We start from the raw sequence: 96,247 nt of genomic DNA, 5'->3' as shown, positions 1-96,247 counted from the left end.
CATCTTGCCTGTGTGTGGCACAGTATGTGGAACAGGCATCTTGCCTGTGTGTGGAACAGGCATCTTGCCTGTATGTGGAACAGTATGTGGAACAGGCATCTTGCCTGTATGTGGAACAGGCATCTTGCCTGTTAACCTAAAATGCCGCACTGGGGTTAATTAATACCGACCTAATTAATTGACAAAAATATAGGAAAATTTAGATAAGAGTTAAGTTAATTGGGAGAGTAAATCGTGATTATTTGGGTAAACGAGCAAATCGATCCGTCGGGCATTCTTTATTCTTGTATTGCTTGTTGCGATGAGACTCAAGCGAAGGATTGCCACGAATCTTTTGAGAAGAATTTGACGGCCGAGCAAAAACAGCAGGGCTGGGTTGCTACCTTGCGGACTGTTAGTTCTTGGGATGAGGTGCCTGTTAATGCTTTGAAATTGAATTAATGAGTGCAAGTCATCAGCAGCTTTAGTCTCGCCCTGTTTCCGTTCGCTTGAAACGGCAGGAAAACGTGGGCAATCTGTTCGTCCAAGGCAAGATAGCTCGATCGCACATTGGTCAAAATAACAGAAGTTTTGTGAATCTGAAGGCAAAAACCTGCCATCATTTGGCGCGGAGAATCTGAGGATTGTGCCCTGGAAGCTGCGGGAATTTGGGCGGAAATTTTCGGGCTGGCACTGCTGCGAACACGCTAGGACGAAAAAGCGTGCCAGTGCGATCCTTTTCGAGGGCTCCGCTAACGACAATTTGCATTTTTTAAACTGATTTTAGCATTACTATTAATAGATAGAGGCATTTCCAATTGTCTAGTTAAATTTTTATGATTGAAACCTTATTTCACGCTTATACGCCTCTAGTTATCTGGACGGGCTTGGGACTGCTGCTGTTTCGGTACATCCCAGTTAATTTTCCCAAGCTGCTGAGCTACTTTCTTTTCTGGATTGGGATACCGCTGCAAATTCTAGTTTTAGCCCGTCACAGCGAATTTTCGGGTGCTGTGGGATTCACGCCGGCGATCGCCATATTCGTGTTATTTCTGAGTACGAGTTTTGCTTGGCTGACTTGGGTATTATTGCGTAGGCTGAGTGCGGCCCACATCCAAAAGCCCTATTTTCAGGGCAAAAATTCTCTAGTAAATTTATTTTTAGTAAATTTTAATTCCCTGAAGCGATCGAGCGAAGGAAGTTTTATCCTAGCTGCGATGTTAGGGAATACGGGCTTTGTTGGATTAGCAATCACCCCGTCTATCATCAGCACCGATAACAACAACTGGGCTGTCTTGTACAGCGTCACTAACAACGTTATTGGCACTTATTGTTTCGGTGTATTTATTGCTAGCTATTTTGGGAACTCCGAGCAAAAAAATCACTGGTGGACTCAGATCCGGGACGTGCTGACAGTTCCCGCCCTGTGGGCATTTTTAATTGGTTTTTATACTAGAAACATCCCCCTGCCCGAAATAGTGGAATCGGGATTGCAGACTGCTGTTTGGGTGGTAATTGCCAGTGCTTTGCTGCTGGTTGGCATCCGGCTGAGGTCTATTAAGAAATGGGAAAGTTTTGAACTGGCCTTAATCCCGTCGCTGTTAAAAGTGGTAATTGTGCCGGTGCTAATCGGATTGGGTGCTAGTTATTTCGGATTGAGCGGCGATCCGAGGTTCGTGTTGGTGTTGATGTCGGGAACGCCCACAGCTCTTTCCGTGCTGATTTTAGCAGAAGTCTACGAGCTCGATCGCGATTTGTTAGCTAGCAGCATCGCCATCACTTCTGTCGGGTTGCTGTTGATGCTTCCGCTGTGGTTAGCTGGGTTTAGTTAATATTAGCTGGAGTCTACAATCGGCTGGAGCTAAAATTTCGTAGTACAATCAAACATAACTGCACGGAAAAGGCTATGAATGAGACAATAACTGCTACAGGTCTGCCTCCTGCATTCCCCGACCACACGCAATTGCCAGACGAAGACGGTACATTTGTGAAAAATTTTCACGAGCATCCCCAGAGCATCATTCTGGCAGATTGGATGTTTTGGGATTTGCTAGCCGTAATGGAAAGCAAGAGCGCGATTGTACTCCGTTGGCTGTAGTTAGCGACTGTGAGCAATGGGAATCGATCCCGATGCTGAGGATTGATATCAAATTCCCAAAACTCTCTCTGTAGCGCGAGCATCCCGCACCTTACCTTTTACAATCACAAAAAACCAAGCTGATGGAAACTAAACCACCTCTACCGCCCTTTACGTTGGAAACGGCTAAAGCCAAAGTTCAAGCTGCTGAAGATGCCTGGAATACCCGCGATCCCGAACGAGTAGCCTTAGCTTATACGGAAGATTCTCAGTGGCGAAACCGTGCCGAATTCTTCAGCGGACGGGAAGAAATCAAGGCTTTTTTAAGACGAAAATGGGCAAAGGAACTAGATTACCGTTTAAAGAAAGAACTGTGGAGTTTTACAGACAATCGGATTTCTGTTCGCTTCGAGTATGAGTGGCACGATGATTCTGGGTACTGGTATCGGGCCTATGGTAATGAACAGTGGGAATTTGCCGAAAATGGGTTAATGCGAAGACGTGAAGCTAGCATTAATGATGTTCCGATTCAAGAATCTGAACGGAAGTTTCGATAGGAGTTATCTGTGAGTTGTTAGACGCATAAACCTGGTTTTTTAGGAAAATATGCAGGTTGGTAAGCTGTCGCGCATTTAAATTATATATTCAGGGCGGGCGGGACACCCCACAAGACTGTAATTTTTTTTGACAGACAATTTATATCATGTCCAATCGATTGACCGCGATTAAAAGCCGGGGCGGGTTTACAGATTTTCCCGTTTCTATTTAATATATTGGCGAACCCGCCCCTACAGGAATCATGGTTAATTGACCGGACATGATATTAAATGTCGCAACAGCTTAGTAAGGACTTTAGTCATGATTGACTAAACGCCAGAAAGACAAATAAAGTCCTCACTACGAACGAAAGGTTTGCAGTAAGGACTTTAGTCATGATTGAATAAACGCCAGAGAGAGGAGTAAAGCCCTCACTACGAACGAAAGACGCGCAATTGCTCAACTCTCCTCAATCGGTAAGCAAACTCGGAGAAGTCAGCACAAAGACATCCCTGGTTCCCACTCCTTCAGATTCCGGTTTAATCGGTGTAGTAAAGTGGAAAAACTCGTGGTCGTTAACTAACAGCAATTCTCCCGGATGCAGAATTTTATTAAAAACAGGCTTCTCTTTTTTAGCCAAGTACAAATGCGTTTCCCCGCCTACAATATTAGTTCTGTCAACCGAGAAAATCCCGATAAAGTCAGTACCGTCTTGGTGAATGCCTTCCGGTGCGGGGTTGCCGAAATTGTTTGGCGAACAAGTTGTCCTGATTTGATGGATGCCGATTTCAGCTTCGGGGTGAATTTTGCAGGAATCGAAAAAAGCAAAAATCATCTGTTTGAAATTATCGAGGGCGATTAGTCGATCGTCCAATTCGGCAAATTCCCGCCTGATATCACCCACTAGCGGATTGTATGTTTTGCTTTGATACAAATAGCCGTGAGGTAACTTAACTAACTCATTTCCGTTGACCGCAAACCGCGATAATCTTCTCGAACGATACTTACCTTTCACATACGGATCGACAGGCATATCGTCAAAAAAATCCTTGAAACCTTCTAGCTTAATCGAGTTTACTTTTTTGAAAGTAAACATGAAGGCATAATCCAAATGAATGGATTCTAATACGGTTTTCATAGATTTTACTCCCTGAAGCCTTGCTCCCCTCCCTAATTTTGCCTGTAGGAGGTGTATGCTTCTACTCTAGCGCAGGTTTTTTGTATGTGTCGTAAAAGGCACTACAAAAATTGCAAAGATATCGTAAAGCTTGCAAGATGAATCCGGGGGCTGGTTCTTCTTTTAATCCAAAATCCCCAATCTAAAATCCAAAATCCAAAATCTAAAATCGATTGACTGCTTTCACCAGCGACTGACAGGCGCGCAGGAAAACGGCAACATCGACCCCAAGTGCAACGTACTGAACGCCAGCATCAATCCACTGCTGGGCGATTTCGGGGTTTTCGGCAAAAGTACCGGCGGCTTTGCCTGCTTTGCGGATGGTTTGCACTGCCTCCTGCATCATGTCGATGACTCGGGGATCGCGGACTTGGCCGGGAATGCCGATCGACTGTGACAAATCGTAAGGCCCTAGAAAAATCACGTCAACCTCTGGCACAGTAACAATTTCTGCCAGGTTGTCGATGCCACCTTTGCCTTCGACATGAATCACAACTAAGGATTCTTCGTTGAGTTTGTCGGTGATATTTGTACCTGCGGCGGTGTACAGTCCGGCCCGCGTAGCAAAGGAAAGGCCTCGCGTGCCCAGAGGACTGTATTTAGCACTTTTGACAGCGGTTTCGGCATCGATTTTGCCTTCAATTTGAGGTACTTGAACCCCTGCACTGCCGATGTCGAGAGCTCGTTGAATTTGCGGCCCGTCGTTTTTGCTGACGCGAACGATCGGTGCAATTCCACTACAGTCGGCGGCGCGACACAAATCTTCAGCAGCAAGCGGGTGCAGGGGGCCGTGTTCCATGTCGATAACGGCAAAGTCGAATCCAGCGTGACCGCAGATTTCTATGAATGCGGGATAAGGGCAGTTCATAAATAAACCGAGGACTGTTTCGCCTTGTTTAATTTTTTGTTTCAGTTGGTTTTGACGCATGGGTAATCCCGGAAAGTTAATTTTTTTTAGCCGCAGATGAAGCCAGATTGTTTTTAACAATACAGCTAAAATATTGTCGCGGTCGATTACTTTATGTTAACAAAATAGACAAAAATTTTATAGCTGCTTTTGCTTCTATCTTAAAGGGAATCAAGCACAAAAGCCAGCCAAAAAGAAACATTCCTAAAATTGGTAAAAATATGGCTCCCACGGATGGTTCGACTAACCAAGCAAATAAAGAAAACATTCCAATACTGCCCGTTGTCCACAGCCAAAGAATCAGAAATCCTAGAACTATTTTATGTAAATTCATCCTAATTTTTATATAACAACCAAACTTTTGAGTATGTATATCTCCTTCTATAATTGGGATCAATGACTTGCGACCGATGATGATGCGATTGATTTTGAATTTTTTGCCAGAGATTGTTCCTTCATAGGGTTTTGCAGGTGGCGGGCCAAAGGGTAGTGTTACTCTAAAAAGTTTGGGAGGAGTGACAACTTCCTCCAACCGGGACACAACTTCCGAAAAAGTTAAACTGGTAGTAATTGTTAAACTCTCAAACGGAATAAATAACCTAAAAAATTTGACTATTTTGAGCATAATGTTCATCCGGCTGTTCAATAGTTGTTGCTGGTATTAATGCCTCTTATCTAAAAAAGTTTTCCCTGACAACAGCGCGAAATACCAGTATACTGCAAAATAAACATTTAGATGGGATGAGTGTTTTTCGCGCTATGTCAAAATTAATTCCACAATCTCCGATGAAACTTCGACAGTATCTATTTGTGCTCAAAGGTCGATCGATCCTTAGCCTCACCCTCGGCATAATTTCCGCGATAGGGAGCATTTCGCCAGTATTTGCCGAACCTGGGCGTAATCCAGACAATGCAGAAACTTGCGACATTCTAGTAGCAGGCGGCGGGCTCGCAGGCGCTGCTACCGCTTACGAAGGTTTGCTGGCGGGGCGCACAGTTTGCCTCACTGAAATTACTGACTGGGTAGGCGGTCAAATTTCCTCCCAGGGAACTTCCGCACTCGATGAAAGAGATACTCAGCGATCGCTCTTATTTTACCCCCGTGGCTACCTAGAATTGCGGCGGCGGATCGAGCAACATTACGGCCGGCTAAATCCCGGAGGCTGTTGGGTTAGCTATTCGTGTTTCATGCCCTACGACGGTCACAAAATTCTATTTAACATCTTGCAGGATGCCGCTAGAAAAGGCAAAGGCACGCTGAAATGGTTTCCCAATACAGTTATTAAAGAACTAGCAATTACTCCTGCTGTGGCGGGGAATACGGTTGGGGGTCAACAAATTAAAAGTGCGATCGCCATTCAACACAAACCAGCCCCCAACACCCCACCAATCAACACCGAAACTCTTTCTCAGACTATCGAAGATGCCTATCGCTACGAAAATTCTCCGCGATTTAACAAAACTATTATTCAGTTTATTCCTAAAGCATCTGGAACCCCCTCTAACCCCAGAAGCGGAGGGAATTCCACAAGTTCCTCCCCTTCTGGCAGTAGGGGGGGTGCTGATTGGTACGTTGTAGATGCCACCGAAACAGGTGAATTGATCGGACTTGCCGATGTTCCCTACCGCCTCGGAATTGACCCGCGTTCCCCTCTCGAACCTTCCTCAGCCAGCCCCACCGGCGACGCTTACTGCACTCAAGGTTTTACCTACACCTTTGCAATGGAGGCAACGAAGGAACCGCAGCAGCATCAAGTCCCGTCTTTTTATCAACAATACGCTCCTTACTACAGTTACGAATTGCAGAGACTGGCGAGCTTTCCCTTAGTTTTTAGCTACCGCCAAATTAGGAGCATGAGACCGGATCAAAAGCGACCTTCAGACCCGAAGCAATACCCGATTTATCCGGGGGATATTTCGATGCAAAACTGGACTTGGGGCAATGACTATCGTCCCGGCAATTCTCAAGATAATTTAATTTACACTCGCGAGCAGTTGCAAGAGTCCGGTCAACTGCAACCGGGGGGATGGATGGGCGGTTTGCGAACGGAAACTTTGCGAAGAGGAGAGGAAAATGCCAAAGGATTTTTCTACTGGCTGGTAACAGGAACTACTGACTCGCAGCTAGGAGATGGAGTCAAAAAGCCTAATCCAAACAATCGTTTTTTGAGCGGTTTGGATTCGCCGATGGGGACGGTGCACGGACTTTCTAAATATCCTTATATGCGGGAGGGCCGGCGCATTATTGGGCGGCCGAGTTTCAATCAGGCTCAAGGTTTTACGGTGTGGGAAGTTGATATGTCTCGCACTGACTTTACGGCTGATTTTTACCGCCAGAATTTGTCGGAGGAAGAGTATCGGAAGTTGTGGTTAGCTGTGGGTGGTTTGAATGCGCCGGCTTTGGCTGTGGGAAGTCAATCTGTTGAGGATACAAAATCGCGATCGCGCGCTACGATTTATCCTGATTCTGTGGGTATCGGTCATTATGCGATCGACTTTCACCCCTGCATGACTAACAGTCCGCCGGAAGCACCGGGAAATACCGAACGGGAAGGCACTCGCAAAGGTCAAGGGCAAGCTTATCCCTTCCAAATTCCGCTGCGGGCAATGATTCCCCAGAAAATTGACAATATGTTAGTGGCAGGTAAAAGTATTGCTGTTAGCCACACAGCGGCCGCTGCTTATCGAGTGCATTCTTTTGAATGGTCTGCAGGTGTGGCGGCGGGAGTTACGGCTGCTTTTTCCCTAGAAAAGGGGATTCTCCCTTATGAATTAGTGGACGAATTGCCGTCCCGCGAGCCAAACTTGGAAGTGTTGCAGTTGCGGTTGCAACAAAATGCTAATCCGATCGCCTTTCCGGGTACTTCTATTTTCAATAGTTCGTGGCAAAATTGGAAATAATCGCAGTTGGTAATCTGTAGGGCGGACATCCTGCCCCCCCTACAATAAAATTCACTCTTTGTGGAACAGGGTGGAACAGGCTTTCGGGCCTGTTCCTGACACCCCACAATTAATTGCTTACCAAGAAGAGCCTGCTAACCAGTAGAAAATAACCAGTCACAAAATAGCTGATAAACCGCAATTTGTCATCTATCTTTCAATAGAAGCAATCAGACACTGCTTTAGTTGGATAATATCAATAATCTCAAAAATCTTCCCCCCTTCCCCTTCAAACTCGTCAAAGGTAACGGTCATGTCAACTGCACAGATAACAAGCCCCAATTCCAATAATGGTTATGCCAAACAGTTACTTAGAACCTTAGTGGCAGTCAAAAAAGGGGACTTTTCAGTTCGGATGCCCATAGACCAGACCGGTCTAGCGGGGAAAATTGCTGACGAACTTAACGAAATTATCGAACTCAATGAGAGAATGGCGGCCGAACTCGATCGCATCGGCACAGTTGTCGGTAAAGAAGGCAAAATCGCCCAGCGGGCCACCATCGGCAGCGCCGAGGGGTCATGGGCAGCTAGCGTCAACTCTGTCAATACCCTAATTACAGATTTAGTGCAACCAACCTCTGAAACCGCCAGAGTAATTCGCGCCGTAGCAAAAGGAGATTTATCGCAAACCATCGCCCTAGAAATAGAAGACAGACCCCTCAAAGGAGAATTCCTCCAAACAGCGCAAATTGTTAACACAATGGTTGACCAGTTGAGCTCCTTTGCGTCCGAAGTAACGCGGGTAGCTAGGGAAGTGGGAACCGAAGGGAAATTAGGCGTGCAAGCTGAAGTTAAAGGAGTTGCCGGAACCTGGAAAGATTTAACGGATTCAGTTAACTCGATGGCCGGGAATTTAACAGCCCAAGTCCGCAACATTGCTGACGTGACAACCGCTGTGGCAAATGGCGATTTATCCAAAAAAATTACAGTAGATGTTAAAGGGGAAATTCTCGAACTGAAAAACACGATTAACATCATGGTGGATCAGTTGAGTTCCTTCGCATCGGAAGTAACCAGAGTTGCTAGGGAAGTAGGAACAGAAGGGAAATTAGGGGTGCAAGCTGAAGTGCGGGGAGTTGCAGGAACCTGGAAAGATTTAACGGATTCAGTTAACTCAATGGCCGGCAATCTTACCGCACAAGTACGGAACATTGCGGAAGTGACGACGGCTGTGGCAAATGGTGACTTATCTAAAAAAATTACAGTAGATGTTAAAGGTGAAATTCTGGAGTTAAAAAACACGATTAACATCATGGTGGATCAGTTAAATTCCTTCGCATCTGAAGTAACGCGGGTGGCGAGAGAAGTAGGTTCCGAAGGCAAACTCGGCGGTCAAGCAGAAGTTAAAGGAGTTGCCGGAACTTGGAAGGATTTAACGGATAGCGTTAACTTCATGGCAGGCAGTTTGACAGCACAAGTGCGGAACATCGCTGAAGTAACAACCGCTGTGGCAAAGGGCGATTTATCAAAGAAAATTACCGTAGATGTTAAAGGGGAAATTCTCGAACTCAAAAACACCGTCAACACGATGGTTGACCAGTTAAATTCCTTCGCATCTGAAGTAACCAGGGTGGCTAGGGAAGTGGGAACCGAAGGGAAATTAGGCGTACAAGCAGAAGTGCAGGAAGTTGCAGGAACTTGGAAAGATTTAACGGATTCAGTTAACTCAATGGCCGGCAATTTAACAGCACAAGTCCGCAACATTGCTGAGGTGACGACGGCTGTTGCTAACGGTGACTTATCTAAAAAAATTACGGTACAGGTTAAAGGCGAAATTTTAGAACTGAAAAACACCATTAACGTGATGGTGGATCAGCTTAATTCCTTCGCATCTGAAGTAACCAGGGTTGCGAGAGAAGTGGGTTCGGAAGGTAAACTGGGCGGTCAAGCAGATGTCCGAGGCGTAGCAGGAACTTGGAAGGATTTAACGGATTCAGTTAATTTTATGGCGGGTAGTTTGACCGAACAAGTAAGGAATATTGCTGCTGTTACAACGGCTGTGGCAAATGGCGACTTGTCGAAGAAAATTACTGTTGATGTTAAAGGTGAAATTCTGGAGTTAAAAAACACCGTCAACACGATGGTGGATCAATTAAATTCCTTCGCTTCGGAAGTAACCAGGGTTGCTAGGGAAGTGGGAACCGAAGGGAAATTAGGCGTGCAAGCTGAAGTTAAAGGAGTTGCAGGAACCTGGAAAGATTTAACGGATTCAGTTAACTCGATGGCGGGTAATCTTACCGCCCAAGTCCGTAACATTGCGGAAGTGACAACGGCTGTGGCAAATGGCGACTTGTCTAAGAAAATTACAGTAGATGTTAAAGGGGAAATTCTCGAACTGAAAAACACGATTAATATCATGGTGGATCAGTTGAGTTCCTTCGCATCTGAAGTAACGCGGGTGGCGAGAGAAGTAGGAACGGAAGGTAAATTAGGTGTGCAAGCTTATGTGCGGGGTGTAGGGGGAACTTGGAAAGATTTAACTGATAATGTTAACTTGATGGCGGGGAATTTGACGGCACAGGTGCGGAATATTGCGGAAGTGACGAAAGCGGTGGCAAATGGGGATTTGTCTAAGAAAATTACCGTAGATGTAAAAGGGGAAATTCTCGAACTGAAAGACACTATTAACGTGATGGTGGATCAGCTTAATTCCTTCGCTTCTGAGGTGACGCGGGTGGCGCGGGAGGTGGGAACTGAGGGTAAATTGGGCGGTCAAGCTGACGTGAAAGGAGTTGCGGGAACTTGGAAAGATTTAACCGACAATGTAAACTCGATGGCGGGGAATTTAACAGCGCAAGTGCGGGGTATTGCTAAGGTTGTGACGGCGGTGGCGAATGGCGATTTGAAGCGCAAATTAATGCTGGAAGCTAAGGGAGAAATTGCGACTCTGGCAGATACGATTAACGAGATGATTGATACGCTGGCGACGTTTGCCGATCAAGTTACTACAGTGGCGCGGGAAGTGGGAATTGAAGGGAAATTGGGCGGCCAGGCCAAGGTTCCGGGTGCGGCGGGGACGTGGCGAGATTTGACGGATAATGTGAATGAATTGGCGGCGAATTTGACTACTCAACTGCGGGCGATCGCCGAAGTGGCAATTGCTGTTACCAGAGGCGATTTAACGAGGTCAATTTCCGTCGCCACTGAAGGAGAAGTTGCCATTGTTAAGGACAACATTAACCAGATGATCGCCAATCTCCGCGAGACGACGCAGAAGAATACTGAGCAAGATTGGCTGAAAACAAACCTTGCTAAGTTCACTCGAATGCTACAAGGTCAGCGGGATTTAGAAACTGTTTCTAAACTAATTCTCTCAGAATTGACGCCGCTGGTTTCTGCTCAGCATGGCGTATTCTTTATGATGGAAGCTGTGGAACACGATCCGTTTCTCAAACTGTTAAGTACCTACGCATACCGCGAACGCAAACAGTTAGGAAACCGATTCCATTTAGGCGAAGGTTTGGTAGGACAGTGCGCCCTGGAAAAGGAACGAATCCTGTTGACTGAGGTGCCGGAAAATTACGTTAAAATTGGATCGGGACTGGGAGAATCTACGCCGTTGAATGTCGTGGTTTTACCCGTACTATTTGAGGGACAAGTGACGGCAGTAATCGAGTTAGCTTCGTTCCGCCGATTCAGCGAAATACACTTGACATTTCTCGACCAACTTACAGAAAGTATTGCCATTGTCTTAAATACAATTGCGGCGAGTATGCGGACGGAAGAGTTGCTGAAACAGTCGCAGTCTTTGGCAGAAGAGTTGCAAACTCAGCAAAAGGAGCTAACGGAAACTAACAAGCGTCTCGAACAACAAGCGCAGTCGCTCCGCGCATCTGAGGAACTGTTGAAGAGTCAGCAGGAAGAGTTGCAACAAACGAATGAAGAATTAGAAGAACAAGCTGAATTGCTAGCGCTGCAAAATAAGGAAGTTGAGCGGAAAAACCGAGATATCGAACAGGCGAGGGGGTTGTTGGAAGAAAGAGCGGAACAGTTGGCTCTAACTTCTAAGTATAAGTCGGAGTTTCTGGCAAATATGTCTCACGAGTTGCGAACTCCGCTGAATTCGCTGTTGATTCTCGCTCGATTGCTTTCTGACAATACTGAAGGCAATTTGACTCTGAAGCAAGTTGAATACACGCGCACAATTTACTCGGCGGGCACAGATTTGTTAGGGCTGATTAATGACATCTTGGATCTCGCTAAGATTGAATCAGGCACGATGTCAGTGGAAATTGAGCAAGTGTTGTTTACGGACTTGCGAGATCATTTGGATCGAACTTTCCGCCAAATCGCCCAGGATAAGAAGTTGAGTTTTCAATTAGAGCTTGAGGCTGGGTTGCCAAAAGGTCTCTATACTGATGCTAAACGGCTGCAACAAGTTTTGAAGAATCTTCTCTCTAATGCGTTTAAGTTTACAGAACGGGGCGAGGTGAAATTGCGTGTCGAAGTAGCGCGGGCAGGGTGGAATTTAGAAATAGAAAGTTTAACGAGTTCCCCTACTGTTTTGGCTTTCTCGGTTAGCGATACGGGGATTGGGATTTCGGCTGAAAAACACAGGGTTATTTTTGAGGCTTTCCAACAAGCGGATGGTAGCACTAGCCGCAAATACGGGGGCACGGGTTTGGGTTTGTCAATTAGTAGAGAAATCGCTAATCTGTTAGGCGGAGAAATTAAATTGACAAGTCGCCCTGGTGAGGGTAGTAAGTTCACGCTTTATCTGCCGCAAACTTACCAAGAATCGCGAATAATGAAGGATACGGGATCGGGAATGGGCAAGCAAACGGCTCAATTGCCGCCTGCTATTTCTTCCGCAGTTCCTGCGCCGAATTTCCACTTGCCGATCGCCGCTTATCCATCACCTATTATCGCTGATGACCGAGAAAATATTGAGAGTGGCGATCGCGTGCTGTTGATTGTCGAGGATGATGTAAACTTCGCTCGAATTCTGTTGGATATGGCGCAGGAACAGGGTTTTAAAGGTTTGGTGGCTTTGCGGAGCGATATCGGTTTGGCGATGGCGCGAGAGTTCAAGCCAACTGCGATTATGCTGGATCTAAATTTGCCTGTGATGGATGGCTGGACAGTGCTCGATCGCTTGAAGCACGACCCAAGTACGCGCCACATTCCGGTTCACATTGTATCAGTTGAAGAAGGGCGGCAGCGCAGTTTGCAGTTAGGGGCGATCGCCTATTTGCAAAAACCTGTTAGCAGCGAAGCTTTGAGCAAAGCTTTGGCTGATATTAAGGGTTTTGTCGATCGGCGAGTCAAGAATCTGCTAGTCGTGGAAGACGACGAAACGCAGCGTCTGAGCATTGTGGATTTAATCGGCAATCACGATGTTTGTACCACGGCTGTGGGGAGTGGTGCAGAGGCGCTAGCAACTTTAAGATCGGGGCATTTTGACTGCGTTGTACTCGATTTGGGACTGCCAGATATGACTGGTTTTGAACTGATCGAGCAAATCAAGCAAGATGCAATTTTAAAAAGTCTGCCGATTATTATTTATACGGGCAAAGAGTTGACGAAAGCCGAAGAAACTCAACTCAAGCGCATGGCGGAAACAATCATTGTTAAAGATGTGCGATCGCCAGAACGTTTGTTAGATGAAACAGCTTTGTTTTTGCACCGAGTCCAAGCAAATTTGCCGGAACCAAAGCGCCAAATGCTAGAGCAATTGTATCAAACAGATTCGACGCTGGCGGGCAAAACAGTCTTGATTGTTGACGATGATATGCGGAATATTTTCGCCCTCACAAGTATGCTGGAGCGCCATAAAATGGAAGTTGTGTATGCTGAGAATGGCAGAGAGGGCATTGCTAAATTGCAAAATACGCCTGAGATAAATATTGTGTTGATGGACGTGATGATGCCAGAGATGGACGGTTACGAAACCATGCAAGCAATTCGTAATATGCCTCAATTTGCTTCCTTGCCAATGATTGCTCTTACTGCGAAAGCTATGAAGGGCGATCGGGAAAAATGTATCGAAGCTGGTGCGTCTGACTACATTACCAAACCTGTGGATACGGAACAGTTGCTCTCGCTGCTGCGTGTCTGGCTTTATCGATAGTCATTAGTCATTAGTCATTAGTCATTAGTAAGCAGTGAACAGTTGTAGGGTGCGTCGCTACCAACCATCCCAAACAAAAATCGACCATCGATGAGCGACGCACCTTACAGTTGACCTGTGACATTAACCAATTCCCAAGTCCCAATGCCCAATTCCCAATAACTAATTAAAAATGCCCGAAAGCCATGAACTTGAAACAATCGAAATTCAACTCCTACTAGAGGGAATGTTTCGCTATTACGGATTTGATTTTCGCAATTATGCTCTTGCCTCTCTCAAGCGCCGTATTAGGAACACTATTCGCTCGGAACGGCTCACCACTGTCTCTGCACTTCAGGAAAAGGTACTTCACAATCCTGCTTACCTAGATCGTTTACTGCTGGATATTTCTGTCAATGTAACGGCGATGTTTCGCGATCCCAGCTTTTACATTAGTTTCAGAAATAAAGTGGTGCCGCTGCTGCGTACTTATCCTTTTATTCGCATTTGGCACGCTGGATGTTCAACGGGCGAAGAAGTCTATTCTATGGCAATATTGCTGCAAGAAGAAGGACTTTATGACCGTTGTCGGATTTACGCTACGGACATGAATGAATTAGTTTTGAAAAAAGCCAAAACAGGGATATTCCCGCTGAAACAAATGCAAGAATATACGCAACTATACCACCAAGCGGGGGGCAAGAAAGCGTTTTCTGAGTATTACACTGCTGCCTATGAAAATGCGATTTTTCGCTCTTCACTTAAAGATAATATTGTCTTTGCTCACCACAACCTAGCAACGGATAATTCTTTTAATGAATTTAACGTTATTTTGTGCCGTAATGTGCTGATTTATTTCAATTCACACCTCCAAGAGCGGGTACACAAGCTTTTTTATGAGAGCCTGGGAATGTTTGGAGTTTTAGGACTAGGACATCAGGAGTCTCTGACTTTTACACCTTATGAAAAATACTATGAACCAATTGAAAGTAGTGAGAAACTCTACCGAAGAATTAAATAAGAAAAATTTTGAAATAGTGGTTGTGGGCACGTCTTTGGGAGGGCTAGAGGCTCTGACTGTGCTGCTGGCAGATTTGCCAAAAAGCTTTCCTTTGCCTGTAGTTATTGTCCAACACCGCCATAAGAGTTCTCAGAATAGGCTGACAGATTTTTTACAACAGCACAGCTCTCTCCCAATCACAGAGGCCCAAGACAAAGAGCCGATCGCACCTGGACGAGTTTACTTGGCTCCTGCTGACTATCACTTGCTAATAGAATCGCCCTGTGAGGAGGAGTTTAGCCTGTATGAAAACAACTTGACAGAATGGGGGAGCGTGGCAGTGGAGTCAATCCATAATTCAAAATCCCCAATTCCCAATCGCGTTTCTCCTACATTTGCACTATCAACTGAGGCTCCTGTCTGCTATGCGCGGCCCTCAATCGATGTGCTGTTTGAGTCTGCTGCGGATGCCTTTGGGGAGAAAGTTATCGGCATAATTTTAACGGGAGCTAATTCGGATGGTAGTAAAGGGCTGGCAAAAATTAAAGCTGAGGGAGGATTGACATTCGTGGAGGAACCGGCTTCAGCTCTATGCCCAACCATGCCAGCATCGGCGATCGCAAATGTTGAAGTAGACTGGATTTTACCCCTCTCTAAAATTGCTCCCTGTTTAGTCAATTTGCTAAGAATTAAAGATTAAAAAAATTATGAATCAGCAGTCGCCCCATCGAGTAAATGTCCTTTTAGTTGACGATCGCCCAGAAAATTTGATAGCTCTAGAAGCTATCCTCAACAGCCCCTCTTATCATCTAGTACAAGCTAATTCGGGCGCGGAGGCTCTGAGATGTCTGCTTAATGAAGATTTTGCGGTAATTTTGCTTGATGTGCAGATGCCGGGAATGGATGGATTTGAGACAGCAACATTGATTCGCTCTAGAGATCGATCGCGATCGACTCCGATTATTTTTATCACAGCATTCAGCAGTAATGACACCCACGTGTTTAAAGGTTATTCTCTGGGTGCGGTGGATTACCTGTTCAAACCCTTGGAACCGGAAATATTGACCTCGAAGGTGGGGGTATTTGTGGAATTGTTCCAGAAAACAGTGGAGGTGAAACAGCAAGCAACACAGTTAGCTGCTGTTAATAGTGAACTAAGTAAAAGTGAAGAGCGGTTTCGCACTTTGTGTGCTTGTTCGCCGCTGGGAATTTACTTAGCTGACGTTGAAGGGCGCTGTACATACATTAATCCCCGTTGTCAAGCAATTTGCGGGTTAACACTGGAGGAAAGTTTAGCAGATATTTGGCAGCGGGAAGTTCATGAAGAAGATCGCGATCGCGTAGTAGCACATTGGTTAGCTTGGATTAAAGAAGGCAAGGAATATTCTAACGAGTTTCGATTAGCTGGTAGCGAAACTGTGCGTTGGATTAATGTGCAGTCGTCGCCAATGTTTTCGGATTTGGGAAAACTGATCGGTCATGTGGGTACGGTTAGAGATGTCACAGACCGCAAGCAAGCAGAGGAAGAACGCGGCCGACTAATCCGCGAACAAGTGGCGCGGCAAGAAGCGGAGAGAGCTAACCAGATGAAGGATGAATTTTTAGCTATTCTCTCTCACGAACTCCGTACTCCTTTAAATGCAATTCTCGGCTGGTCTAGGCTGCTTCGTACCAAAACATTTGACCAAGACACTATAGAGAAAGCCCTAGAAACAATAGAGCGCAATGCTAAATCTCAATCTCAACTCATCGAAGATATTTTAGATGTTTCGCGGATTCTGCGGGGGAAACTAAATTTAAATAAGCATCCGATTCGGTTGGAATCTGCGATCAAGCTGGCAATAGATTCTTTGCAGCCGCTGACTGAGGAAAAATCAATAGTCATAGAATTAACGTGCAGTCCCAATGTAGGTGAAGTTATCGGCGATTTCGATCGCTTGCAGCAAATTGTGTGGAATTTGCTGTCAAATGCGATTAAGTTTAGTCCGCAAGAGGGTAAAGTACAGGTGCGCTTAGAGTCGGTTGGAGATGAGGCTCAAATTCAGATAATTGATAGCGGCATTGGTATCGCTCCTGATTTTTTGCCTTATGTTTTCGATCGCTTCCGCCAAGCTGATAGCAGCACAACTAGGTCTTACGGGGGTTTGGGACTGGGATTGGCGATCGTCCGTCACTTGGTGGAACAGCACGGCGGTAAGGTGCAAGCAGAGAATAATCCGGGCGAGGGTGCGAAATTTACGGTGGCTTTACCTGTGGCACAGAGGAACGCCGTCGCTGCTGACGATGATTGGTCGGAGCTCAATGACAGGACAGAGACCCTTCCTACTCTAACTAATTTGCAATTGCTGGTGGTGGATGATGACGATGATACGCGGGAGTTTTTGATTGCTTTACTCGAGGACGAAGGAGCTATGGTGCGATCGGCGGCATCGGTGGCAGGGGCTCTAGCTGCACTGGAGAGTTATTGGCCGGATCTACTGCTGAGCGACATTGGAATGCCGGAAGCAGACGGCTATGAGTTGATCGCGCGCGTGAGAGAAATGGAAGTGATCAGGGGTGGAAAGATGCCTGCGATCGCCCTGACGGCCTACGCGAGAGAGGAAGAGCGCCAGCAAGCGCTGGAAGCGGGTTTCCAGATGCACTTATCTAAACCAGTTGACATAAATAAGTTAATTGCCGCAATTGCTAACCTCACAGGGATGCTCGGAAATCCCGATCCAACTCACATCTTGCACCATGCTCAATAACAGGCTTTTCGGCCTGTTCCACAAAGAGTAAATTTTCTTGTGGGGAGTAGGGGTTGGGCAGGAGAGCCCGTCCCTGAAGGCTGATTGACAATAGTGTTCTTCGGTGATTTCCAACGGACTCGGCGGTTAAAACCGCTTTGTTGACCCAAAGCATCTAGGATACCCGCCACGTGATTCATCCGTCCAGAAATAAAAAACCTGTATCCGATGAAACTTGCCGAACGTATTTATTCGTGGGCTCTATGCTTCAATCTAAAATCTAAAATCTAAAATCGATTGACCCCCAATCCCGTGCCGATTAGTGAGAAAAATATTAAGCTAGCTTAAAGGACACGCGATCGACAGTTCGGAACAAGACACCCGTTTTTCCACAAAAAACTGGATATTTGCCGTTTTTTTGCTTCAACCTGCCGTCAAAGTACAAAATTACTCGCCAATCAATTCATGAATATTTTTAGCAGTCTGCTTTCTAGCCCAACTCAAGCACCCCAAGTCAAAAAACAGCGTCGAGGCATTGAAATTAAGTCGGAACGCGAAATCGAAATTATGCGGCAGGCCGCGAAAATCGTTGCAACGGTACTCAAAGAAATTTCCCAAATGGTGAAACCGGGAATGACTACTGCTGATTTGGATGCTTATGCCGAAAAACGCATCCGTGCTATGGGGGCAACTCCGAGTTTTAAAGGCTATCACGGTTTTCCCGGATCGATTTGCTCTAGCATTAATAACGAAGTTGTTCACGGCATCCCCAGTCCCAAAAAGGTAATTCGGGCCGGAGATGTTCTTAAGGTAGATACGGGGGCATATTATCAAGGTTTTCACGGCGATTCTTGCATTACGATCGCAGTTGTGGAAGTGACTCCCGAATCGGCAAAATTAATCCGAGTCGCAGAAGAAGCTCTCTACAAAGGCATCGAACAAGTGAAGGCGGGAGCCTATTTGCTCGATCTGGCTGGTGCGATCGAAGATCATGTCAAAAGCAACGGTTTTAACATCGTTGAGGAGTTTACGGGCCACGGTGTCGGGCGAAATTTGCACGAGGAACCGTCGGTTTTCAATTTCCGCACGCGGGAAATGCCGAATGTGAAATTGCGAGCGGGCATGACATTGGCGATCGAACCGATTCTGAATGCCGGTTCTAAGTACACTCGGACGCTTTCTGACAAGTGGACGGCTGTAACCGTTGACAATGCTATGTCGGCTCAGTTTGAGCATACTGTGTTGGTAACAGAAACTGGCTATGAAATTTTGACCGATCGTTCCAAAGTTTAAGTGGAAGGGTTCAACAATAATTTTGAGTTTTGAGTTTCGAGTTTTGAATTAAAGATTTAAGAACTTTTTAATCGTTAGATCAAAACCTAACTCAAAACTCTTGAGTTGGACAACAAGTTTTTAACTTCCTTCGAGGGATGGAGTGACAATAAGAGTTAAATGCGGCTAAATTAAAAAATAGTGGTAAAGCGTAAGGGTAACAACTATGTCAGCACGATTATTATTGGTAGATGATGAACCGGGCTTGCGGGAAGCAGTACAAGCTTATTTGGAAGATAGCGATTTTGCGGTTGAGGTTGCCAGTAATGCTCGCGATGGGTGGGAACTCTTGCAGCAGACTAATCCAGATTTGGTGATTTCAGACATTATGATGCCCCAGGTGGACGGTTATCAATTTCTCAAGCAAGTGCGGGAAGATCCTCGCTATAAGGCTTTGCCGGTGGTGTTTTTGACGGCTAAGGGGATGACGAGCGATCGTATTCAAGGCTATCAAGCAGGCTGCGATGCTTATCTTTCTAAGCCCTTCGATCCCGACGAATTAGTAGCAATAGTAACCAATTTGCTAGCCCGCCGCGCGGCTGCTAAGGAGACAAGCGAAAATCCTGAAAGTCCAGATATTGCTGCTTTGACAAGCCAAATGGCGAGAATTGAGTCTTTGCTGAGTGGGCGGAGTTCGATCGCCCAAAGTCCTTCGCCGATTAAAATTGATTTGACTCCGCGAGAACAAAGTGTTTTGGATTTGGTTGCTCAAGGTTTGATGAATAAGGAAATTGCCCGCCGCTTGGAAACTAGCGTGCGTAATGTGGAAAAGTACGTCAGCCGTTTGTTTAGCAAGACGGGTACTAACAGCCGTACTGAGTTGGTTCGCTTCGCCCTCGAACACGGCTTGACGAAATAGGAGTCCTCTCGACTTGGCTGGAGGCTGTGGCTTGCCGAGCTGCGTTACCAGGCTCTTCCTGGTAACGAGAATTATGCAAAAAATTAGAAATGTTAAGATTTGACACTCCCCAGCCTAAAGGCGTGGGGATTCTTAATTCATCGACTGACCTTTAAGCACCATGTCCTTGCGGCAGTCCTTAAACCTTTCAACCGTACAATAGTACAAATTGACGAGTCTAATTCACTGTTACCCCAGAGGGTCTATCTCCAAAAGCGTACTAGGATACAAGCAAGCGAGTTTGGGTATGCCCTACCCTACTTAACAAATCAAGAAATTGTTTGTTGTTACTGGTTTAAGGATGCGTTGATCCTTTAGCTGTTTTAAGAGTTTTCGCCGCTCTGCGTCCCCCGGTTTATACCTAAAAGTGTGTCTTAACTGTTTCACGATGGTAAAGGAGTTTAACCTTGACTATTTTAGTATACTACAAATACCAGCAATTCCTGATTTTTAGGAAGGGATTTAAGAAATTAAAGCCGCCCTAGAAGGACGGGTTTTAAACCCAATTTCCTGATAAGTATTGACAGGTATCCGGCGGCTGTGGTATGTCACATCAGCTTGCTGGTGGCAGCGCGGGTGTGCGAAAACGGGTGTGCCAAAACTGGTGTGCCAAAACTGGTGTGCGATTCCCTACGGGATAGCTACGCACGCGCGTACTTCTCACCCACTTTGCTTTGAGTCTGAGATAAACACTCGCAAACACCGGGGAATTACTTAGCGGGAAAACCTGACTGTTTAAGAGTTTTCACGTAGTAAATAGAAAAGCAAACACTTGACCGGATATGCTCCGTTAAGCAAACTTGCCACGAAAAGTCACAGATAAGGTTATATCCTGTGGAAAAACAAGCCACTATTAATTACAGTTCTGGACGCACTCCTACAAAGAAACCGGGTTTTTTACCTAATTTACGGTGTGTAACAAAGTATTTCGTAAAAAAAAACCGTTTCTGGGCCCCCAGGCTAAAATTTTACACCCTAGTTCAAGCTCTCAGATTCATCTGTGGAGTAAATCTAAAATCTAAAATCTAAAATCGACTGACAGCGAAGGAAAGTAGCCGCAGATGTTGAATGTATAGTAGTACCAAAGTTTAGTTTATATCAGGAGGATACCATGAGGAAAATCACGGCGCGACAAACAATAAGTGCCATAGTAGCACTGCCGATCGTACTAATAGCCAATACAACTCAAGCTTTAGCGACTGATACCGCTCAAAAAATAGAGCCCATTAAGAAAGTTTCGGATTTTGGCGATGAGCTAGATTTTGATATTGGGCCACCAACAACCATCAGCATTGAAGAAAGCGAGGATTGGGATGAACCTGATTTTACAGCTACTTTAGATATGGAGATTAGTAAATTTATGACAAAAAATCTTCAAGCTGTATTTGATGAGCCGCCGCCGATAGTTTATCTCAGTGCTGCAAGGGGTCAGTCAAGCAAGGAATGCCGGATTTCAGCGATATGCGAATAACTGAATCGGATTTGTGCGATTTTGGCGATGGCTGGGACTCCCGCAAACAAAGACTCATTTGCTGGGTAGAATTTGAGCAATTATCAAGATTTCAGTAAACTCCGGTTGATTTTGCTGGGAATATGCGAATAACAGAGTATGTATTTTTTTGGGTATGCTTTAATTGCGATCGGCTAAAATAATAAGTATGCAGGCTGAAAAAAACTTAACTAATTGATAGTTAGTCCGTAGGGTGCGGATCTGCTTCATATTTGATAAAGATTGCAGATTGACGGGTGTATCCGCACCTTACTCGCGTCTCTCTTCTTGTGTGTACCACATATACATGGAATATGCTGTAAGTATGCAGGCTGAAATAAACTTAACTAATTGATAGTTCCCAGTGATAGGAAATCGCCAAAAAGGGCAGAAATAAAATTAATCATGTGATTGTTCGCTGTGATTGGCAAACGTAAAAACGGGTAAAAGTAAACTTAGTTAGAGCAACCGCCCAAAAGGTGAGGACGTTCTTAATTGCAGTTCCCCCCTGCGGTCTATTCTTTCCATCCGTTACATCCGTTACATCCGTTACATCCGTTACATCCGTTAAATAATCCGTTGCCGAACTTATTTTTTTCGGCAGTTTACAGCATCTATCCTGAGATTTTTTTTCAAATATTAATTATGATTAATTCGCACTACCAGCAAGAAACCGCAGCACAGCAAAACCAAAGTTCGCTGCAAACTCTCTCCCGGACTTTGAGAATGTCTCACGGGCAATTTTCGCTCATTTTGGTACGGTGCAATTACAGCGCTATGAGAGAGGAAATTGTAAGGCAATTGCGGGCAGAGTCTGGGATCGAGATTCGAGAAATTGTCCTCCCGCCATCTGTTAAAACTCTTTACACGACGATAGAAACCAAAATTTCCTGCAGCCATCCGGCAGCTTTAATGGTGTTTGGATTGGAATCGGTAAGTGCGATCGATCGCCTGCTGACTTCTACCAACTACGTGAGGGAAGAATTTCGGAATAATTTTCCTTTCCCGGTGGTGCTGTGGGTGACAGACAAAATATTAAAAAAACTGATTCGGTTAGTAACAGATATCGAAACTTGGACGACAAGTGTTGAATTTGTGATGGGCCCGGACGACTTGGTAGATTTTTTGGGCAAAAGTGCCGATCGCATTTTTTCCAACATTTTAGAAAGTGGCAATTGGCGTTTAACTAATTCTGCCATTCTCGGAGCCAATTCTTTGAGTGAACTAGAGTCGGCTAGCCAAGACTTGCAAACTTGCAATATCAGATTAGAACCAGCTATTGAAGCAAGTTTGCAATTTATTCGCGGTAGGCACGAATATGCTTGTCACCGCATCTCTGCGGCTATTGAATTATATCAAAAAAGTCTCAGTTTTTGGAAGTATCAAGTAGCATTTATTGGACAAAAAACAGAATTTAGCGATTTGTTATTTACCGTTCACCCTGCACCGGTGTTAGAGGGAATTCTGCTATTCCACATCGGTCTTTGCTACCGCTTCCAAGCAGAAAAACACCGCAGCGGCAACCGTCCTTACTGGACGGAAGCTAAGAATTATTTTCAGGAATGTATAGATGTTTTAGAACGCGTGGGGCGGCCGGATGCCGTGAGTATATTCATCAATCAACTTGAGGAAGTATTGCAGCATTTAGAAGATTGGGATGCACTCTGGAATTTAGCCATAAAAGCTCGGAGGTTACATGAAAATATGGAAAATTCAGCAGTTAATTTGGCTCAAGATTACGGCTTTTTGGCTAGAGTAGCCTTAGAGCAAAAGAACTGGCAAGGGGCGAAAGAATGGGCTTTAGTGGCTCTAGACGTTCTCAACTCAAATTTAGAAGCGACGGGACAGGGAACCCCTGTAAAGTCGCAGCATTTAGGCTTGTATCTGTTAATTTTAGCAGAGGCCCAGAGTCATTTGGGTGAGGTGCAAGAGGCGATCGCGCATTTAGAACTTGCTCGCTCGGAAACCGAACCTTGCTACAACCCGCAACTGTATTTGCGGGTTTTAGAAATGCTGCGATCGCTCTATTTTCAGCGGGGAGAATATCTCGAAGCATTTCAAATTAAGCAAGATTATCGAGCGGTGGAACACACGTATCGGTTCCGAGCTTTTATTGGGGCCGGAAAGTTGCAGCCGCACAGAGAAGCGGTTAATTCCGTCGCCGAAACTCTTGCCGGCGCTGCTACTATTGCTGACGAGATTACAGCTTCCGGCAGAGAGGAAGACCTCAACCGCTTGATATATAGAATGAACAATACCCCCGACAAACTGACAGTAATTTACGGTCAGTCTGGAGTTGGCAAAAGTTCAATAGTCACGGGAGGATTAGTACCAGCTCTCAAACAAAAAAAAATAGAAATGCGGACTGTTTTGCCGGTAGTGTTGCAAGTTTACAACAACTGGCCGCGGGAATTGACCAGACAGTTATCTGCTGGAAAAGCTGAAATATTCGATTCGGAAAATTCCGAAGCAGTACCAGAAACTGCTCCGGTAGATTTGACCGTAGAAGCAGGTGCAGTCAAGGGAAATCTTATTTCGGGATTGCACGGTGGCTCGGCTGCGAAAAATGAGGAGCAAAGGGAGCAGTCACAGCCAGTAGAATTTATCATACAACAACAGGCGATCGAATACGAAAACATTATCAATGAGCTGCAAAGAAATTCAGAACATTTAGTTACTGTTCTGATATTTGACCAATTTGAAGAATTCTTTTTTGTATGGAAAGAGCCAGCGGAAAGACAAATATTTTTTGATTTTTTGCGGGAATGCTTGAAAATCAAATATTTAAAAGTCGTCCTGTGTTTGCGGGAAGATTACCTGCACTATGTGCTGGAATTTACTCGACCAAAAAACCAGACAGGATTCGTTAACAATGATATTTTAGATGACATTCTCAGCAAAAATATTCTGTTTTATTTGGGAAATTTTTCGCCGATCGATGCGCGAGCGGTAATTCGCACTTTAACTGAGCGAGCGCAGTTTTACTTAGAACCGGAGCTGATCGAAGAATTAGTCAATGATTTAGCTGGAGAATTAGGAGAAGTTCGCCCGATCGAACTACAACTTGTCGGCGCTCAACTACAACAAGAGAACATTAGAACTTTAACTCAATATCAGGAACTTGGCAACAATCCGCAACAAAAATTAGTCGAAAGGTTTCTCGAAGAAGTTATCAAAGATTGCGGCCCAGAGAATGAAGTAGCGGCGCGCCGAGTTTTGTATTTGCTCACAGATGAAGAACAGATTCGTCCCCTAAAAACCCGCGCAGAATTAGCTTCAAGTTTAGCGACATTTGCTGAAGCTGACAAATTAGATTTAGTCTTAGAATTGTTAGTAAAGTCTGGTTTAGTCTTTCGATGGATGGAACTGCCTGCTGAGCTTTATCAGCTCGTTCACGATTATTTAGTTAGCTTCATTCGCCAGCAGCAAGAATTAGATAAAAAGGCAGAATTTGAGGAACTGCGAAAGCAAAACCAAATTAACCGAGATGAAATTGAACAAATTCGCAAAGACAGAGAGCAAGATGCTTTGCTGTCGGAAGCTAGAGACAAACAGTACCAAGCAGAAGCTCAACTTTACCACACTCGGAGATGGCAATTGCAGGCGGCGGTTCTAGGAGTGCTTGTACTCGGAGGAGTTTCGGGGATGGCTTTCGAGCAAGCAAAATTAGCAGAAAGCGCACGGCAAGAAGCAGAAACCAGTCGGACTGATGCCCTAAATTCGGCGTCGGAAGCTTTGGTGCTTTCTAATGAAAAAAATCAATTAGGAGTGTTGGGAAATAGTATCAAAATTGGTCGTGATTCTCTGAAAAGTACGGCGCTGCCTGTGGACACTAAAAATCAAATTGCTGAAAGACTAAGACAAGCAGTTTCCGGGGTGCAAGAACGCAACCGTTTCGAGCAGCACAGCAAGTTTGTTTTGGATGTAAGTGTTAGTCCCGACGGCAATTCAGTTGCTTCAGCAAGTGCAGATCAAACTGTTAAATTGTGGAGCAAAGAAGGTAAGTTATTAAAAACTTTCAATCACCCAGATAGCGTGACGAGTGTTAGTTTTAGTCCTGATGGGAAAACGATCGCTACTGGTTGTGCCGATCGCACAATTAGAATTTGGCAAGTAGATAACGACAAAAGTGCGATTGGCATTTTATCCGGCCACCGCGATATCGTCACCAGCGTCAGTTTCAGTCCAGACGGCAAAACCCTAGCTTCCGCCAGTCACGACAACACCGTCAAAATCTGGAACCTTGCGAACAAAAAATTGCTGCAAACCTTAACCGGACACAAAGACTGGGTGCTCGGCGTCAGTTTCAGTCCCGACGGCCAAACAATTGCCTCAGCAAGTGTTGACAAAACTGTCAAACTTTGGAACCGAGAAAGTAAAACGCAGAAATTTAGAATTAATCCCAAAACATTAACCAAACATTCTGACATTGTTTACAGCATTAAGTTCAGTCCAAACAGTCGAGAACTCGTCTCAGCAAGTGCCGACACCACAGCCAAAATTTGGAACCGAAACGGTGAGGAAATCAGAACTCTCAAAGGACACAACGATGAAGTTGTCAGCGCGACTTTCAGTCGCGACGGCGAAAAAATTGTCACCGGCAGTGCAGACGATACGGTGAAAGTTTGGAGTCGCAGCGGCACTTTGCTCAACACTTTTCGAGGACATCAAGACGACGTGAGGGCTGTAAGTTTCAGCGGCGACGGCACTATTGCTTCCGCAAGTAAGGACAAAATAGTGAAAATTTGGAAACCAGACAGCACTCCGCTGAATAAGATTTTATCAGGACACGAAGACTGGGTTTACAAAGTCAGTTTTAGCGCTGACGGCAAAACAATTGCTTCTGCTAGCGGGGACAAAACAGTGAGACTTTGGCGTGCTGACGGCAGTTTATTCAAAACCTTAGAAAGTCACAAGGATTCTGTTACCTGGGTTAGCATTTCGCCTGATGATAAAACTGTTGCTTCCGCGAGCGATGACAAAACCGTGAAAGTCTGGAGTTTAAACGGCAAACTGTTAAATACTCTCAGCCACAGCGGCATTGTTAGAAGCGTGAGTTTTAGTCCAGATGGAAAGATAATTGCTGCCGCAAGTGCCGATCGCAAATTGTACCTCTGGCGCTGGAACGGTGCTAAAGCAACTTTGTTGGCAAAACTCGATCACAGCAATCCAGTAATTAGCGTTAGCTTCAGTCCCGACGGCAAAACTATTGCTACTGCTACCGCTGCTGAGGACAAGCCAAGCGGGAAGAAAAAGGCTTTTGAAATTACCGGAGAAAAGAGAGTTTACCTATGGGAATTTAACGGTTCGTCGGCGAAAATCCTGAAAACTCTCGACCACCAAGACAGCGTTAAAAATGTTAGTTTTAGTCCAGACGGCAAGACTATTGCTGCTGCTTGCGCTGACAAAAAAGTTTACTTGTGGGGGTTTGATGGAAAGGTGGCGAATTTAACTGAAAAACTCGACCACAGCGATACTGTAGAAAGCGTGAGTTTTAGTCCCAACGGCAAGTTGATTGCGGCGGCGAGTGGGGGAAATACTGTTAAGCTGTGGGATTTTGACGGCAAGAAGGCGCTGCTATCGAAGACTTTGGAATCGAGCGATCGCGTGTTGAGTGTTACTTTTAGTTCTGATAGCAAAACTCTGGGTTTTGCTAGTAGGGATAGGAATGTAATTCTGTTGCCTGTGGAGAATTTGGAACTGAATAATATTATTGCTCGCAGTTGCGAGTGGTTAGGAGATTATTTGCAGAATGACCCGAATGTTGCTGAGGGCGATCGACTGCTGTGTCTTGGGTTTGGGAAACAGGCGTTAAATAAGGGGAAGCGGTGAAATTGACAGGGGTAAGTTGCGGGCTGCGCCCCCTACATAATTATATTTTGCTAATTCTCATCTACATAATTTTATGGAAAAATTCTGTATATGTCTCGGCGGTGCGCTACTCGCTGACAAATTAAAGTTTTTGTCGGTGCATCAACTGTGAGTCCAATACGGTAGTCACCAAGACGAATCTTATATTTATCTGGATAACCTTTCATTTTTTCCAGATATCCTAATGCAAAGGGATTGTCTGATTCTAAGAATTGAAAAACTATAGGTTCTATCCTACTTCTAATTTCAGCAGGTAAACCAGCTAGTTCTTTGAGGAACCGATTTGTATATTCAACTTGCCACATTATTTTGTTTAATTGAGTTATAATACTTTAGTGCTTGTTCTTTTGATAATCTCTCATCACCTTCAGTTTCTTCTATAAGTTTAGCCAGACCATAGTTTTCCAAAATCTCCTCGATTTTCTCAAATTGTTCAAGGGGGATTTGAACAGCAATCGGCTGCTGATTTTCGTCGATTACATAACTTTTATGTAGTTCTAGCATTTTGTAGTGTTTATATCTGAGTATATGAATTATTATAATAGATACATTTTTTTTGTCAAGAGGCGATCGCGTCTGCCTGTCGAGTTACTCAACCGATAGGTTAAACAAATCTATCTACTGGCTAATTGTGGTCGCAGTAAACTTGCGCTAAAATTCGACTGATAAGCTTAAGCTTTTTGGCAATTCCCCACAGAATTAACCAGCAATCAAAACCCGAGGTAAACCACATGGATGTCAACTCCCAAAATGTCCAACCAATCCCGCCATTCAACGAGACAAACGAGGAAACACCAGAGATAGGTGGCGGTTTGCCCGTAATAGAATATTGGGCAGAACATACATTGTCCCCGGAAGGGCCGAAACTTTGGAAAACTTTGCTGCACAAAAGTGCTTGTTTGTCGTGTTCTTGGGGCACGGGCGGACAGAAAGGAGGTTTTACAAATGAAGAGGGCGAAAAACTTCAGCGGTGCATGAAAAGCGTCGAAGCAATCTCCGCTGAAATCAAGCCGGCTATCTCAACTCAATTTTTTGAACAGCAGAGTATTGCACAACTTCAGCAATTAACTTCAATGGAAGCCGATAGGCTGGGAAGGCTGAGTTTTCCGATGATTTTGCGGGCTGGTTCCTCTCATTACGATCGCATTTCTTGGCAAGAAGTTTATCAAATTGCCGAAGCTGCGTTTCGCAAAACTCCCGAACGAGTGGCCTCTTACAGTTCCGGCCGTTCTTCCAACGAAGCGGCTTTTCTGCTGCAATTGATGATGCGGGCGATGGGTTCCAATAACTTAGCAGATTGTTCCGATCTCTGCCACGCTCCCTCGACAACCGGCTTAAGCGAAATGTTTGCCACCCGCACCTCGGTAGTGAGTCTAGAAAACTTGAAGGAAGCAGATTGCGTCGTGCTCGCGGGCAGCAATTCTTCCTACAACCATCCCCGCTTGATGAACGAATTGATTAAAATTCGCGACAAAGGCGGTAAAATAATTGTCATCAATCCGGTGATGGAAATCGGGTTAGTCAAGTTTGGTTCTCCCGCATTTCCTGTCAAATCGCTCATCCCCGGTTCCGATATTTCCTCCCTATACTTGCAACCAATTCCCGGCAGCGATACGGCGCTATTTGTAGGGATTCAAAAGTCTATAATCGAACAAGGATTGCTGGACGAAAGCTATTTGCAAGCTCATACAGAAGGCTGGGAAGCAGCAGTCCAGCACGCCCGCGAAACTTCTTGGGAAACTATTACTGAAACCTGCGGAGTTTCCCGCGCAGAAATTGAGGCAGCAGCCAGAATTATTGGCACGTCCCAGCGAGTTGTCTTCGGTTGGGCGATGGGAATTACCCAACACGATAACGGTGTAGATAACGTTTTCAGCATCGCTAATACTGCCTTAATGACAGGAAATGTCGGCAAAGAAGGGGCGGGATTAATGCCCGTGAGAGGACACTCAAACGTGCAAGGATTCGGCTCTATGGGCGTCACTGTGAAGCTGAAAAAAGAAATTCAACAAGCTTTAGAAAAGTTATTGAATCGTCCCCTGAGTCCTGTTAAGGGCTACGACACTCGATCGCTCATTGAAGCAGCAGAAGCAGGCAAAGTTGATACCCTGATCTGTCTGGGCGGCAACTTGTATGGGGCAAATCCAGATTTAACTCAGGCAAAACGCGCTTTAGCCAATGTTGAAACCGTTATCTACCTCGCAACCAAACCGAATTTAGGGCATTTTCACGGATTGGCAAAGCACAATACAATTGTGATCCCCGTGCTGAATCGCTTTGAAAACCCCCACAAAACAACCGTGGAATCTGGCAATAACTTTGTGCGTTTAAATGATGAGGGCGAAACTCATCTCCAGAATTCGGATTTGATTCCTGAAGTGCATTTTTTGACGGAATTAGCCAGCAGAATCCACGGCGATTTTCCGGTTGATTGGCGCCGACTTCAAGACACAAAATACGTGCGCCAATTGATTGCTAAAACTATTCCGGGCTATGAAAAAATAGCGACAATTGATGAAACACAAGAGGAATTTACCATCAGCGGCCGCATTTTTACAGAACCTAAATTTCCTACAGAGTCTGGGAAAGCGAAGATGTTTGTCACGCCTTTACCTAAGCTGAAATTACCGGAAGCGAAAGAGTTTGGACTATCGGAATCAACACAGGGTATTGTTGTAGCCTTAATGACGGGACGCAGCTATTCTCAGCATAATACTGTGGTTTACAAAATTGATGACAAGTACCGGGGAATGCCGCACCGCAACTGCATTTTGATGAATCGCGCGGATGCAGAAAGCACGGGTTTGCATGAACATCAACGGGTTACGGTGCAGGGAAATGTGGGGAAAATGGAAAATGTCGAGGTGATTTACGGGGCGGTTCGTGAGGGTGCTGCTTTGATGTTTTATCCTGAAGTTAATGTGATTTTTCACCCGGAGATTGAAAGGCGATCGGGCACGCCTGCTTACAAGCGCGTACCTGCTTTTGTATACGCCTAAGTTCGGCAAAGGATTCTGTAACGGATGTAACGGATGTTATGATTAGCTCTGCCTTCTGTCTTCTATAACTCACATTTTAGATGATTTTTAAGAACAGGCAAGATGCCTGTTCCACAAGGAGTTAATTTTTTGTGGGGAGTATGGGTTGGGCATCTTGCCTGCCCATATGCAAGTCTTAATTAACTCTTAATTTGCAAAGTTCTACCGCGCCAAGTCCACCCCCAACCGGTTTCAGTTTGAATCGCAGAACCGATCGCAATTGCGGCCACTAAGGATCGCGAATTAAATAACTTACAATTTTAATTGTTATTGTGGAAGTTATTTAATTCTCATTCCTAACGCACCTCCGAAACCTCCAAACCACCAGTATTTCGTCGGACATTCAGAAATCTCGGCACCCAAGGGGCGCAAAGTGTAATGCTGCCAAATTACGATTACGGATAAACAAATAGTTAACCAGGTAATTGGTTGGTTGGTCGCGGCTGACAAGCGAATTTCTTCATGTGGTATCCGCCACGTGATTTATCCGTGGAATTGATCCAAAATCTAAAATCGAAAATCCTCAAGAAAGAGCATTTATCTCGCGCAAGTCAATTTTTTAATCTAAAATCTAAAATCTAAAATCGCGCAATCGATTGACCTGCTAATATTTTAAGCCGGGGGTCGTTGAGATGCTGTTGCAGGGTTTCCCCGATCGCCTTGGTGTCGTCTGTCGATCGATCGTCTACAATTAAAACCTCTAAGTTGTCCACAGACAGCGGTGTACTCTCCCTCATGGCGATCGCGCAATCCCGAATATTCTCTGCCTCGTTGTATTGTAAAACTTCATTAAGTTTATAAGCATTAGTGGACAAAAGTAGTATCCTGTGGTCAGGAAGACCAAATGATACTACCTGACTAGGCCAAGGCAATAGGCATCACTCTACACAACCGCATGGCGAGTCGTGGAAAGCAAAATTAAGGAACCCAGACTCAACCATGCAACTAGCAGAAAGGCACATTATTAAGCATACAGAACACCGTTTTGCCGAACTCGATAACGCTTCGTGGCAATCCAAAAATCTCTACAACGCTGCTAACTACGTCCTTCGCCAAAACTTCCTCTACGGCTGGGGATATCTCACTTACAATCAGATGGCTAATTTGATGAAATCCCATCCAGCATATCAGGCACTACCTGCCAAAGTCAGCCAACAAATTTTGATGATATTGGACAAAAACTGGCAAGCTTTTTTCGAGGCTCTCAAAGCTTACAACAAAGAACCGACAAAATTTACAGGACGCCCAAAAATACCGAAGTACAAAGATAAAGTTAAGGGGCGAAATATTCTCGTTTATACAGTGCAAGCAATTAGCAGCAAACAATTAAAAAAAGGAATTATCAAACTTTCAGGGACAGAAATATCGATTCAAACAACTGTCAAGCCCGATCGAATTTGTCAAGTAAGAGTAGTTCCCAAATGCAATTGTTACGTAATCGAGGTAATTTACCATGAACAGGAGCCCGCCCGATATCGAGAGAACTCTGCATCGGTAGCCAGTATCGATCTCGGACTGAATAACTTAGTAGCGCTAACATCAAATCAACCAGGCTTTATCCCCCTACTGATTAACGGGCGACCGCTAAAATCCATCAATCAGTTCTACAACAAGCGCAAATCCCAATTACAATCTCAATTGAAAGGCAATCTTAAAACCTCATCAAGAATTGTGCGCCTCACTCGCTGTCGCAATCAAAAAGTCGATAACTACTTACACCATACTAGCAGGCTGATTATCGATATTTTGAGCGAGCGTCAGATTGGGACATTAGTAATTGGGAAAAATGTGCAGTGGAAAAACTGCATTAACTTAGGCAAGCAGAACAATCAAAACTTGGTCAGCATTCCGCACGCTCGATTAATTCAGATGTTGGAATACAAAGCTGTTTTGGCTGGGATTGAAGTAATAATACAGGAAGAATCCTATACTTCAGCCTCCAACTTCCTTTCTTTAGATCCGATTCCTGTTTACGGCGATAGCGATGCCAACAGCGTGGAATTTACTGGCAAACGCATCCACAGAGGTTTGTACAAAACGGCAGAGGGTTTGTTAATTAATGCTGATGTTAATGGGTCTTACAATATCATGCGAAAAGCACTCCCAAAAGCGTTGAGCAATGGGATAGGGAGCTGCGTAGTTCAGCCCAGGCGGGTTAATCCGCTCAAAGTAAAAGCGAAAGGGGAGGGGCACGATGCCTCCCATGTCATGTAATAGATTACTATACTTTTACCAGCTATGCTGGTACGATTACCGAAACTTTAGGAAACTACGCGGCGGGTTCCGGTGAGGGCCTCGCGGAACTTCTGTCGGTTTGAGGCGCATTTTTGACCGATCGGCGCAAATTCTTAGTGTAAGCTCTACTTACAATCAGAGAAAAAATTAGCAGGGTTAACAATATCAAAGCGAACTGACCTCAAAATTTCAGTACACGATTTGTCTCCCTAAATATTAAAAAATATTAAAACAAAAAGCTAGTCGATCGCCCGAAAAGTTATTTTGACCGAAACCATCCAGGATACAAGCCCCCGGATTCATCTCGCGCAAGTCAATGCTTCAATCTAAAATCTAAAATCTAAAATCGCGCAATCGATTGACCGCCTCTTTTGCTATAATTTGTGAGCATCTTTCGGCTCGCCCGCACCGAGGGGCAAGACCCCTCACCCAGACAGCGACCGAAAAGCCGAGGATAGATATCAGTTTTCAGAGGATATTGCAATGGGCGAATTTTTTACAGTCGATGTGTTTGCGAACACGATAGCGGTACTCGGCGCTTTGGGTTTTTTCTTTTTGGGATATCAAGCTTTGCAGATGTTGAAAAAATAAAGTATGTCAGAACTGAGATGTTGCACCATTGTCAAGAACGGGCAAGATGCCCGTTCCACAAAGAATGATTTTTCTCGTGGAACAGGCATCTTGCCTGTTCCTAAACAAGTAATTGAGAATGGTGCAATATCTCAGTCAGAAGTCAGAAGTCAGAAGTCAGAAGGAAAGAAGGAAGAGGGAAGAAGGAAGAGGGAAGAAGGAAGAAGGAAAGAAAAAAGAAGGAAAGAAAGAAGAAGGAAAGAAACAACTATTCCGAATACCCAATGCCCTGTTTTGCCAATGCCCAATGTCCTGTTTTGCCAATGCCCTGTTTTGCCAATGCCCAATGCCCTGTTTTGCCAATGCCCAGGAACACCTAATTTACCTGAAAAAGGCTATACAACTGACTCAACATTGCCACTGTTTCTTGCGAAAATCAACCAAAAAAAGGCTGCGTTATTATCATGGTGAGCCAACTTTTAGATGGACGCTATCAAATCATTGAAGTCATAGAAACAGGAGAATTTGGGCAAACCTATCTGGCCAAAGATATTCGCCGTCCCGGAGAACCGCAGTGCTTTGTCAAGCACCTGCGTCCCGGTACTACCGAACCGAAATTAATTAATACTACGCGCCGTCTTTTTCAAAAAGAAGCAGAAGTTCTAGAAAAACTCGGTCAACACGACCAAATTCCTCAGCTATTCGCTTATTTTGAAGAAAATGAAGAATTTTTCTTAGTAGAATCCTTCGTTGCCGGTCACTCGCTATCAACCGAGATTGTACCGGGCAAGCCTCTAACTGAAGAAAAAATGATTCCTTTGCTGAAGGAACTGTTAGAAATTTTAGTATTTGTACACGGACAGGGCGTAATTCACCGAGATATTAAACCGGCAAATTTAATCCGCCGCTATTCAGATAACAAGTTAGTTTTGATTGACTTTGGCTCGGTGAAAGAAATTCACATCGCTCAAAGACAAGCGCCGGTAACTGTGCGGATTGGCACTTTGGAATATATGCCGATCGAACAATTTCAATACAACCCGCAACTCAACAGCGATATCTACGCTTTGGGAATGATTGGCATCCAAGCAATGACGGGTTTGCCGGCTTACGATTTGCCGAAACTGCGGGATTTGAAAAATTCTAATAAAGGCGAAATTGTTTGGCGGCATTTAGCCACGTGTTCCCAAGCGCTGGCTGATGTTTTGGACAATATGGTGCGCTACGATTTTCGGGAGAGGTACCAGTCGGCGGCGGAAGCTTTAGCCGATTTGAGGAAAATTGGCGATCGCTCGCGGGCGCGGATTCCCAAGCTAACAATATATCGCGAAGAAGTCGATCGGCGCAGCAGCAGCCGGGGTGATATTACAGTCGTCGGTCGAAGAATATTAGATGAACTGCGCGTCAGTTTGGAATTGCTGCCAGAAGAAGCAGAGGCGATCGAAGATGAGGTATTGAACCCTTACCGGAAATACAGGGAAAAAGGCGAACGCTACGAACAATCACTGCAAGAAGCAATGCAGCAAGAATATCCCTTTTCTCTGGAAACTCGCGACGAATTAAAACGCTTGCAGCAAGTTTTAGGGCTTACCGACGAAGATGCCGCGAAAATCGAAGAATTAGTCATTCCTAAATCTTTATTTGCTAAATTGTACAAGGCGATATCCACAGTTTTGGAGGGACATCGCAACCCCAATCTGCCACCAGCGAGTAGCGCCCCTCACCTCGTCGAATTGCAGGCAAGTCCGGCGGTATCCCCGCAGGTAAATCTGAACGGAAAAACCGATTTGTCGAACTCCAGCCCAGCAGCACTTGTCCCCAAAGAAACTCGCAAATTCAACCCTGATCTTGCCGGGGCAACAATTGCGGCTATCTTAGCTGCGATCGGCGGAATTTACGGATATCTCAAATGGCAAGAATGGCAGCAGCTAGCCCAGAAAGAATCCCAACAGCTCAATCAAATTGAAGCTCTTTATACAGCCAGCAATTATGAAGGCTGCATCAGCCAAATACCAACAATTGCCGACACTTCCAGCACCTATTCGTCCGCTCAGGAGTTACAAGAACAGTGCCAAGCAGGTCTGCGTTGGAAGAACGCCACAGTCAAAAATTTCGCTCAGCATTCCGATGCAGTTGGGTCTGTTGCTTTCAGTCCCGACGGCTTAATGTTAGCCAGCGGTTCTAAAGACAAAACCATCCAAATTTGGGATTTAGCTACAGGCAAGTCGATTCGCACTTTTCCAGGAGATTCCTCCACTATTTGGTCGGTTGCTTTTGACTCAAACGGTACGAAACTGGCGACGGGAACCGGTTTTTGGCGAGTCATGTTGTGGGATTTGAAAACAGGGCAAGTGATTCGCAGTCTCGACCACACTGCTTCTGTTTGGTCTGTCGCTCTTAGCCCCGACGGACAGCTTGTCGCTAGCGGTAGCGGAGACAAAACCACAAAGATTTCGGATGCAACAACTGGCCGTTTGATTCAGAGTTTTCCAGACCATACAGATTTTGTTTATTCTGTTGCTTTCACTCCAGATGGAAAAAGTTTGGTTAGCGCTTCTAAGGATAAAAAAATTACAGTTGTGGATGTCGCAACAGGGGCGTTGCTCAAAACAATTGAGGGACATGGCGACGCGGTGAGGTCGGTTGCTGTTAGCCCGGACGGCAAGACAATTGTTAGCGGTTCCTACGATGAAAGTATTAAAATTTGGAATATCGAAACAGGAGATTTAATTCGCTCTATCAAGGGACATTCTGACGATATTGTCTCGGTTGCTATCAGCCCGGACGGGAAGTTTATTGCCAGCGGGAGCAAGGATAAAACTATTAAAGTTTGGGATTTTGCTACTGGAGAATTGCTGAATACTTTGACGGGACATTCCGATGAGGTTTATGTGGTAACTTTTAGTCCCGATGGCAAAACTATTGCTAGCGGTTCTAAAGACAATACTATTAAGTTGTGGTTGAGGTAATACGATTTTAGATTTTAGATTTTAGATTTTAGATGGGAATGACTTACTGCATAATGGTTGGGAATTTCCCTACAGTTGCATCCTTTTGAGGAACTGGTGTACTATCAATTCCGGTCGATTACCCCTAATATCATGTCCGAGCCATTGACCGTGATTAAACGCCGGGGCGGGTTTACAGATTTTCCCGTTTCTATTCAATATCTTGGTGAACCCGCCCCTACAGGAATCAGGGTTAATTGACCGGACATAATATAATACGGTAGGGGCGGGTTCACCCAAAATATATGCCAATAATTGACAATCTCAAAAACCCGCCCTTTTAATCGCTCGATCGTAAATGATATCATTAGTCATTGGTCATTTAATTGGTATAATTCAGCTCATTTTTGAAGGTTTGGGGAAAGTGCCAATAAGGCGTTTCTAATTCGTCCTCAGTTGGAGAATTTTCAGTTGAGTTCTCTCGGATTTGAAAAAAGTGGTAGAGGTTAGCGACAGTTAAATCGGATATTTCTTGCCAATTCGAGGCAGCTAAACCTTGATAGCCAGTAGCGATCGCCTGCTGGCTGACATAAACTTCGGATCTCCGGCGGATTTCCGGCGACACAGCGAAGGTTAGCTGGTCGCGCAAGGATAGAAAGTGAGACTTTTGCTTTAAACTTTCATAAAGTGAAGGTTCCGCAGCTAATACCGTGAATGTAGTGTACACGCTGCTTTTTAAACTCTCGCCGCTGAGTTTATCTAAACTAGCTAACTGGTGCTGCTCTTTTGGAGACAAAGTTTCCATCCAATCAACCTCATTGTGCCAAAATTCTATTACACTTAAATCATGACCGAGAATCCTAGTAACTTCGGGAAATAAAAAATCTAGTTCGGGTTCGGATTGACATCCTTTAACAACAGTTAGAAGATTTTGACGAATTTTTGATTGCAGTTCCCGGAGGCGATCGCTCACCATATCGTAGGCCCGCTGCAAGTGAAACGTGACCCCGATCGCCTGCTCGATCGCCCAAACACATTCCATTTGCCTGAGCTTTCCTGCAGAAGACAGCCCCTCCAACAAACTAGGATTATCATAAATTTTTAAAGCCTCAAACAGCATATCCCGCCCGCTATTAATTTCGGAATTCCGAAGTTTAATATCTGGCACTGTCAGGGCTGACTGACAGCGTTTGATAGCTTTAGAAAAAATCTCATAACCGTTAACCAGTTTCTGGCGGTGCATTTCAAAACTTGAGTCGTGAGCCACCTTAAAAATCTGCTGGATCACTTCTACTCCCCTATCTTTGAGGATGTGTCTGAGATCGATAAATCCGTCTTTAATTTTTAGCTTCTGGTGCTTTGCCTCTTCTCGGATTTTTAATACTTGGTTGAGGTTTACTGCTGACAAAACTGTGTTCGATACAGCGCCAATACCAATGACAGCAGCAGTCGCTTGCATCACTGCCAAATTAATTTTCAGACAGTTAAGCATTCTGTATATTTTTTGAAACCCCTGATGAGTTTGAGCAACCTGCAACGGCGCCACAGTGACGTACAGGGGAGCTACCAGCGGCTGTATGGGGCCACCTCCGGCTAACTGTGCGAGCAATCCTATAACTCCCCGCGAGGAAAGAGTTTCACTTCTTGATTGATAAAAAATTTTTGCGAGCTCCACAAACTCCCCTGTCACCGGATCTCTAGCTGCGGGGAGCAATTTTCCTGTTTTGGTAGCAGGCTGTACAAGGTTGCCACTATTGAGTCGCGCCTGAGTTGCAGGGGTGAATATATAATCCATGTTGTGGCTCAGTTTCCATTCAAAAAGGCAGATGTTTTGTATTGTATGCTGTTTATGGAAACGAGAGATGAAAGGAAATGAATGAGTATCTCAAGGCATTCCAGGCTATTAACCTGTTTAGCGATCGATTGTTGGCAGACGAATATCAATCCGTGGAGATTAAACAGTCAGCTACCCAACTCAATTTAGATGTGGAACCTTGTATTGACGAAATTAAGCAATCTGCCATCAGGCTCAAAGAGCTACTTCAGGTATGTTTCAAAGATGTATCTCAGGCTGAGGATGTCTGGAATAGCAAGCCGAGAATTGCGGGAGCATCTCCTGTTGATGTCTGGGAGCAAATTGGCGAACTAAGCGGATGCGATGTGAGAATTCGCACTTTAGGAAAACAGGGCAAATATGATGCTGTTGCTAAAGTTCGCAAATCTTGGAGCGACAAGGCAACCAAGTTAAAAAATCATTGGTTTTTGTGGGATAAAAACTCTCAAGTCTTTCAAAGAGATACTATTGGTTTTTTTGAAAAAGATAATTTGCACAAAGAGTTGCGGAATGAAGTTGATTCCCAGGCAGAGCGAGTGATTTTAATTATGGAAAATGAATTAAATTTAATTTTTAAAGAATTACAATCTATTGATATAGAAAAAATTGAACTTTGTATTGAATGCTTTGACCTAAACAGTCAGTCTAAATTTAGAGAGCGACTACAATCAATAGGCGGGGAGATTGTATCGAAGTTTACGGAGCCTCTGAAATATTTGCCGGATTCTTATATGAAGAGTTTTAAAGAAACGCTGAAAGAACCTGTAGAAACTCTGGTTCATAAAAGCAAGATGGGAATCAGTTCGATCGATTTTGAAGAGTGCTGTAAAGTGATTGGCTTAATCCTAGAAAATGTGATTTTAGCAATTTTTGAGGAGCGTCTGAAACTGGGAATTGAAACAGTTGAAAAAGCGATTAAATTCTACAATAATTTTTTAGAGAAGCAGGCGCGGTATCAGAAAGAAACGCCCCAACAGCGAGCGGCGGAAAAAGATTGGATTGAAGGCCAGCGGCAGCAACTCAGGGAAATTCAGCAGTATATTGATGCAGTCATTAGTCATTAGTGGTTAGTTATTAGTAATTGGCAATTTGTAATTAGGAGTTAGTAATTAGTGTTTTAACTACTAATTACTGACCCCTAACTGTTGAATTCACCCAAACAGGACTTACACAGAAGCTAATTAATTATTTACGGCTCCATGCACACCGCACCTTAGCGCTATAATTAGCGCGTCAAACCACTTTTTGCGTAAGTCCTGCTAAAAATAGATACAAGCCCCGGAATTAAGTCAGGGAAATAAAAAAATTAGACTTTAGTTCAACTTCCCACTCAAGGCTGGGGAGTTAATCTAAAATCTAAAATCTAAAATCTAAAATCTAAAATCGAATGATTATTGATATTGACCGCTGATTTCGTAAACGATCGCGCCCAAAGACGCTAAGCTAGCTAAAATTAGCATTCCGGCCGGCATGAATTTTTGAGTTTTAACAAGGCGCACAATAAAGACTATTACTAAAACAGCGGAGATGGCTGCTGCTAATGTTAAACCCCAACTTTGTCCCATAAGCTGGGCGGTGCCGGCAAAAATTAGCAGCGAACCGCTAATCAAGCCCGAAATGAGCGAGGCTTGGCTTTTGGCCTTGATATAACCCATGATGCCGCCAACCAGTGTTAAAATGCCGTAGCCGATCGCCGCTGCTGTACCTAAATTCATTTTTAATCCTCCCGATTTCACTGTTTGCATCTAAATTTATACAGCGCGGCCTGCAATTAGTGTCACGAATTGTTAGAAAATTTATTAAAGCCAGTCAGGATATGTAACTGTTATACAATTGCCATTATGTCAGCCCTAACTTCTGGTGCGATCGCCCAAATCCGTTACCTCCAGCGCCTCGCAGCATCCCTGCTGCTGTATCAATCGGTTCTCAAAAGCCCCGCCGGCCAAGCCTTTCTCGATTTGCTGCAAGCCCTTCACCACAGCGAAGTCAGCGGTTTGGAATGTCAGGTAGCTTACGGGAACTGGTTCAAACTTCAGGCTGCTAAAAATTTAAGCTGGAAAGATTCTTTGATTTGGGAAATTCTCAAAAACGAAAACCCCTTTTCACGCCGAGCACAGCAAACAGATTTTGCAAGTTTGCCCCCCGCTTTGGTGGAGGCCGCCCGACATGATTTAGAAGTGCTGCAAAATATTTACGAATGCAGCAGCGAACAGTTGAGCAAGTGGGTGCGGGTAGCGGGTCAACTTGACGCAGTGCCTCCGATTTGGCATTCAGAAAGTGTAGCAGAACAGGGAGATTTGCCGCTGCACGGAAAACTGGAAAAATGGTCGAGCGCTACGGAATCTTTGGCAGCTTATTACCGACAGTTTGGCACGGGTTTGTTTGCCGAATATCGCGCTTTTGCGTGGCGGGGAGGGCAGTTGGCGAGTATTTCCCATCCCGATCGCATAACTTTAAAAGAGTTGGTTTGCTGCGATTGGCAGCGGGATGCTTTGGTGAAAAATACGGAGTTTTTGCTGGCAGGTTATCCGGCTTTGCACGTCTTGCTATACGGCAGCCGCGGTTCGGGCAAGTCTTCTTTGGTGAAGTCGCTGTTAAATGAATTTGGATCTCGCAATCTGCGCTTGATTGAAGTATCTAAATCGGATTTGCAAGATTTGCCGCTAATTGTCGAGCAGTTGCGGGGAGTTCCTCAAAAGTTTATTATTTTTGTGGATGACCTGTCTTTTGAGGAAGATGATGATGCTTTTAAAGCTCTGAAAGTTGTGTTGGAGGGGAATGTGACTGCCCGCTCTCAAAATGTGGTAGTTTACGCCACATCTAACCGCAGGCATTTAATTCGAGAGTTTTTTGACGACAGGCCTCGCCCCCGCGACGGAGATGAAGTTCACGCTTGGGATACTGTGCAGGAAAAACTTTCATTTAGCGATCGATTTGGCTTGACTTTAACTTTTGAACCGGCCGATCAAAACACTTATTTAACAATTGTCCGACATCTGGCAGAACTTGCTGGAATCAAACTCGCTGCTGAGGATTTGGAACACCGCGCTAAAGAATGGGCAACTCGTCGCAACGGGCGATCGGGCAGAACTGCGCGACAGTTTGTTGATTTTCTGAAAGCAGATTTAGCCCTTTTTGACAAATAGATGGTCTGCGCTGTAATGGCGGGTTTTAACTGAGATGTTACATCCTTCTCAATAAGTTTTTTATGAACAGGCTTTTCGGCCTGTTCCACAATAAAATTCACTCTTTGTGGAACAGGCCGAAAAGCCTGTTGCTTACAAGGGTGCAAGATGCCTGTTTTAGCCGATATATGGGAAGGCAATTCAGGATCTGAATAAACCCGCCGTTGCAGCGCCGAAGGGCGAAATAAAAATTCTTAATTTTTTCATAATTTTATTGATAATAAATAACTAACCAAATTTGATATAATTATCAAAATCTCCCAAGAAACCTCCAGAGCCAGAACCCATCCTGACTCCATAAATCCACCACTAAATAATGAGGAAAATATCATGGGTTTATTTGATAAAGTATCGAAGACTCGCCAAGAAACGGAAGTAACTTTAGGGCCGGCCGAATCATTTGCGGCGATCGCGCTAATTGCCGTAGCAGCCGACGGTTACATCAATGACAGCGAAAGTAAAGCGATTAGCATGACGCTATCTCGGATGCAACTGTTCCGCAGTTATCCTGATGACGTGATGAGAAAAATGCTCGATCGCCTGCTGATGATTATGCAACGGCAAGGAGTGGAGGTACTGTTTAATGCCGCTTTGGCAATGCTTCCCGACGAACTTAAAGAAACAGTTTTTGCTGTGACAACTGATATCGCTTTAGCAGATGGCGAGGTTTCAGAAGAAGAAGAACAACTTTTGAACGATCTTTACAGTGCATTGGGGATTTCCGAAGATATTGCCCTCAAGATTATAGACGTGATGTTGATTAAGAACAAAGGTTAAGAAATCAGGGGAAGGAGTGAGGAGGGCGAATTTTACAATCTAAAAAATTAGTGCCTACTTACTTAGCTGACAACTTCTCCAAAAGTGCGGGTTTACCGATATGATGGTTGGTAAAATTGCGATCGAATTTGCGATCGCCGTTACTACCTCAAATGCCTTTCACTTACACCCGCACTGTTCGCTTTCAAGATACCGATGCTGCTGGAGTCGTTTACTTTGCTAACGTTTTGGCGATGTGCCACGAAGCTTACGAGGCATCTCTAGCAGCATCGGGAATCAATCTCAAAGCATTTTTCAGCAATTCCGAGGTTGCCTTTCCCATAATTCATGCTAGTGTAGATTTTTATCGCCCAATGTTTGCGGGCGATCGGCTGATGATTCAATTGACGCCTAAACAAGTTACTGGCGATGAATTTGAAATTGCCTATCAACTATTTTCTGAGGAAGTTGCAGGAAGAAGCGCTGCTAAAGCTATGACTAAGCACGTCTGCATCGATGCAGTTAGCCGAACTCGAAAACAGCTATCTGAAGACTTGATGCAGTGGATGAGGAAAATTGAGAGTTGAGATTTCAGATTATACTAATTCTCAAAAGTCATGCAACAGTAGCGCTCCGGGTGCGTCGCCACCTGCCAATCCTAAAAAAGAGTGACAATCTCAAAGCGACGCACCTTACCTCATAGTTCAGGAAACAAACCCAACACTCATGATTGTTGCTTTCTGGAGGCGAGAATTGGCATTAGTTCTATCTTTAAATAGTAGCAGGGAATGACAATCAAATTTCTGTTTTGTTGATAATTATTTCTGAATAGTTGATAGTATGTCAAATCGCAATTATGCCATTGTGGGCACGGGAGCTTTAGGCGGATTCTACGGTGCTAGACTGCAACAAGCAGGTTTAGAAGTCAATTTTTTGCTTCGTAGTGATTACGAACACGTCAAAAAACACGGTTTGATTGTCGAGTCTCCCGAAGGCAACTTCACCCTCCCTCACGTCCGCGCCTACCACGACGCGCACAAAATGCCTCAGTGCGACGTAGTAATTGTAGCGCTGAAAACAACTCAAAATCACTTGTTGCCCAAAATATTGCCTCCTTTATTAAAGGATAACGGCGCGGTTTTAGTATTGCAAAATGGATTGAATACAGAACCGGAAGTCGCTAAAATTGTCGGTGCAGAACGAGTGGTTGGCGGGCTGTGTTTTCTCTGCTCTTATAAAGTTGGGCCCGGTCATATCTGCCACCTAGATTACGGCACTATCACCCTGGGAGAATATGCCCAGGACTACAAAGCAATCGGTATTACTGATAGATTGCACCAAATTGCTAAGGACTTTAAACGTGCTCATATTCCCATTAAAATGAGCGAAGATTTGCTATTGTCAAGGTGGAAAAAGCTGGTTTGGAATATTCCTTATAACGGGCTGTCTGTAGTGTTGGATGCGAGAACTGACGAACTGATGGCTAATCCCGATACTCTGATTTTAGTTAAGGAAATCATGGGGGAAGTGGTAGCGGCAGCCAAAAGTTGCGATCGCATTATTCCCGATGACTTTATCCCACAAATGCTCGAATATACTCAGAAAATGAAGCCTTACCGCACCAGCATGAAAATCGATTATGATGAATCGCGGCCCCTGGAAGTTGAGGCGATTTTTGGTAATCCGATACGGGTGGCGCAGCAAGCAGGTATTAGGTTGCGGCAAATAGAGGTACTTTACCGAATGTTGAAGTTTGTGGATTTTCAAAGACAAGAAGCGGAGAGGACGAGAAGGCTATTAGGTTTGTCCTAATTGGCAATTGGCAATTGGGCGGGGCGGGTTTGTGAGATTTCTCGCTGGTGTTGTAGATATTGGTGAACCCGCCCCTACAGGAATTACTGTCAAATCCGGTTAATTCTATCGATTCACCGGCGATGACACATCGCAATTTCTTGCAATTGTTCTCGATTGACTTTGCCTTGAGAATTGCGCGGCAATTGTTCGACAATTACCCAATATTTCGGCCGCTTAAACTTGCTCAACTTATCTTCTATTGCTGCGTGCAGATTTTTGACCGTAACTTCGGAATTAGCGGGAACGTAGATAGCCGTAACGACTTGACCCCAATCTTTGTCTGGCAAGCCAATTACAGCAATATCCGCAACTAAATTAGTCGATCGCACAACGGCTTCAACTTCCGCCGGAAAAACATTTTCTCCGCCTGTGATAATTTTGTCGCTGCTGCGTCCGACGATATTTAAGTAGTTATTTTTATCAAAAAATCCCAAATCGTCTAATTGGAAGTATTGGCGATCGCCAATATTTTTAGGATAATAACCCAACGCCAAAGATTTAGCATTTACCACAATATTTCCGATTTGATTTTCGCACAAAATATCACCATTTGCACTCCGAATAGTTATTTTAGCATGGGGTAAAGTTTGACCGGAACTGTTATTGCCCGCGAGAAAATCTTCGGGTTTTAGTGTAGCAATTTGCGAGGCGGTTTCGGTCATGCCATAACTGGGCGCTAATTTGATTTGATAGTTTCTAGCTGTTTCTAAAAGTTCCGGCCAAGCGGGAGCACCGCCCAAAAGTACGGCACGAAAGCGTCCAAGCCAATTAGCTGTATCGGGATTTTGCAGCAGCCGTTGCAGTTGAGTTGGAACTAAAGAAATGAAAAATTCTTCGGGTTCGATATCGCATATTTTACCATTTTCTAATTCTTTAAATGGCTGAATTGCCAGTTGTCCGCCGCTAGTAAAAGAACGCATGAATTGCATTAAACCGCTGACGTGGTATAAGGGCAAAATGCAGAAAGAGTTGATTTTGTCAACTTGAAAATATTGTTGAAAACCTTGTACTGATGCGGTTAGTGTTTCCCAAGTGTGGATGGCAAAACGGATTTTTCCTGAAGAACCGCCGGTGGGAATCATGATTGTATCAAAACCGCTTTTTGTCGGCGAATGGAATTCGCGGCTATACAAACGAAGTTCGCCTTCGCAGACTGGGATATGGGGAGTGGTGGGAAGCGGGCATTGTCCCCAAATTAAGTCGGGTTGAACTAAATCAAAGACTTGTTGCCATTCTTGTTTTACCCAGTTGGGATTGCAGAGAAAAATCGGGCATTTGGCGGCGCGGGCGGCGGTGAAACTGGCAAGAAATTGCACTGGTTCTGCTTCGGCGATGCAAATTTTTGGGGGTGTTTTTTGTGCGGGATTTTGGGTGATTTCTTGAAATAGCCGATCGACAATTCGGGCAAATTCGCGACTGTCACAACCGATCAGCCAATTATCGGGCAAGCCACACGCGATATCCAGGATATTTACTGTTAGATTTGTTGCCATAGATGCTTTCACCAAGTTTCTCGCTTCAAAACAATTACAGGAGTTACTCACTCCGACAAAGAAATCGGGTTTTTTACCGAATTTGTCGGCTGCAACGCGTCTTTTCGTAAAAAACCCGGTTTCTGAGCCCCAGGAGTAATTTAAAATCTAAAATCTAAAATCTAAAATCGAATGATTGTCGTCGAACCAGCAATCGGTGCCGAAGCCGAGTGCTCTCTTATTTAAAGACAATTGTTTTGCTATATTTAAGGCTGCTTGTCTGCCGATTTCGGTTTCAAATACTGATGAGAAAACAGCGTCTATATTGTGAGTTTGACAAAATTTTCGCAGTTGGGATGGGGAACCGCATATCGCAGGTTTAATGACGAAAATGCCCCGCCAGCCTTGGCTGTAGCACTCTTGGATGCGATCGAGGTTGGCGGCAGATTCGTCAAGGGCGATCGGAGTTGTATAAATAGCATTCAATTCTACCATTTCCTGAAACTGTGTTACTGGCAGCGGCTGTTCCAAAAATTCAATGTCTGCGGAAAAGTCGGGAGTTGCTTTTACCTTGTCGCAAGCTTCCAGCCATGTTTTAGCCTGCGAGTAACTGAGTCCCCCGTTGGCATCTAAGCGCAAAAATCCTTTTTCGCGATCGCACAAATTGTGCATTACTTGGATTAGCTGCTGAAAAATCTTTAATTCTTCCTCAATTGCAGCAACACCAATTTTCCATTTAAACGTGCGATATCCCTCTAACCAAAGTATTGGTAAAGCCTGCAAAGCTGTTTCTCCTGCTGGCAATAAACCGCTGAACCGATTTTTTTCTTCCTCATTTCCAACCTCTCTCCATTGGTGACTGCTTAAGACTGAACCCGCAATCAATGTCGATTTTAGGCGAAGTCTAGATCCCCCTAAATCCCCCTTAATAAGGGGGACTTGGAGAATATTTCTTGTCCCCCCCTTAGTAGGGGCGGTGCCCCCGTGCCCGCCCTTGGTTAGGGGGAATCTAGAGTTTGATAGTGCCGACTCAAAGCCAAATTGACAAGCCGGCAATTCAGCGGAAATAGCAAAAATCATCTCTGATGAAAGATTAGCTGGCAACTGGTGACAAAAATCTAAAGCTTGCTCAAAACTTTCGGAACCAAACCAACTCAAAGGGGCAATTTCTCCCCAACCAATTCGATTATTTTCGTCCACAAGTCGCAGGATAATTCCTTCGCGAATATCCCAGATGCCGTGACTTGTTTGCAAGGGGCGCTTAAATTTTCGCTGATAAGTGCGAAACTCGAATTGATAAAGCATTAGTTTTTTAGTTAATCATAAAATTGTCTCACAACTGATCCAAACTTATCAATATTTTCAAAATGGATATTGTGACCAGCTTTGGGTACAATTTCCAGAGTAGCCGCCGGACACAAGCTGGCCATTTCGGTATTTATATTTATAAATTTATCATCATATTCTCCCGCTAGCAAGATGATGGGGATTTGATTTTGTGCGAGTTTTTCCCAGAGAGATGGCTGGTTGCCGGTTCCCATGTTGCGGAGGGATTTGGCTAATTCTAAGGGATTGTTTGCTAAGCGGCTTTCTATGAGTTTGTCGAAGTTAGGAGAGTTTTTTAAAGATTTGAATAAAGGGATATCGTACCAGTTGAATAAAAAATCTTTAATGTTGCTATTTTCCAGCTTTTGTGCTAGCTGTAAATCGGCTTGTCGGCGGTGCGATCGCTCTTTTTCTGTCTTCAATCCCGGCGAGGCAGACTCCAGCACTACTTTCTCAAATCTTTCTGGAAAATGTAATGTCATGTAAAGTGCCAATCGCCCGCCCATTGAATAGCCCAATAACAAACATTTGTCTATTTGTAAATCATTTAATAACTGGATCAATGCTTGGGCTGTATTTGATATATTGTAGCAACTTTCGTCGCCGCTGACTCTAGTTTCTCCGTGACCTGGAAGGTCAACTGCTAAGCAGCAATAACTGTTAAAAAGTAAGGGAATGACGCTGCTAAAGTCTTGACTGCTGCCCGTGAATCCATGCAAAAATAAAATTGTCGGCTGATTCTTGTTGCCAGTTAAGGAATAGTGAAATTGATAATGTTTAAAGTCCATCTACAATTATTAGTATAATTGCCGTATTTACTGAAATCTAATTTCCGCATCGCCAACAGAGATAACTGCCTGAAAACGAGTGAGAAAGTCCATACCAAGAAGACCATCTATACGAACATTTGGCGGTATATCGTGGGCAAATACGTCAAAATTTTCTATTAGTTGACCCACGCAATTAAACCAAGATACATTAATTACAGGAACATAGATTCTTCCTTGACCTGTAAAGATTTCTTGCCTGCGTAGAGGATTGCGCGTATCGTAACCCAAATCCTCTAATGTTTTAACTGGCAATATTGTGTAGCTGGCTCCCGTATCCACCAATAAACGCACCCGATACTCAGTAGCCTCACCATTATTTCCACCAATGGTTGCTTGCACCGCGAGCAAATTTCGTCCGTGACGCAATAAGCGATAAGCTTTTTGATAATCTGGCATTTTTGTTACAACATAGCTGCTAAGTCTTCAGGGATAGGGCCGGTGTATTCTATTGCCACCGATTTTCCCTTCCTTGACAAAGCATTATTGTAAAGCAAATCGCGCTCCGGTGAGTGTGCTAAAACTTCACCTCGAATTACATTCAAATCCTCATCCAGCTCAGTGTAAGCAATTAGCACCCACTCGCTAGGATATAAGTGGATGATTTCTTCTAGGCTCATGATTTTGTCAATTTCTGTTTGCGTACTCATGCTTTGATTCTCCTTTTGACCATTCAATGTGAGGTACGGATTGCTGAATTAAAGAAGATTTTGAGAAGTCGCCCAACTCTGCCAACTCGCCCAACTCCCTCAGCTTAGCAAACCATACCTCCAGTTTACCCGAATTCTCGATCGCCCGATCTACAAACCAAAGCCCAACGCCAGCAGCAATCCGCTCGAAAAATGCAGCGTAACTGCGATAAACTTAGAGTTGCTCACCTTTGCAGGTTGGTCGTGATAGTCTGTGACATGGCGGCAAAGGTCGATCGCAAATGGCAAACTTCCAAAAATCAACAGCGTCCAAATTGGGAACATTCCCAAAGCCACAAATAGCACAGTCAAAGTATAAACGCTGCCGCATAACCACTGCAACAACTGAGCACCTTTTTTCGTACCGAGTCGCACAATCGGCGATTTTTTTCCCGCCGCCAAATCATCCGCAATTTGATGAAAGTGGGAACAAAATAAGATGATACTCGTAGTAATTCCCACGATTACCGAAGCCGCAAAATTAGTTGCAGACCAAGTTTGAGTCTGACTGTAATAAGCAGCGGCGAAGGCTAGCGGCCCAAAGGTAAAAAAGCAAATTATTTCCCCCAAACCTTGATAGCCAAGACGAAATGGAGGCCCTTGGTAAGTGTAGCCGAGAGCACAGCACAAAACTACTAGCAAAATTACTGTTGGGTCTTTTTGCCACCAGCTTATGGCACAGATTCCCGACACTCCCACTGCTAAAAATAGATTTGCCAGCCCGAAAATTAAAGCTTTATTTCCGGTTAAATTAACTAGGGAATGCGCTTTATTTTTATCGATGCCTGTTTCTGAGTCAAATACATCATTGCTGAGATTCAGCCATGCTATAATCAAAATGGCTGACATTAAAAATGTCGAAAAAATTGACGAATTAATCGTTTGAGTTTCGGCAAAAGCAACTGCTGTTCCTACTGAAATAGGAATTACCGCAACGCTGTACATGGGCGGCTTGATTGCCGCCAGCCACAATTTACTATTTGGACGTTCAATTAACTTTGTTGTCATTACACAAACTTGATGCAATTGATAGCAGCGTAGTAATTTTACAATTTTATTGGTGAAGAAACTCTACTCTGCATCGGGTTTAGTGCGCGGGGGGTATCCGTTGACAGGCTTTGCGGGCGATCGCGCGCCCGGTAATGCCCGTCTGCAAACCTCTGTGGGGGCGATCGTATGAGAGTCGAGATTGAGTCGCTCAATCTTAAAGTTTTATGTCTAAATGTTTCGATCGATCGCGGGTTGGCGTTAGCTTTCGCGATCCGAAGGAAAGCCCTCGAAGAAGATCGTCTGTTTTTTGCCCCCCGCCGATCCCAAACTTTCCGGGAAACTCGAAAGGTCATGTTTTGCGATCGCCCTCCCGTGCTTAGATCGAAATAGGGGTTCTAGCGGGACAAAACCGCACTCTTTCTGACAAATCTGCTATTCTCGCTTTCATGACAGTAATACCGCACCGCGCTAATCTTTTACAAGACCGCAATCAACTGCATCAGTTTCTGTTAGATTGCCAGCAGTCTTTAACCGAAAAAGATCAAACCAAGATAGTTAGTATTTCTCAGGAGATTGCCCCCGTCGATCCGCTAGTTGTACTTCAAGAGATTTCCGAACCTTGCCAGCGGCACTTTTACTTTGAAAAAAGAGACCCGATTTCCGGCAACAGTTTTGCGATCGCCGCCCTAGATTCGGCCATCCATTTAACAGTAGCCGGAAGCGATCGATTTACCCTAGCTCAAAATTTTATTCAATCTTGTCTTGCCCGAACAATTACCATCGGTACAGAACGCTTGCCCTTCAGCGGGCCCCACTTTTTTTGTAGCTTTGCTTTTTTCGATGAGAATGTCGCGACCAATTCTTACTTCCCCCCTGGCACCGTATTTTTACCAAAATGGCAGATTACTCGCCTGAAAGATAGCTGCACAATTGTTGCCAATGCAATTATAAACCGAGATATAAATGTTAAAATTATCACGGATAATATTTGGGAAAATTTTGATAAAATTTCGTGTTCACCTTACAAAAAAATCACGTCTATTAGAAACAGCTCGATATTTTTCAAACAAATTCCTGTGAATGATGCCACTCAATTTAAAACATCCGTCAAGTCCGCTTTAGACTTGATCCACTCTCAATATTTCAGTAAGATTGTTTTGTCCCAAGCAATAAATGTCATTTCCCAAACCCCTTTCAGTTTAATAGATTCGTTAAATAACTTGCGCCTTACTTATCCCGGTTGCTACGTATTTTCCACCAGTAACGGCAAAGGTCAAAATTTCATCGGTGCCAGTCCAGAACGCTTAATCAGCATTCACAAAAATGAGTTAGTAACAGATGCCTTAGCAGGTTCCGCACCGAGGGGGAAAAATGAAGCGGAAGATGCGAATTTAGGCAAAGGTTTACTCAACAGCGAAAAGGATATTCGAGAACATCGAGTTGTAATTGATTTTATAGTCGATCGCCTGTCGAGTCTCGGTATCAATCCCGACTTTTCCCCGGTTCCCAGGCTACTGCAACTGTCAAACATTCAGCATTTGTGGACACCCATAAGGGCTAGAATTCCCCGTGATATTCATTTATTAAAGATTTTATCCCAACTGCATCCAACGCCAGCGGTGGCGGGCGTACCGAGAGACATTGCCCTACAGCAAATTCGCGGCTGCGAAAGCTGCGATCGCTCGTTGTATGCAGCGCCCCTCGGCTGGATAGATCGCACCGGCAACGGCGAATTTGCCGTGGGCATTCGATCGGCATTAATCGATGGCGATCGGGCTATACTTTATGCTGGTGCTGGTATTGTTGCCGGTTCGGAACCCGAAAAAGAACTAGCAGAAATTCAGCTCAAATTACAACCACTTTTAAATGCTTTAGTTTAGCAATATATTATAAAAATGATTGATTTTCGCAATACCAACACTCTCTGGTCTTCAATATTAGCAGAGACATTGCAACGACTGGGATTAACTACCGCCGTGATTTGTCCCGGTTCGCGATCGGCACCATTAACAATAGCCTTTGCTCAAAACAAAAAAATAGAAACTATTCCCATACTAGATGAACGTTCAGCCAGCTTTTTCGCATTAGGAATTGCCAAAAAATCCGGTTTTCCAACCGCACTAATTTGCACATCGGGAACCGCTGCAGCCAACTTTTATCCTGCGATAATAGAAGCCAGAGAAAGTCGAATTGCGCTGCTAATATTCACCGCCGATAGACCTCCAGAACTGCGGGACTGTCACGCCGGACAAGCGATCGACCAAGTGAAAATCTACGGCAATTATCCCAACTGGCAAGCTGAATTAGCGATACCTTCTGCGTCCAGAGGAATGCTAGACTATCTGCGGCAGACGATCGTGTATGCTTGGGAGCGATCGCAATTTCCAACACCAGGCCCCGTCCACCTCAACATCCCCTTTCGCGACCCACTTGTACCCGTTCCAGACATAGCTGTAGAAGTTTTAGAAACACAATTCAATCCCGAAGATTTCTTTGCAGGATTAGAACCAATTTTTGCAGGAGAAAGCTCTACCCCCCCCAGCCCCCCCTTGTTAAGGGGGGGAGAAGAAAGTACCATGCAACAGTGGCAAAAGTGCAGCAAAGGGATTATTATTGCAGGCGTTGCACAGCCTCAATTTGCCGAAAAATACTGTAGTGCGATCGCCCAAATTTCCAAATCCTTAAACTGGCCAGTTTTAGCAGAAGGACTATCTCCAGCTAGAAACTACGCCCAACTAAACCCCCATCTAATTTATACCTACGATTTAATCCTGCGAAACCGCGAACTAGCAGATAAATTAACCCCAGAAATCGCCATTCAAATCGGAGACTTACCCACAAGCAAAGAACTGCGAAACTGGCTAGACAAAACCCAACCAAAACGCTACATAATCGACCCCAGCCACCACAACTTCGATCCCCTACACGGCCAAACAATCCACCTGCGAACCTCCGTAGAGCATCTAGCCACTGCTATTTCCCCTCAAGTCCCCCCCCTTAGCAAGGGGGGGTTAGGGGGGGTTCTAACCACTGCTACCACTAATATCCCCCCTCAAATCCCCCCCCTAAACAAGGGCGAATCAACTCAAATCCCCCCCCTTAGCAAGGAGGAATCAACTCAAATCCCCCCCCTAAACAAGGACGAATCAACTCTTGTCCCCCCCCTTAACAAGGGGGGGTTAGGGGGGGTTCAAACCTCTCCCTCAAACGAATACCTCCAACTTTGGCGCAACACCGAAATCCAAGTCAGACAAACAATAGACCAAAAAATAGCAACAATTAACAACATAATCGAGCCCAAAGTTTCCTGGCTGCTTTCCCAAATTTTGCCGCCTGGAACACCGATATTTATTGCCAACAGTATGCCCGTCAGAGATGTAGAGTTTTTCTGGAAGCCAAACAACTTAGAAATAAAACCGTTTTTCAATCGCGGCGCTAACGGTATAGACGGCACATTATCAACAGCTTTGGGAGTTGCTCACCGCAATCTAAGCAGCATCCTGCTAACAGGCGATTTAACACTTTTGCACGATACAAACGGTTTTTTAATTAAAAATAAATTTGTCGGTCATCTGACAATATTATTAATTAATAACAACGGCGGCGGAATTTTTGAAATGTTGCCCGTTGCCAAATTTGACCCGCCCTTTGAAGAGTTTTTTGCCACGCCGCAGCAGATGAATTTTGCTCATTTGTGTGCAACTTATGGCGTGGAACACGAGGTAATTGAGGATTGGGAACAGTTCAAACAAAAATTAAATTTGCTGCCAAATAGCGGGATTCGCGTCTTAGAATTGCAAACAGACAGGCGATCGGATGCTAAATGGCGGCAAGATAATTTAGGTAAATTTGCCAAAGGTTCGTAGTAAGGACTTTTGTCAATAAGCCTTTCGCGGGCGGGCTCTTCGGCCCAACCCCTACACCCCACAAGCAGAAAATTCACTCTTTGTGGAACAGGCCCAAAAGCCTGTTCTTGGGAATGCTGCAATATCTCAGTTTAAACTGCTGGTTGAGCTAGCAGCGAATCTAACTCTCCTTCTGCATCGAGTTTGTGAATGTCATCGCAGCCGCCTACGTGTTGCTTATTAATGAAAATTTGGGGTACGCTGCGGCGTCCGTTAGCGCGATCGGCCATTGCCTTTCTAGCCGCTTCGTCGCCATCAATTTTGTATTCCGTAAAATTTACGCCTTTCCACCACAGCAAAGTTTTGGCGCGGATGCAGTAGGGACAGGTTTGCCAAGTATAGATTTCCACATTGGCTTTGATGCGATCGGGCTTGCGGCCCAAGATGGGATTGAGAAAATCAAGCATTTTCAGTACGGGGGTAAGGGTGGAACTCATTTAGAAATCATACCCAATGTATAAATTCCGCTGGTATGGGCGCATCTGCCAGAGGTGGGTTTTAAGCTGTCGGGCGATCGCATTGTGACCCAAATCACAATTTGACTCTACTCGGATCACTTGCTTTCACCCCTGACAATCACCTTCGCGGCCTCATTAATATCACCGATATTTTGAGGAAACCAGAAGATGATAAATATATCGAATTCAACCGCACTGCCATGAACCCCGTACAACTCCTCCCCGGCGCTATCTCTGAAATCCTCGCTTCTGTAACGGATACAGGCGTTTTGACTCTGGCCGATCGCTACGGTTTGATGGCCGCCACCTTCGACGACTCTCTGAATGACGAAGACAGAGGCTGTGTCAACCGCCTGCTGCGGGCGGTGCTCAGAGGCAGAGTCCAAGTAGTCAACGAACTTTCCGCAGCATTCTAATCGGGATTTGAAGTTTTGTTCTGAAGGCAAGGTGAGTCAGCGGTAGATGAAAATAGTGGAAACTCAGGCAGGAGTTGAAACAGCGGTAATTTGAATTCGATTTAAAGTTTTCTCCTCTAACTCAACAACGGTTTTTTTGTCAAAGCAGCCTTTACCGGCTGCTTTTTTTTTGATTTAATCGCGGGTTGTCAGAAACCGGGTTTTTACCAAAATACTGGATTCAAACCCTTAATCTCGGAAAAAACCCGGTTTCTTAAGTCTCTGTGTGTTTTTCGGTACTTCCAAGTCCTCTAATCGCGGATTTCGATGTTGTACTGGCGGCAGAGGGCGATCAGTTCTTGTTGGAAGCGATCGCGCACATTCTGGGGCGAGACAATCACGCAGTCTTTGCCGTACCGAAACACCTCTCGGAACAGCCAGAATCGGCTGGATACCCGCTTCACTACATGGCGCACGTCTCCCACCATTTCATTTGCCACATCGTCCTCCTCTTTGGCTTCATAGTTTCCAGCCAATCCCCTTAAAAAGTGTAAGTGTACTTCCAGATAGTCTATGGTTTCGCGCCAATTTTCACTGGCAGGTAGCAAGTTAACAATCTTGTCCAAACGCAAACACCGATTGTGAGCTAATTCCGGGATTTCTCTGGAGTCAGCATCGTCGCACCAGATTTCTAGGTACAGGCGCTTGTCGTAGAGGCGAATTTTGGCACTGCGGGCAGTAAATTCGCTCACTTTGTCTTTGCCGGACTGGTAAAACAGTCTGAACGGTTGGCGATCGTCAATCAGTTGATTGAGTCGAATCCGCCACGCTTCGGCAGTTTGGTTGACTTGTTCGAGCAACTTTTGCCGGAAAGGGGTTTCCAGATTGGCTTTGTCCAAAAGTAATGCCATGACGATCTGGGCGGCTTCGACTTCGCCAGAGTCGTTGAGGAATTTGACGGCTTTGTTCAAGGATTGTACCTGCACTGAATTGAGGGTAAAGGGTTCGCCCACTTCGATTTTTTGTTGGGCGATTGCGACCAGTAACCCAGACACACTGGGACTTTTGCCCCATAAGATACCGAGGCGAAGGGCGATCGCCTCTAGCTGTTCCTTGGTTCCGGTCGGAATTGAAAGTGTAATTGTCTCTTTTTTGCGGGGCATTAAACAAATTGTACTTGCACACTTGACAGATTGGGTTTTCAATGTAAATATAATTTTAGTGCAAGTACAAACATCCCAGAGATAACGAAGGCTATAAATTTCAGTCCTGGACGCATGGTAGTCAGAAACCGGGTTTTTTTACGAAAAGACGCGTTCTACCCGACAGTTCGAGTATAAAAACCCGGTTTCTTTGGTTTTATGCGTTCAGGACTGAATTTGAGAAACGTCGCCTGAGCCGGCAGTAGCACGAAACCGATTGTTGCTGAACGTCAATAATAGGGTGTAAGGCTATTTTGTCAGGGGATTGGAGGGAATTTTTCTCCTTCTACCCCTGTAAAGATAGAGTGCTAGAGACAATTTATTATGACTAGAAAAATTTATCTGTCCTAGTCGTCGAATTTGTTTACCCTACAAAAGTTAACCATGATCCAAATTTACCCAACGCTGACTGAACTTCAGGAAATTGCTTCACAACTTCCCGAACAAATTCCTTACCTCAACATGCTCGTTCTCTTTGGTTCTCGTGCCAGAGGTGATACTCACGCAAAAAGTGATTGGGATTTTGCCGCACTTTACGATGAAAAGCTTAGGGAAGAATATTGCCAAGACCGGGGATTTTCTTGGTTTGAAGTTCCAGGAATTTTGGGTCAAGTTTTTGGAATCAATAGTGATGAAATTGATGTTGTGGAATTACATCGCTGTTCGTCGCTAATTGCTCATTTTGTGGCGCGAGATGGAATTTTACTGTACGAAACAGAATTAGGTCAATTTGAAGCTTTTAAACAACAATATTTGATGACTAATGCAGAATTAGAAGTGCTGCGTCAGAATCTGCGACAAAAAATCGAGATTGCATTGCAAAGGAGGGGAGTATGAAGGAGATTGAGCCTGCGATCGTCTTAGCTAAGCTGGATTTTATGACAGACTATCTAGAGAGTTTAAGTTCTTTTGAGTCGATTACTTTAGAAGAATATCTTAGCGATCGGGGAAAGCAGTTAATTGTAGAACGATTGTTGCAACTGATCGTTCAAGTTGCAATTGATGTCAATCGATATTTGCTCAAGCGATTAGAAGTCCAGCAACCGAATAGTAACTTTGATGTTTTTATAGAAGTTAGCAACTGTGGCATTATAACAGCGGAGTTAGCTAGCATCTTATCTCAATCAGGTGTTTTGCGTAACCGTCTGGTACATCTGTATGACGAAATCGATCCTGTCAAAGTGCATCAAGCCATCGATATTGTATTGCAGAAATACCCGATTTATCAACGGCAAGTCTCTACTTATCTAGATTCTCTTCGAGACAATAATAGATCAGGAATAGATTAAAAATGGCAAATTATTCTATAACTCTTAAACCCGTGTACTCATGTCCCGCCCAAACGCTTCCATCAGGCATTACCTTACCTAGGGGCTGGGACGGACTCTCGCGGCATCAAGTCGAAACCTACGAAGCATTGAAAGACCCAACTATTGATGTTGTCTTCAATACAGCGATGACAGGGGACGGTAAAAGTTTAGCAGCTTTTCTGGCAGCCGTGACCAATCGCACGTACACTTTAGCAATGTACCCCACAAACGAACTGGCGCGCGATCAGGAAAAACAGGTAAGAGGCTACAAAGCACTGTTTAAACCGGAAAACGACCCGCAAATTTATCGTTTGAATGCAGCGATTCTTGAGGATTTTATTGCAACAAATAAACTTTCTTCAAAATTAGCAGGATTGTGCGATCGCGCGGACAACTCAGAGATTTTACTGACAAATCCCGATATATTCCACTACATCCACGATTTCCGCTATTTGCGGCGAAACAAAGAAGGTAAAGGAGATAACCCCGATCGCCTGTTTGCCAAGATTGACGACAACTACAAACTATTTATCTTTGACGAGTTCCACATTTTTTCATCTCCCCAAATTGCCAGCGTCATCAACGCCATCCTGCTAATTAAGCACACATTTCCAGGCAAAAAGTTTTTATTCCTCTCTGCTACACCGAACGATTTGTTAGAGGAGTTTTTATCCAAAGCTGGATTAAAGTATCGCATCATCAATCCAGTCAAGCAGGGAGGTTATCAGTTTTCAGCAGGTGACAACTGGCGGCAGATTAGTTATCCGATTAACTTGAGTTTTCCGCAAAAATTAGAGCCAAATCTGCGTTCCAGTTATAATTGGATTGTCGAAAATGCCGAAACAACAATTTTCAAATTTTTTCAAGATAATCCTGGGAGTAAAGGTGCAATTATCCTTAACTCGATCGCCGCTGTAAAAACCTTAGTCCCCAAATTCAAGGCAATTTTTGAACCGCTGGGATTGAAAGTCAGAGAAAATACTGGATTGACTGGCGAGACAGAGAAGTCTAAATCTGTTGAAGACGCGGATTTACTTTTGGGAACATCGACAATTGATGTGGGAGTTGATTTTCGGATTAATTTTTTGGTATTTGAAGCGGCGGATGCGGGGAATTTTATTCAGCGTTTCGGTAGGTTGGGGAGACATCCAGGCTTTGACATTTATCAAGCTTATGCTTTGCTACCCAACTTTATTATAGAAAGGCTGTTTGAGGCTGAAAATCACCCGCTGCAAGATGGCGAAACGCGCGATCGCATTAGTTTGTCCGACGCTATCCGCCAGCATTACGGCTATGTCAATGAGTTTAAGCAATATCCCAAACGCTGGGGAGGAATTCAGTCAGCTTGCGTGCATTTAGAGTTGGAAAAAAATTATCAGATGAAAACCAAGTATCCCGAAGCAGCGGATAATTTTGCAGCCGATATTGAGCAAGCTTTGGGAGTTACGATTAAACAGATGCGAGGGCAGCTTTTCCGCTGTATGGAAAAGGAGAAAAAGAAAATTATTGAGGAGGCTCGAAGTTTTCGGGGTATCAGCCAGCTAGATTGCGGCATTTATGACACGACTAATCCCGATGAGCCGGAAAAAGAACGGTTTAAAACTTACAATCTCCCCAGTTTGCTCAGTAACTTTCATTTTGATTTGATGACAAGCGCCGACTTTATGGAGAGAGCTAAAAAAGCTGGGTTAGCAGTCAGCCGCTTTGAGAAAGCTTTGTGTTATTTGAAATTGACTGGATATCGGGAATTGCGAGAAGATTGGCAGTTTTATTGCTCGCGAGACGATTTGGATGAGATTGCTAAATCCGGCAAGGTGCAAATCCTGAAAGGTTTGGAAGTGACAGGGGGAACTAACGAGATTAGCGGCAAATTATCTAATCGAGGTTTAGTGTGTTTTGTTTCCGATCGCGATCGCGCTACTTTGCGAGCCAAGTGTGGATTGCCCGTGCATTTCCAAGCCTATGCTTTGAGCGATCGATTTGATGGTAAAGCAAATTACACCATCGCGTTTGGGCGATCGGCACTGTTGCTGGAGACGCTGATTTGGCACTGGAAACCGCAGCAGGATGAAGGGTGGATCTGCTGAAAAGATTGAGGAGAAAGGGTTTTGCCCGACATCAGAAGGCGACAGTGTTTCAATCCCTGATAGGTATTTAGGTATTTCTACTAATGCAGCACTGAACTGCGCCCTTTGCTCCTTACTCAATAATACGCCATGTTGTTCCTGGCGACTAACCATAAGGCTACAGTAAGTCTTCATCAATAAGGCTACAGTAACTACTTGACATTCGCGAGGAGAGGATGGCACGATGAGAACAACCTCAACAGACTTCTTATGGATATTCATCTCAACGACAGCGATATCTCTCAGATGCCAGAACTGCTAAGGACTTCGTTTCTCGACTGGCTCCCCAAACGCCTAAATATCAATCCGTCACAGCCGCCTGATCGAACAGCCCTTCCCCAGCAGCCCAGTAAACCGGAGACACCACCGACTCAGTTAACTCTCGATTTGGCACTTGCCAGCCAGACTTCAGAGGAGAAAGCGGACAACTCCCATGTCAAGCTGACTCAGCTACTTGACGCGGGTATCACCAAGCGAGGAATGCCTGTGCGAGTCAAACTGAAGCGGGATGTTGCAAAAAAGTTAGGTCGGGACTATATCAATAGCCTGGAAATCTCCATGAAAGGAACCATTGTTTACGACGGACAAGATTTTGATAAACCGAGTCCCTTGGCAACAAAAATAAATCGCGGTTCAGCTAATGGCTGGGAGTACATCGAGGTTAAGAAGAATCACCAGTGGATTTGTTTAAATGAATTGCGCGAAACCTGGAGGAAGACCAATGACTAGAGATAATTTACTGTCCCGAATTTCGATCGATCCAAATATCTGTTTTGGAAAACCCTGCATTCGCGGCCACCGCATTTGGGTTTCCCTAATCCTTGACTACCTAGCTGGAGGCATGACTGTTGAGGAAATCCTAGAAGCATATCCAAGCATAGAAAGAGACGATATATTCGCTTGTATTGCTTACGGTGCCGAAGTAACGCGAGATTATTATACCGACATTCCATTAGGAAAAAAGGAGGAAGCAACTACGTGAAGTTAAAGCTAGATGAAAATGTCGATCTTCGCGTTGTTACCTTTTTACGTTTGGCAGGGCATGACGTAGAAACAGTACCAAACCAAGGTTTGACTTCAGCACCCGATGTGGAACTGATTAATGTTTGTCGTCAAGAGGAAAGATGTTTAGTTACTGCCGATCGCGGTTTTGGCAATCGGATGCGGTTTAATCCATCTGAATATGCGGGGATTGTTGTAATTCGGCTAACATCTCGTGCCAATTTTACAGAGTGGAGAGAAGCAATAGAAACGTTAATCCTCGGATTAGAGCAAGCAGAAGTTTTTGGGAAATTGTGGATTATTCGACAGGGTACGATTCAGGAATATCAACCCACTCAACCAGAGGAAACAGAATCATGAATGTAGATGAACTTTACCAATGGCTGCATTCTTCCGATGATGATGACAGTGAAACGCCTGCAAAATACCAACTTTTGACAGTTCGCTTATTTAAAGAAGCAATTCGAGAAACGGCAGGAAATCAGGGCGATCGCCTTTTAACATCTTTCGCCGAAAATGTCCTACCAAAACTGATTCAGCAGCTAGTTGGAGCCACAGCCAAAGGCGGTCAATTTACAGAAGATATGCGCGCAAAAGGCAACAATGTCGATCGCAGCAAACACGATCAATCCTTTACTTCTCATCTGCTTAACGGCTTATTCCCAACTTACCGAATTATCAAGAAACTCAAAACAGACACACCTGAAACTAATCCTGTTAAACGCAACTGCGGTGAAACAGAAACATCTTTGTTCGTAGCATCGTACATCCTGCACGACTTCGATAAGTTTCCCGATTATTGTAAATGGCTGAAAACTAACGATTTAGAGGGAAAATTTGCCAACCGAGACTGGCGAGACAAACCACCTCATAAAGACGAAGCCCCCAATTTTGGACGCGATTATGTTGCTCTCAAAATTCAACAACTTGGATTAGATAGTTTATTAGGCGAAAATTGGCGATCGCACATCGATGATCTCGTCTGGATGAGCAACAACGCCGGAGTCAAACATGATAGCGATCGCGGTCTGGAAATTCGCGGATTGCAGCCTAAACTCGATGGTAGAATCAGGGGAACTATAGCCAATTTAGTCAGACTCTCAGACTTATTCGCCTCAGTTATCAAACATCCCAGCGATGCCGAAGCTAACGGTTTATCTGAAGTTTTGACTTCCCTCAGCAACGGACAACTTAAATTTAGCTATCACTCCCTCTCAGACAATCGCGGAGTATTGACAAATATCATTAACAATGCTCTAATGGACGCTCATCCCAGCGAGTTTTATACGCCGCTGCTGTATTTGCCAGATGGTGCTGTTTATCTAGCTAAAACCGATGCACCGGCCATCGAAACTGCTGAAATTCCTAACCAAGTTATAGCCAAAATTCGCAACCTGTGTGCCGAGAGATTGAAAGACAAAACAACCGGATTTAGCCGAGATGGAAAAGGCTTTAAGTTTGGTGAATTCTATTGGCTGTTTTTTGATATAATCGAACTCATGGGAGTTAGCATCGACGCAGCTTGCAAACTCATTACCAGCACCAAAGCATCCTCTGCAAAAAAGCGCAGCGACAGCTTGCTAAGTTTCCAAAAAGATGGAGATTTACCCGGTGAATTGAATCTGGAATTTCCCGAAGATTATCGGATTGATAGGCTAGCAGAATTTGGGGATATCCTGTGTCGGGGCATTTGGAATAAATGGCAGGAACGCTTGAGTAATTCTCAGAAAGAATTGCCCAAAGCTAAACGGCAAAGCCCGCCGGAATTAGATTTGACTCAAAAACTTGCGGAACATTTAGGTTTATCCGACCAAATCCCCGCTTTAAAAGCAATTCAATCTCTCAAAAAAACAGGCGGCGTTCCTCTGGATTGGTATTACTTAGCTGCACAATATTTTGAACGAAATAAAGGACGAGATGAAGCTCAACTTCGTGCCGTTTTAACCGATATGGTTGAATGTGCCACCACTCTCATCAAACCCATTGCCGAAAAGTTTGAAATTCCCGACGGCTGGAACGATTTGCGGACTTATGTCAGCCGCATTGTTTCCTTACCGACGGGGGCAGTTGTCCAACCAGAAACCGATCCGTTTTTACTAGAATTGGCGCGGTACAGTGCAGCCAAAATCACAGGGAGAGGACGCGAAAATGTTTGTGCGATGTCGAGTTCGGCTTACACTGTGACGGAACAAATGGAAGCGGCGACTTTATTTACTCCCCAAGTTTACAGCAACCGCCAAATTTTGTTTAACGCGCAAGCTGCCAAGCGTCAGATTTGCTCAATTTGGTCTATCGAAATCATGCTGAGACAAATTTTGATGAATCAAACCAATGCCACAGGAGGAGACTTTGAAGGCCGCAAATACCGCTATCTCTATCTTTACCCCGCTTACTTCTTTACTCCAGAAACAAACAAGTTTCTTCAGAAAGCTTATAGTTGGATTGCTAGGACGAGATTTGATGCTGATATTCGCAAGCACTTAATTACTGACAAACAAATTGCCAATTTTACCCTTGACAAGTATCAACAGGTTGATTCATTATTGATTCAGGAGAATTTGCAAGCAGAAGACGATCGCACTTTCAAGATCAGCTATCCCGACAATCAACCGCTGACCTTTTTCTTCCTAGCATTGCCACCAGGAAAAGATGCCACAGATACGGAATCTTGGGTAATGCCAGCTTGGTTAGCCTTTGCTTTACCGCTAATCCTCGATGTCAAAACAGTGGCATCCGAGTCGCCAGTACCGCCATTCATTAGCGGTGCAGATTTTGAAAAAACCGTTGTGATTGATGGCGAACATCAAGCAATTCGTTCTCTGATTAATCAAGATGAATATCGCTTAGACGGCATTTTGCCTCCGCCATCAAATCCGCCTAAATTTTCACCGCTAAATGCTCTAAGTGCCGCTTACTGCATTCACTTAGAAGTTAACCGCAAAAAAGATGGCAATCCCGACTGGGGGAAATTGTCAGATTTAGCGCGAGATTTAGAAACCAGTCCTCTTTATGTCTTTCACTACCTGACCAAATGGCTGCGGAAACAAGACAAACTTGAGTCCGTACCCATTGCCAAAATCCGGTTGTATCGCGAATTTTATTACTACTTCAATTTCAAAGGAGATGACATGACTAAACTTGCAAAACTGACAGAACTTTACCGCCGTTTTTACCGAGCTAAAGCTAAAGGAAAACCACCAAAATCTAATGCAATTCTCAAGCCAATTGATGAAGGGGCTGATGTTATTTTAAAATTCAACAAAGATTTAGCAGACGATCCTGAATCTCTAACACAGCTTGTGGCAGCAAAAATTGCTAGTTTGATGAAAAAAGTCAATCGAAAAGAAGCAGAGGGAAAACGTACATTTACCTTGGTTGATGGTAAATGGAAACCTGCTTTAAGTGATGAAGAAGAACGGCAAGCAGTCTATGATTTTGCTAAATATTTTGTGGAGGTGATTTTTAATGGGAGTTTTAAGGGCGATCGCGCTCGTTTAGCAGGAACTCAACTCAATTTAATTCGGGATACTTGCGATTACCTTTATCGCTTGGAAGACGACAAAGAACGCAAGGAAAAGAAGCAGGATGAACCTGATGAACTTCCAGAAACAGAAACAGAATTAGCCTAAATTGTCCACATTTTTTCAATTACCTTGTACTGGAGAAACCAAACCATGAAATTCCTGAAAACCCTCGATTCTAAATTTTTCCACGATGAAATTCCCGCAAAACCGATGGGAAAATATGCTCATTTCATCACCATCCGAGTCACTGAATCTTATCCGCTATTTCAGACTGACGGCGAATTGAATAAAGCCAGAGTAACTGCTGGGATTGAAAAGAAAAATAACAACATAATCAGCCGTTTAGCAATGTTTAAGCGGAAACAGTCTACACCAGAACGTTTAACAGGACGCGAGTTGCTGCGAAATTACAAAATTGGCGACTGGGAAAAGTGCGACTACAACGTCGATTTCAGCAAAACTACTCCTGATTGTATTTTGTACGGTTTTGCGATCGGCGATTCGGGTTCTGAGAAATCCAAGGTAGTTGTAGACACTGCTTATTCCATCACTCCCTTCGACGATTCTCACCTCAATTTCACCCTCAATGCACCGTTTGAAAGTGGAACAATGAGCCGTCAGGGGGAAGTTACCAGCCGCATTAACAGTCAAGACCACATTTTGCCTCAAGTCTTTTTTCCCAGCATTGTAACGTTGAAAGACCCCACAGAAACAGGTTTTCTATACGTTTTCAACAACATTCTCCGAACGCGGCACTACGGGGCGCAAACTACCCGCACAGGTCGAGTTCGCAATGAATTAATCGGGGTAATTTTTGCTGATGGCGAGATTGTTAGCAATCTGCGGTGGACGCAAAAAATCTATGACTTGATGAGTGCTGCGGGCAAAATTAATCCCCCAGATCCTCTCAATGAAGATGATGTTTTGACTCATGCGAATCGAGCAATTTCTGAACTAATGGATGGAGAGTGTATCTCACACCGTGATTTTCTCGGTGAATCTTTTAATAGCCTTTTGGCAGAGGTTAAATCGATTTCCAGCGATGAAACTCAATTACAAGCAATGCTGACTCAAGCTAATACCGAATCAACAGCTTATGCTCAGAAACATATCTTAAAAAGTTCTGAAAAAGGCAAGAAAGGTAAAAAAGCAGTTGCACCTACGGAGTAAAAATCGTGGCTTTTATTTACCGCTGTCAAATCGAGTTGCACGATAGCCTTTATTTTGCAACTCGCGAGATAGGGAGACTTTACGAAACTGAGCCGATAATTCACAATTACGCGCTTTGTTACGCCCTCGGTTTGGTGGATAGCGAAATCTATTCCACCACCGTTTCTGAAGAAGATTCCTATCGCTATTTCTGTCCCGAACAAGTTCCTAAATACGAGCCGCATTTAACGGCGCTCAACCAACAGGGGATTTATGTTACTCCGGGGCGACCTATTTCTCACTCCTCTACTCTCAACACTTGGAAATATGCCAACAATAACTATCACGTTGAGATGGAGAAAACTCAGAAAAATATCCCTAGTTTTGGAAGAACAAAAGAAATTGCGCCGGAAAGCAAATTTGAGTTTTTCCTAATCTCAGAGAAGTTTCTGAAACTGGCAAAGTGGATACGGTTGGGAAAGTGGATGAGCAAAGCAGCCGTCGAAATTGTAGAACAGAAGGAAGTGAAGCGATCGCCCTCAGAAACAGACTTCATCTTTCCCTATCTTCTCAACCCTTTAGATGTGATGTTTTCCCATCAAGTGATTAGCTACGATGTGGTTAATATGCCTCCGGTTAGCCTCATCCAAAATGTCAAAATGCTAGGGCGATATTACGAGTTTGACAAACTCAAAATTCCGGCGTGTATGGAATACCGCTTTCGGGCCGATTAATAGGAGGCAGAGCCTCTAGAAATGCGTTCCCAGGTTCTACCTGGGAACGATAAAAATTAAACCAATTTTAAGCATTAACCATTAACCAAATATGCCGCACAGCCTAGTCCTCAACATCCTGCCCCTGGCCCCAATTCCCCCCGGATACCTCACCGGAAGACACCTGCACGCCCTCTTCCTCACCCTCGTGAGCTCCGTTGACAAACAACTCGGCGATCACCTCCACGATGCCGCCGCCCAAAAATCCTTCACTCTCAGCCCTTTGCAAACTAAAAAATGCCCTTTCAAAAAACACCATTTCCTCCAATGGGAACACACAGAACCGATTCCAGAACACACCCTCTGTTGGTGGCGGATTACTCTGCTTGATGACACTTTATTTGGTAAGTTAACTCAGCTTTGGCTGAATCTCAATCCCTCGAAGCCGTGGCATCTCGGACCCGCCGATTTGATGATTACTAAGATTCTCGGAACGCCCCAAGTAGATCAGCCTTGGGCTAATGCTTGCGATTACTCTCAATTGTACGATCGCGCTTCTGAAACTAATCGCTTAATTGCCTTCAGTTTTGCGACTCCTACTACCTTTCGACAGGGCAAATTTGATTCAGTGATTCCTACTAGAGACTGCGTTTTTAATAGTCTCCTCAGTCGCTGGAATAAGTACAGCCCGATCGCACTTCCCGATCTTTCCTTCGATGCACTTTTTTCGACATTTGTCAATATCCGCAGTGAAAAATTGACTAACTATCAAAGCGATTTTGTTGGCATGGTTGGGGAGGTTAGTTATCGGATTTTGGGAGATGTGGAGCCTTTAGTGATTAAGCAAATTAATGCTTTGGCTGATTTTGCTGTTTACTGCGGGGTGGGGAGGAAAACTCCGATGGGGATGGGAATGACTAGGCGAATAGTTGTTAAAAAAGTTCTTGATAACTGAACGTAAAACCCATAGTCCGCCAGGGGTTGAAACCCCTGCCTAATAGCTAAAGTCCTCTGAAGAGGACTGCAAGAATGAATGATTAAATTACTGCTTCAGTCGGTTTCAACCTTTGCGCTTACTGTTACCGATAAGCTCAAAATATCATCAATGATTAAATTACTGCTTCAGTCGGTTTCAACCGACTTTAGCTATGAGACAGGGGTTTCAACCCCTGGCGGAATGGGGCATCACTAATTAATTCCAATTACTAATTTCCTACAAACCATCAAAATTATGAACGATTCTGATTACATTTCGATCGCAACTCTCAACCAGTATTCTTACTGTCCTCACCGCTGCTGGCGAATGTCTTGTGCGGGAGAATTTACCGATAATCAGTATACCATTGAAGGGACGAGTTTGCACGATCGCGTTCACACGATGGGCGAGATTAACCGGGATGAAACTTGGCAGGTGCGGGCGATTTGGCTGAAATCCGAGCGCTACAAACTGATTGGTAAATCGGATTTGATTGAGTCGGCTGAGGGTGAGATTTACCCCGTGGAATACAAGCGGGGACGGAAGGGGGAATGGGATAATGATGAGTTGCAAGTTTGCGCCCAAGCGCTTTGTTTAGAGGAGATGACGGGGAAAACTATTGCGACTGGATATGTGTATTACGCGCAGTCGCATCAGCGGCAATTAGTCGAGATTTCTGAGGGTTTGAGACAGGATGCGATCGCCACCATCACCGCTATCCAATTTTTGCTGCAAACAGGCACAATGCCTAGACCTAATTATACCAAACGCTGTCAAGGTTGCAGCCTTTATCAGCAATGTTTGCCGCAAGCTGCTGATAAAGTCCTGCGCTATCAAGAAGCTAATTAATCCAAACTACAAATTTAGGAGTCAATCATGGGGACACTGTATATCAATCAAGATGATGTGTTTATTGGGAAAACAGATGAACGCCTCAATGTCAAGGCAAAAAATCAAATGTTACAGGATGTGCCTTTGATTCATTTAGATGGAGTGGTGATTTTGGGACGGGCGACTATTTCTCCGGCGGCGATCGCAGAATTGCTACAACGGAAAATTCCTCTGACTTTTATCACCGATACTGGTCACTATTTGGGTAAGCTAGAACCGGAATTAAGTAAAAACATTTTCGTTCGCAATGCTCAGTGGAAAGCGGCGGGGGAAACTCCCCAAGCTATTCATGTTGTCCGGGGTTTTATTCGGGGTAAATTGAAGAATTATCGCACCAGTTTATCTCAAACTCAGCGGGAACATTCCGAACTAAATTTAGCATCGGCAATTATGCAGATTTCCAATGCGATCGCCAAACTTGACAAAACTGACAATATTGACTCTTTGCGCGGGCACGAGGGGGCTGGTAGTGCCGCGTATTTCGGAGTTTTTAACCAATTAATTCGCGCGGAAGGCTTTGTGTTTCAACCGCGACACCGCCCTGCTACCGATCCGGTGAATTCTTTGATGAATTTTGCTTACACGCTGCTGCGTCACGACGTGCAAAGTGCGATTAATATTGTGGGATTTGACCCTTATTTAGGATACCTTCATATGCAGCGCTACGGCCGCGTGGGTTTAGCATTTGATTTGATGGAAGAGTTCCGCCCTTTGGTAGCAGACAGTATCATTTTGAATGCGATTAACCGCCGGATTCTGACGCCGAATGATTTTACTGTGGAACCGCTGAGTAATGTGGTGCGACTGTCGGAAACGGCACGGAAAGAGTTTCTGAAGTTGTATGAAAAGAAAAAGCAGTCTGAGTTTAAGCATCCTGTTTTGAAACGCAAGTGTACCTATCAAGAAGCTTTTGAAATTCAAGGGCGGCTGTTGGCGAAATATTTGATGGGCGAAATTGACAAATATCCACCTTTAGTTTTGTACTAGATATGCACATTCTGATTTCTTACGATATTTCGGAAGACAAGCGCCGGACAAAGATTCACAAAATGCTCAAGTCTTACGGGCAGTGGATGCAGTACAGTGTGTTTGAGTGTGCTGATTTGAGCGAGACTCAGTATGCAAAGTTGCGATCGCGCCTGAACAAAGTCATCAAACCCAACGAAGACAGTATTTTGTTTTTCCCGCTGTGCGCTTGCTGTCAGGGTAAAATCGAACGTATTGGTGGGGTAGTGCCTGCCGATCGCACAATATTTTTTGCTTAGTTTCCGTGAGTCGGTAGGTGTTAAAATAGGGGTATCAAATTTTTCGGCTCAAACTCATGTCCTGCAAGAGTTTGATGCCCCCAGTCTGAAAAAACCATTCACGGAAAGTCTGTAAGCTTTACAGGATAAGCTTTTGGAGGGAGTATGGAAATTTGGGTATTGACAAGCCGCAAGCTGGAATGGTACTTTTGTTTTAGATTCACGGAACTGCACCTTGAAAACCAAATACAGCAAGGCTTCTGGAACGGGCGGCCGAAAACAACCTAAAACCCTATCAGGGATTGAAACTCGCAGTTCCGCACTACCTTTTGCACCTCCTACAGCGCCGAAAACAACCTAAAACCCTATCAGGGATTGAAACCGTACACCACGCTTACCTGATAGCCGTCAATTTGAGCCGAAAACAACCTAAAACCCTATCAGGGATTGAAACAAAGCATATCCCCCGCCTCAAGAATTTCAAGTTATAGGAGAGCCGAAAACAACCTAAAACCCTATCAGGGATTGAAACTGCCGACTCTCAGGACTGGGAAGAATTTTTCACGCCGAAAACAACCTAAAACCCTATCAGGGATTGAAACGCCGAGCAATTAATCATGACTCACCAAGCCAAGCCGAAAACAACCTAAAACCCTATCAGGGATTGAAACTTAGGAGGACGGCTCTAACCCAGATGTCGAACTCTGGCGCCGAAAACAACCTAAAACCCTATCAGGGATTGAAACCCAGCTTCACACCAGCCAAGTACCCGTGCCTCGCACCATTTACGCCGAAAACAACCTAAAACCCTATCAGGGATTGAAACTCGGAGGATAGCAAAGTGAACGCATTTAGATTCAGCGCCGAAAACAACCTAAAACCCTATCAGGGATTGAAACCTTCTCTTTCTCTTCTCTTAAGAAATTGGCCGCAGGCCGAAAACAACCTAAAACCCTATCAGGGATTGAAACAATCTAGACAGCGAACCGTTGTATAAATTGTCGGGCCGAAAACAACCTAAAACCCTATCAGGGATTGAAACCCAGCAGTACAAAGCGACAGCGACAGCGACAGCGAGCCGAAAACAACCTAAAACCCTATCAGGGATTGAAACCCGCCTGGTACGGGAAGGGGCAAAGCTTAGGAATTGTGCGCCGAAAACAACCTAAAACCCTATCAGGGATTGAAACTTAGTCTGGCTGTTTGCGATCGTAGTGTAGTGGAGGGCCGAAAACAACCTAAAACCCTATCAGGGATTGAAACGCGCTTTTGAGAAAGAAAAATACCCCAGCACTCCAAGCCGAAAACAACCTAAAACCCTATCAGGGATTGAAACTGATATATGCCCGATCGATTAAGCAATACAAACTCGTTAGCCGAAAACAACCTAAAACCCTATCAGGGATTGAAACTACTTTCTCCAAAAATCTTACTTGTGCTGCACCAGTATGCCGAAAACAACCTAAAACCCTATCAGGGATTGAAACGTTTGGACAGCACCATTTTGTCTGAGGAAGTATTGCGCCGAAAACAACCTAAAACCCTATCAGGGATTGAAACGCAGGAATTGAACCTGATTTCAGCACAAGAAGTCGTGCCGAAAACAACCTAAAACCCTATCAGGGATTGAAACTTCGTGATACCGTGCTGCACCTATTGCTCCAACCATTGCCGAAAACAACCTAAAACCCTATCAGGGATTGAAACCTCAGTATCAGTCAGAAATTGTGAGGCCTCCTTAGCCGAAAACAACCTAAAACCCTATCAGGGATTGAAACCTGTGCTCGCTTCTGCGGTTGTCGGCTTCCGCTGCCGAAAACAACCTAAAACCCTATCAGGGATTGAAACTCAGAGATAAATTTAACTCCTGCTTCTTCTGATTTAGCCGAAAACAACCTAAAACCCTATCAGGGATTGAAACGCCCAGAATACGGTTACTCGAATTGAAAAGTGGCGCCGAAAACAACCTAAAACCCTATCAGGGATTGAAACTCTAGTTTCTAGTTGGTAGCTGCTGCCCCTGGTTGCCGAAAACAACCTAAAACCCTATCAGGGATTGAAACATCCCTAGTATCGAAACCTTCTTCCCATCCTTCCCACCGCCGAAAACAACCTAAAACCCTATCAGGGATTGAAACTCCTTATCATAGCATAATAACTAGGCAAATTACCTAGGCCGAAAACAACCTAAAACCCTATCAGGGATTGAAACCTGACAGCGGATGGTGTATCGGAAGATTTGCCAGGCCGAAAACAACCTAAAACCCTATCAGGGATTGAAACTGACCAATCCCGTCACATGGTGCAAGTTTGCGCTAGCCGAAAACAACCTAAAACCCTATCAGGGATTGAAACTCTAAGAACTCTCCATACTGGCAGCGCTTCTTAAATTGCCGAAAACAACCTAAAACCCTATCAGGGATTGAAACCCAGAATGCTGAATGTCGCCCAGAATGCAGTTACGCCGAAAACAACCTAAAACCCTATCAGGGATTGAAACCCACGGGATGATACTAATCGCAGCGCGCTCATTAGCAGCCGAAAACAACCTAAAACCCTATCAGGGATTGAAACAGATTTAGGACTGCCAGGACGAAAACCAATTTTTAGCCGAAAACAACCTAAAACCCTATCAGGGATTGAAACGTTAGCGGCGTGCTATGGGTTGACGACAGCAATGAAGCGCCGAAAACAACCTAAAACCCTATCAGGGATTGAAACTGCACTTCTGACGGCGGCTGCTTGGGCTGTATCACGCCGAAAACAACCTAAAACCCTATCAGGGATTGAAACTTGCCAGCCCTTGTAAGGCTCCCGCTGGCACTGAGCCGAAAACAACCTAAAACCCTATCAGGGATTGAAACACTCACGTAGCGCCAATAAGTGTTATTATTTTCTCCGCCGAAAACAACCTAAAACCCTATCAGGGATTGAAACTTACCTAGAACACTTAATCGCTTAGTTTTTTCTTCCGCCGAAAACAACCTAAAACCCTATCAGGGATTGAAACGAGTCGCGCCCTTCTTTCCGATAATTACCCCTCGCGCCGAAAACAACCTAAAACCCTATCAGGGATTGAAACACCCCTTGACAGGTGACGCACCACTAGCTATAGTAGGCCGAAAACAACCTAAAACCCTATCAGGGATTGAAACACAACCACCCGGTAGACGCCTCGGAAGGCGTTTCGGCGCCGAAAACAACCTAAAACCCTATCAGGGATTGAAACCTTGGAAGCTGCACCGCTGCCAGAGCCGCAAACTTTGAGCCGAAAACAACCTAAAACCCTATCAGGGATTGAAACGACAATTCTCTAATTATTTAACTAAAGTCAGATTGCCGAAAACAACCTAAAACCCTATCAGGGATTGAAACAAGAAACTTTCGACTTAGTTATAGCATTTATAGCGCCGAAAACAACCTAAAACCCTATCAGGGATTGAAACCAAACTGACCAACCCAAGCTGCTTCACCATTTCTGCCGAAAACAACCTAAAACCCTATCAGGGATTGAAACCTGTCAATAACTTTGACTCAACTTGCCCTTCTTTAGGCCGAAAACAACCTAAAACCCTATCAGGGATTGAAACTAGATTGCACCTTTCATAATGCTAGACAACCATGAGCCGAAAACAACCTAAAACCCTATCAGGGATTGAAACAGGCGGTGCAGGATACGTGATAGTGGCGACGATTGCGCCGAAAACAACCTAAAACCCTATCAGGGATTGAAACAAGAAAGAATAAGATTCAGAATCTAGCTCATGAGCCGAAAACAACCTAAAACCCTATCAGGGATTGAAACACTATGCTTTATTTTTCACTGCTTATGATTCTTTTATTGAGCCGAAAACAACCTAAAACCCTATCAGGGATTGAAACAGTCACAAATGAACCGATCGCGATACTTCCGCCGTTAGCCGAAAACAACCTAAAACCCTATCAGGGATTGAAACTAATCCCTGCTAGCGCCCGCCCTGCTCGGCGGGTGCCGAAAACAACCTAAAACCCTATCAGGGATTGAAACAAAATCCAAAAACTCAGCCAAGAAGATCCGACAGGCCGAAAACAACCTAAAACCCTATCAGGGATTGAAACTTTTATTTGTTTCCGGTGAATATCGCCAGACTCGCGCCGAAAACAACCTAAAACCCTATCAGGGATTGAAACCCGGCCCGATTGTGCGGGCGATCGAGCTGAATTGCCAAGCCGAAAACAACCTAAAACCCTATCAGGGATTGAAACTGGGGTGTTTGCTGCTGTACGCCAAAAGCGTCTCGCCGAAAACAACCTAAAACCCTATCAGGGATTGAAACTTGTCTGATAGTGCGCGCAAATAACCCATAACCGCCTCATGCCGAAAACAACCTAAAACCCTATCAGGGATTGAAACTGTTTGCCGCCAAACTTGAGGTATTCGTAAATCGCCGAAAACAACCTAAAACCCTATCAGGGATTGAAACCATAGTTTTAGCTAATTTGCTGGCGTATTTCCCGCCGAAAACAACCTAAAACCCTATCAGGGATTGAAACAGCGAAAAGTTTGAAGAAAATAAAATCAGCATTTATCGCCGAAAACAACCTAAAACCCTATCAGGGATTGAAACGCGAAATGCAACACCCTCTACTGCAAAGGAACAATCAGCCGAAAACAACCTAAAACCCTATCAGGGATTGAAACCTAATCTCTCTCCAATTAGTGAGACTAGGATCGCAGGCCGAAAACAACCTAAAACCCTATCAGGGATTGAAACTTGCCTCCTGAAATCCCTCAAATGCTTAGCAATAGGGCTATCTCGCCGAAAACAACCTAAAACCCTATCAGGGATTGAAACAAGATCCTTCCGGTATTCGATCAATATAGCTTCGCCGAAAACAACCTAAAACCCTATCAGGGATTGAAACTATAACTGCAACTGATATTCGTTTGGTTGGCTCTGAGCCGAAAACAACCTAAAACCCTATCAGGGATTGAAACGCGGCTGCTGGTGCTGGCTCGGCTGGCTCCTTTCGCCGAAAACAACCTAAAACCCTATCAGGGATTGAAACAGCAGTGCTCGCAGATTCACCGAATTCGCTCTGGCAGTAACTTGCAAGCCGAAAACAACCTAAAACCCTATCAGGGATTGAAACAAGTTGCTTGGGACACATTTCAAGCGGAGCTAATTAAGCCGAAAACAACCTAAAACCCTATCAGGGATTGAAACGCTAGCTTCTTGCTCTTTGCTGGCAACTCTACCCAGCCGAAAACAACCTAAAACCCTATCAGGGATTGAAACTTTCCTCTGGTAGCAGTAATGATTTATATGGGTAATGCCGAAAACAACCTAAAACCCTATCAGGGATTGAAACTCAGCTCTAAAGTTTTGTGGAGAACCCTAGGGTTCGGCAAAAGCCGAAAACAACCTAAAACCCTATCAGGGATTGAAACCGTGCATTGTTTTGCGGTTGCAGCGGGGGCAGAAGTGCCGAAAACAACCTAAAACCCTACCAGGGATTGAAACAGAAACAACGGAAACGATCGACGATTCCGGTGGAGCCGAAAACAACCTAAAACCCTACCAGGGATTGAAACTTTCGGAAGTATTCAGCAGTATTCAGCAGAGGAGGAGACAGGAGGAAAGAGGGTATTCTTCTCCTGACTCCTGACTCCTGACTCCTGACTCCTTCTTCGCCGGAAACAAATTTACTTCCAACACTTGCCACAGCACAGGTGGTGCTCATGGATAATCTCACATTTGATAAAAGTAGTCGGATTCAGGAATTGATTCAAACAGCACGGTGTAGACTATTATATTTACCGCCATACTCTCCAGAGTTTAACAAAATTGAACAAAAAAGAGTCTTGGCTAAAAAATCAAATTCGTAAACAGCTTGATGAGTTTGATTGCTTACATTTTCGCGACCCTTGGATGTCTTGCGCCTGGGAGCATAACACCAGCGGTTGCTAAATATGATTTCCCAGATTCTTCAGTTGACAAAACCTCAAAATTATGACCAATCAAACAACTTCTCCACTCCTACTCAGTCCCTTCAAAATCGGAGATTTACCCTTAAAAAACCGAGTAGTCATGGCACCCCTGACGAGAGCCAGAGCCGGTGAAGCGCGGATGCCCAACGCCTTGATGGCCAAGTATTACACTCAGCGAGCCTCCGCTGGTTTAATCATTACAGAAGCCACAGTGGTTTCTACTCAAGCTAATGGTTGGCTCAATACCCCCGGTATTTATTCAGACGAGCAAGGCGAGGCTTGGAAACAAATTGTGACTGCGGTTCATGCCCACCAAACGCCGATTTTCATGCAGCTTTGGCACACTGGGCGGGCTTCCCACAGCAGTTTTCATCAAAACAATCAATTGCCAGTTGCAGCGTCTGCCATCAAAATAAACGGAGAGGGCATTCATACACCTCTAGGCAAACAACCCTACGAAACTCCCCGTGCTCTAGAAACCGATGAAATATCCCTGGTTGTAGAAGATTATCGCAAGGCGGCGGAACGAGCTAAGATGGCAGGTTTTGACGGTGTAGAAATTCACGCGGCAAACGGCTATCTCATTGACACATTCCTGCAAACCAAAACCAATCACCGCACAGATTCCTATGGCGGCACAGTTGAAAACCGCTACCGTTTTCTTAAGGAAATTGTAGAGGCGATTATCACAGTATTTCCGGCAAACCGAGTGGGAGTTAGACTGTCTCCCAACGGTAATTTCAATGATATGGGTTCTCCCACTTATCGAGAAGATTTTCTGTATTTCGCGGAGCAGTTAAATGCCTATGATTTAGCTTACCTTCACTTGGTAGATGGTCTGGCTTTTGGCTTTCATGAATTGGGAACGCCGATGATGATAGGAGAGTTTCGCGATGTGTTTACAGGGCCGCTCATTGGCAACTGCGGATATACTCAAGAACAGGCTGAAACTGCCCTGAGCAGCAAACTTGCGGATTTAATTGCTTTTGGTCGGAATTTTATCAGCAATCCTGACTTGGTAGAGCGTTTTACTAATGGTTGGCCGCTCAATCCGCCTGCTGAAATGGGCGTCTGGTATTCTTTTGGGCCTGAAGGTTATATCGATTTCCCTACCTATCAGGAATCTCAAGCTATTTCTTAGTTGAGTTTTTAGGGGCGGGTTTATCAATAAATACCGAGTATGTGCATCATAGATACAGCATATTCCATGTATATGCGGTACACACAACCTTGTCGTAAGTAAGGTGCGGATCCACCAGTCAATCTGCAAGTTTCATTAAACATGAGCAGATCCGCACCCTACATAACAATGTACCAACAATAGAGCTTTATAGTGTACTTCACGAACCACCGAATATGCTGTAATTGTCAACCCGCCCCTAATATCATGTCCGGTCAATTAACCATGATTCCTGTAGGGGGCCGTGAGCCAAGATATTGAATAGAAACGGGAAAATCTGTAAACCCGCCCCGGTCTTTAATCGCGATCAATCGATTGGACATGATATAAAAGATGTATGGTTGATTTATCCAAATAAGAGGCGGAGTTGGACTCATATTTAATTTTCATCCCCCGTTGAAAACGAGTATTTATTATTTGTAAAAACACTTCTTATGGCTCCTGCCTCCCGTCTCCTGCCTCCTGCCCCCTGCCTCGCAGTCTCGGGCCTCCAATTTCTAGCTTGGCTGCAAAAGTTAGAGGTTCCCAGTTGAGATCGAGAACGTTTCCCCATATCCTAATAACCATAGGGTACTTCAAAACATCCAAGCTGCTAGCTCAGGGTTTGAGTGCCTGAAAAAAATCCATAGCGGAAGCGCTTTTAACAAGATGGCACAAAATCACAAATCAACGGTTATCATTACCGGCGCTTCCTCCGGCGTCGGTTTGTACGGCGCGAAAGCTCTCGCAGACAAGGGATGGCACGTAGTCATGGCCTGTCGGGACGTGCGGAAAGCCGGAGATGCCGCGCGAGAGTTGGGCATACCTGAAGGCAGTTTCTCCATCATGGAGATTGACTTGGGCGATTTGGAGAGCGTGCGTAGGTTTGCTCGCGCATTTAAGGCCAGCGGCAGGTCTCTGGACGCTTTGGTGTGCAACGCGGCCATTTATATGCCTTTGATTAAGGAACCGCTGCGGAGCCCGGAGGGTTATGAGTTGACGATGACTACCAATCACTTGGGTCATTTCCTGCTGTGCAACCTGATGATGGAAAATATGAAGCCTTCCTATTATTCCGATGCGAGAATCGTGATTTTGGGAACCGTGACTCACAATCCAGACGAGTTGGGCGGGAAGATTCCGCCGCGCCCGGATTTAGGCAAGTTTGAGGGTTTTGAAGCGGGTTTCAAAGATCCGATTTCGATGGTTGACGGCAAGAAGTTTGAACCCGTCAAGGCTTACAAAGATAGCAAAGTTTGCAACGTGCTGACGATGCGGGAATTGCACCGCCGCTTTCACGAATCCACGGGGATTACTTTCACTTCGCTGTATCCGGGATGCGTTGCGGATACGCCGCTTTTCCGCAACCACTATCCTTTGTTTCAGAAGCTGTTCCCGCTGTTTCAGAAGAATATCACCGGGGGTTACGTGTCGCAGGAGTTGGCGGGGGAAAGGCTGGCGATGGTGGTTGCCGATCCAGAATACAAGCAATCTGGGGCTTATTGGAGTTGGGGGAACCGCCAGAAAAAAGATGGTAAGTCTTTTGTACAGAAGGTTTCTCCCCAGGCCCGCGATGATGAAAAAGGCGAGCGGATGTGGGAGTTGAGCGCTAAGTTGGTGGGATTGACTGACGGGGCTCAAATGGGTGCTGCGGCTGGTGCGGGCCGGTCTGCATAATTCAAAGTTACAAACCCCCTTTATCGGGCTTGGCGGTTGAAACGGCGTCTACGCACAGGATGTGGGTAGACGCTGACTCAATAATAAAGGGGGTATTAAAGTCGGATTTGGTATGATGCACCAAAATCAAAGAAAGCGGGTTTTTTAGTGGCTCTGCGGGTTGTAACTCACATCTTGCACTATTCTTAAGAACAGGCAAGATGCCTGTTCCACAAAAGATGAATTTTATTGTGGAACAGGCATCTTGCCTGTTCATAAAAAGATTATTGAGAAGGGTGCCATATCTCAGTTGTAGCGCGTTTCTGGTTTACCCTGGCGTCCAGGACTATTCTGCTCTCTGCGTTAGCATGAAAGTGTAGGTTTTGCAACCAAAAAATTTGGTTTTTTTTACTGTTTACGATCGACTTACAGGATATTTTTTCGGATAATCACCCGATTGAAGCGTAAGTCTTGGGAAATGAACAGCCGTCGATCGACCTTTTGGTTTGTAGCAGTTGCGAAACTGTGGTCTGGGACGGCTGTTTCCTTTTTTGCTGTTAAGATTGATTTTTACTTGAGGGTGCTGACTTCCTGAAAATATTTTCCCCCACTTAAGCGAGATAATAATTATATCCTATGGCTGGTCCCTCACAAAAACTATTTTTACTCGCTGGAATTTTTGGGTTAGTTTTGTTGGCAAAACCAGCAAAAACCTCCGCTAGCACAGTTGAAATTTTGACCTCAAATGTTGAGGATTTGGCAGCAGTTAGCAGCGCAGGCGACACTAATCTTGACAGTCGCGAAGACTTAGCCACCGCTGACGACAAGACGCATTTACCCGCTGAATCAGAACACTCGGTGGCTGCGGAAACTCCCGACTTACCGCCGTCTGCGGCAAATTCAGTCGATGTGACATCTTACACCATTCTCAAGAACAGGCAAGATGCCTGTTCCACAACGAGTGAGTTTGATTGTGGGGTGGGCATCGTGCCCGCCGGTACAAGGCTGATTGACAAGGGTGCAACATCTCAGCCCGTTAGCGAAGCCCTCGGAGAGGATCGCACTTTCAGCACAAAAACTCAAGAAACCGAGCTTTTTAATTCAGATCAAAAGCTAGAAGAAAAGATTGACCGAAAAAAAACCGATTTGGGTATCGATCGACCTTTGCAACTCAGTCAACTGCCCAACCCAATTCAGCCCAGAGAGCCGGAATTACCTGCACCAACAGCACCGGAACCTCCCCCGCCATCTCCCCTCCAACCAACCCCGCTAACACCTGTTCCCGGCGATGATAGACCGGGGATTATGGGTACAATTAGGGTCGATCGCTTTGAATTTGAGGGCAACACAGCTTTTAGCGATCGCGAACTCGCAGAAGTTACGCAACAGTTTGCCGGCCGCGAAATCACCTTTGCCGAACTGATCGCAGCCGAAGCAGCCGTTACTCAAAAATATGTAGCCGCCGGATACATCAATTCCGGCGCTGTAATTCCCGCCAACCAAACCTTTCCGAGAGAAGGAGGTGTGGTGAAAATGCGGATTGTCGAAGGCGGATTAGATGAAATTGAGATTACTGGAAACAGGCGCTTAAATTCAAATTACGTGCGATCGCGCCTTGAACGCGCCACCAGACGGCCCCTCAACCGATCTCGCTTGCTGGAAGCCTTGCAAATGCTGCAACTCGACCCCTTAATTGGCAATATTTCCGCCGAATTGCAAGCCGGAAGCCGCCCGGAAAACAGCCGCTTAGAAGTGCGCGTCAAAGAAGCAGACAGCTTTAGCGCTGAAGTGTTCGCAGACAACAATCGATCGCCCAGCGTCGGCAGTTTTCGGCGCGGTGTTCGCATCAATCAAGCAAATTTGCTCGGTTTGGGCGACGGATTAGAGGTATCTTATGCTAACACCGACGGCAGCAATGAATTCAACGGCAGCTACACAGTCCCCGTCAACGCGCGCAACGGCACGATTGGGTTCGCGGCGAGTGCTGCTAGCACTAATATCATCGAGGAACCGTTCGATCGCGCCCAAATCGAGGGGAAATCGCGGACTTACGAGTTAACTTACCGCCAGCCGATTGTCGAAAAGCCCGATCGCACTTTGGCTTTGGGACTGAGTTTTTCGCGGCAAGAAAGCGATACATTCCTGTCGGGGGAACGATTTGCGCTTTCGGCGGGAGCAAACGATCGCGGTGAAACGCGGGTTTCGGCTGTGCGGTTTTTTCAAGAATACGTGCAGCGCAGTTCCAACCAAGTGTTCGCGGCGCGATCGCAATTCTCCCTCGGCACTAATCTGTTCGGCGCTACTGCGAACGATAGCGGCCCTGACAGCAGTTTTCTGGCGTGGCGCGGACAAGCCCAGTACGTGCGGCTGTTAGCGCCAGAAACCTTGCTGATTGTGCGTTCCGACATTCAATTAGCCGATCGCCCCCTGCTTTCCCTGGAACAAATTGGGATCGGTGGCGTTCAAAGCGTGCGCGGATACCGCCAAGATTTGCTGTTAACTGATAGCGGTGCGATCGCGTCTGCTGAAGTGCGAATTCCGGTTTGGCGTGTCCCGGAAGTCGAAGGATTGTTGCAAGTGGCTCCGTTTATCGATTTTGGGCTAGGGTGGAACCAGTCGGAGGAAAAGCCGAATCCTGAGTCGGATAAACTTCTGGGTGCGGGTTTGGGCTTAGTTTGGCAGATGGGCGATCGGTTGAATGTGCGTCTAGACTATGGTATTCCTTTGATTAATGCTCGATCGGGCGATCGAACTTTGCAGGAAAAAGGCTTATACTTTCGGATTAATTACTTTGCTTTCTAGCTAATTCTGTCGGCGATTAAAGTCGTCTAATCGCGACAGTCCTTAACCGAGGACTAAATATAGGTTAGCTAATATCAATTCCGGTTTCATTGGAATGATTAAACCGCAGAGGACACAGAGAACACAGAGTCCGAGAACAGAGAGATAAATAATTGCGATGCTACCGGATTTGATATAATTCCCTGCTCTCCTTCAATCTAAAATCTAAAATCTAGTTAACCAAAGAGGGCTTGTCTTATGGTTCAGACAAAAACTAAACTAACATTTGCAGATTTTCTCGAAAAGTACCCAGACGGATCGGGCATCTACGAACTTGTAAATGGAGAGATTGTCAAAGTGGAAGCAACCAGAGCTCATAAAAATGTGGCACGATTTCTTGTTAAGTCTTTCGACAGAGAAAGCGATCGCTTGGGGCTTGACTATATCGTTGACAAAGATATAGTGTTGAGAACTGTCACAGCTTCAGGACAAGAACAAGGCAGAAATCCTGATGTTGGCGTGGTTAAGGCATCAGTATGGAACAGTAATGTACGTGGCTACGGAGCTCTTACCGAACCTATCCAATTAGCAGTAGAAGTTACCTCAACTAACTGGGAAGACGACTATGTGGATAAGCTAGATGAGTATCAAAGGCTCGGCATTTATGAGTATTGGATTGTGGATTATTTAGCGATCGCTTCTAGGGCTTATCTAGGAAATCCCAAAATTCCCACAGTTTTCGTTTACTCGTTGGAAAATGGCAGTTATTTAGTTCAAAGTTTTACAGGTAATGAGCGCATTATGTCTAAAACTTTTCCCGAACTAGAAATCACAGTCGAGCAACTTGTACTCAGCAGCCAAATTCAAAACATTTAGAGAAACGAGATGAGATTACATTGATAAAATTTATCCTGGAAAGAGTGTTTTTATGCCTCCATTCCATTACTGTTTACTATTTTTACCATTCTCAAAAACAGGCAAGATGCCTGTTCCACAAATACTAGATTTTATTGTGGGGAGTAGGGGTTGGGCATTTTGGCCGCCCGTAAGTTATTCCCTACTGTTTGTTTTCTTATTGCTATTTCCCTCGAAAACCTTTGCCCAAATCATTCCCGATAATACCCAGGGCCCGGAAAGTTCGCGGACTGTTTCCGATACTATCAATAACATACCCTCAGATAGAATCACGGGCGGCGCAACTCGTGGCGTTAACCTCTTTCACAGTTTGCGCGAATTTAACATCCGTGAAGGGCGGGGAGCTTATTTTGACAATCCCAGCGGAATTGCCAACATCTTCACCCGCGTTACAGGTGGCAACCCTTCTAATATTTTAGGAACTATGGGAGTTTTAGGCAACAGTAACTTATTTTTAATTAACCCAAAAGGAATTATATTCGGGCCGAATGCGCGGTTAGATTTGCGCGGTTCGTTTATTGGTTCAACGGCTGACAGTATTGTGTTTAATAACGGCTTTGAATTCAGCAGCACAAACCCGCAAACATCCCCGCTGTTAACCGTTAATATTCCCGTTGGTTTAAGATTTAGAGACAATGCCGGTGCAATTGTCAACCAATCGACGGCTTTAGGAAAGGTAAACCTGCCAGCCTCTGCTGTGCCAATCCCAATTAGCGATCGAGTTGGTTTAGCAGTAGAACCAGGTCAAACTTTAGCACTGATTGGCGGCGACATCCAACTCCCAGGCGGCAATTTAACCGCCAGCGGCGGACAAATTTTACTCGGTAGCGCAGCGAGTCCAGGTTTAGTTAATTTTGCAATGACAGCGGGGGAAAAGGGAAATTTAACTTTAAATTATGACAATCTTCAAAACTTTGGCAATATTCAAATAGCCGATGGAACACTTATTAACACCAGCGGTATTGGGGGTGGCAGAGTAGAGTTAAAAGGTGGAAATGTCGCCCTTAGCGGTGCGCGGATTTATGCGCTGACTTTGGGAAATATTGATGGTAGAGGTATCGATATCAGCGCCCAAAATTTGCGAGTGCAAAACGGCACGCAATTTTCTACCCTGACTCTCGGAGATGGTGCAGGAGGTAATATCAACTTGCGCGCTGCTGATTCTGTAGAAATGAGCGGGCTGGGAGTTGATGGCTATCAACAAGTTGTAATTAAGTATCTGGTATCGGGAACCGCAGACCCCTTTGACCCGCTATTTGTGCTGTTTAATGCTAGTGCTGGTGCTGGTTCGGGGGGGAATATTACGATCGACACTGGCCGCCTGCTGTTCAACAATGGCGTAGTAGGTAGCGGTATCACTTTTGGCGGTGGAAGGGGCGGGAATTTAATCATTCGCGCCAATACTTTTGAGATGGTGGGTTCTGGAATTAACAACGGGACGGCTAAAGAAAGTACCGGTGCGGGAGGAAGTATTAGTGTTGATGTCAATCGATTAATTATGCGCGACGGTTCTCTTCTGGGTACCACCAGCTACAGCAGTGGCCCGTCGGGGAATATCAACATTAAAGCTGCTGAATCAGTAGAATTGTCTAACACCGGCCCGAGAACTGTTGTGTCAACTGGAATCAGCACGCTGAGTATCGGTTCTAACGGAAGGGCGGGGAATATTAACGTTGATACGAAGCGGTTGACTCTCTCTGATGGTTCTGCTTTTACTTTAGGAACGGGTGTTTTAATTGGCAGGTTTTTGTTTTCTCAGGAGGGCGGGCCTGCGGGAAATTTAACTGTTAGGGCTAGTGAATCAGTAGAAATTTCTGGTATTTCTCAAGTTTTGACCAGCGGAATTCAGAATGCTAGCGCGCTGACTTCTGGAACTTTGAGTTCGAGTCGGGGTGGGGATATTCGGATTGATACGCCCAGCCTGACTGTGCGGGATGGGGGGATAGTTTCTACGAGTTCTTTGGGCTCTGGAGATGTGGGGAATATTACTGTTAATGCCGATCGCATTTCAGTCAGCGGCAGCGGAAATAATGGTTTGTTTGTCAGTACAATTGATGCTTCCGTGGGCAAGATATTTGGTACTAATCCTAATGCTACAGCAAATGCCGGTTCGTTGAATCTGAATGCCGATCGACTAATTGTCAGAGATGGAGCTACAGTCACGGTACAGGCTACGGGAACCGGACGCGCTGGTAATATCAATATTGTCGCAAATTCGATCGCTCTTGATAACAAAGCGAGTATTGACGGTACGACTGTATCCGGTACTGGAGCAAATATTAACCTGCAAGCGCGAGACATCCAATTGCGCCGCAACAGCCAAATTACCACCGATGCAGGCACTTCTGACGGCGGCAATATCAACATCAACAGCAACATTCTTGTCGCCCTCCCGCAAGAAAACAGCGACATCACAGCCAACGCCCGCACAGCAGGCGGCGGCCGCGTCAATATCAATGTCCCCAATGTTTTCGGCTTTACAGCAGCGAGTCGCGAACAAGTCAGAAACAGATTGGGGATCAGTGACGCCGAATTTGCAGCGTTGCAAGTAAGTCCTACATCTCTGCTTAATAGCAGCGACATCGCCGCAATTTCCCAAAGTGGTGGCCCGGCGTTGCAAGGAGCCGTAACATTTAGTTCTGTTGGAGTTAATCCGGTTCAAGGTTTAGTGCAACTGCAGCAAAATGTGGTCAATCCGGCTGCGTTAATTGCGGCAAATCCCTGCATCCAAGGGGCCGACAACGAGTTTACTGTGACTGGTCGGGGGGGAGTGCCACCGAGTCCTAATGAAGTTCTCAGCAGCGCTCCCTCGCCGTTTCCGTGGGTGGAACCAGCGGTAGGTGAAAGTCAGCAAGTAGAAAGCCAAAGAACATTCATAGAAATTCGGCCAAGAGAAATTATGCCCGCTCAAGGTTGGGTAATGGACGATCGAGGACAAGTGACGCTGGTAGCCTATAATGCTGGTGGTGTTGCATCTCTTCGCAGTCCGAAACCGACGGGTGTTTGCGTACCTCAATAAGTAATCTTCACGTTTTAGCTAATCCCTCGCTATTTTTATAATATTAAATTAACCACACTTCAAAGATGCAGCGCCAATCTTCCTCCCTATTTTTTGTATTTTTACTGCTGTTTCCTTTCCCCGCCGTCGCTCAATTTGTCCCCGATAATAGCTTGGGAACAGAAAGTTCGCGCACAGTTCCCGACACGATTAATAACTTACCATCGGACAGAATAGAAGGCGGTGCAACTCGCGGAGTAAATTTATTTCATAGTTTCCAAGAATTTAACATCCGTGAAGGGCGGGGAGCATATTTTGCCCGTCCTAACGGGATTGCCAACATCTTCACCCGCGTTACTGGTAGCAACCCTTCTAATATTTTAGGAACTCTGGGAGTTTTGGGAAACAGTAACTTGTTTTTAATTAACCCCAAAGGGATTGTCTTTGGCCCCAATGCTCGGTTAGATTTGCGCGGCTCATTTATTGGATCTACTGGTAGCGGCGTTCTCTTTGATAATGGCTTTGAATTTAGTGCAGCTAATTCTAATGCAGTGCCATTGTTAGCGATTAATATTCCTGTGGGTTTAAGATTTAGAGAAAATCCCGGCACAATTGTTAACTCTTCCCAAGCAATCGGCCCCACACCAACCTTACCGCCCTTGCCCGTAGAAATTCCTGTTTCTAACAAACTTGGTTTAGCAGTAGACCCCGGCCAAACTTTAGCATTAATTGGCGGAGACATTCAAATCCCAGGTGGAATTTTAACAGCTTATACCGGACAAATATTACTGGGAAGTGTGAAAAGTCCAGGTTTAGTGCAATTTGAGCCAACAGCTTTAGGTCTGAATTTAAACTACGGAAATATTCAGAACTTCGGCAATATAGAAATGAACGGTGCATTTATAAACACCAGCGGATTAGGAGGTGGAAAAATTGACATCAGAGGTGGAAATGTTACCGTCAGTAGTTCGGGAATTTATGGACTGACATTGGGAAATATTGATGGTAGAGCGATTGACATCAATGCTCAAAACTTGCGAGTAGATAGAGGGTCACAAATTTTCACCCCGACAGTGGGAGATGGGAAGGGGAGCAATATCAACATCAACGCTACTGAGTCAGTAGAAATGATCGGGTTGGGAACTGAAGGCTATCAGCGGTTTTACAGCCAATTTCTGGCATCAGGAACGCTCAATCCTTTTGACCCGCAAATTGTTCTAATCACTGGTACTGTTGGCAAGGGAGCCGCCGGAGACATTAACATTGACACCGGACGGCTGCTGCTGCGCGATGGGGTAGTGGGCGGTACCGGCACCCTGGGTGCAGGAAATGGCGGAAATCTGAATATCCGTGCTCACACCGTTGATGTCGTCAGTTCTGCGATCAATAACGGCACAACGACGGAAAGTACCGGCTCTGGCGGCAGCATAACTGTTGACGCACAACGGTTAATCCTGCGCGATGGCTCCAATCTCGTCAGTATTAGCCGCAATGATGGAGCATCGGGGAATATCGCGATTAAAGCGAATGAATCTGTAGAATTGTCGGGGAGTCTCCCTGGAAATGGGGCACAAACTGTACTCGGCACGAACTCTTTCGATGGGAATGGGAAAGCCGGGGATATTACGATCGACACTAAGCGGCTGAGTGTTTCTAATGGAGCTGCAATTAGTTTATCGACTGGTGCGATTATTGGTGAAAACGTGTTTTCTACCAGTGGGGGGGCTGGAGGAAATTTAACTGTGAGAGCTTCAGAGTCTATAGAAGTGAGCGGCGTGTCTGGAGTTTTGGGGAGTGCGAGCTTCGCACCAAGTGCTCTGGCTACTCAAAGTACAAGCTCTGGTAGGGGTGGAGATATCCGCCTCTCTACGCCCATGCTCACTCTAAGAAATGGAGGTATTATTACTGCGGCTTCTTTGGGTGCAGCAGATGCGGGAGATATTACAATTGATGCCGATCGCACAGAAGTCCAAGGCAGTGGGAATAGCGGTCAGTTCAGCAGTAGAATTGAGGCTTCGGCTGGCCGGGCGCTGAATTTTGTCAATCCCAATGCTACGGCAAATGCGGGTTCGTTGAATCTGAATGCCGATCGATTGATTCTCCGGGATAGTGCAGTGGTTAATGTTCAGTCTTTAGGCACGGGAAGGGCTGGCAATATTAACATTGTAGCTAACTCAATTGCCTTGGATAATAAAGCTAGTATTGACGGTACAACTGACGCAGGCGGTGGTGGAAATATTAATATCAGGGCGCAAGATGTCCAGTTGCGGGGCGGTAGCAGAATTACAACAGATGCAGGTATTTCTGAGGGCGGTAATATCAGAATTGACAGCGATATTTTGGTAGCTTTACCGCGAGAGAATAGTGATATTACTGCTAATGCTCGCACAGCTAGGGGCGGTCAAGTTACGGTAAATGTACCAAATATATTTGGTTTGACAGCAATTAACCGCGAACAAGCTATAAGTAGTTTAGGACTGACTGATGCTGAATTTGCGGCCTTACAAGTAAATCCAACTTCTCTAATTTCTACCAGCGACATCGCCGCGATTTCCCAAAGTGGTGGCCCGGCGTTGCAAGGAGCCGTAACATTTAGTTCTGTTGGAGTTGATCCTGTTCAAGGTTTAGTGGAACTGCCGCAAAATGTGGCCAATCCGGCTGCGTTAATTGCCGCAAATCCCTGCACGCAAGGGGCCGAGAGCGCATTTACAGTCACTGGAAAAGGAGGAGTGCCACCCAGTCCCAATGATGTTCTCAGCAGCAATTATAGCCAGTTTAATTGGGTGGAACCAGCGGTAGGTGTAAGTCAGCAAGTAGAAAGCCAAAGACCATCCATAGAAATGCGGCCAACAGAAATTATTCCCGCTCAAGGTTGGGTAATAGATGAGCAAGGAAAAGTAACGCTGGTAGCGTATAATTCAAGTAATGGTGCATCTCTTCGCAGTCCGAAACGGACGGGTGTTTGCGTACCTCAATAGGTACTCTTCAGTTTTTAGCTAACCCGTCGGTATTTTCCTAAGAGTAAATTAACAGGAATTAAAAGATGCCCCGCCAATCTTCCGCCCTATTTTTTGCATTTTTACTGCTGTTTCCTATCCCCGCCGTCGCCCAAATTGTCCCCGATAGCAGCTTGGGTGCAGAAAGTTCGCGCACAGTTCCCGACACGATTAATAACTTACCCTCAGATAGAATAGAAGGCGGTGCAACTCGCGGCGTTAACCTATTTCACAGTTTACGCGAATTTAACATCCGTGAGGGGCGGGGAGCATATTTTGCCAATCCCAGCGGAATTGCCAACATCTTCACCCGCGTTACTGGTGGCAACCCTTCTAATATTTTAGGAACTCTGGGAGTTTTGGGAAACGGCAATTTATTCTTAATTAACCCCAAAGGGATTGTCTTTGGCCCCAATGCTCGGTTAGATTTGCGAGGCTCATTTATCGGTTCTACTGGTAGCGGCGTTCTCTTTGATAATGGGTTTGAATTTAGTGCAGCTAATTCTAATGCAGTGCCATTGTTAGCGATTAATATTCCTGTGGGTTTAAGCTTTAGAGAAAATCCTGGCACAATTGTCAACTCTTCCAGTGTTACCCAAGTTATTGAAGGCACAACAATCCCCGTAGGTTTAGCAGTTCCTCCCGGTCAAACCTTAGCAATGGTGGGAGGAGATTTAATTTTTAACAATGGTTTTGCCAGCGCTTTTAGTGGCAACATTCAATTAGGAAGTGTGGCAAGTCCGGGTGTAGTAAGCTTTAGCATCACGCCCATAGGATTAGGTTTAGATTATACAAATGTTGCCAATTTTGGCAACATTGAATTATCAGGTTTATCGGCGGTGACAGCTAGCGGGCCAGGGGGAGGCGCGATCGCACTCCGGGGAGGAAATGTGACATTGCGCGATCGATCGAGCCTAGTCTCCGATACCTTGGGAAGCATTGACGGCCGCGGCATCAATATCGAAGCAGTGCGCTTTAGCCTATTAGATCGAGCCTTTGTCGGCTCCACCACTACCGGAAGCGGAGCCGGAGGCCCGATCGATGTCCGAACCGCCGAGAATATAGAACTCAAGGGAATAGGATTTGAGAACTTTCGGCGACGGATTCTCGAGCCGGGTGCAGCACAAGAGCCGCCAGATGTCGCCTCCCGCGAAAGCAGCATCATTACCGGAACCCTCGGTGCCGGCAGAGCCGGGGATATCGCGCTCGACACCAAACGATTAACTATCCGAGACGGATCGGCAATACTCAACCCTACACTCGGTACCGGAGACGGCTCTGGTGTGACAATTAGAGCCTCTGAATCGGTAGAAATCAACGCCTCCGGGCTGTTCACCACAACTTTTAACAGCGGAAATGCAGGCAGTATCGCTATCGAAACCGGTCAACTGAGTGTCAGCGACGGAGCCATTATCTCGCCCTCGACTTTTGGTGCCGGGAACAGCGGAAATCTGAGCGTGAGAGCTTCTGACTCGGTAATAGTAGCGAGAGAGCGATCGGATAGCCCCCTGAGTACGGCTCTAGCCGCTAACAGTATTGGCGGCACGGGAAGGGCAGGAAACATTGAAATTAACACCCGCTCCCTGCGCGTCGAAGCAGGGGCTAGCATCACTTCTTCGAGCGGGGTGAGAACTGCAGAGCAGGTGATTCCTGCGGGGGGGCCCGGCGGCAACATCACCGTCAACGCTTCAGACTCGGTGGAAGTGATCGGCACCGCACCGGGCGAAATTCCTTCCCGAAGTCTAATCGCTGCGGGAACGGCTGGGGGCGGCAAAGGCGGTGATGTGACGTTGAATGCCAGACGGTTGATTGTCCGAGACGGAGGAGCTATCGGAGCCTCAACTTTGGGTGAGGGACAAGGGGGAAATGTGACTGTCGCTGCTTCGGAATCGATGGAAATAGCCGGAACTACCAGAGACGGGATCTTTCCCAGCAGCATCGGCACAGCTTCGGGAGATTTGCTGTACCAGACTTTGTTGGGGCTGCAACCTCCATCTGGTGCGGCGGGAAGCTTGAGCATTGCGGCGGGCCGGTTGAGTGTCCGAGACGGCGCAGCGGTTAGCGTCCAGAGTTATGGAACGGGGGAGGCTGGCAGCATCAATGTTGTCGCAGATTCGATCGCCCTCACCACCAAAGGCAGCATTGACGGCACGACTGTATCGGGTATCGGGGCTAATATTAACTTGCGATCGCGCGACATCCAATTGCGCCGGGGGAGCCGCATCACCACTGATGCGGGCGCTGCCGACGGCGGCAATATCAACATTAAAAGCGATATTCTGGTTACTCTTCCCAACGAAAATAGCGATATTACGGCTAATGCGCGATCGGCCCAAGGTGGGCGGGTTAATATTAATGTCCCCAATGTTTTCGGGTTTACATCAGTCACTCGCGAACAGGTTCGAGCGACTTTGGGATTAACAGATGCTCAATTTGCAGCGTTGCAAGTAAGTCCGACTTCTCTAAATCCTACCAGTGATATTGCGGCGATTTCCCAAAGTAGCGGCCCGGCTTTGCAAGGTACTGTAACATTTAGTGCTTCTGGAGTGAATCCGGCTCAAGGTTTAGTGGAACTGCCGCAAAATGTGGTCGATTCGGCTGCGTTAATTGCGGCAAATCCCTGCACGCAAGAGGCCGAGAGCGCATTTACCGTCACTGGGAAAGGAGGAGTGCCACCCAGTCCCAATGATGCCCTCAGCAGCAATTCTAGCCAGTTTAATTGGGTGGAAGAGGCAGGAAGTTCGGCAACGAATGTAGAGGGTTTAACCGATGTAACCGATCGAGGGAAGAAGAAGGAAGAAGGAGAAATCCCCGATCGCGAAGTTGTGCCGGCGCAAGGTTGGGTGGTGAATGCTCAAGGAGAAGTTATGCTTGTTGGATATAATCCGGGTAATGCTGCTGACTCTCGCAATCCTCGACCTAGTTCTGTTTGTGTGCCGCGTTGAAATTAGGTTTTTTTTACCGCAGATGTAGGCGGATTAACGCGGATTAACGCAGATCAAAAATAAGATGTATTTGGGTTAATCAGTAGGTGTGTCTGCGCTTGTAATTTTATTTTCTAACTATGAAGTTTACCCGATCGCTCCGACAAGTAATTCTGTTATTTGTGATTTCCTGTCTGCTAGCAATTGCGATTCCTCCTGGAATTGCTCAGGTTAATCCACCACCAGCGGTGCAGCTTGTTCGACAAGCTCGAACTCTGTACCAAGAGGAACGTTTTTCGGAAGCTGTACCTTTGTTGCAGCAAGCGGCGGCGCAGTTTGAGGCAAAAGGCGAAAATCTCGATCGCGCCACAGCTTTGAGCAATTTAGCTGCAACCTACGGGCAGTTGGCGCTTTGGGAAGAAGCAGAAAAAGCTGTAAATTCGAGTTTGTCGGCTGTGCGAACCCAAGCCAAAACTCCCGAACAGCAGCGGATTTTAGCTGAAACTCTCAACATTCAAGGACAGTTGCAACTTGAACGCGGGCAGACTCAAGATGCGATCGAGATTTGGACGCAAGCTGCTAAAATTTTCGAGCAAATTGATAGAAAGAACCAACTTTTTCAAGTTCAAATTAATCAAAGTCGGGCTTGGGAAATTCTCGGACTTTACCCCAGGGCTTGCAAAATGATGTTAGCTTCTTTCAAGCTGGAAAACCAAACTTGCGAAGTTTCCGCAGCGGGTTTGGAAACTTTGAAAAATGAATCTGTTTCTCTCGAACAAGTCCGGGCAATTCATGCTTTAGGGCGGGTATTGCGGGTTTTGGGACAACTGGAACGATCGCAGGATGTGCTGTCACTTGGACTCGAAGCAGCCCAAAAATTAGGTAGCCGGCCAGAGGAGGCTGCAATTTATCTTAATCTGGGCAATACGGTACGGGCTAAAAGCAATAAACCGGGTTTGACACCAGAACAGCGGGCGGATTGGGAACGCTTTGCCCTAGAGTATTATGGTCGATCGATCCAGGCGATGCCGGATCGATCGCCCCTACAAATTCAGGCAAAGTTAAATCAATTGAGTTTGTTAGTCGATCGCCAAGATTGGTCGGAAGCAGAGGCTTTGTGGCGTTCTCTCGAATCTCAAACCGATCAATTTGGCTCGAATCGCGCCGGACTTTACGCTCAAATTAATTTAGCTCAAAGCTTGATGAAATTAGCTCAGTCGCCTGCGAAAACTTTGAGTTTAAGCGATATTGACACAATGCTCGATCGCTCTGTCGAAGGAGCAAACAGTTTGGGCGATCGACGAATACAAGCTTATATTCTGGCAGCAAAAGGCAAACTATCGGAAATCCAACAGCAGTATCAGAAAGCAGAAAATCTCACAACCGAGGCTTTGAGTTTAGCACCGGCTTTTCAATCTCCCGATATTGCTTACCAATTGTTTTGGCAACTGGGACGGATTCGGAAAGCTCAAGGAAATACAGAAGGGGCGATCGTTCAATATACTCAAGCTGTCAATATATTGTCTTCTCTGCGGGGCGATTTGGTAACAGTCAATCCCGAAGTGCAATTTTCGTTTCGGGAAAGTGCCGAACCGGTTTATCGGGAATTAGTCGGGCTGCTTTTGCAAGAGGAATCTCCCAGCCAACCTAAATTGAAACTGGCGCGCCAAACTGTGGAATCTTTGCAGTTGGCGGAATTGGACAACTTTTTTCGGGATGCTTGCGCTGATGCTAAACCAAAGTCGATCGAGGAAATCGATCCGACTGCGGCGGTGATTTATCCGATTATTTTGAGCGATCGTTTGGAGGTAATTTTGTCAATTCCCGGCAAACCCCTGCGCCGCTACGCTACGAAGAAGTCTCAAGCTGAGTTGGAAACTGCCTTCAGACAAGCCAAAAATCTCATCAGGCCTGCTGCTTTCCCCCGCAACAGGAGGCAACCCGTTGAACAGGTTTATGACTGGTTAATCCGCCCCGCAGAGGCGGATTTGACTGCCGCCGGGATTAAAACCCTGGTATTTGTGCTCGACGGTTATTTGCGAAATCTGCCGATGGCGGTGCTGCACGACGGTGAAAAGTTTTTGGTAGAAAAATACAGCATTGCTTTGGCGCCGGGATTGCAATTGCTGGCACCGAAACCGCTGAACAAAGTCAAGTTAAAAGTGCTCACCGCTGGCCTCTCGGAACCGCGTCAAGGCTTCTCGGCTTTGCCGGGGGTGAAGGAGGAAGTTCAGCAAATTGCAGCCGAGATGCCGGCGAGTTCGCTGCTGAATGAAGATTTTGTCAGCGGGCGATTGCACGATCGAATTAAAGCAGTATCTTACCCGATCGTCCATTTGGCAACTCACGGTCAGTTTAGCTCGAATGCAGCGGATACTTTTATTGTGACTTGGGATCAGAAAGTGAATGTTAAGGAGTTCGATCGACTGCTGCGAGCCCGCACTGGGGAGAGACAACAGCCGATCGAACTTTTGGTTTTGAGTGCTTGCGAAACTGCTTCGGGCGATAACCGCGCGGCTTTGGGTTTGGCGGGGGCGGCAATTCGATCGGGTGCGCGCAGCACCGCCGCCACCCTTTGGCAAGTCAACGACGAATCTACAGCTATCTTTATGACTGAGTTTTACAAGCAACTGGCTTCTTCTAAAACCAGCAAAGCTGAAGCCCTCCGCAACGCTCAATTAACGCTGTTGCAAAACCCACAGTATCAGAATCCGTATTTCTGGGCACCTTTCGTGCTAGTGGGGAATTGGCAATGATTTAAGATGGGGCATCGGGCATGGGGCATCGGGCATGGGGCATCTGACAATTTTAGATTTTAGATTTTAGATTTTAGATTGCTCAGGGCATTGGGCATCGGCGGGCGGTGGACAACAGTCAACAGTCAACAGTCAACTGACAATTGACAACTGACAATTGACAACTGACTCAAATGCAGTTGGTTTTTTGTTAAAGTTTGTAAACTGTTAAGAGTGCTTTTTGCATCTAATATTTTTTCGAGGAGTCCCATGAAGCAACTTTTGATTGCTGAGCGCTTTTGCTTAATTGCCCACGTCTTGTCAATGGCTTTTGGATTGGCAGGGTTGCTGCTGATTTTACCCCGTCCCGAATTGGTGATGAGTTTGCCACCAGCAGGGCAAACGCTATTCCAGTGGGGGATGGCTGGGGGTGGAGTAGTTTATATCATCTTTGGTGCTGCAGCGGTTGCTCTCTATGCCTTGCGGACGTTGGGTTGGGGTGCAACTCTGGCTTTTTTACTGCCTTCTGTGTTTTTGTCCTTGAGTAGCGAGTTGCTGGGAACGAGTACGGGTTTTCCCTTCGGCCACTACCACTATTTGAGCGGTTTGGGCTACAAAATTGCAGGGCTGGTTCCGTTTACCATTCCCCTCTCGTGGTTTTATCTGGGACTGGTTTCCTATGTAATTGCTCGCGCTGGAGTAGCTGGTGGTAAAGGTGAACTCAACTGGGTGCGCCAAATAGGGGCGATCGCCCTTGGTGCTTTGCTGCTAACAGCTTGGGATTTTGTACTAGATCCGGCGATGAGTCAAACTGCTGTGCCTTTTTGGGAGTTTGAGGAACTTGGGGCTTTCTTTGGGATGCCTTACCGCAATTTGGCTGGCTGGATGGGTACGGGGGCGCTATTTATGTCTGTAGCAGCTTTCTTGTGGAGAAAAACACCGATTAAATTAGAGCGATCGGAATTGGGTTTGCCCTTAATTGTTTATTTGGTAAACTTTGCTTTCGGAGCAATTATCACTGTAGTTTCCTTGGATTCTCGGTTCTGGTTCCCGACATCGCTAGCGGTGCTTCTGGGTGTAGTTCCGGCGATCGCGTTAAGCTGGATCGCTAAACCCGCAACAGGTGACGTAACCGAAACAATGCCGTCTTTGGAGACATCTGTTATCACGGCCCAAATTCCACCTGAGCCCGTGGGCGTTTTGCGTAAGTGAGTTGCTAGTGAGCAACCCCGGCTGATTTAGCAAAAATTTACACTAAATTTTGAGCTAGTTTAAAAACCCGGTTTCTACAAGAAACCGGGTTTTTCAATGGCGATTTTTTCATTCCCAATTCCTGTAATATGTTTGAGGTCAAAATTTTATTAAATTTTTAAATTGACACCAACCGTAATTCCCAATTCTTCAATTGAAAATCTAAAATCTAAAATCTAAAATCTAAAATCCCATGATCGCCCCTCACCTGTTCTCCCAACCGCTGACAAGTATCATCGCTGTCGCACTCTTGCTGCTGCAATTGCCCGCTGCAGCCCTTCTGATGTCGCGTTTGATTAAAGGCCCATCGCGCATCCCGCCCCTGGAACCGGATTCGCCGACGCTGGATTTGTTGGGTAGTTGTACTGCGGTAGTACCGACTTTGAACGAAGCCGATCGCATTTCGCCTTGTTTGGAAGGATTAAGTCGCCAAAGTTACGAACTCCGAGAAGCGATCGTGGTTGACAGCTATTCGGTAGACGGAACCGGAGATTTAGTCAAAGCAGCAGCACAAAAAGACCCCCGGTTTCGCTTGATTAACGACGATCCGCTGCCGGCGGGTTGGGTAGGGCGTCCGTGGGCGCTGAATGCGGGTTTTTTGGCAAGTTCCGAGAAGTGCGAGTGGATTTTGGGGATAGATGCGGATACTGTGCCGCATCCGGGTTTGATTGCGAGTTTGCTCAAAACAGCGAAAGCTGGAAATTACGATTTGATTTCGCTGTCGCCCCAGTTTATCCTCAAGTATCCAGGGGAGTTGTGGCTGCAACCGGCTTTGTTAATGACTTTGGTTTATCGGTTCGGGCCGACGGGGACTGGCGGGGATGTGCCGGAACGGGTGATGGCGAACGGTCAGTGTTTTCTCTGTAAGCGCGAGGTTTTGGTGGCATTGGGGGGCTATGAGGTCGCGAGGGGTTCTTTTTGCGATGATGTGACTCTGGCTCGCTATGCGGCTGCTAAGGGCTTTAAGGTGGGCTTTTTGGATGGGGCTAAGGTGTTGAAGGTGCGGATGTATGAGGGGGCGATCGAGACTTGGAATGAATGGGGTCGATCGCTCGATTTGAAAGATGCTGCTTCTGGCGGTCAAATTTGGGGCGATTTGTGGCTGTTGCTGGCGGTTCAAGGTTTGCCGGTGCCGATTGTGTTGTGCTATTTGCTGTTTGGTTCGCTGCCGCCGGTTGGTGTATTTCCGCACTTTTGGCTGTTGGGATTGAATGTATTTTTGGTTGCAGTGCGATCGGCTTTGTGTTTGGCGATCGCACCTTCCTACGATACAACTGGCGCATCGGGTAAATGGCTGTTTTGGCTGTCACCTTTAGCCGATCCGCTGGCGTTTTTGCGTATTCTCATTTCTGCTTTTAATCAGCCTACTCAGTGGCGCGGCAGAAAGTATGAATAATCGTTAAATTTTTGCTACAGCTTTTAAAATTGGTAGAAGTGCGATCGCCCTTTTGGATCGAATGGGCGATCGTACTTTTCTTGATTTCCTAAATCAACCGGAAATTAGCGGATGTAATCGAATTGGCACTCACTCCAATCATCACACCTAACTCCTCTCCTGTCAAGACATTTTTGATGAGAGTTCCCTGAGTATTTTGAGTTATGGCTAACTGACCAAAACTCAAACCTCCGGTTAGTGCGATCAAGTCTTGGCCGATTGTAAAATCAGCGATGATATCAAATCCTTGACCAGTTGTTAAGACAAAGATATCGTTACCGCTACCACCAATCAAACTATCATTTCCCAAGTCTCCGTAAAGAATATCATCACCTTTCCCGCCTAGGAGAGTATCGTTATCTTGCCCTCCATAAATAGTATCATTTCCTTCGCACCCTCCCAGGATATCTGCTCCTTCGTTACCGCTGATGAAATCATTACCTTCACCGCCGCAGATAGTATCTGAACCTAACTGTCCAAACAGGTAGTCATCACCTTGACTGCCAAGCAGGATGTCGTTACCTTTGCCTCCATATAAAACGTCATTATCCTTACCGCCATCGATGAAATCATCATCTTTATCACCCAAAATGATGTCATCACCTTCGCGGCCATTTAGGGAGTCATTGCCTTTGCCTCCGAAGATTAAATCCTTGCCCAATTCGCCAAGCACGATGTCGTTTCCTCCATCTCCATAGAGGATGTCGTCACCTTTGCCTCCGGCGATGAAGTCATTGCCTTGGTTGCCATTAAAGATGTCGTTGCTGGCACCACCATATAAGTTGTCATTCCCGGATTTGGCATCGAATATATTGCCGTTGTTACTGCCGAGAAATTCATCGTTTTGGGCAGTGCCTATTTGAATTCCCGATACACCAAGTATGGTGTTTTCAACTGCATTGGGTTGGTTTAAGTTGGGATAGGCAATGTCATCGCAGATGCAGTCATCATTGGGTGCAGGCGTTGGTGTGGGTGCGGGTGTTACCGATGGTGTTGGCGTCGGTGTAGCTGTTTCCGCTATTGTTGGTGTTGGTGCAGGGGTTGGTACGGTTGGTGCGGGTGTTGGCGCGGGTGCTGGTGCAGGTGTTTCCGCAGGTGTTTCCGCAGGTGTTGGCGCGGGTGCAGGTGCAGGTGCAGGTGCAGGTGCAGGTGTTGGTGCAGGTGTTGGTGCAGGTGTTTCCGCAGGCGTTGGTGCAGGGGTTGGCGCGGGTGTTGGTGCAGGTGTTTCCGCAGGCGTTGGCGCGGGCGCGGGTGTTTCCGCAGGCGTTGGCGCGGGTGCGGGTGCAGGTGCAGGTGCGGGTGTTGGCGCGGGCGTTGGCGCGGGTGTTGGTGCAGGTGTTTCCGCAGGCGTTGGCGCGGGTGCGGGTGCAGGTGCGGGTGCAGGTGCAGGTGCGGGTGTTGGTGCAGGTGCAGGTGCGGGTGTCGGTGCAGGTGTTTCCGCAGGCGTTGGCGCAGAGCTTGGCGCGGGTGCGGGGGCCGGTGCGGGGGCGGGTGCAGGTGCGGGCGCGGGTGCGGTGTCGTTGTCAGTGTTAGTGACTGCGACATCAGCCGCATTAACACCGCTGTAATTAGTATCGGTACTGGTAGCAGCAGCGGTGACAATGTTGTAAGCAGCGTTCCCATCTACTACTAAGTCATCTACTCCCGTAACCGTGACTGTTTGTGCCACATTCCAGTTAGCTGAGGTGAAGGTGACAGACGATTTATCTACAGTACCCTCAGCAGTGTTGTTGCTGGTTAATCCGATCGCAACATCGGCTGTTGGCTGAGAGTCTAGTTTGATTGTAAATGTGGCTTTACCGCCCGCCTCGGTTGTGGTTAATCC

The 96,247-nt window shown here is 45.5% G+C and carries 66 protein-coding genes, 1 pseudogene and 1 CRISPR repeat array; of the genes and pseudogenes, 49 read left to right on the top strand and 18 right to left on the bottom strand.

Annotation, left to right across the window (positions count from 1 at the left end; genetic code table 11):
- The first annotated feature begins 234 nt into the window (after window positions 1-234).
- Window positions 235-441, top strand: a complete 207-nt coding sequence (locus QT984_RS02300; RefSeq protein ID WP_333038077.1) for a glycogen debranching protein — start codon at window positions 235-237, stop codon at window positions 439-441.
- Here the strand turns inward: QT984_RS02300 and QT984_RS02295 are convergent.
- Window positions 438-602: a hypothetical protein gene (locus QT984_RS02295; protein ID WP_333233364.1), complete on the bottom strand. Its 165-nt coding sequence runs from the start codon at window positions 600-602 to the stop codon at window positions 438-440. The genes QT984_RS02300 and QT984_RS02295 overlap by 4 nt on opposite strands.
- Window positions 603-815: 213 nt before the next feature.
- Here QT984_RS02295 and QT984_RS02290 point away from each other — a divergent pair, with 213 nt between their 5' ends.
- The 3 genes and pseudogenes from QT984_RS02290 (at window position 816) to QT984_RS02280 (ending at window position 2,613) form a co-directional block, all read left to right on the top strand.
- Entirely contained in the window at window positions 816-1,811 is a 996-nt protein-coding gene (locus QT984_RS02290) for an AEC family transporter (protein ID WP_333052562.1), read from the top strand.
- Window positions 1,812-1,885: 74 nt separating this feature from the next.
- Window positions 1,886-2,011, top strand: a pseudogene (locus QT984_RS02285) (Uma2 family endonuclease); the annotation flags it as partial.
- A gap of 188 nt (window positions 2,012-2,199) precedes the next feature.
- Window positions 2,200-2,613, top strand: coding sequence for a nuclear transport factor 2 family protein (locus QT984_RS02280; protein ID WP_190657739.1), 414 nt, complete (start codon window positions 2,200-2,202; stop codon window positions 2,611-2,613).
- Between the two features lie 449 nt (window positions 2,614-3,062).
- Here the strand turns inward: QT984_RS02280 and QT984_RS02275 are convergent, their stop codons facing one another.
- The 3 genes from QT984_RS02275 to QT984_RS02265 all read right to left on the bottom strand — a co-directional run bounded on the left by QT984_RS02275 (window position 3,063) and on the right by QT984_RS02265 (window position 5,302).
- Entirely contained in the window at window positions 3,063-3,731 is a 669-nt protein-coding gene (locus QT984_RS02275) for a 2OG-Fe dioxygenase family protein (protein WP_333259679.1), read from the bottom strand.
- A 202-nt stretch (window positions 3,732-3,933) separates the two neighbouring features.
- Complete coding sequence (locus QT984_RS02270; protein ID WP_333052567.1) at window positions 3,934-4,698, bottom strand: aldolase/citrate lyase family protein; 765 nt, start codon at window positions 4,696-4,698, stop codon at window positions 3,934-3,936.
- Between the two features lie 91 nt (window positions 4,699-4,789).
- A complete protein-coding gene (locus QT984_RS02265; protein WP_333373046.1) occupies window positions 4,790-5,302 on the bottom strand; it encodes a hypothetical protein in 513 nt (170 codons plus the stop codon).
- A 161-nt stretch (window positions 5,303-5,463) separates the two neighbouring features.
- Here QT984_RS02265 and QT984_RS02260 point away from each other — a divergent pair, with 161 nt between their 5' ends.
- The 9 genes from QT984_RS02260 to QT984_RS02220 all read left to right on the top strand — a co-directional run bounded on the left by QT984_RS02260 (window position 5,464) and on the right by QT984_RS02220 (window position 26,943).
- Window positions 5,464-7,578 carry an FAD-dependent oxidoreductase gene (locus tag QT984_RS02260; RefSeq protein WP_333373042.1) on the top strand — a complete coding sequence of 705 codons (2,115 nt, stop codon included), beginning with the start codon at window positions 5,464-5,466 and terminating at the stop codon, window positions 7,576-7,578.
- 292 nt (window positions 7,579-7,870) lie between these two features.
- Window positions 7,871-13,687 (top strand): HAMP domain-containing protein, encoded by a 5,817-nt coding sequence (locus QT984_RS02255; protein WP_333373039.1) that lies wholly within the window; start codon window positions 7,871-7,873, stop codon window positions 13,685-13,687.
- A gap of 172 nt (window positions 13,688-13,859) precedes the next feature.
- Entirely contained in the window at window positions 13,860-14,687 is an 828-nt protein-coding gene (locus QT984_RS02250; protein ID WP_333373036.1) for a protein-glutamate O-methyltransferase CheR, read from the top strand.
- Window positions 14,641-15,366 carry a chemotaxis protein CheB gene (locus tag QT984_RS02245; RefSeq protein WP_333373034.1) on the top strand — a complete coding sequence of 242 codons (726 nt, stop codon included), beginning with the start codon at window positions 14,641-14,643 and terminating at the stop codon, window positions 15,364-15,366. The genes QT984_RS02250 and QT984_RS02245 overlap by 47 nt, the downstream gene beginning before the upstream one ends.
- A gap of 7 nt (window positions 15,367-15,373) precedes the next feature.
- The gene (locus QT984_RS02240) at window positions 15,374-17,413 is read left to right on the top strand and encodes a response regulator (RefSeq protein ID WP_333373031.1); all 2,040 of its coding nucleotides are present in this window, start codon (window positions 15,374-15,376) and stop codon (window positions 17,411-17,413) included.
- Window positions 17,414-17,857: 444 nt separating this feature from the next.
- Window positions 17,858-18,685: a type I methionyl aminopeptidase gene (map, locus tag QT984_RS02235; protein ID WP_333052584.1), complete on the top strand. Its 828-nt coding sequence runs from the start codon at window positions 17,858-17,860 to the stop codon at window positions 18,683-18,685.
- 205 nt (window positions 18,686-18,890) lie between these two features.
- A complete protein-coding gene (locus QT984_RS02230) occupies window positions 18,891-19,583 on the top strand; it encodes a response regulator transcription factor (protein WP_333052586.1) in 693 nt (230 codons plus the stop codon).
- Between the two features lie 1,150 nt (window positions 19,584-20,733).
- The gene (locus tag QT984_RS02225) at window positions 20,734-21,093 is read left to right on the top strand and encodes a hypothetical protein (RefSeq protein ID WP_333052588.1); all 360 of its coding nucleotides are present in this window, start codon (window positions 20,734-20,736) and stop codon (window positions 21,091-21,093) included.
- A gap of 663 nt (window positions 21,094-21,756) precedes the next feature.
- Window positions 21,757-26,943: an nSTAND1 domain-containing NTPase gene (locus tag QT984_RS02220; protein ID WP_333208405.1), complete on the top strand. Its 5,187-nt coding sequence runs from the start codon at window positions 21,757-21,759 to the stop codon at window positions 26,941-26,943.
- Window positions 26,944-27,014: 71 nt separating this feature from the next.
- Here the strand turns inward: QT984_RS02220 and QT984_RS02215 are convergent, their stop codons facing one another.
- Window positions 27,015-27,287 carry a type II toxin-antitoxin system RelE/ParE family toxin gene (locus QT984_RS02215; RefSeq protein WP_333052593.1) on the bottom strand — a complete coding sequence of 91 codons (273 nt, stop codon included), beginning with the start codon at window positions 27,285-27,287 and terminating at the stop codon, window positions 27,015-27,017.
- A complete protein-coding gene (locus QT984_RS02210; RefSeq protein ID WP_333052595.1) occupies window positions 27,274-27,486 on the bottom strand; it encodes a hypothetical protein in 213 nt (70 codons plus the stop codon). The genes QT984_RS02215 and QT984_RS02210 overlap by 14 nt, the downstream gene beginning before the upstream one ends.
- 227 nt (window positions 27,487-27,713) lie before the next feature.
- Here QT984_RS02210 and QT984_RS02205 point away from each other — a divergent pair, with 227 nt between their 5' ends.
- On the top strand, window positions 27,714-29,981 hold the full coding sequence (locus tag QT984_RS02205) for an FdhF/YdeP family oxidoreductase (protein WP_333052598.1): 2,268 nt from the start codon (window positions 27,714-27,716) through the stop codon (window positions 29,979-29,981).
- A 617-nt stretch (window positions 29,982-30,598) separates the two neighbouring features.
- Here QT984_RS02205 and QT984_RS02200 read toward each other — a convergent pair.
- A complete protein-coding gene (locus tag QT984_RS02200) occupies window positions 30,599-30,835 on the bottom strand; it encodes a glycosyltransferase (RefSeq protein ID WP_333208404.1) in 237 nt (78 codons plus the stop codon).
- 124 nt (window positions 30,836-30,959) lie between these two features.
- Between QT984_RS02200 and QT984_RS02195 the strand changes: the two genes are divergently transcribed.
- From QT984_RS02195 to QT984_RS02185, 3 genes are all read left to right on the top strand, one after another.
- On the top strand, window positions 30,960-32,234 hold the full coding sequence (locus tag QT984_RS02195) for a transposase (RefSeq protein ID WP_333052604.1): 1,275 nt from the start codon (window positions 30,960-30,962) through the stop codon (window positions 32,232-32,234).
- A 615-nt stretch (window positions 32,235-32,849) separates the two neighbouring features.
- Window positions 32,850-33,296 carry a hypothetical protein gene (locus QT984_RS02190; protein ID WP_333052606.1) on the top strand — a complete coding sequence of 149 codons (447 nt, stop codon included), beginning with the start codon at window positions 32,850-32,852 and terminating at the stop codon, window positions 33,294-33,296.
- Window positions 33,290-35,794 carry a protein kinase domain-containing protein gene (locus tag QT984_RS02185; protein WP_333373026.1) on the top strand — a complete coding sequence of 835 codons (2,505 nt, stop codon included), beginning with the start codon at window positions 33,290-33,292 and terminating at the stop codon, window positions 35,792-35,794. Before QT984_RS02190 ends, QT984_RS02185 begins: the two co-directional genes overlap by 7 nt.
- A gap of 361 nt (window positions 35,795-36,155) precedes the next feature.
- Here QT984_RS02185 and QT984_RS02180 read toward each other — a convergent pair whose 3' ends face one another.
- Window positions 36,156-37,568: a hypothetical protein gene (locus tag QT984_RS02180; protein WP_333052610.1), complete on the bottom strand. Its 1,413-nt coding sequence runs from the start codon at window positions 37,566-37,568 to the stop codon at window positions 36,156-36,158.
- A gap of 77 nt (window positions 37,569-37,645) precedes the next feature.
- Here QT984_RS02180 and QT984_RS02175 point away from each other — a divergent pair, with 77 nt between their 5' ends.
- Window positions 37,646-38,671 carry a hypothetical protein gene (locus QT984_RS02175; RefSeq protein ID WP_333052613.1) on the top strand — a complete coding sequence of 342 codons (1,026 nt, stop codon included), beginning with the start codon at window positions 37,646-37,648 and terminating at the stop codon, window positions 38,669-38,671.
- A gap of 327 nt (window positions 38,672-38,998) precedes the next feature.
- Here QT984_RS02175 and QT984_RS02170 read toward each other — a convergent pair whose 3' ends face one another.
- Window positions 38,999-39,322 (bottom strand): TMEM14 family protein, encoded by a 324-nt coding sequence (locus QT984_RS02170; RefSeq protein WP_190735279.1) that lies wholly within the window; start codon window positions 39,320-39,322, stop codon window positions 38,999-39,001.
- Window positions 39,323-39,448: 126 nt separating this feature from the next.
- On the opposite strand from QT984_RS02170, the gene QT984_RS02165 reads away from it, so the two are divergent.
- From QT984_RS02165 to QT984_RS02150, 4 genes are all read left to right on the top strand, one after another.
- Window positions 39,449-40,753 (top strand): ATP-binding protein, encoded by a 1,305-nt coding sequence (locus QT984_RS02165; protein WP_333052616.1) that lies wholly within the window; start codon window positions 39,449-39,451, stop codon window positions 40,751-40,753.
- Between the two features lie 369 nt (window positions 40,754-41,122).
- Window positions 41,123-41,569, top strand: a complete 447-nt coding sequence (locus tag QT984_RS02160; RefSeq protein ID WP_333052618.1) for a tellurite resistance TerB family protein — start codon at window positions 41,123-41,125, stop codon at window positions 41,567-41,569.
- A 107-nt stretch (window positions 41,570-41,676) separates the two neighbouring features.
- A complete protein-coding gene (locus tag QT984_RS02155) occupies window positions 41,677-42,135 on the top strand; it encodes an acyl-CoA thioesterase (RefSeq protein ID WP_445242997.1) in 459 nt (152 codons plus the stop codon).
- Window positions 42,136-42,388: 253 nt separating this feature from the next.
- Entirely contained in the window at window positions 42,389-43,360 is a 972-nt protein-coding gene (locus QT984_RS02150) for a putative 2-dehydropantoate 2-reductase (protein ID WP_333232842.1), read from the top strand.
- A 113-nt stretch (window positions 43,361-43,473) separates the two neighbouring features.
- On the opposite strand, the gene QT984_RS02145 is transcribed toward QT984_RS02150, so the two are convergent.
- From QT984_RS02145 to menA, 6 genes are all read right to left on the bottom strand, one after another.
- Window positions 43,474-44,895 carry a 2-succinylbenzoate--CoA ligase gene (locus QT984_RS02145; protein WP_333232840.1) on the bottom strand — a complete coding sequence of 474 codons (1,422 nt, stop codon included), beginning with the start codon at window positions 44,893-44,895 and terminating at the stop codon, window positions 43,474-43,476.
- A 147-nt stretch (window positions 44,896-45,042) separates the two neighbouring features.
- A complete protein-coding gene (locus QT984_RS02140) occupies window positions 45,043-46,179 on the bottom strand; it encodes an o-succinylbenzoate synthase (protein ID WP_333373021.1) in 1,137 nt (378 codons plus the stop codon).
- 11 nt (window positions 46,180-46,190) lie between these two features.
- On the bottom strand, window positions 46,191-46,988 hold the full coding sequence (gene menH, locus QT984_RS02135) for a 2-succinyl-6-hydroxy-2,4-cyclohexadiene-1-carboxylate synthase (RefSeq protein ID WP_333208398.1): 798 nt from the start codon (window positions 46,986-46,988) through the stop codon (window positions 46,191-46,193).
- 27 nt (window positions 46,989-47,015) lie between these two features.
- Window positions 47,016-47,426 carry a retropepsin-like aspartic protease gene (locus QT984_RS02130; RefSeq protein ID WP_333052630.1) on the bottom strand — a complete coding sequence of 137 codons (411 nt, stop codon included), beginning with the start codon at window positions 47,424-47,426 and terminating at the stop codon, window positions 47,016-47,018.
- A 5-nt stretch (window positions 47,427-47,431) separates the two neighbouring features.
- Window positions 47,432-47,677: a hypothetical protein gene (locus tag QT984_RS02125; protein ID WP_333052632.1), complete on the bottom strand. Its 246-nt coding sequence runs from the start codon at window positions 47,675-47,677 to the stop codon at window positions 47,432-47,434.
- 150 nt (window positions 47,678-47,827) lie between these two features.
- Window positions 47,828-48,724, bottom strand: coding sequence for a 2-carboxy-1,4-naphthoquinone phytyltransferase (gene menA / locus QT984_RS02120; protein WP_333052635.1), 897 nt, complete (start codon window positions 48,722-48,724; stop codon window positions 47,828-47,830).
- A 428-nt stretch (window positions 48,725-49,152) separates the two neighbouring features.
- Here menA and QT984_RS02115 point away from each other — a divergent pair, with 428 nt between their 5' ends.
- Together QT984_RS02115 and menD are read left to right on the top strand one after the other, a co-directional pair.
- On the top strand, window positions 49,153-50,586 hold the full coding sequence (locus QT984_RS02115) for an isochorismate synthase (RefSeq protein WP_333052637.1): 1,434 nt from the start codon (window positions 49,153-49,155) through the stop codon (window positions 50,584-50,586).
- Between the two features lie 15 nt (window positions 50,587-50,601).
- Window positions 50,602-52,572 carry a 2-succinyl-5-enolpyruvyl-6-hydroxy-3-cyclohexene-1-carboxylic-acid synthase gene (gene menD / locus QT984_RS02110; RefSeq protein ID WP_333373017.1) on the top strand — a complete coding sequence of 657 codons (1,971 nt, stop codon included), beginning with the start codon at window positions 50,602-50,604 and terminating at the stop codon, window positions 52,570-52,572.
- A gap of 131 nt (window positions 52,573-52,703) precedes the next feature.
- Here menD and grxC read toward each other — a convergent pair whose 3' ends face one another.
- A complete protein-coding gene (grxC, locus tag QT984_RS02105; protein WP_333269824.1) occupies window positions 52,704-53,018 on the bottom strand; it encodes a glutaredoxin 3 in 315 nt (104 codons plus the stop codon).
- A gap of 251 nt (window positions 53,019-53,269) precedes the next feature.
- Between grxC and QT984_RS02100 the strand changes: the two genes are divergently transcribed.
- On the top strand, window positions 53,270-53,485 hold the full coding sequence (locus QT984_RS02100; RefSeq protein ID WP_333052699.1) for a hypothetical protein: 216 nt from the start codon (window positions 53,270-53,272) through the stop codon (window positions 53,483-53,485).
- A 290-nt stretch (window positions 53,486-53,775) separates the two neighbouring features.
- Here QT984_RS02100 and QT984_RS02095 read toward each other — a convergent pair whose 3' ends face one another.
- Window positions 53,776-54,669 (bottom strand): WYL domain-containing protein, encoded by an 894-nt coding sequence (locus QT984_RS02095; protein ID WP_333373013.1) that lies wholly within the window; start codon window positions 54,667-54,669, stop codon window positions 53,776-53,778.
- A 381-nt stretch (window positions 54,670-55,050) separates the two neighbouring features.
- Between QT984_RS02095 and mntA the strand changes: the two genes are divergently transcribed.
- The 24 genes from mntA to cruG all read left to right on the top strand — a co-directional run bounded on the left by mntA (window position 55,051) and on the right by cruG (window position 94,383).
- Window positions 55,051-55,503, top strand: a complete 453-nt coding sequence (mntA, locus tag QT984_RS02090) for a type VII toxin-antitoxin system MntA family adenylyltransferase antitoxin (RefSeq protein ID WP_333373010.1) — start codon at window positions 55,051-55,053, stop codon at window positions 55,501-55,503.
- Window positions 55,500-55,955 (top strand): type VII toxin-antitoxin system HepT family RNase toxin, encoded by a 456-nt coding sequence (gene hepT, locus QT984_RS02085; protein WP_333373008.1) that lies wholly within the window; start codon window positions 55,500-55,502, stop codon window positions 55,953-55,955. Before mntA ends, hepT begins: the two co-directional genes overlap by 4 nt.
- Before the next feature lie 2 nt (window positions 55,956-55,957).
- Window positions 55,958-58,063: a type I-D CRISPR-associated helicase Cas3' gene (gene cas3 / locus QT984_RS02080; protein WP_333373005.1), complete on the top strand. Its 2,106-nt coding sequence runs from the start codon at window positions 55,958-55,960 to the stop codon at window positions 58,061-58,063.
- 249 nt (window positions 58,064-58,312) lie between these two features.
- Window positions 58,313-58,831 (top strand): hypothetical protein, encoded by a 519-nt coding sequence (locus QT984_RS02075; RefSeq protein ID WP_333104000.1) that lies wholly within the window; start codon window positions 58,313-58,315, stop codon window positions 58,829-58,831.
- Window positions 58,824-59,084, top strand: a complete 261-nt coding sequence (locus tag QT984_RS02070) for a DUF433 domain-containing protein (protein WP_333313012.1) — start codon at window positions 58,824-58,826, stop codon at window positions 59,082-59,084. The genes QT984_RS02075 and QT984_RS02070 overlap by 8 nt, the downstream gene beginning before the upstream one ends.
- Window positions 59,081-59,464, top strand: coding sequence for a DUF5615 family PIN-like protein (locus QT984_RS02065; protein ID WP_333223135.1), 384 nt, complete (start codon window positions 59,081-59,083; stop codon window positions 59,462-59,464). Before QT984_RS02070 ends, QT984_RS02065 begins: the two co-directional genes overlap by 4 nt.
- The gene (gene cas10d, locus QT984_RS02060) at window positions 59,461-62,733 is read left to right on the top strand and encodes a type I-D CRISPR-associated protein Cas10d/Csc3 (RefSeq protein WP_333373002.1); all 3,273 of its coding nucleotides are present in this window, start codon (window positions 59,461-59,463) and stop codon (window positions 62,731-62,733) included. The genes QT984_RS02065 and cas10d overlap by 4 nt, the downstream gene beginning before the upstream one ends.
- A 45-nt stretch (window positions 62,734-62,778) precedes the next feature.
- On the top strand, window positions 62,779-63,798 hold the full coding sequence (gene cas7d / locus QT984_RS02055; RefSeq protein ID WP_333313010.1) for a type I-D CRISPR-associated protein Cas7/Csc2: 1,020 nt from the start codon (window positions 62,779-62,781) through the stop codon (window positions 63,796-63,798).
- A gap of 5 nt (window positions 63,799-63,803) precedes the next feature.
- A complete protein-coding gene (gene cas5d, locus QT984_RS02050) occupies window positions 63,804-64,511 on the top strand; it encodes a type I-D CRISPR-associated protein Cas5/Csc1 (RefSeq protein WP_333313009.1) in 708 nt (235 codons plus the stop codon).
- Window positions 64,512-64,602: 91 nt separating this feature from the next.
- Window positions 64,603-65,445, top strand: coding sequence for a CRISPR-associated endoribonuclease Cas6 (gene cas6 / locus QT984_RS02045; protein ID WP_333372999.1), 843 nt, complete (start codon window positions 64,603-64,605; stop codon window positions 65,443-65,445).
- A 276-nt stretch (window positions 65,446-65,721) separates the two neighbouring features.
- Complete coding sequence (cas4, locus tag QT984_RS02040; RefSeq protein WP_333372995.1) at window positions 65,722-66,315, top strand: CRISPR-associated protein Cas4; 594 nt, start codon at window positions 65,722-65,724, stop codon at window positions 66,313-66,315.
- 27 nt (window positions 66,316-66,342) lie between these two features.
- The gene (cas1d, locus tag QT984_RS02035; RefSeq protein WP_333372992.1) at window positions 66,343-67,344 is read left to right on the top strand and encodes a type I-D CRISPR-associated endonuclease Cas1d; all 1,002 of its coding nucleotides are present in this window, start codon (window positions 66,343-66,345) and stop codon (window positions 67,342-67,344) included.
- 2 nt (window positions 67,345-67,346) lie between these two features.
- A complete protein-coding gene (gene cas2 / locus QT984_RS02030) occupies window positions 67,347-67,622 on the top strand; it encodes a CRISPR-associated endonuclease Cas2 (protein ID WP_172188456.1) in 276 nt (91 codons plus the stop codon).
- Window positions 67,623-67,873: 251 nt separating this feature from the next.
- Window positions 67,874-73,176: a CRISPR direct-repeat array (repeat unit 37 nt; unit sequence GCCGAAAACAACCTAAAACCCTATCAGGGATTGAAAC).
- A gap of 138 nt (window positions 73,177-73,314) precedes the next feature.
- The gene (locus QT984_RS02025) at window positions 73,315-73,470 is read left to right on the top strand and encodes a transposase (protein ID WP_445243092.1); all 156 of its coding nucleotides are present in this window, start codon (window positions 73,315-73,317) and stop codon (window positions 73,468-73,470) included.
- A 124-nt stretch (window positions 73,471-73,594) separates the two neighbouring features.
- On the top strand, window positions 73,595-74,713 hold the full coding sequence (locus QT984_RS02020; protein ID WP_333337758.1) for an alkene reductase: 1,119 nt from the start codon (window positions 73,595-73,597) through the stop codon (window positions 74,711-74,713).
- Between the two features lie 687 nt (window positions 74,714-75,400).
- On the top strand, window positions 75,401-76,408 hold the full coding sequence (locus QT984_RS02015; RefSeq protein WP_333052668.1) for a protochlorophyllide reductase: 1,008 nt from the start codon (window positions 75,401-75,403) through the stop codon (window positions 76,406-76,408).
- 615 nt (window positions 76,409-77,023) lie between these two features.
- Window positions 77,024-79,189: a ShlB/FhaC/HecB family hemolysin secretion/activation protein gene (locus QT984_RS02010; RefSeq protein ID WP_333372988.1), complete on the top strand. Its 2,166-nt coding sequence runs from the start codon at window positions 77,024-77,026 to the stop codon at window positions 79,187-79,189.
- A 237-nt stretch (window positions 79,190-79,426) separates the two neighbouring features.
- A complete protein-coding gene (locus QT984_RS02005; protein WP_333052670.1) occupies window positions 79,427-80,044 on the top strand; it encodes a Uma2 family endonuclease in 618 nt (205 codons plus the stop codon).
- A gap of 106 nt (window positions 80,045-80,150) precedes the next feature.
- Entirely contained in the window at window positions 80,151-83,102 is a 2,952-nt protein-coding gene (locus QT984_RS02000) for a two-partner secretion domain-containing protein (RefSeq protein ID WP_333372985.1), read from the top strand.
- 65 nt (window positions 83,103-83,167) lie between these two features.
- Entirely contained in the window at window positions 83,168-86,059 is a 2,892-nt protein-coding gene (locus QT984_RS01995) for an S-layer family protein (protein ID WP_333372982.1), read from the top strand.
- Window positions 86,060-86,124: 65 nt separating this feature from the next.
- Entirely contained in the window at window positions 86,125-89,022 is a 2,898-nt protein-coding gene (locus QT984_RS01990; RefSeq protein ID WP_333372979.1) for a two-partner secretion domain-containing protein, read from the top strand.
- A 119-nt stretch (window positions 89,023-89,141) separates the two neighbouring features.
- Complete coding sequence (locus QT984_RS01985; RefSeq protein WP_333372975.1) at window positions 89,142-91,757, top strand: CHAT domain-containing protein; 2,616 nt, start codon at window positions 89,142-89,144, stop codon at window positions 91,755-91,757.
- A gap of 249 nt (window positions 91,758-92,006) precedes the next feature.
- Window positions 92,007-92,948: a gamma-carotene 1'-hydroxylase CruF gene (gene cruF / locus QT984_RS01980; RefSeq protein ID WP_333372971.1), complete on the top strand. Its 942-nt coding sequence runs from the start codon at window positions 92,007-92,009 to the stop codon at window positions 92,946-92,948.
- A gap of 232 nt (window positions 92,949-93,180) precedes the next feature.
- Window positions 93,181-94,383 carry a 2'-O-glycosyltransferase CruG gene (gene cruG / locus QT984_RS01975; RefSeq protein WP_333372969.1) on the top strand — a complete coding sequence of 401 codons (1,203 nt, stop codon included), beginning with the start codon at window positions 93,181-93,183 and terminating at the stop codon, window positions 94,381-94,383.
- 88 nt (window positions 94,384-94,471) lie between these two features.
- On the opposite strand, the gene QT984_RS01970 is transcribed toward cruG, so the two are convergent.
- A partial coding sequence (locus QT984_RS01970) for a calcium-binding protein (protein WP_333372966.1) occupies window positions 94,472-96,247 on the bottom strand: 1,776 nt, incomplete at its 5' end.

The organism is Microcoleus sp. Z1_B2 (assembly GCF_036700325.1).
In the GTDB taxonomy this organism is placed as follows: domain Bacteria; phylum Cyanobacteriota; class Cyanobacteriia; order Cyanobacteriales; family Microcoleaceae; genus Microcoleus.
Note: the sequence above shows the minus strand (reverse complement) of the source record. Positions and strands in the feature narration are given on the sequence as shown.

Coding starts and splice junctions, on each gene's coding strand:
- cas2 (WP_172188456.1), top strand. CDS start 67,347: ATGCACATTCTGATTTCTTACGATATTTCGGAAGACAAGCGCCGGACA.
- QT984_RS02000 (WP_333372985.1), top strand. CDS start 80,151: ATGCCTGTTCCACAAATACTAGATTTTATTGTGGGGAGTAGGGGTTGG.
- hepT (WP_333373008.1), top strand. CDS start 55,500: ATGAAGGAGATTGAGCCTGCGATCGTCTTAGCTAAGCTGGATTTTATG.
- QT984_RS02265 (WP_333373046.1), bottom strand. CDS start 5,302: ATGCTCAAAATAGTCAAATTTTTTAGGTTATTTATTCCGTTTGAGAGT.
- QT984_RS02270 (WP_333052567.1), bottom strand. CDS start 4,698: ATGCGTCAAAACCAACTGAAACAAAAAATTAAACAAGGCGAAACAGTC.
- QT984_RS02125 (WP_333052632.1), bottom strand. CDS start 47,677: ATGAGTACGCAAACAGAAATTGACAAAATCATGAGCCTAGAAGAAATC.
- QT984_RS02140 (WP_333373021.1), bottom strand. CDS start 46,179: ATGCTTTATCAATTCGAGTTTCGCACTTATCAGCGAAAATTTAAGCGC.
- menD (WP_333373017.1), top strand. CDS start 50,602: ATGATTGATTTTCGCAATACCAACACTCTCTGGTCTTCAATATTAGCA.
- QT984_RS02190 (WP_333052606.1), top strand. CDS start 32,850: ATGTCAGAACTGAGATGTTGCACCATTGTCAAGAACGGGCAAGATGCC.
- mntA (WP_333373010.1), top strand. CDS start 55,051: ATGATCCAAATTTACCCAACGCTGACTGAACTTCAGGAAATTGCTTCA.
- menA (WP_333052635.1), bottom strand. CDS start 48,724: ATGACAACAAAGTTAATTGAACGTCCAAATAGTAAATTGTGGCTGGCG.
- QT984_RS02215 (WP_333052593.1), bottom strand. CDS start 27,287: ATGTGGCAAGTTGAATATACAAATCGGTTCCTCAAAGAACTAGCTGGT.
- map (WP_333052584.1), top strand. CDS start 17,858: ATGAATATTTTTAGCAGTCTGCTTTCTAGCCCAACTCAAGCACCCCAA.
- QT984_RS02275 (WP_333259679.1), bottom strand. CDS start 3,731: ATGAAAACCGTATTAGAATCCATTCATTTGGATTATGCCTTCATGTTT.
- QT984_RS02245 (WP_333373034.1), top strand. CDS start 14,641: ATGAACCAATTGAAAGTAGTGAGAAACTCTACCGAAGAATTAAATAAG.
- cas7d (WP_333313010.1), top strand. CDS start 62,779: ATGAAATTCCTGAAAACCCTCGATTCTAAATTTTTCCACGATGAAATT.
- QT984_RS01990 (WP_333372979.1), top strand. CDS start 86,125: ATGCCCCGCCAATCTTCCGCCCTATTTTTTGCATTTTTACTGCTGTTT.
- cas6 (WP_333372999.1), top strand. CDS start 64,603: ATGCCGCACAGCCTAGTCCTCAACATCCTGCCCCTGGCCCCAATTCCC.
- QT984_RS02280 (WP_190657739.1), top strand. CDS start 2,200: ATGGAAACTAAACCACCTCTACCGCCCTTTACGTTGGAAACGGCTAAA.
- grxC (WP_333269824.1), bottom strand. CDS start 53,018: ATGCTTGATTTTCTCAATCCCATCTTGGGCCGCAAGCCCGATCGCATC.
- cas1d (WP_333372992.1), top strand. CDS start 66,343: ATGGGGACACTGTATATCAATCAAGATGATGTGTTTATTGGGAAAACA.
- QT984_RS02210 (WP_333052595.1), bottom strand. CDS start 27,486: ATGCTAGAACTACATAAAAGTTATGTAATCGACGAAAATCAGCAGCCG.
- QT984_RS02180 (WP_333052610.1), bottom strand. CDS start 37,568: ATGGATTATATATTCACCCCTGCAACTCAGGCGCGACTCAATAGTGGC.
- QT984_RS02205 (WP_333052598.1), top strand. CDS start 27,714: ATGGATGTCAACTCCCAAAATGTCCAACCAATCCCGCCATTCAACGAG.
- cruG (WP_333372969.1), top strand. CDS start 93,181: ATGATCGCCCCTCACCTGTTCTCCCAACCGCTGACAAGTATCATCGCT.
- QT984_RS02010 (WP_333372988.1), top strand. CDS start 77,024: ATGGCTGGTCCCTCACAAAAACTATTTTTACTCGCTGGAATTTTTGGG.
- QT984_RS02240 (WP_333373031.1), top strand. CDS start 15,374: ATGAATCAGCAGTCGCCCCATCGAGTAAATGTCCTTTTAGTTGACGAT.
- QT984_RS02100 (WP_333052699.1), top strand. CDS start 53,270: ATGAACCCCGTACAACTCCTCCCCGGCGCTATCTCTGAAATCCTCGCT.
- QT984_RS02170 (WP_190735279.1), bottom strand. CDS start 39,322: ATGAATTTAGGTACAGCAGCGGCGATCGGCTACGGCATTTTAACACTG.
- QT984_RS02195 (WP_333052604.1), top strand. CDS start 30,960: ATGCAACTAGCAGAAAGGCACATTATTAAGCATACAGAACACCGTTTT.
- QT984_RS02295 (WP_333233364.1), bottom strand. CDS start 602: ATGATGGCAGGTTTTTGCCTTCAGATTCACAAAACTTCTGTTATTTTG.
- QT984_RS02225 (WP_333052588.1), top strand. CDS start 20,734: ATGAGGAAAATCACGGCGCGACAAACAATAAGTGCCATAGTAGCACTG.
- QT984_RS02020 (WP_333337758.1), top strand. CDS start 73,595: ATGACCAATCAAACAACTTCTCCACTCCTACTCAGTCCCTTCAAAATC.
- QT984_RS02220 (WP_333208405.1), top strand. CDS start 21,757: ATGATTAATTCGCACTACCAGCAAGAAACCGCAGCACAGCAAAACCAA.
- menH (WP_333208398.1), bottom strand. CDS start 46,988: ATGGACTTTAAACATTATCAATTTCACTATTCCTTAACTGGCAACAAG.
- QT984_RS02005 (WP_333052670.1), top strand. CDS start 79,427: ATGGTTCAGACAAAAACTAAACTAACATTTGCAGATTTTCTCGAAAAG.
- cas4 (WP_333372995.1), top strand. CDS start 65,722: ATGAACGATTCTGATTACATTTCGATCGCAACTCTCAACCAGTATTCT.
- QT984_RS02230 (WP_333052586.1), top strand. CDS start 18,891: ATGTCAGCACGATTATTATTGGTAGATGATGAACCGGGCTTGCGGGAA.
- QT984_RS02115 (WP_333052637.1), top strand. CDS start 49,153: ATGACAGTAATACCGCACCGCGCTAATCTTTTACAAGACCGCAATCAA.
- cas10d (WP_333373002.1), top strand. CDS start 59,461: ATGAATGTAGATGAACTTTACCAATGGCTGCATTCTTCCGATGATGAT.
- QT984_RS02165 (WP_333052616.1), top strand. CDS start 39,449: ATGTCAGCCCTAACTTCTGGTGCGATCGCCCAAATCCGTTACCTCCAG.
- QT984_RS02185 (WP_333373026.1), top strand. CDS start 33,290: ATGGTGAGCCAACTTTTAGATGGACGCTATCAAATCATTGAAGTCATA.
- QT984_RS02075 (WP_333104000.1), top strand. CDS start 58,313: ATGGATATTCATCTCAACGACAGCGATATCTCTCAGATGCCAGAACTG.
- QT984_RS02175 (WP_333052613.1), top strand. CDS start 37,646: ATGAATGAGTATCTCAAGGCATTCCAGGCTATTAACCTGTTTAGCGAT.
- QT984_RS02255 (WP_333373039.1), top strand. CDS start 7,871: ATGTCAACTGCACAGATAACAAGCCCCAATTCCAATAATGGTTATGCC.
- QT984_RS02130 (WP_333052630.1), bottom strand. CDS start 47,426: ATGCCAGATTATCAAAAAGCTTATCGCTTATTGCGTCACGGACGAAAT.
- QT984_RS02250 (WP_333373036.1), top strand. CDS start 13,860: ATGCCCGAAAGCCATGAACTTGAAACAATCGAAATTCAACTCCTACTA.
- cruF (WP_333372971.1), top strand. CDS start 92,007: ATGAAGCAACTTTTGATTGCTGAGCGCTTTTGCTTAATTGCCCACGTC.
- QT984_RS02260 (WP_333373042.1), top strand. CDS start 5,464: ATGAAACTTCGACAGTATCTATTTGTGCTCAAAGGTCGATCGATCCTT.
- QT984_RS01995 (WP_333372982.1), top strand. CDS start 83,168: ATGCAGCGCCAATCTTCCTCCCTATTTTTTGTATTTTTACTGCTGTTT.
- QT984_RS02150 (WP_333232842.1), top strand. CDS start 42,389: ATGTCAAATCGCAATTATGCCATTGTGGGCACGGGAGCTTTAGGCGGA.
- QT984_RS02070 (WP_333313012.1), top strand. CDS start 58,824: ATGACTAGAGATAATTTACTGTCCCGAATTTCGATCGATCCAAATATC.
- cas3 (WP_333373005.1), top strand. CDS start 55,958: ATGGCAAATTATTCTATAACTCTTAAACCCGTGTACTCATGTCCCGCC.
- QT984_RS02290 (WP_333052562.1), top strand. CDS start 816: ATGATTGAAACCTTATTTCACGCTTATACGCCTCTAGTTATCTGGACG.
- QT984_RS02145 (WP_333232840.1), bottom strand. CDS start 44,895: ATGGCAACAAATCTAACAGTAAATATCCTGGATATCGCGTGTGGCTTG.
- QT984_RS02015 (WP_333052668.1), top strand. CDS start 75,401: ATGGCACAAAATCACAAATCAACGGTTATCATTACCGGCGCTTCCTCC.
- QT984_RS01985 (WP_333372975.1), top strand. CDS start 89,142: ATGAAGTTTACCCGATCGCTCCGACAAGTAATTCTGTTATTTGTGATT.
- QT984_RS02160 (WP_333052618.1), top strand. CDS start 41,123: ATGGGTTTATTTGATAAAGTATCGAAGACTCGCCAAGAAACGGAAGTA.